Here is a 113,541-nt window from a genome sequence, read left to right as displayed (position 1 = left end):
ATTGCCGTCCCAGACCGGCGCAACGCTGTTCACCATCACATCGCGATCGTCGGCATCAGGCGTAGCCGGGAACAGGATACCTATCCCCAGGTCAAAACCATCCATCACGATATACATCAGCGTGGCAAAGACGATGATAACAAACCAGATAATGGAAAGATCGATACCCATTATGGTTGCTCCTTATGTTCAGTAGTAACGGCAGAAAGCGGGCGTGCGGGACGTCCATCGGACTCGTTGGCAAACGATTCATGAGGCTGAGGTCCTTTTTTAATCAGGCGGACCATATAGCTGTAACCCACGCCAAATACGGAGGTGTAGACGACGAAGAAGGCCAGCAGACTCACGCTCATATGCAAGTCACCATGCGCAGAAACCGCATCCTTTGTTCGCTGAAGCCCGTAGACGACCCACGGCTGGCGGCCCACTTCGGTAGTGACCCATCCGGCCAGGATGGCAATCAGCCCGGTGGGTCCCATCAGGAGGGCAAACCACAGGAAGGGACGCGAAGCGTACACGCGCTTTTTATAACGTAACCAGAGCGCCGTTACCCCAAGCAACAGCATCAGCATGCCTAAGCCCGCCATAATGCGGAATGACCAGAAGACGATGGTGGAATTTGGCCGGTCTTCCTTTGGAAATTCTTTCAGTGCCGGAACCTGTTTGTCGAGGCTGTGCGTCAGAATAAGGCTGCCAAGCGTCGGGATCTCCAGCCCAAAGCGGGTGCGCTCCTGTTCCATATCCGGCCAGCCAAACAGCAGCAACGGGGTGGGTTCACCCGGTGGGTTCTCCCAGTGGCCTTCAATGGCTGCTATTTTAGCGGGCTGATGCTTCAGGGTGTTCAACCCGTGCATATCACCCACCATCGCCTGAAGGGGAGCCACAATCAGGGTCATCCACAGCGCCATGGAAAACATCGCGCGGATGGCGGGGGTGTTGTTTCCGCGCAGCAAATGCCAGGCTGCGGATGCGCCGACAAACAGGGCGCTACTCAGGAAGGCCGCTATCGACATATGCAGCAGGCGATACGGGAAGGAGGGGTTAAACACCACGGCAAACCAGTCTACCGGCACCACCTGTCCGTTGACGATTTCAAAGCCCTGTGGTGTCTGCATCCAGCTGTTTGATGAGAGGATCCAGAAGGTTGAGATAACGGTCCCCAGCGCCACCATGCAGGTTGCAAAGAAATGCAGACCCGGCCCGACTTTATTCCAGCCGAACAGCATAACGCCGAGGAATCCTGCCTCGAGGAAGAAGGCAGTAAGCACTTCGTAGGTCAGGAGCGGGCCGGTAATACTGCCGGCAAATTGTGAAAACCCACTCCAGTTGGTCCCAAACTGGTAGGCCATGACCAGCCCGGAGACCACGCCCATACCGAAGTTAACGGCAAAAATCTTCGACCAGAAATGGTACAGCGAACGCCAGACCGGGTTTTTGGTTTTCAGCCACAGGCCTTCTAGCACAGCGAGATAACTCGCCAGACCGATGGTGATTGCCGGGAAAATAATGTGGAAGGATACGGTAAAGGCAAACTGTATCCGTGCAAGATGAAAAGCATCTAAACCAAACATGCACAACCTCAATGTCAAACGGTGTGCTGTTATGGTATAGGGGCGAAATAACCAGTATCAGACGCAGAAAAGCGAAATTTACCTATAACAGTTCATGAAAATATCACGCTTTGCACATCTGATATAGCTTGCGTGAGAGAATAAAAAAATTATTTTTATGAATTTTATGCATTAAACAGCTTGCCTTGTTATCAACAACATGCGTTAATGGCCCTCTGGGTTTGAGTCCAAATAAACATCTGACGTAGTTTTATAAAGCAGTTCTCATCACGTTGTGCCTCTCCGCAGCCTCTCTTGGGTCTTTTTCTACACTCCGATTAGTTTTTGTTTCAAACCACTATCGCCTGAAGGGCCCATTAAGCAATTAACGTTTTTACGTTTACAGGAGAATCCTATGACTTCTTATATCCATTTCCGCTGCCCATGCTGCCATGGTTCGCAGTACCGTACCTCAGCTTTTGATGTGTCTGAGAAAAACCCGTTCGGTGCAAAATGCATTTTTTGCAAATCGTCGATGATTACCCTCGATCATCTGGCCGCTGCCCGCCACGCTCAGCGTAACGTCACCGAACTGCGTAAGTGATGCATCTGGCTAACTATAACAGTTAGCAAAATCTTCTCTTTTTCTCCTGCTGATATACACTGTCGGTCATAAGGAGAATCTGATGAAAAAATACCAGCGTCTGGCGCAACAAATTATCTCGCAGATCGAGCTTGGCGTATGGTTGCCGGGCGATAAGCTGCCTTCTCTGCGAGAGCAGGTCGCGAGCAGCGGCATGAGTTTTATGACCGTTGGCCACGCGTATCAGATGCTGGAAAGCCAGGGGCGTATCGTCGCCAGGCCGCAGTCGGGCTATTACGTTGCCTCGCGCCCGACCGCCCAACAACCTGCGCCGCCTGCCCAGGTGATGCGGGACGAAGTGGTGGATATCAACACCTATATCTTAGACGTATTACAGGCCAGCCGCGACCCGTCGGTGGTTCCTTTCGCTTCTGCTTTCCCCGACCCCCGGCTTTTCCCGCTGCAGCAACTTAACCGTTCGCTGGCCAATGTCAGTAAAACCGCCACAGCAATGAGCGTAATTGAGAACCTGCCTCCGGGTAACGTTGACCTTCGCCACGCCATTGCCCGCCGCTATGCGCAGCAGGGAATGAATATCTCGCCGGATGAGATTGTCATTACCGCAGGCGCACTCGAAGCCCTGAATCTTAGCCTGCAGGCCGTTACCGAGCCTGGTGACTGGGTGATTGTCGAAAACCCCTGTTTCTACGGTGCGCTACAGGCGCTGGAACGCCTGAAACTCAAAGCGCTGTCGGTGGCGACGGACGTCCGCGAAGGGATCGATCTGAATGCGCTTGAGCAGGCGCTCAATGAGTATCCGGTCAAAGCCTGCTGGCTCATGACCAACAGTCAAAATCCCCTCGGCTTCACGCTCAGCGCAGAGAAAAAAGCGCACCTGGTCGCGCTTCTCGCCAGGCACAACGTCACCCTGATCGAAGATGATGTCTACAGCGAACTCTATTTTGGCCGGGAGAAACCTCTGCCAGCGAAAGCCTGGGATCGTGACGATATGACGCTGCACTGCTCGTCCTTCTCGAAATGTCTGGTGGCGGGGTTTCGCATCGGCTGGGTGGCGGCAGGTAAACATGCGCGACGCATTCAGCAGCTACAGCTGATGAGCACCTTATCGACCAGTTCACCCATGCAGCTGGCGCTGGTGGATTACCTGGCGACAAAACGCTATGACGCCCATCTTCGCCGCCTGCGACGCACGCTGGCCGAACGCAAACAGCAGGCGTGGCAGTCGCTTTTACGCCATATGCCGGCAGGCGTCAAAATTCATCACAACGACAGCGGCTATTTTTTATGGCTGGAACTCCCGGCGCAGCTGGATGCCGGGCTGCTGAGTGAGAAAGCGCTAATGCACCACATCAGTATTGCCCCCGGTAAGATGTTTTCGACCTCTGACGCCTGGACACCGTTCTTCCGGTTTAATACCTCCTGGGCGTGGGGGGAGCGGGAAGAACAGGCTGTGATTCAGTTAGGGAAATTAATTAGCAGCATGCTCGAATAATAATCTCCGCACCTTTCTAAAATAATCATTCCTTATCCTGATGGCGGCACGGCGAATATTCCGCAGTACCGCATCATAGGAAATCTGCATACCGCCTCTCAACGCTAACTCCTTGTCTATAATCCAGTTAACGGGGAATGCGCCCTCGGTCACACCTTGATGAAATTTCTTTAAGCCGCACGGTACGGCGCATTTGCGCGGTCTACGTTTAATAAGGGAGATATTTTTACGGCACGGCTGCCGCTAAATTTCATTGCGACAGGAGTAATTCTTATGAGCAAAAAATTTGCCCGCAGCAGCCTGTGCGCGCTCGGCATGACCCTCATGACAGCGCACGCCGCAGAGCCACCGAAGGCTATCGGCGACGGGGAAGGACGACTGGATATTATTGCCTGGCCCGGGTACATCGAACGGGGACAAACCGATAAAAATTATGACTGGGTCACGCAGTTCGAAAAAGAGACCGGCTGCGCGGTGAACGTTAAAACCGCGGCCACCTCGGATGAAATGGTTAGCCTGATGGCGAAAGGAGGATACGATCTGGTCACTGCCTCGGGCGATGCCTCACTGCGCCTGATCATGGGGAAACGCGTTCAGCCGATTAACCCCGACCTTATCCCAAACTGGAAAACCCTCGACCCGCGGATCGTCAAAGGTGAATGGTTTAACGTCGGCGGCAACGTCTACGGCACGCCGTATCAGTGGGGGCCAAACCTGCTGATGTACAACAGCAAAACGTTCCCGACGCCGCCGGACAGCTGGAGCGTCGTCTTTACGAAACAGGATTTACCTGACGGTAAAACCAATCAGGGCCGCGTGCAGGCCTATGATGGCCCGATTTACATCGCCGATGCGGCGCTGTTTGTCAAAGCCACGCAGCCGCAGCTGGGTATCACCGACCCGTACCAGCTAACAGAAAAACAGTATGCCGCCGTACTGAAGGTGTTGCGTGACCAGCATGCGCTGATCCACCGCTACTGGCATGACACCACCGTTCAGATGAGCGACTTTAAAAATGAAGGCGTAGTGGCCTCCAGCGCCTGGCCCTATCAGGCCAATGCCCTGAAAGCGGAGAACCAGCCTGTCGCCACTGTTTTCCCGAAAGAAGGGGTAACCGGCTGGGCGGACACCACCATGCTGCACGCGCAGGCCAAGCACCCGATGTGCGCCTACAAATGGATGAACTGGTCGCTGACGCCTAAGGTGCAGGGCGATCTGGCGGCCTGGTTTGGCTCGCTGCCCGTGGTGCCGGAAGGGTGTAAAGCCAGCACATTGCTCGGCGATAAAGGCTGCGAAACGAACGGCTACAACTATTTCGACAAAATCATGTTCTGGAAAACCCCGATTGCAGAAGGCGGCAAATTCGTTCCTTACAGCCGCTGGACACAGGATTACATCGCCATCATGGGCGGCCGTTAATCGCAGGAGCAGAACATGACGTACGCAGTAGAGTTTAATGACGTTTCCCGTCTGTACGGTGACGTGCGGGCGGTGGATGGGGTCACCATTGCTATTCATGACGGAGAGTTTTTCTCCATGCTGGGGCCTTCGGGCTCCGGCAAAACTACCTGCCTGCGTCTGATCGCCGGTTTTGAGCAGCTGTCAGGCGGCGCAATCAAAATCTTCGGTAAAGAGGCGAGCGCACTTCCCCCCTGGGAACGCGATGTGAATACCGTGTTCCAGGATTATGCGTTGTTCCCGCATATGTCGATCCTCGACAACGTCGCGTACGGGCTCATGGTCAAAGGTATCGACAAGAAAACGCGCCATGCGCAGGCGCGTCAAGCGCTGGAAAAAGTGGGGCTAAGCTTTGCTGTCACGCGTAAGCCTTCGCAGCTTTCCGGCGGGCAACGTCAACGTGTCGCCATCGCGCGGGCGCTGGTCAATGAACCCCGGGTATTACTGCTGGATGAACCGCTCGGCGCGCTCGATCTTAAACTGCGTGAACAGATGCAGTTCGAGCTGAAAAAGCTGCAGCAGAAGCTCGGCATTACCTTTATTTTCGTCACTCACGATCAGGGGGAAGCCCTGTCGATGTCTGACCGGGTCGCGGTTTTCAATAATGGCCGCATTGAGCAAGTCGACACCCCGCGCGATCTCTATATGCGTCCAGGAACGCCCTTCGTGGCGAGCTTTGTCGGGACCTCAAACGTGTTTGACGCCGGTATGGCACACAACGTGTGCGGGATGGAAGGCATCTATTCTTTACGACCGGAACATATTCGCCTCAATGAGAGCGGTGAGGTTCAGGTTGAGGGCGTGGTGCAGGCAGTACAGTATCAGGGGGCAGCAACGCGACTTGAACTAAAACTCGCTGACGGTGCAAAACTGCTGGTCAGCCAGGCCAATTTTAGCGATGCCGCAACGCTGAGCGGTGTGACGCCGGGACAGGCGGTGATGGCGTCGTGGTCACGGGATGCCATGGTTCGCCTGCAAGAGGAGAGGTGACATGAACACGCATCTCGCGGCGCCTCCCGCCCACCGTAGCCGCATGAGCCGTCTTACCGCACTGTTCTGGCGTAAGCCATCGCTTGGGCTGTTCCTGCTGCTGCTCGCGCCGCTAATGTGGTTTGGCATCGTTTATCTGGGATCGCTTCTCACGCTTTTATGGCAAGGGTTTTATACCTTTGACGATTTCACCATGGCGGTCACGCCGGAACTGACGTTTGCCAATATCATGGCGCTTTTTAATCCGGCAAACTATGACATCATTCTGCGTACGCTGATGATGGCCATTGCGGTGACCATCGCCAGCGCTATCCTCGCGTTTCCGATGGCCTGGTACATGGCACGTTACACCCGCGGCAAGTGGAAGGCGTTCTTCTATATCGCCGTGATGCTGCCAATGTGGGCCAGCTATATTGTTAAAGCCTATGCCTGGACGCTGTTGCTGGCGAAAGACGGGGTGGCGCAGTGGTTTCTGAGCCACCTGGGGCTCGAGCCGATCCTGACCGCAATCCTTACGCTACCGGCCATTGGCGGAAACACGCTTTCCACCTCCGGGCTGGGGCGTTTTCTGGTGTTCGTCTATATCTGGCTGCCGTTTATGATCCTGCCGGTACAGGCGGCGCTGGAGCGGCTGCCCGCGTCGTTGCTGCAGGCTTCAGCCGATCTCGGCGCGCGACCACGCCAGACTTTTCGTTACGTCGTTTTGCCGCTGGCAATCCCGGGCATTGCGGCAGGGTCAATCTTCACTTTTTCCCTGACGCTGGGCGATTTCATTGTTCCACAGCTGGTGGGGCCGCCGGGGTACTTTATTGGCAATATGGTCTATTCCCAGCAGGGTGCTATCGGCAATATGCCCATGGCCGCGGCCTTCACCCTGGTGCCAATTGTCCTCATCTCTCTTTATCTGGCGTTCGTGAAACGTCTGGGAGCATTCGATGCACTCTGAACGCGCACCGTTGTTCCTGAAAGTGGCAGCCTGGGGAGGCGTTATCTTCCTTCATTTCCCGCTGCTGATTATTGCGACCTACGCCTTCAACACCGAAGACGCCGCGTTCAGTTTTCCGCCGGAGGGGTTGACCTTGAAGTGGTTCACCGTGGCAGCGGGGCGTGGCGACATCATTGAATCAGTGACGTTGTCACTTCAAATCGCTGCGCTGTCGACGGCTATCGCGCTGGTGCTTGGCACGCTTGCTGCAGCGGCGCTGTGGCGAAGCGCGTTTTTTGGCAAAAATGCGATCTCGCTGTTGCTGCTGTTGCCGATTGCGTTACCGGGGATTATCACCGGTCTGGCGCTGTTGACGGCATTTAAAACCATTGACCTTGAGCCGGGTTTTTTCACCATCGTGGTTGGTCACGCCACGTTCTGCGTGGTGGTGGTGTTTAACAACGTGATTGCCCGTTTCAGACGCACCTCCTGGAGTCTGGTCGAGGCGTCAATGGATCTGGGGGCCGACGGCTGGCAAACCTTCCGTTACGTGGTCCTGCCGAATCTCGGTTCGGCGTTGCTGGCCGGGGGGATGCTGGCGTTTGCACTCTCGTTTGACGAAATCATCGTCACAACATTTACCGCGGGACACGAGCGCACGTTACCGCTGTGGTTGCTTAATCAGCTCGGGCGTCCGCGCGACGTGCCGGTCACCAACGTCGTTGCACTGCTGGTGATGCTGGTCACAACCCTACCCATTCTGGGAGCCTGGTGGCTCACCCGCGACGGCGAAAACAGTGCCGGAAGCGGGAAATAACATTGATTTCAACAGGACAATGCTATGCAAACACAACTGCTGATAAATGGTGAACTGGTCGCCGGAGACGGGGAAAAACAGCCGGTCTATAACCCTGCCACCGGAGAGGTACTTCTGGAGATTGCTGAAGCGTCAGCAGCGCAGGTCGACGCGGCGGTCCAGGCCGCCGATCGCGCATTCATTGAATGGGGACAAACCACGCCTAAAACGCGTGCCGAGTGTCTGCTGAAGCTGGCTGACGTGATTGAAGCCCACGGCGAAGAGTTTGCCCGTCTCGAATCGCTCAATTGCGGTAAGCCACTGCACTGTGCGTTGGGAGATGAAATTCCGGCTGTGGTCGACGTTTTCCGCTTCTTTGCCGGCGCCGCCCGCTGCCTGAACGGGCTGGCCGCCGGCGAATATCTTGACGGTCACACATCGATGATACGCCGCGATCCGGTGGGCGTGGTCGCCTCCATTGCGCCATGGAACTATCCGCTGATGATGGCGGCATGGAAGCTGGCACCCGCGCTGGCCGCGGGTAACTGTGTGGTGATCAAACCTTCGGAGATTACCCCACTGACGGCCCTCAAGCTGGCGGAACTGGCGAAAGACATCTTCCCGGCAGGCGTTCTGAACGTTCTGTTTGGCCGCGGAAAAACGGTCGGCGATCCGCTGACCGGCCACGAAAAGGTGCGTATGGTGTCGCTCACCGGTTCTATTGCCACCGGCGAACATATTATTGGACACACGGCGTCCTCGATTAAACGCACCCATATGGAGCTGGGCGGCAAAGCCCCGGTTATCGTTTTCGACGATGCCGATCTTGATGCGGTTGTTGAAGGGGTACGTACTTTCGGTTTCTACAATGCCGGGCAGGATTGTACGGCAGCCTGCCGTATTTATGCGCAGAAAGGCGTTTATGCCGCGCTGGTGGAAAAACTGGGTGCCGCGGTGGCGAGCCTGAAGATGGGCGCGCCGGAGGAGGAAACCACCGAGCTGGGCCCGCTCAGTTCCGAAGCCCATCTTTCACGCGTCTGTAAGGCGGTTGATGAGGCTAAAGCCCTGAGCCATATTCGCGTGGTGACCGGCGGCAGCAAAAAAGAGGGGGCAGGCTACTATTTCCAGCCAACCCTTCTGGCAGGGGCAAAACAGGACGATGCTATCGTTCAGCGTGAAGTGTTTGGCCCGGTTGTAAGTGTCACCGAGTTTGATGACGAAGCGCAGGTGCTGGCATGGGCGAACGATTCGCAGTACGGCCTGGCGTCATCGGTCTGGACCCGCGATGTAGGGCGTGCCCACCGGATGAGCGCGCGTCTGCAGTACGGCTGCACCTGGGTTAATACCCATTTTATGCTGGTGAGCGAAATGCCGCACGGCGGGATGAAGTTATCCGGCTACGGCAAAGATATGTCGGTGTACGGCCTTGAAGATTATACCGTTGTTCGCCACGTGATGATAAAGCTCTAAGCCCCCATGCCCGGTCGCATTCAGCGCCGGGCATTCTCTGCCTGCAGTACATATCCCATATTATTCAGATGGTTATTCTGTAACGAAAAAACTTGATCTGTATCAACATATGACGCATATTGCGTGCGGTTATTTTTTCGGCTCTGGTAAACAGAATGACGTTGTATCAAAAGATGTTGGTTTTTTACGCAATCATGGCTTCTGTCTGTGCATTAATTACCTGGTTCCTCTCTAAAGACCGCAAACGTATCCGACTGCTCAGTGCTTTTCTGGTGGGGTCAACCTGGCCAATGAGCTTTCCCGTTGCGCTGTTGATCTCGCTTTTCTGAAGCACGCTTCCCGTTTTAAAAGATGAACATAGCATTCCAGACACGAAGACTGTATAAATACACAGTGAATCGTTAAAGGAGTGCTTATGAACAGTTTTTACTCGCAGCAGGCCGGCTGCGTTGTGCGCTGGCACGATCTTCCCGGCTCTGGCGATCCTGTGGTGTTTATTCACGGGTTAGGCTGCGCCTCTTCTTATGAATATCCTCGTATCGTCTCTGACGCCCGGTTTGGTGCGCGCAGAGCCATTCTTATCGATCTCCCGGGCAGCGGTTACAGCGACAAACCCGTGCAGTATCGTTATCGCACCAGCGAGCAGGCGCGAGTGGTGGCTGAACTGTTGGACCATCTCAAACTCAATAGCTTCTGGCTATATGGTCATAGTATGGGTGGCAGCATTGCTATCGAGGTAGCAGGACTGATGGCGCCACGTGTAAAAGGGTTGATGGTGTCGGAACCCAATTTTCACGCCGGGGGTGGCATGTTCAGCCGCTCTATTGCAGCACAGACGGAACAACAGTTCCTGGCGCAGGGGTATGATGCGCTGCTCAGTGCAGAAACCTCACCCTGGGCGGGCAGTCTGCAAAGCAATGCGCCGTATGCCGTGTGGCGTGGCGCGTCCAGCCTGGTGGAAGGGGTAGAGCCGGAATGGGAGGTTCAGTTTTTGTCTCTGCGCTGCCCGGTGACGTTGATTTTCGGCGAGTGGTCCCTGCCTGATGATGATGTGGACTCTCTGCAAAAGCGGGGCGTTGAAGTGAAAATCATCCCAGCGGCCGGACACTCCATGTCCTGGGAAAATCCGTCGGCACTGGCGCAGACGTTAGCAGAGTGTATGACCACGACCTGAAAGGATAGCCCGCATCTCTGCGGGCCAGGAACGCTAACGTAACAGGGCTTGTAAGGCCTGGCGTGCGGCAGGCTGTACATCGTGCGGGTGGCGGAAATCGATGTTCTCTATTGCCCGGCTATAGAGGGCGACCAGCCAGTCATAGACATACACCGTTGCCGCATGTACGGGTTGTTCTCCCAGACGCGTCAGGCGCGGCGCGGTACTGTTGACCACCGGCGTAACAAAGATTGCCTGGCCTTTACGGATGCGGCTCGCCGGGCGTGCCTCTGCGGGTGTCCGATCGTAGCCCAGCCAGCCAATGAAGTTGCCCATCACGGCATGCAGTTGGGCTGCACTGCTCTTGTCGGTTTCAACGATGTTCTGCAACTGCTGCGGCAGGTTCAGTCGGTAGCTGGCCACCACCAGAACGTCAGCAATTTGCTGCAAAACAGCGGGTTCCAGCCCAAGGCGCGCGGCAGTGGCATCGTTGCGGCTCCACTGGCGCAGATGGTTTATCCAGACTTTATGTGCCAGGCGAGCTTTGTCTTTGGTCTGGAATGGACTGGCGTTCTCCTGGGCATGCTCGGCAAACAGGTCAATGGTATCCGTAAACAGTCCGTTCACCTGCTCCTCGCGGGGCTGCTGAACGGCCAGCAGGGTTTCAAAGGCTTTAAGCGGCGGCAGAAGACCTTCAAGCAGTTCACCGTGGCGGGCAGCGGAGCTTTGCAGAACGCGCACCATGTTTTCGGCCTGAGTTCGCCTGGCGCCGGGTTCCTCAACCAGCGGTGCCAGATACCCCTTCATCAGGGCCGAGAGTTCCTGGCGCAGCATTGCTTTCAGCGTGCTAAGACGCTTCTGTCGCTGAGCGGATAACGTGGCCTGAGACAACCACTCGATCACGCGCTGCATGCTGTGGCTGTCCAGCGCCTGCAGTGTCCCCCAGCGCACACCCGGTTTGCCCAACAGGTGCTGTACCGTTTCATCAAGGTTCTGACGGGTGGTAAAACGTGCGTCGTGAGGCGTAATCGCCCACACCAGCCCCGGCAGGGCGGATTCTTCAACCGGCTGAGTCTCTTTGACCCAGTTCATCAGCACCCGGGCTTTTTTAGCCGTTTGCTCGTGCTGGGCTGTCGCATTGCAGATAACAAGCACGTCCGGTTGCAGCTGCTGGCGATAATGCTCTAGCAACCACTGGCATTTAGCCTGATTCAGTGTATCGGCGCTGTTATCTGAAAAGACCGGAATATCAATAATATCGACATTATCCAGGGCGCTGCTTTCGACCGGCAAGACCAGCTCACGCGTCAGGAAGGCGAGCGTATCGACAGGGATACTGATGGCGTTAAGCATCTCGCCGTTGTTCAGCGGATGAAGCAGCGTCTCCTGGGCCTCCGGAAGGGAAAAGGTGCCGTGAGTCAGGAACCCTTCGCCCGGCAGCCCGAAGTTATCGACCAGCAGGCTGAGCGGGGCGGCGAGTGCTCCGGCATGGCTGGTCTGATGCAGGACATGAGCGAGCTTTAACCACTGCTGGGTCAACTCCTGTTGCTCACCCCACAGCAGCGACCAGACGCTGGCACGCGTGCTGAGATCGAGCGAAGGGACCAGCTGTGCAAACTGATGCCACAGGGCATCATCAATTTGTTGTTTCGCGGCAGGTACTGAGCTTTGCCAGAAGCGGGCGATGGCACCCACGTCCTGAGCCGTAATACCAGGAACGCCCTGCGGCTGGCGCAGGCCACGCCACTTCTCCAGGCGCGTCTCAATGACCGCTTTATCCACGGCGCGGATGTCCGGCTGCAGCGTGGTGCGGGCGATAAACAGCTGAACCAGCTCTGCCTCTGTCACCAGGCTCAGGCGCAGCGGGAACGCCTCATCCATCACCTCTGTATTTCCGCGGGTGAACCGCACGGCCATGTTGGTCAGGGCATGTCCCGGATTAATGTGCGAAAAATAGTCAAATGTACGCTGGCCTGGCGTAACGTTCAGGCGGCCATTACCGCTGCCGCACAGCGATAAAAGCAGATGCGCTTTAGCACTCTGAGAATGACCGTAAAGTCCAATACTGCCCGGGCGTGACAGGGCGCGGTCAATGGCCTGCTCCCGTGCCTGCGTCGCGTTGATGCGCGCAAGAAGGGCATCGGCCTCGTTATCCAGCACAGGGGCGTTCAGGCGCGTCTCATTTATCCACCCGATTAAGGCCTGAGTGGTGGTCATCGTCGCAGTCATTTCAGGTATACGCTCCCGCTGTCGATCCAGTAGTGGCTGCCGCTATGACGGCGATCGGCCAGAGTATTCAGTTTGAAGGTTAAAGCATCAGGCGGAACCGGCGTCCCGTCCTGCAACCAGGCATCGCTCAGCGCGAAGGATTCAGGCCCTTCATGCTTATTGCCGCCGCAAAGTTTGAGCCGCACGTTCAGCACGCCGTCACCCGCAATCGCTTTGGCCAGTTCGGCCGAGTTGATGCTAAGCGTATAGAGCGGCGTTGCCGGCCAGCGCGCGTTCGCCAGCTGGCGGAAACCGAGCGTCACATTTCCGCGCAGCGGGAAGTGCAGACGAGCGTCGAGTTTCGCACCCGGTTTATCCAGGTCGATATCCTGATACCAGACGTTTTCTTCACGCAGGGTGTTTACGGTGTTATCCAGGACACCCAGATAGCGAACAGTCGAATATGCACCGATATCCGCGGCTTTAAAGTTAAAGCGCGGCAGTCGCAGGTCAAGCGCCAGACTGCAAAGCATCGCGCCGACGGCGGCAGTCGATTTTGGATTACCAATGCGTCCTTGCTGGCTGAACGGGTACCATTCATGAACCTGGTATTTATCCAGCCAGACGATGCGATTAACCGGCACCGGCTGCAGGTGGCGAATAAGCGCCTGAACGCCAGGCAGGCAGCCCGGACGCCCCGTGATCAGCAGAATATCGCAGCTGTAATGTGAAATGGCCTCGCACACCGCATGCAGGGGTGACGCCAGCGTGAACTGGCCTGCCAGCATCGCATCCTGCATTTCACGGAAATTCACGTGCAGCGGAACGGCAAACAGATCGAAGGCCTCTGAACCTGCCGGCAAGGCATGATCGACGGCCTGTTGCAGATAATTCATCACGTTGCGGGTCGGTTTCTGCGACAGCAAATCGCCAAAGGTGGCATGCAAGCCTGCCATCGGATCGTCGATGTCGCTGGATTCCCACGCGGCAAGGATGGCGTGACCAATCGGCATAAAGAGCTGAAGCGCCGTTTGCTGGCGCAATACCGCCTGAGTATCGATACGTCCTGAGTCACCAAACAGCGAGGCCATCAGCAGAGAGGCATCGGCGATACCGGACTTCTGCAGCTGGGTTTGCAGGGCGGGTAACACATAGCGCTGGATGACGTCCAGCAGGGTGTCGTCACCGGCCACTTTAAACCCTTCACGGAACAGCAGCTGCGGCGTGATTTTGACGTTGTTACCGGAGCCGTCATCCAGCTGATAATGGGTGATCGCCATGTCGGTTGTGCCACCGCCAATGTCGATAGAGGCGACACGCAGCGAGCGCCCCGGCTGAACGCCTGGTTCAGGTTCACGATCCGGGCGGGCGAGGGAGGCGAAGAACGCTTCCGTCTGACCACCAAAATGTGAGATTGCTTCGTTATACAGCCACACCAGTTGACCACAGCTGGCCTCGTCCCACTCCATCTGGATTGCAGGTACCGGCACCACGCTTTTTTCCTGGTGCTTACGGGTGGCAAAATCGTCGTCCTGCGGGTGCCAGCCCATCGCTTTCCAGACGATAGCGATCGCTTCGAACATGCGGCGACGGAAGATCTCGCGTTCCTGCTTCGGCATCGCCGAGGGCAGGGTCAGGATCAGCGTACGCAGCTGGCGTGGCGAGGCCGGAAAGCCCAGACGCAGGCGCGTGGCAACGCTGTTGATCTGCCCCAGCGCCTGTGCCAGCAGTTCGCACAGCATATGCGTCATCAGCGTGCTGCGGCTGTACTGCGGAGAGAAGACCGGCAGTCGCTCGTCCTGCGGCAGCGTAAAGAGCGGCTCACCGTCATCGTTCATCAGGTTCATCAGCGGGAACGCGGTCGCCAGCGGTTCGCGCTGGGTTTTGCTGTTCATCTGGCTAAAGCGCCAGTCCTGGACCACCGGGGTTTCATCCCACAGGTAGCGACGTGGGCTGGAGATGCCGCTGTTACCTTCCGTGCCCAGACGGCGCGTAGCCAGTTTGCGGGCTTCATCGCCCACGCGGACAATAGACGGCCAGACAAAGGCATCTTCACGCCCACTTTCCACCGAGAAGTGCTGCTTGCCAAAACGCGCTTCTGAAAACTCCAGACGACTGGTAAACAGCGGCTCATTGAGGAACTGTGGTTCGCTTAACGAGCGCACCTGCAGTTCGGCCGTCTGGCGCAGACCGTCGTTCGCATCACCGTGATCTTCAATAATAACGCCGCAGGTATGGGTATTTCCGACGTCGAGGATCAGGTCGACCGGAATAGCCGGCGTACTGAGGGTATGGGTGACAAATTTCACTTCCGGCACGGTAAGCTGCTCCCCAAGCATGGACAGCAGGTTGAGCCAGTGTGCCTGGTACTCAAAGCTGCGCATTGCCTGCTGCAGGTCGCGTTCCGCGCGGTTTTCAACGTCGGTCGCATAGTGGGTAAACGCCTCGCGCAGCCAGCCGTCAATCCAGGTCTGGTCGAGGAAGCTTTCCACCTCATCGTCACGCCATGCCAGTCCGAAACGGGTGCCGTTGAGAATGTCATTTTCAACCGGGGACAGCGCGGCAGTAGCATGCTCTGCAATCTGGCTGTCGAGAGCGAGCGTGACGCGGTGCGTATTGCCTGCTGCATCAGGCGTTTCAAGTTTACGCACCTGGACACGCGCCCAGTTATCCGGCCCGTCAACAAAGGTACGTGGCGGATTGAAGCGCAGGAAGGGAATGGGGAGCCAGACGCCATCCAGCACCGTCAGGGACTGATGCAGTGGGATCGTGGTTTCCGGTTTCACCACTTCAGGCTGTCCGCCGTTCAATCCCGGCAGCGTGTAACGCCCGTTGACGAGATCGAAATCGAGACGCAGAAGCGGACCGTTGGCGGTTTTACGTACGAAGCGCCCGTTGCTGGCGGTGTCCTGCGGAGTCAGGCCAAAATCGAGGAATTGCACGCCGCTGTTGGCAATAAGCGTGACGCTCTGTTTATAGTCGCAAAGATTTACCAGCATAGGGTCAGGCACCTGCTTTCTTGAACGTCAGTGGAACGACGGTTTTGGCATCATAACGGGCATTACATTCAGCGACATCGCTGGTACCTGCTTTACAGGCAACTTCCGGCATCGGGTAGCGTGAACCGTCTGTGCAGCGGGCATTACCGCGACTCTTGATCATCAGTTCGCCATTGCTGTGCAGCCCGGAGAAAACCTCCACGCGGCAGACAACATTGTCACCGTGAACAACACGAGCGAAGCCTTTATTGTTCTGGATCTGATAGCGCAGCGACGGTGGTTTGCCGGTAATCGGATCTTTCACGTCGAGGATCGCACGCCATGTTCCGTTCAGAAAACGCGTCGACCCCGCTTTCACCTGGTTTGCTTCCATGACCATGGCGTCTTTCGGGATCGCCGCAATCACAACCGGCGCAGGCGCTGGGGCGGCAACGGGAGCCGGCTCTTTTTCTTTGCTCGCGACCACCTCTGCCTGATGCAGCGGTAATTTCATCGGCAGTGGCTCAACGGCTTTAATCGGCTTTGGCGCAATGGCGACAGGTTCAGGGGCAACGACAGCCACTGGCTCGGCAGAAGGGGCCTGTTTTGGCCACAGCAACGGGGTGGCAATCGCGGCAACGATCACGGCGGCAACCGGAAGCGTCCACAGGGGAACGCGGCGTTTTTTGGCTACGATCGCAGGCTCTGGCTCGGGTTCTTCCACAGGTGGCAAAGTGACCGGTGCAGGTTCAGGCGTATACAGTTCGTCCGGCGTGATGCGTACCACCGTGGCCGGGGCAATCAGCGGCTCATCGGCCTGTTCAAAGGTCAGGACTGGGGTCGGTTCCGGCTCGGGTTCAGGGTCTTCAATGACAATCGGGGCTGGCTCAGGGATCAGCGATTCGCGTAAACAGTCGAGTACGTCGTCACGCGCATTCTCATTGAGATTTACAAACCCCCAGAAGCTTATGACCGGCTTTCCATCAACCAGGAAAAGGAAATTTTCGCCGGGAAACTGAAATGCTTTCGACAGCAGGGAGCCGAAAAGCTGTTGCGCTGTTTTTGGCGACTGCAGGCACTTCTTACTCAGCGATTCAACGCTGGCCAGCGTATTTTCCAGATAGCGCAGGGCGCGATAACGATCGTCTTCGTTCGCCGCTTTCCAGCTGGTTACACAACCGTCGACCGGCGAATACCAGTCGACACGGTCGCCACCATCATTGACCTGCGGAATAGCCAGACAGTCGACAATCGCCTGTTGTTTGCGTAACCGGAGCGCTTCCCGGATTTGTAACGCTGATTCAAAAACGGCTTGTCCGCCGCCGCCAACGGCCTGAAAGTCATCCAGATTACCGCTGCGTAAAAGAGTTTTTGCCACGATTTGATCCCATATACTTCTTCACACCGTTACTTTAACGAAATCGGGAAGCAACCAAACGGAGGAAGAGACGCCAAAAGGGACGATTTCTTGTGGCATAGAAAGGTGCGGTTGTGCTTGACGAATAATAGCACTTAAGGCAAATCAACCTCTGGCGCACTGGCTGTAAAACCAGCGGAAAACGTTGCTTTAGAATAACCTGATAGTGATTCGTTATTTGCCAGGTTATAGCGGCTGTGCTGTTATTACAGTCCAATATAATAAAACTGCCAGGGTTATAACCATGTCTACAGGGAAAACGCTGCTCGCCCTCGCGCTGAGCACTCTCTTACCAGCAGGTGCCGCATGGGCGGCGAATAATGACACCATCATTTATTGCTCTGAAGCATCACCGGAGTCTTTCAACCCGCAGATCGCCAGCTCGGGCCCGTCATTCGTGGCCAGCTCTCAGGTCCTGTATAACCGCCTGATCAATTTCGACCCGGTGAAAAACACCCCGGTACCGTCGCTGGCAGAGTCCTGGACAATTTCCCCGGACGGTAAGACTTATACCTTTACGCTGCGTAAAGGGGTCAAGTTCAACAGCAATAAATATTTCAAGCCGACCCGTGATTTTAATGCGGATGACGTTATTTTTTCCGTCATGCGTCAGAAAGACCCTAAGCATCCTTATCACAATGTCTCGCAAGGTAATTACGAATACTTTAATGACGTAGGCCTGGACAAGCTGATTCAGGACGTCAAAAAGGTTGATGATTATCACGTGCAGTTTACACTGAGCGAACCAAACGCCGCATTCCTTGCTGACTGGGGGATGGATTTCGCCTCTATTCTTTCCGCTGAATACGCTGACGCGATGCTGAAAAAAGGGACGCCTGAGAATGTCGATACCTGGCCGATTGGTACCGGGCCGTACGTTCTGCAGCAGTACAAAGTGGATTCGCTGATCCGCTACGTCGCTAACCCGAACTACTGGGAAGGTGCGGTTCCGACGAAACATCTTATTTTCTCCATCACGCCAAACGTAGAAACGCGTCTGGCGAAGCTGCAGACCAACGAATGCCAGATTATTCCTGCGCCGTCACCGGTTCAGTTTGATGTTATTAACAAAAATAAAGACCTGAAGCTGCACGCCGTGGAGGCGTTGAACGTGGGGTATCTGGCGTTCAATACCGAGAAAAAACCGTTTGATAACGTGCTGGTGCGTCAGGCCCTGAACTATGCGACGGACAAAAAAGCCATCGTGAATGCGGTCTTTATGGGTTCCGGTACGGTGGCGAAATCACCCATTCCGCCGAATATGCTGGGCTTTAATAACGATCTGAAGGACTACAGCTACGATCCTGAAAAAGCGAAAGCTTTGTTGAAACAGGCCGGTCTGGAGAAGGGCGCGGACGTGACGCTGTGGTCAATGCCTGTGCAGCGTCCGTATAACCCTAACTCGAAGCGTATTGCGGAGATGATCCAGAGCGACTGGGCAAAAGTCGGCGTGAAGGCCAAAATTGTCTCTTACGAGTGGGGCGAGTATCTCTCCGGTATGCGTAAAGGGGAGCATGATTCCGCGCTGTTTGGCTGGATGTCCGATAACGGCGACCCGGATAACTTTGCTGATGTACTGCTGGGATGCGACAGCATCAAAACTGGATCGAACGCCGCGCGCTGGTGCGATAAGGGGTATGATGATCTGGTCAAGAAAGCCAAACTGACCAGCAACCCTGGTGAGCGTGCGAAACTCTACAGCCAGGCGCAGGAGATCTTCTATGCTCAGGCACCGTGGATTGCGCTGGCGAACGGCAAAACGTTCTACGCCACCCGTAGCAACGTAACGGGGTACAGCGTGAGCCTGATGGGCAGCGATTTCTCCAAAGCGAAACTGAACTGACATTTTTCCCGGCAGGCACCGCGCCTGCCGGGCATCTGGCAAGGAGTGACAATGTCACATTTAAATGAAGTTATCGCCCGTGTCGATACCGCCATCGAAGCGGGAGTGATTAGCCGAATGAATGAGCTGCTGATCGAACTGAGCGACGACGCAGCGTTAAGCCGTGAAGATCGCTACAGTCAGCAGCAGCGTCTGCGCACCGCGATTGCACATCACGGAAAGCAACATAAAGAAGAGATGGACGCCCGTCAGGAATTGCTGACCAAAGGCGGTACGATACTGTAGCGGTGAGCCGGGGGTCAGAACTGGCGTCTCGCGACCAGCCACGCCCCGACCACCAGCATTACGGCACCGCACACCGGGCCAATCAGCGCGCGCAAGGGGATGCCATTGCTTCTGAGTACATCCATTACCAGCCCGCCAATCAACTGGCTTGCCACCAGCACGGCGATGGTTGTCGCTGCGCCAACATTTTGATAGCCGCTGATACTGGCAAAAACAAAAAACGACCCTAACAGCCCCGGGATCAACGTCCACCAGCGGATCGTTGAGGCCAGCTCGCTAAATCCGGCGAAGCCCTGTTTTAGCAGCAGAATGCTGACAAACAGCACAATGCCAACCAGCGAATTCAGCAGCATCGCGATAAGAATGGTCGAGGAGGACTGAGAGATGCGCACCATTAAGGTGTTTTGCACCACCAGGCCAATTCCCGCCGCCACCAGAAAAGCCAGCGTCAGAGACTGATTCATGAGATAGCGTCCGGATCGCTGCGCTCATCAAGCTGCAACTGCATAAAGGTCAGATCCAGCCAGCGGCCAAACTTGGTGCCCACCTGCGGCATCTGGCCGGTGGTCACAAAACCGAGCGTCTCATGAAGATGAATAGAGGCCTGGTTTTGCGCCTCAATGCCCGCCACCATGACGTGTTTGCCGAGGGTCCGCGCTTCAATAATCAGCGCGTTCATCAGCGTGCGGCCAATACCTTTGCCCTGATGATCCGGATGAACGTAGACAGAATGCTCTACCGTATGCCGGAAACCGTCAAAGGCGCGCCAGTCGCCAAACGAGGCGTAGCCTGTGATAACGCCATTCTCTTCACTCACCAACACCGGGTAGCCTGCGAGGGCACGCGCCTCAAACCAGGCAATGCGGTTATCCGTATCGACGGTTTTATCATTCCAGATCGCGGCAGTATGCAGCACCGCGTGGTTGTAAATCTCCCCAATAGCGGCGCAGTCTTCTTTGCAGGCATGACGAACGATCATGTTTGAACCTCTGAGTGTGTTGTTCACTATAGTATTACGTTATGAGTACGATATTACACAACTGTACAGACGGATGGCTATGACATAAGCCAGATTTTTTTGTTATCAAAACCGCGTTGAAATGCCGTTCATACACTATAGTATGACGTCATGAATACTATGGCAGACACAATGAATCAAAGGATTAGCGCGCGAATTCGCCTTGAACGCGAGTCGCGAGGATGGTCATTAAGCGAGCTTGCTGACCGGGCCGGCGTCTCGCGCGCCATGATCCACAAGATAGAGCGCGGGGACAGCAGCCCGACGGCGACCTTGCTCGCGCGGTTATCCGGCGCGTTTGGCATCAGCATGTCAACGCTGATCGCCAGGGCCGAAATGCAGGAAGGAAAGCTGCTGCGTCTGGAAAACCAGCCCGTCTGGCGTGACCCTCAGACACACTACCTCCGCCGCCACGTTTCACCCCGCACCGATCTGCCCATCGATCTTGTTCAGGTTGAGTTGCCGGCGGGAAGCGATGTCCCTATGCCCGCCTCGTCGTATGCGCTGGCGCGCCAGCTTATCTGGCTGCAGTCTGGCGAACTGGTTTTCCAGGAGGGCGATACCCGTCATGAAATGCACGCCGGTGATTGCCTGGAGCTGGGGCCGCCCAACGACTGCCGGTTCATTAATGAGACGAATGAAACCTGTATCTATCTGGTTGTGCGGCTTAACCAGTCTGGCTCGTAAAGTTAAAGCGTTTACGCCGATCATGAGCCAGGCTCTAATGACATTTGTACCAGAAGGAGTTCCTGATGAATCAATCTGTTTCGCAAAATCGCCGCTGGGTTCTGGCTTCTCGTCCGCACGGTGCGCCGGTCGCGGAGAATTTTCGTCTGGAAGAGCAGCCTGTTCCTGAACCTCAGGCAGGACAGCTTTTGCTGCGCACGGTCTGGCTGTCGCTTGATCCTTACATGCGTGGCCGCATGAGTGATGCACCTTCCTATTCACCGCCAGTGGAAATTGGGGCGGTCATGGTGGGGGGAACGGTCAGCCGCGTGGAGCAGTCAAATCATCCGGACTATACGCCGGGTGAGTGGGTGCTGGGCTACAGCGGCTGGCAGGAGTATGAAATTTCAGACGGCAGCGGCCTGGTGAAACTGGGCGAAAATATTTCTCACCCCTCGTGGGCGCTGGGCATTCTGGGTATGCCAGGGTTTACCGCCTATATGGGGCTACTGGACATCGGCCAGCCTAAAGCCGGTGAAACGCTGGTGGTTGCGGCGGCGACGGGGCCGGTTGGTGCGACGGTCGGGCAGATCGGTAAAATCAAAGGTTGCCGGGTGATCGGCGTTGCCGGTGGCGCAGAAAAATGCCGCCATGCCGTCGAGGTGCTCGGGTTTGACCAGTGCCTGGATCACCATGCCGATGACTTCGCGGCCCAGCTGGAAAAGGCCTGCCCGAAAGGGATTGATGTCTATTATGAAAACGTCGGCGGGAAAGTCTTTGACGCCGTGTTGCCCTTACTGAACACCTCGGCGCGCGTACCGGTATGTGGTCTGGTGAGCGGTTACAATGCGACGGGTCTGCCGGAAGGGCCTGATCGTTTGCCGTTATTGATGGCGACGATTCTGAAGAAACGGATTCGTATGCAGGGGTTTATCATCGCTCAGGATTACGGCCATCGCATCAAGGAGTTCCAGGATGAGATGGGGCGCTGGGTGCAGGAAGGCAAAATTCACTACCGTGAGCAGGTCACAGACGGCCTGGAGAATGCGCCTGAGGCGCTGATTGGCCTTCTTGAAGGAAAAAACTTCGGCAAAGTCGTGATTCGCGTCGCGGGTGACAATAAATAATCTAAAATATGGCGGGGTTTCCCGCCATATTTATTTGTGAAGATACGATATATTGTCTTTAATTAACTGGACATGGCTTTTCGCGCCTTCCGTTCAGATGAGCACGAAAACGAAAAAAAATAAATTTTGCATTTCTTGACATTTTTACAGACTTCCCATCACCAGGCATGACGATACAGGATATATCGGAACAGCGTCGTTTATAAAAAACGGCGTTTAAAAATAGCATTAAGTATTAGCTACAGGAATTGAACATGCTTGATTTGGACCATTTAGAAAAAGCGCAAAGGATCAGTCTTACCATGCAAGTCGAACTCAGTTTGAAAGGCGCGTTAATTACAGGTTCACTGAAACCTGGCGCTCGACTGATTACCAAAGAAATTGCTGATAAATTAGGAACCAGTATTACCCCGGTTCGCGAGGCGCTTTTGCGTCTGGTGTCGTCTGGGGCATTACACGCCACACCGGCGCAGGCGTTCCTGGTTCCTGAGGTCACGCTTGAGCGTTATAACGAGATTAACGCCATCAGAAAACAGCTTGAGCCTATGGCGGTAGCTGCCGCCTGTCAGCATATGACGGAAAATAAGCTGGAGGTGTTGCGCAAGCTATCAGAGACATTCCATGAAGCCATGCGCAACGGGCACGTTCAGCAGGCGCTGCATGCTAACCGCATCTTTCGGTTTACGCTTTATCAGTACGCGGAAATGCCGACACTCAGCGCCTTAATTGAGCAGCTATGGGTGCGTATTGGACCTTGCATGAACTATCTGCATCAGGAGCTTAACGACATCAAGGTGTCGACTTATCACTACGCCGAGCTCCTGTCCGCGCTTGAGCGAAGAGATGTTGATGGCAGTCAGAAGGCGATAGAGACGTTGATTGATGAAGCGAACACGCTTTTACAGCGACAATATTTTAACTGAGAGATTATTTAGCAGAGCGACTATATCCTGCCGCGAATTATATTCCTGGTTAAATACTCCTGATGGCTTATTGCCATCAGGAGCGTTATTCCATTTATAAAAATAATATTCAGCAAAAAAGAATGCTTTTTGCTTACTCGAAGCGATAAGAGACCGACAGACCTATGCCGTAGTTACGGCCCGGTGCAGGTTCGTAATAACGCCCGTTGGATTCATTCACGATAACCGATCCGACATACTCTTTATCGAACAGGTTATCGACGCGACCAAAGACGTCCATTCCCCAGTTACCGTAGTTGAATTTATACCCGGTATTCAGCCCAACCACCGTGTAGGACGGGGCTTTCGCCGTGTTCTCGTCATCCGCCATGATATCGCTCATGTAGCGCACATCCGATCCCGCATACCAGCCTTCTTCCGGCTGCCAGCCAAACGAGGCATAACCCATGTTGCGGGCAATGCCTGGCATACGGTTGCCGTTACAGTCGCCGGTGCTGCACACGTTGGTACGATAGGTGGCGTCCAGATAGGTCCACGCCATTTTCAGCTTCCAGTTCTCAGCAAACTGCTGATCCAGGGAAACTTCAACCCCCTGACGACGGGTTTTACCGGCGTTTTTATAGCTGGTACGACCGCCAGCGCTGGCATCGACGACAATCTCGTCATCCGTATCGGTGCGGAACAGCGCTGCCGTCAGCAGACCATTACCGATACGGGTTTTGCTGCCCACTTCATAGGTATTGTTGGTGGAAGGTTTCAGGCCAATGTTGAGGCCGCCCTGGTTATCCGCACGATAAGAGAGCTCATTGATGGTTGGCGTTTCAAACCCGCGACCTGCCGCAGCATAGAGATTCCACGCATCGGTCACGGCATATTTCACCGATCCGGCCGGGAGCCACTTGTGATAGCTTGCGTCACCGCTGTCGTCTCCGTTACCCGGGGTCACGTAATGGTCGTTGGAGTCAAACCAGACCGAGCTGTAACGGACGCCGGCATCCACGGAGAGTTTCTGCGTTAACTGCCAGCTGGTTTGCAGGTACGGGTCGACGTTCCACATCAGGTTACGTTCGTTACGACGTTTGTCGCCCTTGACGCCGTACTCCGGCACGCCGTTGTTCATCACGAAGTTCTCGTATCCGCGACGATCTTCGCTCATGTTTTCGTAGTTCAGACCGGTGGTAAAGGTGACCGGAACCAGCAGTTCGCCACGGTGCGTCCAGCGGGTATCAATCCCCTGGTAATGGCGCTGCATATCAATCACGCCGCCGGAGTGGGAAGGTCTCAGCTGAGGCTGATAAGGAATTGACTGGTACTGCGTCATTTCACGTTCGCCGGCGTACATCATGACGCTGAGATCGTCCTGGGTGCTGAGCTGACGATCGTAGCGCAGGCCAGCCTGGGTCTGCTTGATGGTCTTGCGCGTATTGTATTGATCGCCACGCGGAGACTGGCGAGGGTTGTCATGCCACTCCTGGGCACTCAGTCCACCCGGATCGTTAGCTTTCATGTCCACGCTGTTGAAAATCAGCGTCAGCTTACTCACGTCATCAATACGAACACCCAGTTTAGCGTTGGCGAGATTCTTCCGCGCGCCGCTGTGGTCGCGATAACCTTTGGTCGTGAAACGGGTAGTGGACACGGTGTAGTCCACATCCCCGGCATGCGTCCCGTCACCCATCGCGCCGGTGGCTTTCATTCCATAGCGCCAGGTACCGTAACTGCCGTAATAGCTGCTGGCTTCGATGGTCGGCGGCTGCTGCCCGGTCTGGGTCGTCATGTTAATCACACCGCCGGAGGCGTTGCCATAAAGGGCAGAGAAGGGTCCGCGCAGCACTTCTACGCTGTCCACGCTGGAGAGATCGATATTGGAGGTTTGTCCCTGTCCATCCGGCATGGTTGCCGGAATACCGTCGACATACATACGGATACCGCGCACGCCGAAGGTTGAGCGGGCACCAAACCCACGCATCGAAAGCTGGAGATCCTGAGCGTAATTCTGGCGGTTCTGGATCTGCAGCCCCGGCACGCTGCCAAGAGATTCAGACAGGTTAATGCGTGGCGCAGCATGACGCATATCATCGCCATTCACGACGCTGACCGCCGCCGGGGTATCGAGCTCCGAGACGGTTTGCGGTGTGGCGCTGACGATCATGGTCTGTTCATCGGCACTCATCGCAGTGAGAGGCGCAGAGATAACAGGAACCAGCAGCAGTGGAAGCGTTGCCTTACGGGCAGAAATGATTTTCATGAAATAGACCGGTTATGGAAAAAACGTACCAAATGGAACATGTCCATATATGTTAAATCTTTTGTAAATCTTTTGAAAACTATAACCGCACATTGCGTTAATGAAAGGCCGGGAAGGAAAGAAAAACTCCACATTTAACTCATAAATGATTACTATTCTCATTATCAGAACGGCAATGCCATGACGTTGCCTGCCGGAAGTGATGTCAGCAGTAAACCCTGTGTTCAAAAAAGGAATTGTTATGTCTTTACGTCATCTGTGCTCGCCGCGCCTGAGTATGTCTCTGCTGTCAGGGGCGTTACTGTTTGCCGGAACCTTCCAGGTTCATGCTGCCGAAGAGATGTTGCGCAAAGCGGTCGGGAAAGGCGCATATGAAATGGCCGTGAGCCAGCAGGAGAATGCGCTGTGGGTCGCGACATCGCAGAGCCGCAAAACGGACAAAGGCGGGATTGTCTATCGCCTTGACCCGGTCACGCTGGACGTGACGCAGGTCATTCATAACGATCTCAAACCATTCGGTGCCACCCTTGATAATGCCACCCAGACGCTGTGGTTTGGTAACACCATCAACGGCGCGGTAACCGCGATTGATGCCAAAACGGGTGAGGTGAAAGGGCGACTGGTGCTGGATAACCGTCAGCGCAGTGAAACCGTCAAACCGCTGCAGCCGCGCCAACTGGTGGCCGATGACAGCACAAACACGGTTTACATCACCGGCGTAGGCCAGGAGAGCGCGATTTGGGTGGTGGATGGTGCAACGCTGAAGCTGAAAGAGACCATCGGCAGCACCGGTAAATTCAGTACCGGCCTGGCGCTGGATGCGAAGGCAAAACGTCTTTACACCACCAATGCTGATGGCGAACTGGTGACGATTGATACGGCAACCCACAAAATCCTCAGCCGTAAAAAAGTGCAGGACGACGGTAAGGAGCATTTCTACCTGAATCTGAGCCTGGATACCGCCGGACAGCGTGCGTTCTTAACCGACTCAAAGCAGCCGGAAGTGCTGGTGGTGAATCTGAAGGACGGCAGCGTCATCAAGAAAATTGCCGTGCCTGAATCGCTGGCCGTTCTGTTTAACCCGGCACGCAACGAAGCGTATGTGACGCACCGTGAAGCGGGTAAGGTGAGCGTAATCGACGCGAAAACCTACAACGTTACCAAAACCTTCGACACCCCGGTCTACCCGAACAGTCTGGCGCTCTCTGCGGATGGCAAAACCCTGTATGTGACGGTAAAACAAAAATCGACCCGTCAGCAGGAAGCCACCCAGCCTGATGACGTGATTCGTATCACGCTCTAAGTTTCGCTCCTCAACACAAAGAAAAAGGGAAGGCGCAATGCCTTCCCTTTGTATTAACCAGCAGGTCGATATTAACGCGACGTCTCTTCAACCAGCGGGGCGTCGTGTTTGGCATCATCAGGATGAACCGGCGCCGTGCTGTGAATTTCTTGTACGCGTTTACGCACGCCAAACCAGCCGGCAATCAGCAATACGGCCAGCAGAGGAATGGTGGCGATCGTGTAGGTACCGTTAGGGTAATCAAACGCCATCAGCACCAGCACGCTGAACAGGAAAAGCAAAGTGAGCCAGGAGGTCACCGGTGCGCCCGGCAGCTTAAAGCTGACTTCAGCGGCTTTGCCTTCTTTGATCGCTTTGCGCAGACGCATCTGGCAGACCACGATAAAGGCCCAGGAGGCGATGATGCCGAGCGCGGCAACGTTCAGCACGATTTCGAATACCTGAGACGGTACCAGGTAGTTCAGGAACACGCCGAAGACATACACCACCAGCGTCGCCAGGATGCCCGCGTAAGGCACATGCTGACGGCTCATCTTCGACATGAATTTCGGCGCCGAGCCGCCCATCGACATGGAGCGCAGGATACGACCGGTGGAGTAAAGACCCGAGTTCAGACTGGAGAGCGCAGCCGTCAGCACCACGATATTCATGATGCTGCCAACATAAGGCACGCCCAGTTTAGAGAAGAAGGTCACAAACGGGCTTTGACCCGCCTGATAGGCGTTCCACGGCAGCAGCAGAACCAGCAGCACCACGGAACCAACATAAAAGAGACCGATACGCCAGATAACGCTGTTAATGGCTTTAGGTACCATGGTCTGTGGGTCTTTACATTCACCCGCCGCGGTGCCGACCAGCTCAATGGACGCGAACGCGAACACCACACCCTGAACCAGCACCAGCGCAGGCAGCAGGCCATGCGGGAAGAAACCGCCGTTATCGGTGATCAGGTGGAAACCGGTGGCATTGCCATCGAGCGGTTTACCGCTACCGAGGAACACTGTACCCACGACCAGGAACACCACGATGGCCAGCACCTTTACCAGTGCGAACCAGAACTCCATCTCCGCGAACCACTTCACGCCGATCATGTTCATGGTGCCGACAATGGCCAGTGCGCCCAGCGCAAACACCCATTGTGGCACATCACCAAACGCGCCCCAGTAGTGCATGTAAAGCGCGACGGCGGTGATATCGACAATACCGGTCATTGCCCAGTTGACGAAGTACATCCATCCAGCAACGTAGGCCGCTTTTTCACCGAGGAATTCACGGGCGTAAGAGACAAAACTGCCGCTGGAAGGGCGATGCAGTACCAGTTCGCCCAATGCACGAAGAATGAAGAAAGAGAAGATCCCGCACACCAGATAGACCAGGGCGAGAGCCGGGCCAGCCATCTGCAGACGAGCGCCAGCACCTAAAAACAGACCCGTTCCGATAGCGCCGCCGATGGCGATCATTTGAACCTGACGGTTGCCCATCGCTTTGTGGTAGCCCTCTTCATGGGAGTTTAACCAGCGACGTTTAGCAGCGTGATGATCGGCTGCGCTTTTATTGCTTGTTTTCATTGAGTTACCTGTTTGCCTGTCTGAACCATTATCGTGATAGTCCTGCCTGGCAGAGTGCAATACAAACGATTGCTTCTGCGCAAACACATGTTGCCTTCCCAGTCATTCTGCGTATGGATAAGGCGAAACATGGCGAGGCATCCTACCTGCAATTCATAAGCGACGCAAAATATAACCGTGCCGAAAGTGATGCACGTCGAAGGAAATCGTGTGGTCAGAGCAGACGGGGATCACAACACGCTGAATAGCGGTGAGTTTTTAGACAAATCCATTAATGAAGTGGTGCTTTAATCATCAGTTTCGCTTAATGATTGCGCAAAGCAACCAGCGCATAACGGCGCCTTTGCTCAACCGCCAAAAACGGCAATCGCCTGTTGCAGACGGGTCGTGCGCTGCGTCAGATGGTGTGCGGCGTCCGTCACGTTATCCACCATACCGGTATTATTTTGGGTCATTGTACCGATGCGGGAGATGGACGCGTTAATCAGGGTCAGCGCCTGCGTTTGCTCCTGCGTGGCGTGGCCTATCTCCTTAATCAGAGAAGACATCTCCATGACATTGCCAATCATCACCGTGAGCTGCGATTCAGTTTGCTCGACCTTCTCCGCGCCGGCGTTCACGCTGGAAACGTTTTTCTCTATAAGCGTTTTGATCTCTTTGGCCGCGATGGCAGAGTGCTGGGCAAGGTTGCGGACTTCGGCCGCCACGACCGCAAAACCGCGGCCGGCATCACCCGCACGCGCCGCTTCAACGGCCGCGTTCAGCGCCAGAATATTGGTCTGGAAGGCGATACGATCGATGACGCTGATGATGTCGACGATCTGGCTGTTATCCTGCGACACGGACTGCATCATGCCGATAGTCTCTTTCATCATTGCTTCACCGCGGTGAGCGCTGGTGCGGGTGCGATCTGCCATCAGGATCGCGTCTTTCGCCGTTTCAGCCGTCTGCTGAACCGCGCTGGCAATTTCTTCCACGGCTGAGGCCGTTTGCTGCAGAAAGTCTGCGGTTTCTTCGGTACGTGTCTGTAACGCCATACCTTCTTTCGCCACCTGCTGGCTGATTGTACTTATACCGCTGATTTGCGCACCGACATCGTCCACCAGCGAATGGAGGTTCAGACCCGACTGATTCACCATGCGCATCATCAGGCCGATTTCATCGACGCGGTCAAAATGGTAATAGTCCGCTTTACGTCCTGAAACCACCCGCTGCATTTGCTGGACAATGGATTTAACCGGCTTTGCAATTTGCGCATGAAGATAAACGGCCAGGGCAATAAATAGCAGAGCCAGACCTACAGTCTCAACAATACGATCGGCAAATATAAACAGCTGCAGACAGGCGAGCAGGGCGGTTATCGCAATACCAAGATGGATCCTTTTACTGGTGCTGAGGCGTTTAAACAGCGACGTAAAAGAGAACAGACCGTGGCGAACAAACAGGCCTTTATAAAAGCGGTGATGTTTTAATTCATTATTGCGCACTTTCTCATACCGTTTTTCACTGACAGCAATCTCTTCACGCGAAGGAATATTCCGCACAGAAATATAGCCGGTTAACGTTTCATTCTGATAAACCGGGGTGACGTTTGCGCGCACCCAGTAGTGATCGCCGTTCTGGCGGCGGTTCTTGACTAGCCCCGTCCAGGTCTCACCCTGTTGCAGGGTAAACCACATGTCGCCAAACGCCTCGGCAGGCATGTCGGGATGGCGAATAAGATTATGCGGCTCACCGAGAAGACTCTCTTCTTTATAGCCGCTGGCGTCAATAAAGGCAGAGTTCGCATAGGTAATATGGCTGTGCGTATTGGTGGTCGACATGAGCGTCGAACCTTCGTTAAGTAAATACTCGTTTTGTGTAACGGGAGTGTTATTCCGCATCAGTAACCCCATGGTCATATATCAATAAAAAAGAGCCCGTTAAACATTCAGGCAAGATTGAAAGGTTTGTTTTTATTTTTACTGTCGGCATATTCTCTACGAAAGTTATGCGTTCCGGAATACCCTGTGTTTAGTATTTTTTATTTTTAAATTGCGTTCGATGTAATAAAAATGAAAATATTTATCGGTGCGTTTTTGTAGCACCCTGCAAATAAACGCCATAAGGCAAATTAAAAGCGGGAGATCACTCTTCGACGTAAACTGACCCGCCGAAATAGCGTTTCGTTAACAAGATGAAAACGCTATGCTTTAAGGGTTTTTCTTCAACAGGGGGCAGCAGGGTGAAAGTAAATGTAATTGGCACCAGCGGGAGTGGAAAAAGCACTCTGGCGAAGCGTATCGCCGCAGAACTGGATATTCCTTACATTGAAATGGACCGACTTTACTGGTGTCCGGACTGGCAGGGCACACCGGACGCTATCTTGCTGGAAAAACTGGAGACGACGCTAAAGGCGTCAGCGGAGTGGGTGCTTGATGGCAACTATAACCGTACGCGTCCTGTGAAATGGCGAGACGTGGATCGGGTGGTGTGGGTGGATTATGGGTTCGCCCGAACCCTGTATCAGGCTGTCACCCGAGCGTTCACGCGCGCCTGGCACAAACAGGAACTGTGGCCCGGTACGGGAAACTGTGAGAGTTTTCGTCGCTCATTCTTGAGCCGTGAGTCCATTATTATCTGGACAATCAAAACCTGGCGCAGCAACCGCGCACGTTATGCACGCGATATGGTAGACCCGCAATACGCCCATATTCATTTTGTCCGCATTACCCGCCGCAGTGAGGTGGAAAACCTCATTTCATCGCTTAAGTCACACGCGTAGCATGGATTTATATATCTGATTTCCGGCAAACCAAATGTAAATTAATTGTTTCTCAGAGGTGAAATACGCCTTTAATAATGACGACATGTTAAGTCAAACGAGAACGCAACATGTCCTGGCGAATCAGTATTCTGGATAAAAGCCCCATCGCTGAAAACGAAACGGCTGCCGATGCACTGGCGCGAACCCTGGCGCTGGCACAGCAGGCAGAAAATCTGGGCTATCACCGTTTCTGGATTGCCGAACACCACAACACGCCCCAGCTGGCCAGCCCTTCACCCGAACTGTTAATCGCCTGGATCCTCGGGCAAACCCGGCGTATCCGCGTGGGCTCTGGTGGCGTCATGCTCCAGCACTACAGCCCTTACAAAGTCGCAGAAAATTTCAACCTCCTGGCCGCGCTTGCTCCCGGACGCGTGGATCTGGGCGTCGGGAAAGCCCCAGGCGGCCTGCCGCTCTCCACCCGGGCGCTGCAACAGGGCCTTGATCAACAGCAAAAAGGCAGTTTTGCCGAACAGCTGACACAGCTTCATCACTGGATCCAGCCGGAAAATCAGTCGGTGGACGAGGCCGTTCGCGCGACGCCGCTGCCGCCGGTTCCGGCACAGGGGTTCCTGCTGGGGGCCAGTACCGAAAGCGCGCTGCTGGCCGCGAAACTTGACTGGCATTTTGTCTTTGCTGCTCACCTGAACGGGGATCCGGCGCTGCTGCGTGAAGTCATCACCACCTGGCGTAACCACAGCGCCCGGGATGCGATTGTGGCGGTGCAGGTCATCGTCGCTCAGTCGCAGGCTGAGGCGGAGGCACTGGCACAACAGGTTGAAGTCTGGGGCGTCGAACTGGCAAATGGGCAGCGCGTCACCGTGGCCAGCGAAGAGCAGGCCTATGCCTTTGCCCGACAGGCGGGCAGCGAGCCGGTGCGCATTGCCCGTCGGGCACAGTCGCTGCTGGCGGGAACAGCCGAATCGGTGCTGGAACAGTTGAACGCCCTGCACGAAAAATGGGGCATTGATGAATTCATTATTGATACGCCCGTTGCGGATGGCGTAACGCGACTACAGTCCCTGCGTCTGCTGGCGCAGGCGAAGCTTAACAAGGAGGTCGCCGTATGCGTTTTGACGAACAACTGATTGCCTGGCGCCGGGAACTGCACCAGAACCCGGAGCTGTCCGGCCAGGAGGTCGAAACGACCGCTCGCCTGCGTCAGTGGCTGACGAAGGCTGGCATTACGCCGCTGCCTTATGCGCTTCAGACCGGCGTGGTGGCCGAAATTGGCACCGGGAAAAAGCTGATCGCGCTGCGGGCCGATATTGACGCCTTGCCCATTGAAGAGCGCAGCGGCGTGCCGTTTAGCTCACAGCGTGCGGGGGTGATGCATGCCTGCGGACACGATATTCATACCAGTGTGATCCTCGGGGCGGCGTTAAAACTTAAAGAGCGTGAAGCGTCTTTAAACGGGCGCGTGCGGATCCTTTTTCAGCCGGCTGAAGAGAACTTTGGCGGCGCGAAAAGTATGGTGCGGGCCGGTGCCTTACGAGATGTCAGTGTCATCTTCGGGATGCATAACGAGCCGGGGCTGCCGGTCGGGGAATTTGCCACCCGCGGTGGACCGTTCTACGCCAACGTCGACCGGTTTGTTATCCGAATTACCGGTAAAGGCGCGCATGCTGCACGTCCGCATGAAGGTAACGACGCCATCGTGCTGGCGAGCCAGCTGGTAACGGCGTTGCAGAGCGTTGCCAGCCGCAACGTCAACACGCTTGATTCCGTGGTGCTGAGCGTCACGCGCATTACCGGGGGCAATACCTGGAACGTCCTGCCGGAAAGCGTTGAGATGGAAGGCACGCTTCGTACCCACCGCGTGGAAGTGCAGCAGAATGTGAAAGCACGCGTCGGCGAAATTGCCGCCGGGTTTGCCAGCGCGTTTAGCGCGCAGATCGACATCACCTGGTACGCCGGGCCTACCGCGCTGGTCAATGACGCGCACTGGGCCGAATTTGCCACCGCCGTCGCCAGAGAATCTGGGTATGAAACGCAGCACGCCGAGCTGCATATGGGCGGGGAAGATTTCGCGGTGTATCTGCAGCAGATCCCCGGGGCGTTTGTCAGCATTGGCAGCGCCAGTCCGTTCGGTTTACATCACCCGGCCTTCAACCCGGATGAAGCATTAATTGAGCCCGCTGCCCGCTATTTTGCACAGCTTGCGGAAAAAGCCCTGCAACACGTTTAATTCTGAAGAGGTGAATATGTCTGCAACCCGACAATTGCGGCTGGGAACCATTTTGCATGGTGCTTCCGGAAATATGTCTGCCTGGCGCCATCCGGCGGCGGTCGCCGATGCCAGCATTAATTTTGATTTTGTAAAAGCCACGGCGTTAAAAGCCGAAGAGGGGAAGCTTGATTTTTTATTCGTCGCCGACGGCCTCTATATTAACGAGAAATCCATTCCGCATTTCTTAAACCGGTTTGAGCCGTTAACGGTCTTGTCCGCACTGGCAAGTCTGACCTCGCGCCTCGGTCTGGTCGGTACCTTATCGACCTCCTACAGCGAACCGTTTACCGTGGCGCGCCAGTTTGCCAGCCTGGATCATTTGAGCAACGGACGCGCAGGCTGGAACGTGGTGACCTCACCGCTGGAGGGGTCGGCGAAAAACTTCTCGCGCGAGAAACACCCTGAACATGCGCTGCGCTACCGGATAGCGGATGAATACCTCGACGTGGTGAAAGGACTCTGGGATTCCTGGGAGGGAGATGCCTTTGTGCGCGACAAAGAGAGCGGGCAGTTCTTTGACCCGGCAAAACTGCATACGCTTGATCACCACGGCGATTTCTTCCAGGTGGCCGGTCCGCTCAATATTGGCCGCACGCCGCAGGGACGCCCGATTGTTTTTCAGGCAGGTGCATCGGATGACGGAAAAAAACTGGCCGCGAAACATGCTGACGCCATTTTTACCCATCATGAAACGTTAGAGGAAGCCAAAGCGTTTTATCGCGACGTGAAACACCAGCTTGAATCGAATGGCCGCAGGGCATCGGACTTACATATTTTTCAGGGCGTCAGCGTGATTGTTGGCAAGGATGCGGAGGACGTGGAGAACCAGTATCAGACAACCGCGGCTCTGGTGTCGATTAACGATGCCCTGAATTACCTCGGCCGTTATTTCGAACATCACGATTTCAGCCAGTACCCGCTCGACGAGCCGTTCCCGGACATCGGTGAACTGGGTAAAAACAGTTTTCGCAGCACGACCGATGAAATTAAGCGTAATGCTCGCGAACGCAACTTAACCCTGCGTCAGGTTGCACTCGAAGCGGCATCCCCGCGCCCGCGCTTTTCCGGTACGCCGGAGGAGGTGGCAGACGGTCTGCAGGGCTGGTTTGAGGCATTCGCCGCGGACGGCTTCATTATTCAGGGTGGAACGCCGGACACGTTCCCGCGTTTTGTTGACCAGGTTGTCCCGGTGTTACAGGCCCGCGGGTTATTCCGCACCGACTATCCCGGCACTACGCTGCGCGACAGTCTGGGTTTAGACGAACCGCAAAACCAGTTCACACAACAATAATAGAGAACCTCGCTATGCAGAAATCATCGCTTATTCTGGCGCTTGCGCTGGCCTTTTCCCCTGCCGTCTGGGCAGAGAATGTGAACATTAATGGCACTGGCGTGAGCCTGGAAGCCAACAAAACGCCCGTCAACACCGCCAAAAACAGCGACGCCATCGCGCAACTGCCGAAAGATTATCGCTTCGCCGTGCCGGGCAAATTCACCGTGGCGGTTGCCGCGCTTAACTCACCGCCGCTGACCGTTTTTTCCGACGACAATAAAACGCTGCTCGGAAGCGAGGTGGACGTTGCCCGTCTGGTGGCAGACAGCCTTGGGCTGGAGCTGAACGTGGTGCCAACCTCCTGGGAGGACTGGCCTCTCGGCGTCGCCTCCGGGAAATACGATGCGGCGATCAGCAACATCACCGTGACCAGAGAGCGCAAAGAGAAGTTTGATTTTGCCACTTACCGTAAAGATTCCCTCGGCTTCTATGTGAAATCGACCAGCCCGATTACCTCGCTGCAGAAGGCGGAGGACATCGCCGGGCTGCGCATCATCGTAGGTTCCGGGACCAACCAGGAGGCTATCCTGCTGGCGTGGAATGCGCAGAACGTGAAGAAAGGCCTGAAGCCGTTTACCCCGATCTACACCAAAGACGATGCATCACAAACCCTGTCTCTCCAGTCAGGCCGCGCAGATGCGTTCTTTGGCCCGAACGTGACTGGCGCATGGAAAGCGGCGCTGACCGGGAAAACGAAACGGGTTGGGATTGTCGACGGCGGCTGGCCGAAGGCGGCGCACATTGCGGTGACGCTGAAAAAAGGCAGCGGCCTGGTCGAGCCGGTACAGACCGCACTTAACGGGGTCATCAAAAACGGCGATTACGACAAAGTGCTGAACCGCTGGGGGGAAGGGGTAGAACGCATCCCTCAATCAGAAGTGAACCCGGCAGGACTGGGTGACTAAGGAGGCGCTATGCGCGAGCAATTTCGGGACGTGTCACCGGAAGACGCCGATCTTCAGCCCATTATCGACGGATTATTCGGTGAATATGCCGCCCGCTATGGCGATTACTTCTCTAAAGACGCGGAAGTGGAGCTCACGGAGTGGTACCTGGCCCCGCAGGGGCTGTTTATTGTCCTTGAGCGTGACGGCGACATCATCGCCACCGGCGCGTATAAACCGTTTGATGAACGCACCGCTGAAATCAAACGAATCTGGACGCACAAGGCGCTGCGTCAACAGGGGCTGGCGGCCCGCGTCGTCCAGGAGCTGGAGCGTCGGGCGGTACAGGCCGGTTACAGCCAGATCTACCTCACCACCGGTTTTCGTCAGCCGGAAGCGGTCAGGCTCTATATCAGCCAGGGCTATCAGCCGCAGTTCGATCTGAACCGCGATCCGGAAGAGTACAGCCAGCCGCCGTTTGATGGCCGGCTGCGTTTCACCAAAACGCTGATCAGTGAAGCGTTCAGTAAAACAGCATGAGGAATGACGATGAGCAACGTTGAAACCATTAAGGTTGTCCCGGCGCGTTATCCGCTGCGGACTGTCGGTGCCGTGGTGGCGCTGTTTGTGCTTGCGGTGGTCATTCAGTCCGTGGCCTTTAACCCGCGCTGGGAGTGGTCTGTCTTTGCCCGCTGGTTCTTTGATCCGGTTATCCTTGAAGGCGTAGGACAGACATTGCTGTTGACCCTGATCGGCACTGCGCTGAGCGTGGTCATCGGCGGCCTGCTGGCGCTGGCGAGGCTCTCTTCATCCTGGCTGCTGAGCAGCCTGGCCTGGGGGTATATCTGGCTGTTTCGTTCGTTGCCGCTGATTGTGGTTCTGATCATTCTCTATAACTTTTCCTATCTCTACGACACGCTCTCGCTCGGCGTACCCTTCACCGCCATTACCTGGGGTCGCTTTGAAACCATCAACGTGCTGGGACAGTTTTCCACCGCCGTGGTGGGGCTGACGCTGGTTCAGAGCGCGTATACCGCCGAGATCATTCGCGGCGGTTTTCTGGGGGTGGATCATGGTCAGTATGAAGCGGCGGCGGCACTCGGTCTGCCAGCCTGGCGTCGCACGGTGCGTATCATTTTGCCGCAGGCGCTGCGCACGATTCTGCCGTCCGGATTTAATGAAATTATCAGTCTCGCGAAAGGCACGGCGATGGTGTATGTCCTGGCGATGCCGGAACTCTTCTATACCATTCAGATGATCTATAACCGCACGCAGGAGGTGATCCCGCTGCTGATGGTCGGTGCGGTCTGGTATCTGGTGATTACCACCGTGTTGTCTGCCATTCAGCATGTTGTGGAGCGCGGGCTTGCCCGCAGCGAACGCCGTTCAGCCGTTAATCAAAACCGGGTAGCCAGTCGCGTCCGTTCCGTATCCACCGCATCAGTACAGGAGCCCGTCCATGCAAACCTCTCCTGAAGGGCATATTTCGATTACCGGCGTCAGTAAGTTTTTTGGCCGCCATAAAGCGCTTGATAACGTCTCGCTGGAGATCCCGCCCGGATCGGTAACGGTGATCCTCGGGCCTTCCGGATCGGGTAAATCGACGCTTCTGCGCACCATTAACCATCTGGAACGCGTCGACGAAGGGTTTATCCAGATTGACGGTGATTACATCGGTTACCGCCGTCAGGGTGACAAACTCTACGAGCTGAAAGAGAAAGAGATCCTCAAACAGCGCGTCAATGTGGGCTATGTCTTCCAGAACTTTAATCTCTTTCCGCATCTCACGGTGCTGGAAAACCTGATTGAAGCGCCCATCGCCCATAAAAAACTGAGTAAGAAAGAAGCCATTGAAAGGGCATACAGCCTGCTGGATGTGGTCGGGCTGCGCGATAAAGCCGACGCCTGGTCGCGCCATCTCTCCGGTGGCCAACAGCAGCGTATTGCCATTGCCCGCGCGCTGGCGTTACGTCCCCGGGTAATGCTGTTTGATGAGCCCACTTCAGCGCTCGACCCGGAACTGGTTGGCGAAGTGCTGGATGTGATTAAAAAGCTCGCCCGCTCGGGTACCACGCTGGTGGTGGTCACCCACGAGATCGGCTTTGCCCGGGAAGTGGCGGATCAGGTGGTCTTTATGGTCGACGGCAAAATTGTGGAGCAGGGTAGCAGTGACGACGTATTAACCCGTCCGTCGCACCCGCGAACGCGCCAGTTCCTGTCAAAAGTGCTGTAAGGAGCGCAGATGAAATATGCTTTTCTGGCCGGTCTGGCTTTTACGACCGCGAGCCATGCGGGTATCGATTTACACGCCAACGAGCAGCCGCTGCCGGTGACGGTAGATCGGCAGGCCGTCGCGAAGATCCCCGCGAACTATAAATTTGTTGAGCCGGGCACGCTCACGGTAGCGATCTCAGCGCTCAACTCTCCACCGCTGGCGCTGCTTGCCAGCGATAACCGGACGCGGATTGGCAGCGATCCGGATATTGCCCGCTTGCTGGCGGGCAGTCTGGGGTTAAAGCTGAAGCTGGTTCCCACGGCCTGGGAAGACTGGCCGCTGGGGATCAGCTCCGGACGCTATGACGTGGCGCTGGTGAATATTGCGGTGACCGAACAGCGAAAAGAGAAATTTGATTTTGCGACCTATCGCGTCGACTCGCTGGCGTTTTCCGTGAAATCCACCAGCGCGGTCCAGGCGATTAACAGCGCAAAAGATCTGGCAGGCAAAAAGGTGATTGTCGGTTCCGGGACCAATCAGGAGCGCATTCTGCTGGGCTGGAATGAAGAGAACAAAAAAGCCGGTCGTGCGCCTGCGCTGCCGGTCTATCTGACCGATGATGCTTCCGGCAACCTTTATATTCAGTCCGGCAGGGCGGATGTGTTCTTCGGGCCTCAATCCGTATCCGCCTATAAAGCGGCGTTGACCGGCAAAACGCGCGTAGTGGGGCTCGGGCCGAAGAGAGCCTATGTCGCCACGACGACCAAAAAAGGCAATGGGCTGGTTTATGCTTTGCAGGCTGCGCTGGAGGGCGCTATTACGCGTGGAGAGTACCAGCGGGTGCTGGCACGCTGGGGAGAAGAGGGCGAAGCGGTGACGCAATCCGACGTGAACCCGCCTGGGATAACCTATTAGTCATGTCTACACTTAGGGTTTTCATCCCGGAGGGGGCAACATGATGAAACTCTATGGCGTACCCGGCTGGGGATCGGCAATCAGTGAAGTGATGCTGACTCTGGCAGACATCCCTTATCAATTTATCAACGTGGACGGGTTCGACCAGCCCGGCCCGCAACGTGAGTTGCTGAAAGCACGCAATCCGCTGTGTCAGGTACCCACGCTGGAACTGGAAAACGGGGCGATCATGACCGAAACGGCGGCGATTGCGCTGATGGTGCTGGACAGATGTTCCGATCTTGCGCCTGCCGTCGGCCAGGCTGAGCGGCAGCAGTTTCAGCGGTTGCTCATCTGGTTTGTTGCGAACGTTTATCCCACCTTTACCTACGCTGACTACCCCGAACGCTGGGTGCCGGATGCGCCGGAGCAGTTGAAAAACAGCTGTATTGAGTACCGAAAATCACTCTATCTGTGGTTTGACAGCCAGCTCAGTGCCACCCCTTTTGCGCTCGGGGAACGGCTGACGCTGCTTGACGTCTACATCACGGTTGCACGCACCTGGGGGCCTCGCCATGCATGGTTTGCGGCGAATACGCCGAAGATAACGGCGATTGCGGATACCGTGTGCCAGCTGCCGGAACTGCACAAGGTGTTAAAGGCAAACGAGATAATCTGATAACGTGGAACTCACATTCATAACTGGAAGCCTGCATATGCCACACGTAGATATCAAATGTTTTCCCCGTGATTTGAACGACGACCAAAAAACCGCGCTGGCGGCGGATATTGCCGAGGTGATTACCCGTCATCTGAACAGTAAAGATCGCTCTATTTCGGTCGCCCTGAATGAAGTGCAGGAAGCCGACTGGAAAGCGCAGGTCTGGGATACCGAAATTGAACCCAACCTGGATCACTTAATTAAGAAACCCGGCTATTCAATGTGAGAGAGGGTCGGGCGGCGCGGAGTCGCCCGACACGACACACGCGTTACGTCGTCTGCAGCAATATTGCCATCAGCCCCGGAAAGCGGGCATCAAGATCGTCCCTGCGCAGTGAAATCATATTTTCTCGTCCCTGCGGGCGCTGCCAAATCACGCCGCTGTCGCGCAGCACGCGCCAGTGATGGGTCATCGTCGATTTCACCACCTCGTCCGGGCGCAGCGCGTTACAGCTCAGTTCGCTGCCATCGGCCAGCCTGCGGATAATCGACAGCCGTAGCGGGTTACCGAGGGCAAAAAGCACATTTTCCAGCAGTATTTGTTCAGTTTCAGGGTGGTTCGGGATCATCGTTTTCCTGCGTCTGGTGTCAGATTGAGCTATATCAACAATAGGTCAACCGTAAAAAAATAGTTCGATAATACTCGTACAATAGGACTATTATAGCAAACGAACGAACACGCGACCATCCCGGTCGTCACAACGCAGTCTTAATGACTAAGGAAATATTATGCCCCGACCCATCCCTCTCGAACGTTATCGCAACATCGGTATCTCCGCGCATATCGATGCCGGTAAAACGACCACCACCGAGCGCATCCTGTTTTATACCGGTATGAGCCACAAACTGGGTGAAGTACACGATGGCGCGGCAACTACCGACTGGATGGCACAGGAGCAAGAGCGCGGGATAACCATTACCTCTGCGGCAGTCAGCTGTTTCTGGCCAGGTATGGACCGGGGCTTTGAACCGCACCGGATCAACATTATCGACACCCCGGGCCACGTGGATTTCACCATTGAGGTGGAACGTTCCATGCGTGTACTCGACGGCGCTGTCATGGTGTATGACTCCGTCGGTGGCGTGCAGCCGCAGTCGGAAACCGTCTGGCGTCAGGCGAACAAATATCATGTCCCGCGGCTGGCCTTCGTCAATAAAATGGACCGCCCGGGTGCGGACTTCTTCCGCGTCGTGCGAATGATGCAGGAGCGTCTGAAAGCGAATCCGGTCCCGATTGTTATTCCGGTGGGGGCAGAAGAACACTTCACCGGCGTGGTGGATCTCATCAAAATGCGTACCATTTTGTGGGACGATGCCACCCAGGGCATGGTGTTTACCTATGCTCCTGTGCCGGATGACGTAGTGAGTACAGCGCAGGAATGGCGGGAAAAAATGGTCTCTGCGGCGGCGGAAGCCAGCGATGAGCTGATGGATAAATACCTGGAAACGGGTGATTTAGAGGAAGCGGAAATCATCAGGGGGCTGCGTATGCGGACCATCTCCGGTGAAATCCAGCCGATGCTGTGCGGCAGCGCGTTTAAAAATAAAGGCGTGCAACGCATGCTCGATGCGGTCATTGAACTGATGCCGTCGCCTCTGGACGTGCCCGCCATTGATGGTGTGGATGAGAATGGGCAGCATGCCGAGCGTCATCCAGACGACAACGAGCCGTTCTCCGCGCTGGCCTTTAAACTGATGAGCGACCCGTACGTCGGACAGCTGACCTTTATCCGCGTTTACTCTGGCGTGCTGCGCAAAGGCGACGCGGTGTACAACCCGGTGAAAGGGAAGAAAGAGCGAATTGGGCGCATCGTGCTGATGCATGCTAACGATCGCCACGAAGTGGATGAGCTGCGCGCGGGCGATATCGCGGCCTGCGTTGGGTTGAAAGATGTGACAACCGGTGACACGCTCACCGACCCGAATGCCGTCATCACGCTGGAACGGATGGAGTTTCCGGACCCGGTTATCTCGCTTGCGATCGAGCCGAAAACCAAAGGCGATCAGGAGAAAATGGGCATTGCATTGCAGCGCCTGGCAGCGGAAGACCCTTCGTTTCGTCTGCACACCGATGAAGAGTCCGGCCAGACAATTATCTCCGGGATGGGTGAGTTACATCTTGAGATTATCGTTGACCGCATGCGGCGTGAGTTCGGCGTTGAGGCGAACATTGGTCGCCCACAGGTCACGTACCGTGAAACCCTGCGTAAAGCGGTGAAGGATATCGAAGGGAAATTTGTCCGACAGTCCGGCGGTAAAGGGCAGTACGGCCATGTGGTGCTCAGTCTGGCGCCGTTAGAGCCCGGCAGTGGTTTTGTGTTTGAAGATGCCACCAAGGGCGGCGTTGTCCCGCGCGAGTATATTCCGTCTGTGGAGAAAGGCCTGCGCGAAGCCATGAACAGCGGTGTCCTGGCGGGGTATCCGGTTGTCGATGTGAAAGCGACCCTGACGTTTGGCTCCTATCACGAGGTCGACTCCTCGGAAATGGCGTTCCGCATGGCGGCGATCCTCGGCTTTAAAGAGGGCGCTCGCAAAGCGGACCCGGTGATTCTTGAACCGGTCATGCATGTCGAGGTGGAAACACCGGAAGAGTACGCCGGCAACATCATGGGCGATCTCTCTTCCCGCCGCGGCATGGTGCAGGGAATGGAAGAGCAGTACGGTAGTCAGATTATTCGCGCGGATGTGCCGCTGGCGGAGATGTTTGGCTATGCCACGACGCTGCGTTCGATGTCGCAAGGCCGCGCGACCTACACGATGGAATTCCATCATTTCGCGGAAGCACCGCGTAATGTTGCGGATGAAATTATTGCACGGCGCGCGAAGTAATTTAAAAGCCCTTTCCCTCGCGGAGAGGGCTTTTTTTATAGGCTATTTTTCCAGCGCCTTTATCATTTTCCCACTGGTCACAAACGTCCCGGCCCCCAGATGATGCAGGGTGTTCAGCTTATCGCCGTCAAACTGCCAGCGTCCGGCGACAAACGCGCGTTCATCTGCGGCTGCCGAAACAACCTCACCAAACAGCGTATCGTATTTTTCTGCGGCTGCGGTAACCGGGAGTAAACGACACTCCATCCACGCCAGGCATTTCTCTTCAATCACCGGCAGGCCGAGTACCGGACCTTGCACAACCGGGATCCCGTAGCAGTTGAACTTGTCTTCGTCGCGCCCGCTCACGCTGCCGACGGCATAAGCCCAGTTAGCCGCTGCCACGCCAGGGATGACAATGCCGAACTTCCCGCTGCGCTCAATCAGTTCACGCGACCAGGTGCTTTTGTCCACCACAATTGCGATACGCGGTGGCTCAAACTCTACCGGCATCGACCAGGCCGCAGCCATGACGTTACGACGGTCGATAGACTCATCGCGGCTGGTAATCAGTACCGTAGGGCCATGGTTCAGCAGACGGCTGGCATGCTTTAATTCAACGGGACGAAACGCGCTCATGAACATTCCTCTCAGCAGGTATGCTGGCATTAAACGTCTGATGGGTAGCCGAAATCAAGATGCACCCGCAAAAAGCACTTTTGCGCATATGGAGGCCGGAAAATAGTTTATAAACAGGGAACATCACATCATGGAAGCGAATCATGTCCCCATTTCTGAGTGCTTATTTTGCCCGTACGGGCTGGCAACAGCCTGTTCAGGTTGACATCGACACCCTGCGGGCGCTGCATCTACACCACAACTGCGCGATCCCTTTCGAGAATATTGACGTCGTGATGCCGCGCGAAATCCATCTGGAAGATCAGTGCCTGGTCGACAAACTGGTGACGGCGCGTCGTGGAGGCTATTGCTTTGAGCAGAACGGCCTGTTCGAACGCGTTTTGCGTGAAGTGGGCTTTACGGTTCGCAGCGTGCTGGGCCGCGTGGTCTTAGCCAGTCCGCCACAGATGCCGCCGCGTACGCATCGTCTGCTGCTGGTTGAACTCAACGGCGAGCGCTGGATTGCCGACGTCGGTTTTGGCGGACAGACCCTGACGGCGCCGATTCGTTTGCTCGCCAACGAGGAGCAGGAGACACCCCACGGGCTGTACCGTTTGCTGAGCGAGGGCAACGACTGGATCCTGCAGTTCAGCCACCACGATCACTGGCAGTCGATGTACCATTTTGATCTGACAACACAGTATTTCAGCGATTACGTGATGGGCAACTTCTGGTCGGCGCACTGGCCGCAATCCCATTTTCGCCACCATCTGTTGATGTGTCGCCATCTGCCTGACGGCGGAAAGCTGACCCTGACCAACTTTAACTTTACCCACTGGCAGAAGGGGCATGCGGAAGAGCAGGTCCATCTTCCCGACGCGAACGCGCTGTATCAGGTGATGCAGTCACGGTTTGGACTGGGCGTTGACGATCCCAAACACGGGTTTTCGCTGGACGCGCTGACGGCGGTGATGGCCGGGTTTGATACACATCCTCAGGCCGGGAAATAGAACGGTGGCGCTGCGCTCAGGCGTAGCGCCACCCGGTAACACTCAGCGGCGCGATCTCACCACCTGATACCTGCGTGTTAAATACTCCACCGGCGCGCTCCAGACGTGTACCAGTCGGGTGAAGGGGAAGATCAGGAAAATGGTCATGCCCAGCACCAGATGGACACGGTAGATAAACGCCACGCCCGCCAGATGTTCGGACGAGCCACCGCGGAAGGTCACTACCGACTGCGCCCAGTCCACCAGCTTGAGCATCTCGCTGCCGTCGGGATATTTCGCGGAGAACGGAATGGTGGTGAGCCCAAGAATACACTGCACCAGCAAAATGCAGAGGATCAGGATATCTGCCGTGGAGGAGGTCGCCCGGATACGCGGGTTCGTCAGCCGGCGAATCAATAATCCCGCACCGCCCACCAGCGTGAGCACGCCGCAAACGCCACCCAGAATCATCGCCATCAGCTGTTTCTGCGACATCGGCAGAAACCACGAATAAACCCAGTGCGGCGTCAGCATCCCGAAAAGATGTCCGAAGAAGATCCCCAGGATCCCGATATGGAACAGATTCGACCACAGCACCATGCCGCGCTTATCCAGCATCTGGCTGGAGGAGGCGCGCCAGGTATACTGCCCGTAGTCATAACGAAGCCAGCTTCCCACCAGAAAAACCGTGCCGCACAGGTAGGGGTAAATATCGTAGAAAAAGACGTTCAGAAACTGGATCATTTTGGGCCTCCCGCACTGACGTCGACATACTGCGGGGCAACGTCCTGGCTAAAGCGTCGTTGATATTGCTGCATCGGTGAGGTATCACACGATGTGGCGTTGTCCTCGATAAACTTGACCTGTTCCTCTTCCCAGACGGCGTCCAGCGCCTGGCGGGTATCATCCCGTTTCTCGGTGGAAACCTGTTTCGCCACGCTGTCGCTGGTCAGACGCGTGCCTGCGAGCGTCAGGAGCGCATCGAACAGCTGATAATGCGCCACGCCGCGCTGCTTCAGGCGACCGCCAATCAGCGCCAGGATCGGCGCAACGTTGTGTAGCCCTTCGCGGGCCTCGTCGTCGGTGACGAGGCTGAGATACTCCAGGTAGAGCGGCAGATAGTCCGGCAGCTCGCGACAGTCCAGCTGCAGGCCGGCTTTTTCGTACTGGCTCATCAGGTCGACCATCGCCTGGCCGCGATCGCGGGATTCAGCATGAACGTGCTCAAACAGCAGCAGCGAGGTCGCACGACCCCGCTCAAACACCTCGCACCATTCGGCCTGCTTATCCAGCAGCGCGGCATCCAGATGCTGGCGGGCAAAGGGCAGTAACGCAGGGAGATCCTGTTCTATCAGGGAAAGTGCTTCCTCGCGATTTTCCCATAATGTTTCATCGGGATACTCAATCAGCAGGGCGATGATTTTGAGGATCTGCATCACTCTCCCTCCCCGTGGTCGCGCACTTCGGTGATGTTGATGGCATCAATGCGGCTGCTGTTAAAGAGGTTGAATTTGGTGTCGGAACCGTGGCACCCGTCGCCAAAGGAGAAGCCGCAGCCGTTGCGTTCCGGGAAGGCGTCGCGCGCCATTTCGCGGTGGCTGGTGGGGATCACGAAACGATCTTCGTAGTTGGCAATCGCCAGATAGCGGTACATCTCTTCGACCTGCTCGACGCTAAGGCCCACTTCTTCGATGGCGCGGGTATCGGTCACGCCTTCAACGGTCTGAGAGCGTTTGTAATGACGCATGGCCATCATGCGTTTGAGGGCGCGCAGCACCGGAGCAGGATCGCCCGCGCTGAGCATGTTGGCCAGATACTGCACCGGTATGCGCAGGCTTTCGACCGCCGGTAACACGCCGTCGTTGAGCGGCAGGCCGCCCGCGTCTGCGTAAGACTGGATCGGTGACAGCGGCGGAACGTACCAGACCATCGGCAGGGTGCGGTATTCCGGATGCAGCGGCAGGGCCAGCTTCCAGTCCATCGCCATTTTGTAAACCGGGGAACGCTGGGCGGCGTCAATCACGTTCTGCGGAATACCTTGCTTGAAGGCTTCTTCAATGACCGCCGGGTCGTGCGGATCAAGGAACACGTCACACTGGCGTTCATAGAGGTCGGTTTCATGTTCGGTGCTGGCCGCTTCTTCAATGCGATCCGCGTCATACAGCAGCACGCCCAGATAGCGAATACGCCCGACGCAGGTCTCAGAACAGACGGTTGGCTGGCCGGACTCAATGCGCGGGTAGCAGAAGATGCATTTCTCCGACTTTCCGCTTTTCCAGTTGAAGTAGATTTTCTTGTACGGGCAACCGCTGATGCACATGCGCCAGCCGCGGCATTTGTCCTGGTCAATCAGCACAATGCCGTCTTCTTCACGCTTGTAGATGGCACCGCTCGGGCAGGTGGCCACGCAGCTCGGGTTCAGGCAGTGTTCACACAGGCGCGGCAGGTACATCATGAAGGTGTTTTCAAACTGGCCGTACATCTCCTTCTGGATCTTGTCGAAGTTGCGGTCGCGGGCGCGTTTTTCGAACTCGCCGCCAAGCAGTTCTTCCCAGTTCGGGCCGCCAACAATTTTGTCCATCCGTTTGCCGCTAATCAGCGAGCGCGGGCGGGCCGTCGGGAGGTGATCGCCTTGTGGAGCACGGTGCAGATCCTGGTAATCAAACGTGAAGGGTTCGTAGTAATCATCAATGCCGGGCAGGGACGGGTTGGCAAAGATTTTCGACAGCACGCCCACGCGCCCGCCGAGACGCGGCGTCAGCTTGCCGGTGATCCCGCGTACCCAACCGCCTTGCCACTCCTCCTGATCTTCCCAGTTTTTCGGGTAGCCAATCCCCGGTTTGGTTTCGACGTTGTTGAACCACGCATATTCCATACCTTCACGCCCGGTCCAGACGTTTTTACAGGTGACCGAACAGGTGTGACAGCCAATGCATTTGTCGAGATTCAGCACCATTCCAACCTGTGAGCGTATTTTCATTTTTTCGCCTCCTGTACCTGATCCCGACCTTCGCCATCCAGCCAGTTAATGTTTTTCATTTTGCGGATCATGATGAACTCGTCGCGGTTAGAGCCGACGGTGCCGTAATAGTTGAAGCTGTACGCCAGCTGGGCGTAGCCGCCAATCATGTGTGTCGGTTTGGGACAGACGCGCGTCACCGAGTTATGGATCCCGCCGCGACGACCGGTGACTTCTGAACCCGGAATATTCAGGATACGTTCCTGCGCGTGGTACATCATGGTCATGCCCGGCGGGACGCGCTGGCTCACCACTGCCCGGGCGGTCAGGGCCCCGTTGGCGTTGAAGGCTTCGATCCAGTCGTTGTCTTCAATGCCTAACTCTCTGGCATCGGTTTCGCTGATCCAGACGATAGGCCCCCCGCGTGACAGCGTCTGCATCAGCAGGTTTTCACTGTAGGTCGAGTGAATGCCCCATTTCTGGTGTGGCGTCAGGAAGTTCAGCGCCTTCTCCGGGAAGCCGTTCGGCGGGATTTCGCGCATATGGCTAACGCTTCGGGTATCAATCGGTGGGCGATAGGCCACCAGACTCTCCCCGAACGCGCGCATCCACGGATGGTCCTGATACAGCTGCTGACGACCGGAAAGGGTGCGCCAGGGAATAAGCTCGTGAACGTTGGTATAACCGGCGTTATAGGAGACATGCTCACTCTCAAGGCCCGACCAGGTGGGGCTGGAGATAATTTTCCGCGGCTGGGCCTGAATATCGCGGAAGCGGATTTTCTCATCTTCTTTGTTCAGCGCCAGATGGGTGTGATCGCGACCGGTCAGTTCGCCCAGCGCTTGCCAGGCTCGCACTGCCACCTGGCCATTCGTTTCAGGGGCGAGGGCGAGAATCACTTCAGAGGCGTCAATCGCCGTTTCAATACGCGGGCGTCCTTTTGCCGGGCCATCGAGCTTGACGTAGTTCAGCTTGCCAAGGAAATCGACCTCGCTCTGGGTATTCCATGAAATGCCTTTTCCGCCGTTGCCGAGTTTGTCCATCAGCGGGCCGAGTGATGTAAAGCGCTCGTAGGTTTCCGGATAATGCCGTTCGACCACCGCAATCGTCGGCGCCGTTTTACCCGGAATGAGATCGCATTCGCCTTTGCGCCAGTCCTGAATATCAAACGGCTGTGACAGTTCCCCCGGGGAGTCGTGCTGCAGCGGCTGCAGTACCACATCCGTTTCGGTGCCAAGATGACCGACGCACACCTCTGAGAAAACGTTGGCAATACCTTTGTAAATCTCCCAGTCGCTGCGGGATTCCCAGGCCGGGTCGACGGCAGCTGAAAGCGGATGAATAAACGGATGCATATCCGACGTATTCATGTCGTCTTTTTCATACCATGTCGCGGTGGGCAGCACGATATCGGAGAACAGGCAGGTGCTGGACATGCGGAAATCGAGCGTCACCAGCAGGTCAAGCTTGCCCTCGATGGCCTGAGTTTGCCACTCGACCTCTTCGGGCTTAACGTCATCCGTCGACCCTAAATCCTCGCCCTGGATGCCGCTTTCGGTACCGAGCAGGTATTTGAGCATGTACTCGTGACCTTTCCCCGAAGAGCCGAGCAGGTTAGACCGCCAGACAAACAGATTGCGCGGGTGGTTTTTACCGTTGTCAGGCTGTTCGCAGGCGAAACGTATATCGCCCGATTTTAATGCCTGCACGGTGTACTCCTGCGGGGTCATGCCGGCGGCGTCGGCCCGGGCTTTAATGTGCAACGGATTGAGGTTTAGCTGCGGTGCCGAGGGCAGCCAGCCCATACGCTCTGCCCGGACGTTAAAATCGATCAGGTGACCGGTGAATTTTGTCGCGTCCGCCAGCGGAGAGAGTAACTCCTGCGCGGTCAGTTTTTCATAACGCCACTGACAGGCGTGGTTGTAGAAGTACGACGTACTGTTCATCTGGCGCGGGGGACGGTTCCAGTCCAGCGCAAACGCCAGCGGCAGCCAGCCGGTTTGCGGACGCAACTTCTCCTGACCCACATAGTGTGACCAGCCGCCGCCGCTTTGACCCACGCAGCCGCAGAACACCAGCATGTTGATCATCCCACGGTAGTTCATGTCCATGTGGTACCAGTGGTTCACCCCGGCACCGAGGATAATCATCGACCGGCCGTGCGTTTTGTGCGCCGTGTCGGCAAACTCACGGGCAATTTTCTCTATCAGGTAAGCCGGGACGCCGGTGATCTGTTCGCCCCAGGCGGGAGTGTAAGCTTTGATCTGGTCATAGCTGCCCGCCGCGTTGCTGTCTTCCAGACCACGATCGAGGCCGTAGTTAGCGAGAATCAGATCGTAGACGCTGACCACCCGTTTCTGGCTGCCATCGGCCAGCGTCAGCGTTTTACTCGGTACACGGCGCGTCAGGACCGGCTCCTGCTTGACGCTACGGAAGTGTGGATTTTCATTGCCGCCAAAATAGGGGAATGCCACCTCTGCCACGCTGTCGTGGGTAATCAGCAGCGAGAGGGTGAGCTCAGTTTCATGATCTGCCGCCAGCGGCGCCAGGTTCCATTTGCCTTTTTCGCCCCAGCGGAAACCAATGGACCCGTTCGGCACCACCAGATCGCCGGCGATATCAAAGGCGACGGTTTTCCACTCAGCATTATTGGCTTCTCCCAGCCCGTCCGTGAGATCAGAGGCCCGAAGCATCCGCCCCGGCACCACGCGGCCATCGGCCTGTTCATCCAGCAGCACCAGCATCGGCATGTCGGTGTAGCGGCGACAGTAGTTGAGGAAGTACTCGCTGGGGTTGTCGAGATGGAACTCTTTGAGGATCACATGGCCCATTGCCATCGCCAGCGCGCTGTCGGTGCCTTGCTTGGGTGCCAGCCACTGATCGCTCAGTTTGGCGACCTCGGAGAAGTCCGGGGTGATGGCCACGGTTTTGGTGCCTTTGTAGCGGACCTCGGTAAAGAAGTGGGCATCTGGCGTACGCGTCTGCGGAACGTTAGACCCCCAGGCAATGATATAGCTGGAGTTATACCAGTCTGCGGATTCCGGCACGTCGGTCTGCTCGCCCCACGTCATGGGCGAGGCGGGCGGCAAATCACAATACCAGTCATAAAAGCTGAGACAGGTGCCGCCCAGCAGAGAGAGATAACGCGTCCCGGCGGCATACGAGACCATCGACATCGCCGGAATCGGTGAAAAACCGGCCACGCGATCGGGGCCGTAATGTTTAATGGTCCAGACGTTGGCGGCAGCAATCAGCTGGTTCAGCTCTTTCCAACTGGAGCGGATAAATCCGCCGTGTCCGCGTGCCTGCTTGTAGCTCCGGCTCTTTTGCGGATCGTTCTGAATGGCATCCCAGGCCAGCACCGGATCGCTGTGTTGCGCCAGCACGTCACGCCACAGTTCGATCAGCGTGCGGCGCACCAGCGGGTATTTCAGCCGGTTGGCGCTGTATAGGTACCAGGAATAACTTGCACCGCGCGGGCAGCCGCGCGGCTCGTGGTTAGGCAGGTCGGGGCGGGTACGCGGGTAGTCGGTCTGCTGGGTTTCCCAGGTAACCAGGCCGTTTTTGACGTAGATTTTCCAGCTACAGGAGCCCGTGCAGTTCACGCCATGGGTGGACCGCACAATCTTGTCGAACTGCCATCGCTGTCGGTAGCTGTCCTCCCAGTCACGGTTGGTGTTGTACACCTGCCCGTGTCCATTGGCGAAGCTGTCGCCTTTTTGTTTGAAATAGCGAAAGCGATCCAACAGTTTACTCATGACATTTCTCCTGCTTCGATAGCCTTTTCGGAGAGGGCTGCCCACTCTCAGGCGAATGTGTAATTGTTATTGTTGTGAAGATTTGCGGCCATAAACCAGCCAGGTCACCAGGACGCAGACGATGTAAAACACGAGAAAAACTTTCATGGCACCCACAGGCGAGCCGGTCATGGCCAGCGACGTGCCGAAGGCTTTCGGAATGAAGAACCCGCCGACGGCACCGATGGCGGATATGAAGCCCAGCGCTGCCGCGGTTTCGGTCACTGCTTCATGCTGCGCCTGCTCGTCACTTCCCCCTTGTTGCTTCACGCGGGTGAGGGTGATTTGGCGGAAAATGATGGCAATCATCTGAAACGTTGATCCGCTGCCCAGTCCGGCGGTGAGGAACAGGCCCATAAAGACCAGATAGAAGGCGAGAAAACTGCCCGACCCGGAACCGGGAAGCGTCAGGAAAAGCAGGGCGCTGAAAAGCGCCATAAAGACGAAGTTAATCAGGGTGACGCGTACGCCGCCAAGTTTGTCTGAGATCATCCCGCCCGCAGAACGGGCCAGCGCGCCAATCAGTGGGCCAAAGAAAGCCAGATGGAGGATATTGACGTCAGGAAACTGGGTTTTCGACAGCATGGCGAAGCCTGCTGAAAAACCGATAAACGAACCGAAGGTTGCCAGGTAGAGGAGGCTCAGGAGCCACAGGTGAAAACGTTTTAACACCGGTAGCTGGCTGGCAATCGTGGCCTTAGAGCTCGCGATGTCATTCATGCCGAAAAACGCCGCAATCGTGGCCAGCAGGAGAAGGGGCGCCCAAATCCACGCGGCATTGGCCAGCCACATCGTTGAGCCGTCATCCTGCGGCACGCCGTTTACGCCGAGAAAGGTGAACATGGGCAGGAAGATCACCAGCGGCGCGACCAGCTGCATTACGCTCACGCCCAGATTCCCCAGCCCGCCGTTAATCCCCAGGGCGCTACCCTGTTTCGTTTTCGGGAAGAAGAAGCTGATATTGCCCATGCTGGAGGCGAAGTTAGCGCCGGCAAAACCACACAGCAGCGCAATGACGATAAAGATCCAGTAGGGAGTGGCAGTGTCCTGAATCGCGATCCCTAACCAGACGCAGGGAACAATCAGGATCACCGTGCTTAACACCGTCCAGTAGCGTCCACCAAAGAGAGGAACCATAAACGAATAGGGGACGCGCAATATCGCACCGGACAGGGAGGGTAAGGCTGTTAGCATAAAAAGCTGGTCGGTGGAAAAATTAAATCCAACTTTATTCAGATTGACCGCAATGGCACTAAATAACATCCATACGCAAAACGCTAATAACAGGCAAGCCACAGAAATTAAAAGATTTCTTCGGGCAATATGTTTTCCTTTATTTTCCCAGAATTGCGCGTTTTCGGGTTTCCAGTTGCTCAGCAGATAAGGATTATTCTTCTCACTTTGTTGTGACATGTCGCCCTCTTGCTTAACCATAAAAAGAAAAATGGAGTAAAAACAGGTGGATGTCTGACAGTGTGTTTCTGGAATTATTGGATGGTTTGGGATACATCTGAAAGGATAGATAAAAAAGCGAATCCCTGAGCCGGGAGGGGAAATAAGGGTTCGCTTAATGTGTTACGAATTGTAAGTGAGGGCTGTTAATACTCATAAGTGAGTATTAACACAATTCCAGAGAGATTAATTTATCAAGATGGTTATTAAAGGCAGCGTCGTCCATCTCTGGGATATCTAATATATAAATGCCGTCCAGGCCACACACCAGACCAATTAAACGCCAGGCAATATTTTCTGGCCGATCGCCCGGGGTAAAATCTCCCGCGTCAGTGCCTGCTTTGATAAGGGCGACGGTCTCCTGGTGCCACATCTCCATGGTCAGTACATATGCGCCCCTGATGTCCGTATCCCGGCTTGCCAGGATCTGCGCCTCACGCCACAGGCGAATATAGGGCTCAAACCGGCCATCATCGCTGCCGAGCATGGCATGCAGCTGCTGTCGCCAGCTGGCCTGCTTGCCGACCACATCCGCATCCAGCAGTTCACGGATTAACCGGACAAAAGCCAGCGATTTTAGCTCCCCGCCAGAGGTGAAATGGTGGTGGACCTGTCCGGTGGCGACGCCGGCTTCGGCGGCAATTCGCCGTACCGTCATTGCGGAAAGTCCGTCAGAGAGCGCCACGCGCATAGCGGCCTGTAAAATCTCTTCCCGCCTTTCATCCTTGCTCAGATATCGCATTTTCACTCACTCTTAATGGGACTGAAACAAGTGTAACAAAAAGCTGGACACTCGTTCAACTTTACGTAGGATCGCAAGCTGGACATGTGTCCATGATTTAAAAGAAAAGGAAATTTATGTTTCGTCAGTGGTTAGCGTTAGTCATTATCGTGCTGGTGTATATCCCGGTGGCGATCGACGCGACGGTACTGCACGTAGCGGCGCCGACGTTGAGTATGACGCTGGGTGCCAGCGGTAACGAATTATTGTGGATCATCGATATATACTCGCTGGTGATGGCGGGGATGGTGCTGCCGATGGGCGCGCTGGGTGACCGCATTGGTTTTAAACGGTTGTTGATAATTGGCAGTACGCTGTTTGGCTTGTCATCGCTGGCAGCCGCGTTTGCGCCTTCAGCAGGATGGCTGATTGCTGCTCGCGCCTCGCTGGCGATTGGAGCGGCGATGATCATCCCGGCCACGCTTGCGGGGATCCGCACGTTGTTCGTTAATGCGCGCGATCGCAACATCGCGCTTGGGGTTTGGGCCGCCGTCGGTTCAGGCGGTGCGGCGTTTGGTCCGTTGATTGGCGGTATGTTGCTGGAGCATTTTTACTGGGGATCGGTCTTTTTGATCAACGTGCCGATCGTGGTCATCGTTGTTTCCCTTGCCGCGCGTCTGGTGCCTCGTCAACAGGGACGCCCGGAACAGCCGCTGAATATTGCCCATGCAGTCATGCTGATTGTGGCGATATTGCTGCTGGTCTACAGCGCGAAAACCGCGCTCAAAGGGGTGCTTTCTCCGTGGCTGGTGGCAATGACGCTGCTCACCGGAGCGGTGATGCTGATGATCTTTGTGCGGATCCAGCTTCACGCCCGCGTGCCGATGATCGACATGCGCCTGTTCTGTCATCGCATTATTTTAAGCGGTGTCGTGATGGCGATGACCGCCATGATCGCGCTCGTGGGGTTTGAGCTGTTGATGGCCCAGGAGCTGCAGTTTGTGCATGGCTTTACGCCGTTTGAAGCGGGGATGTTTATGCTGCCGCTGATGGTCGCCAGCGGGTTTAGCGGGCCGATTGCCGGTGTGCTGGTCGGTCGTCTGGGGCTGCGCCTGGTGGCAGCAGGCGGAATGGGGTTGAGTGCCGTCAGCTTTATCGGTCTGTCGATGCTCGACTTCAGCACGCAGCACTGGCAGGCATGGAGTCTGATGGTGCTGCTGGGCTTCAGTGCCGCCAGTGCGCTGCTGGCCTCAACCTCGGCAATTATGGCGGCTGCGCCAAAAGAGAAAGCGGCTGCCGCAGGGGCGATTGAAACCATGTCCTATGAGCTGGGCGCAGGGTTGGGCATTGCCATTTTTGGTCTGCTGTTAACCCGCAGCTTCTCGGCGTCAATTGTCCTGCCGCAGGGACTGAGCGCGACGCTGGCCGATAAGGCCTCGTCATCGATTGGCGAAGCGGTAAACGTGGCACAGAGCCTGACTCCAGGGCTGGCGGAGTCGTTAATTGCGGCGGCAAAAACGGCCTTTATCACGTCACACAGCGTGGCGTTAGGCAGTGCTGGCGCAATGTTACTGGTGCTGGCGGTCGGGATTTGGTTTAGCCTGGCAAACGTACCGAAACAGTAAAATCAGGCCCGGTGGTGCAATGCTTACCGGGCAACCCTCAGTGTGCGTCATGGGGAGTCAGCAGGCAGCGCTTGTCGTGTGCTTCAATTTCGGTGCCGCTAAAGCGCGCGTATTGCCCGGTCAGGCCAAAGAATGCGGGTTGCGTTTCTGTATAGATTTCAGCGGCAAGTATCAGACGGCGACGTTCGTCTTCGCTCATCTCAAGCTGTGTCCAGGGAATGAAATAGCGCGTCGTTGAGCGTGCGGTCAGCGTGAACCACAGCGGGCAACCGCATCCGGGACAAAACCAGCGTTCGCCGCGCGCAGATGACGTGAAATGAGAAGGGGCTATCGACTCTTCTTCCACAAGCGGTTGCCCCTGCGCTTCCAGATACATGGCCATTCCCCCCGACCATTTCTGGCACTGGGTACAGTGGCAGGCATAGACGTCGAAATTGTTGAGGGAAACGCTGAATTGGCTCATCCCACACAGGCAGCGTCCTTTGAAAATATGCATGGCGTGCTCCTTTATTACGCCAGTCAAACCGAATAAAAAAAGCCAGCCACGAAGGCTGGCTTTTTTATACTAACAAATCTTAGAACTGGTAGGTCAGACCAACAGCAACGATGTTGTCGGTAGAAACACCAGCTGCTTTAGTGAAGCTGCTGTCGTCAACCAGGTTGATTTTGTAATCAACGTAGGTAGACATGTTTTTGTTGAAGTAGTAGCTCGCGCCAACGTCAACGTATTCAACCAGATCCTGGTCGCCGTAAGTACCAATGTCTTTACCTTTGGATTTCAGGTAAGCAATGGATGGACGCAGACCGAAGTCGAACTGGTACTGAGCAACCACTTCGAAGTTCTGCGCTTTGTTAGCGATGAAACCGCTACCGAAGTTGGTCATGTTACGGGTTTCAGAGTAGGTGGTTGCCAGGTAGATGTTGTTGGCATCGTACTTCAGACCCGCAGCCCATACTTCCGCGTTTTCGCCGCCTGCATTCAGATTGCTTGCAGCAGCAACCTGACGGTCAGTACGGTCAGATTTCGCGTAGGTAGCACCTACACCGAAGCCTTCGAATTCATAAGTAGAAGACAGACCCCAGCCGTCACCGTTCGCTTCGGTGATGTCGTTACGGTCGTTTTTACCCTGGTACTGAGCAGCCACGTTCAGGCCGTCAACCAGACCGAAGAAGTCGGTGTTACGGTAAGTTGCAACGCCAGTCGTACGGCCAGTCATAAAGCCATCAGTCTGAGTCCAGGTATCACCACCGAATTCTGGCAGAACGTCAGTCCATGCGCCGATGTCGTAAGCAACACCGTAGTTACGACCGTAGTCGAAAGAACCGAATTCGTTGAATTTCAGGCCCGCGAATGCCAGACGGGTTTTGTTGCCGTCAGAACCCTGAGATTCAGAGCGGTTGCCTTTGAACTCGTATTCCCACTGGCCGTAACCGGTCATCTGGTCGTTGATCTGAGTTTCACCTTTGAAGCCCAGACGAACATAGGTTTTGTCGCCGTCGTTGCCAGCGTCATCAGAGAAATAGTGCAGACCTGTTACTTTGCCGTACAGATCCAGTTTGTTACCGTCTTTGTTAAAAACTTCAGCCGCGTTTACAACGCCTGCTGCCAACATGGAAGTCACTGCCACTGCAACTAATTTAAGTTTCATCTTAAATATTCCTTATAATTTTCTTCAGTATTTCCTGAGCCACTTTGAACGATTTCTAAACGAGGCTAATCATCAATGGCATGCTATTTTTAAGAATCTTGTAGTAGGGTTTCAATAATAAGTTTCAAAATATTAGCAATAATTTCAATTAGTGTGATCCGGATCGGATAAATTGCGGCTGTAACGAATGAGATGATGGGGATTTGTGCATTTTTTGATGAATTATTCAACAAAACCATTGGCCGCAATATAGTTTTCGGCCGTTTTAGTTTCTTTTGTTAATTGTCGGTATTTTCGATCTTTTTACGCGTCTGATATAAATCTCATTTGTTTAAAATCAGTGGGTTAACTATTTCATTGTGCGGGGTAATCGTTGTTGGACATGAAACACACAGAAACACACTATTGCACTTTGTGCTATATACATTGTTAATATTCGCAAGGGGTTAATAACGTAACGGTGTCAAGTTATGTCAATAAAAGACGACGGAGATTTACGAAAGGGCGGTAATATAAACAGAATCTAAACGGCTTTTCTAACGCGCCGATCATTATTTTGACGCGCGATCACATATTAAATTTATGTTAATTCCCGCCGGGCGATTATGGACCCGGCAGAAGATAGCGATATTATTTTCGCGTGGCGTACCAGCACAACAATGACCCGGCACAAACCATTAATGCGCCTTGCCAGAAAGAAAACGAGAGGGGGGAATTCAGCAATACGGCAGCGAGTGCTGCTGAGAGTACAGGCGTGAAATAGGATACCGCTGCGAGGACCGTGACGTTGCCATGAAGAATACCGATATTCCATGCCGCATAGCCAAACCCCAGTGCGACGCTGCACATGATGAGCTTTACGACCACCGGGAGAGTAAACACCATTTGCGGCTGTTCGCTGAACGCATATTTCACCCACAGACTGAGCGCGGTGAGCAGCACGAAAAGCGTTATCCCGTTTTGCCCGTTGGCAAACTTACTGGTGACGGTGCAGTATGCCGCCCAGATAAAAGCCCCGGCGAACGCCAGCGCGTAGCTGAGCGGGCTTGAGATGACATTACGCATGATGTCATCAAGATGTAGCCCTTGTTCTCCGCCTAATACCCAACAGACGCCCAACAATGAGACGGCTAAGCCCGGGATCACCCACAGGGTGGACCGTTGGCCGTTAAATAAAATGGCAAACACAATCGTCAGACTTGGCCAGAGATAATTGACCATTCCCACTTCGATAGCCTGGGAGCGCGTTGCGGCATAGCCTAATGACAGGGCGAGGCAAATTTCATAGCTGACAAACAGCACGCTGCCGGCAACAAGATACCGGGGTGAAAACCGTCTGATATCAGGAAATCCTACCGTCACCAGGCACAGTAATCCGCTGAGGGTGTATATCATAGCTGCGCCTCCCACCGGTCCCAGCCCCTCACTGACGCTACGAATGAGGCCAACCATGGTGCTCCACAACAGTATCGCCGCCAGTCCCGTGAGCGTTGCTCTCTTTCTGTCCATAACCCTGCCATCGCTATAAAAATCAAAGGAAAAATTTATAGCATTAATCCTCCTGCCATCGCGAATTATTCTCTTAAGCCTTTAATCAAAAAGAGGTATTTAAATTCCGTGGGGGTGACTATTAAGGGGGTGAAGACAAGTGACCTTGATTTGACGCAAAAAAATCAGGGGCTTTACTGCTAGTTTGCGGCGCGAAGTCTTATATGAAAACGAGGACAACAATGGACGTCAGCCGCAGACAATTTTTTAAAATCTGCGCGGGCGGTATGGCCGGAACAACAGCCGCAATGCTGGGATTTGCACCCAAAATGGCGCTGGCTCAGGCACGCAACTATAAACTGCTGCGCGCTAAAGAGATCCGTAACACCTGCACATACTGTTCCGTAGGTTGTGGGCTTTTAATGTATAGCCTGGGCGATGGCGCGAAGAACGCCAAAGAAGCGATTTATCATATTGAAGGGGATCCGGATCATCCGGTGAGCCGTGGCGCACTTTGTCCGAAAGGGGCGGGTCTGCTGGATTATGTCCACAGCGAAAACCGTCTGCGCTATCCGGAATACCGTGCGCCAGGATCTGACAAATGGCAGCGTATCTCCTGGGATGAGGCGTTTTCCCGAATCGCAAAACTGATGAAAGCTGACCGCGACGCCAACTTTATCGAAAAGAACGCGCAGGGCGTTACGGTGAACCGCTGGCTGTCGACCGGCATGCTGTGCGCATCCGCGGCAAGTAATGAAACCGGCATGCTGACGCAAAAATTTGTGCGCTCCCTTGGCATGCTGGCGGTAGATAACCAGGCGCGCGTCTGACACGGACCAACGGTAGCAAGTCTTGCTCCAACATTTGGTCGCGGTGCGATGACCAACCACTGGGTTGATATTAAAAACGCCAACGTCGTGATGGTGATGGGCGGTAATGCCGCTGAAGCCCATCCGGTGGGTTTCCGCTGGGCGATGGAAGCGAAAAATAATAACGATGCGACGCTGATCGTTGTCGATCCGCGCTTTACGCGTACGGCATCGGTGGCGGATATCTATGCGCCTATTCGCTCCGGTACGGACATTACGTTCCTCTCGGGCGTTCTGCTGTACCTGATTGAAAACAACAAAATTAACGCTGAATACGTTAAGCATTACACCAATGCCAGCCTCCTGGTACGGGATGATTTTGCCTTTGAAGAGGGTTTATTCAGCGGTTATGACGCGGAAAAACGGCAGTACGATAAATCGTCCTGGAACTACCAGTTCGATGAAAACGGCTACGCCAGACGCGATGAGACCCTGAGCCATCCGCGCTGCGTATGGAATTTGCTGAAACAGCATGTTTCCCGCTATACGCCGGACGTCGTGGAGAATATCTGCGGTACGCCAAAAGCAGATTTCCTCAAGGTGTGTGATGTACTGGCCTCTACCAGCGCCGCCGACAGAACCACGACGTTCCTGTATGCGCTCGGCTGGACGCAGCATACCGTCGGTGCGCAAAACATCCGCACCATGGCAATGATTCAGCTGTTGCTCGGAAACATGGGGATGGCCGGCGGCGGCGTGAACGCCCTGCGCGGACACTCCAACATTCAGGGCTTGACCGATCTGGGCCTGCTGTCGACCAGCCTGTCAGGCTATCTGACGTTGCCGTCTGAAAAGCAGACTGATTTGCACAGCTATCTGGCGGCCAACACGCCAAAAGCGACGCGTGCCGATCAGGTGAACTACTGGAGTAACTATCCGAAGTTCTTCGTCAGCCTGATGAAGTCGTTCTATGGCGATGCCGCGCAGAAGGAAAACGACTGGGGCTTCGAGTGGTTGCCGAAATGGGACCAGGCCTACGACGTCATTAAGTATTTCAACATGATGGATAAGGGCAACGTTACGGGCTACATCTGCCAGGGCTTTAACCCGGTGGCGTCTTTCCCGGACAAAAACAAGGTCGTTCGCAGCCTGAGCAAACTGAAATACATGGTGGTTATCGATCCGCTGGTGACCGAGACCTCCAACTTCTGGCAGAACCACGGCGAGATGAACGACGTCGATCCTGCATCGATTCAGACCGAAGTGTTCCGCCTGCCGTCCACCTGTTTTGCAGAAGAAGACGGGTCGATTGCCAACTCCGGCCGCTGGCTGCAGTGGCACTGGAAAGGCCAGGATGCACCGGGTGAAGCGCGTAACGACGGCGAAATCCTGGCCGGGATTTACCATCGTCTGCGTGAAATGTATCGCACCGAAGGGGGGAAAGGCGCTGAACCGCTGCTGAGGATGAGCTGGAATTACAAACAGCCGGACCATCCTGAATCCGAAGAGGTCGCCAAAGAGAATAACGGCGTTGCGCTGGCGGATCTGTATGACGCGAACGGCACGCTGCTGGCGAAGAAAGGCCAGTTGCTCAACAGCTTCGCGCTGCTGCGGGATGATGGCACGACCGCGTCGTCATGCTGGATCTACACCGGCTCCTGGACGGAACAGGGTAACCAGATGGCGAACCGCGATAACGCTGACCCGTCAGGGCTGGGCAATACGCTGGGCTGGGCATGGGCATGGCCACTGAACCGTCGCGTGCTGTACAACCGTGCTTCTGCGGATATCAACGGCAAACCGTGGGATCCGAAACGGATGCTGATCGAATGGAACGGCAGCAAATGGACGGGTAACGATATTCCGGACTTCAGCACCGCCGCACCGGGGACTGAGACCGGGCCGTTTATCATGCAGCCGGAAGGGCTGGGACGCCTGTTTGCCCTCGATAAGCTGGCGGAGGGTCCGTTCCCGGAACACTACGAGCCAATGGAAACGCCGCTCGGTACCAACCCGCTGCACCCGAACGTCATATCCAGTCCGGTGGTGCGTATCTATGAAGAGGACGTCCTGCGTTTAGGCAAGAAGGACAGGTTCCCGTATGTCGGGACAACCTACCGCCTGACCGAGCATTTCCATACCTGGACCAAGCATGCACGGCTTAACGCCATTGCCCAGCCAGAACAGTTTGTGGAGATCAGCGAAACGCTGGCGAAAGCGAAGGGTATTGCCAACGGTGACCGCGTGAAGGTGAGCAGCAAGCGCGGCTTTATTCGCGCGGTTGCGGTGGTTACGCGCCGTCTGCAGGCGCTGAACGTGCATGGTCAGCAGGTGGAAACCGTCGGTATTCCGCTGCACTGGGGCTTTGAAGGGGTGGCGCAAAAAGGCTACCTCGCCAATACCCTGACGCCAAACGTCGGCGATTCCAACTCGCAAACGCCGGAGTACAAAGCGTTTCTGGTCAACATCGAGAAAGCGTAAGGAGCGAATACATGGCAATGGAAACACAGGACATTATTAAACGCTCCGCGACCAACTCTATCACCCCCGCGCCTCGTGCGCGGGATGATAAGGCAGAAGTCGCCAAGCTTATCGATGTCACTTCCTGCGTGGGATGTAAAGCCTGCCAGGTGGCCTGCTCGGAGTGGAACGATATCCGCGATGAAGTGGGACACTGCGTCGGGGTTTACGATAATCCGGCGGACCTGAGTGCCAAATCCTGGACGGTGATGCGTTTTAGCGAAACCGATCAGAACGGCAAGCTGGAGTGGCTGATCCGTAAAGACGGTTGTATGCACTGCGAAGATCCGGGATGCCTGAAGGCCTGTCCGTCAGCCGGGGCCATCGTCCAGTACGCCAACGGGATTGTCGATTTCCAGCAGGATAACTGCATCGGTTGCGGCTACTGCATTGCGGGCTGTCCGTTTAATATTCCGCGCCTCAGTAAAGAGGATAACCGGGTCTACAAATGCACCCTGTGTGTCGATCGCGTGAGCGTCGGGCAGGAGCCTGCCTGCGTGAAAACCTGTCCGACCGGGGCTATCCACTTCGGGACAAAAAGAGAGATGCTGGAGGTAGCCCAGCAGCGCGTGGACAAACTGAAAGCGCGCGGTTACGCCAGTGCGGGCATTTATAACCCGCAGGGGGTGGGGGGAACGCACGTGATGTATGTTCTGCACCATAACGACCAGCCGGAGTTGTACCACAATCTGCCGAAAGATCCTGCGATCGATACCTCGATCAACCTGTGGAAAGGGGCGCTCAAACCGCTCTCTGCGGCGGGCTTTATCGCTACTTTCGCCGGGTTGATTTATCACTACATCGGTATCGGACCCAACAAAGAGGTGGATGACGATGAGGAGGAACCTCATGAGTAAGTCATGGATTGTGCGCACGAAGTTTGTCGACCGCGCCTGTCACTGGACGGTAGTGATCTGCTTCTTTCTGGTGGCAGTCTCGGGGATCTCCTTCTTCTTCCCGACGCTGCAGTGGCTGACGGAAACCTTCGGGACGCCACAGATGGGGCGTATCTTGCATCCGTTCTTCGGCGTGCTGATTTTCGTGGTGCTGATGTTTATGTTTGCGCGCTTCGTACATCACAATATTCCGGATAAGCATGACATTCCATGGCTGAAGGGGATTATTGAGGTTCTGAAGGGCAATGAGCATAAGGTTGCGAAGGTCGGGAAATACAACGCCGGGCAGAAGATGATGTTCTGGACCATCATGAGCATGATTTTTGTTCTGCTGGTCACCGGCGTCATTATCTGGCGGCCGTACTTTGCGCACTACTTCCCCATTCAGGTGATTCGCTACGCGCTGCTCATTCACGCGACGTCAGCCATTATTCTGATCCACGCCATCCTGATCCACATGTATATGGCCTTCTGGGTCAAAGGGTCGATTAAAGGTATGATTGAAGGGAAGGTGAGCCGCCGCTGGGCGCAGAAACACCACCCGCGCTGGTACCGTGACGTTGAGCGGCTGGAAGCGAAACAGGACAGTACGAAAGGGATGCAGTAAGTCCCGCGTTCGCGGGTCAGCGAATGACCCGCGAACGCTTCAGTCAAAAACGCTCTTCAACATACCGGAACGGGTATTGGGTCGGCTTCACTTTACCAATCTTACGCTTCGGCAAACTCACCGCTTCGATGTGAATGGCTTTGTACGGGATTTGCGCCAGCAGGTGCGAAATAATGTTCAGGCGCACGCGTTTTTTATCTTCCGAACGGGCGACAAACCACGGTGCCCAGGCGGTGTCGGTGGCAGCAAACATCGCATCTCGCGCCACGGTATATTCATCCCACAAATTGAAAGACTTAATGTCCATTGGAGATAATTTCCAGGTCTTTCGCCCGTCGTTAATACGATCGCGCAGACGACGCTCCTGTTCTTTCGGCGTGACCTCCAGCCAGTATTTGAGCAGGATGATCCCGGCATCCACCATTGCTTTTTCCATCACCGGCGTGCCATCAAGAAACTTATCGACCTGCTCCGGTGTGCAGAATCCCATCACCCGTTCAACGCCCGCGCGGTTGTACCAGCTGCGGTCAAAAATGACGATTTCGCCGGCGGCTGGCAGGTGGGGGACATAACGCTGGAAATAGAGCTGGGTCTTCTCTTTTTCCGTCGGGGCGGGGAGCGCAACAACCCGGAAGACGCGTGGGCTAACGCGTTCAGTGATGGCTTTAATGGTTCCGCCTTTACCGGCACCGTCGCGCCCTTCAAAGACAATGCAGACCTTTAAACCCTTTGCGACGACCCACTGCTGGAGCTTAACCAGTTCAACGTGGAGGCGACGAAGCTCTTTTTCATACTCTTTCGTTTTTAACGGCTCATGCTTTATGACATCAACTGCGACACTGGTTTTCTTCTTGCTTCCCATGATTGTCATCCTCAGGTTGTCCGGCGCGGGAAAAAGCGGGGCCGCACTATGAAGTGTAATCCACCTGATATTATTGGTAATGTTTTTAGGTAATTAATTTCACAACACTTTTTTAAGCAGATACTTAGCTTTGGGGCATCCTGGGGGCATAGCAGTCGGCATCCGGGAATTGAGCATATCCGCCTGATCGATATTCATATCCCCGATCATTTGTTTGCAAAAGTACTTGAGCACCCCTATACATTTCGCGGAGAAGGTCAAGTTCATATGCTTCTTTGATTTTTTTTTGATAGATGTTGGCTTTAAAACACGTGGGAAAGAGGGGGCGGGGTAGCGGCAATAAAAAACCCGCCGAAGCGGGTAGATGTTATTCTGATTCCGGGTTTATGAACGGGTTTGAGTATCCATTCAAATCGAATGTGAACTGACGAACACCCGATTGATAAAAATCTGCCTCGATAATAAGCTTTTTATGTTTCGCTATGTCATCAAGAAATTCTTTTGGTTTTTCTAAGTAAATAATATCGGTACTGCCATTATTTGGCTTAAGGGTTTTGTACTTTTGTATTTTCTCGTTATCAAATTTTACAGTGATATGGCAGCCATCACTTAGAGGGCAATTGAATTGACCTTTAGTTATAATCAGGATTGCTTTATCAAGCTCAATATTGTCAGGGTTTTCACCCTCTTTAAGTTCGACTCTTGGAGAGCGCAAAACCATAGCTAACCATGATCCGCCTTGATATGGCGGCATTAAATCAACAGGGCGTTGTGATTCAGTCTGTATTATCTTTTCTGTTGTACCGCGCATCTCATCTTTTGCATAGGTTAGCACCCATCTGGCAGACATTGCCTGTGAAGAAATCAATGCTGTGCTTAAAAGCGCAAACTTCAACCATTTCATAATATCAATCTTTCCGTAATAATATTTAAGCAGATCTTTTATAGTCGACCGACTGTCTAAGCAGCACTTTAGCCATTACGTAAAACGTATCTTCGTCTTCAGGTTCAACGTACCACTTTTCATAAATCGGGTTATCTGATATTACAGCCAGACGGTCGCGTTGCATCTGCAGGCGTTTCACTTGCAGTGTTTTCCCGAAGACAAAGACATACACTCCATCACCATCAAAATGAGTTACGCTGGTATCAACGAAGATTTGATCGCCAGGCGAAATGGTTCCGCCCATACTGTCACCATTAACTGTAATGACTTTGACGTGTGCAGCTGGTCGGTTTCCGAACAAAGCGCGCGCCTGCTCAGTTGTGTATTCAATAACCCGGATAGTTTCAATGAAATGACTGGTGACAATGCTTCCTGGCCCAGCGCTACCTATAACGTCGAGTATATCCACGCGGTAAACCCCAGTCAAACACGGCTTAATCTGGTATAGCGCTGTCGTTTCTCTTGCGCCATCGGAAGACATTTCCCCTTGGCCAGTAGACAGCACTCCGGACGCACACCCAGAACAGAGGCGATCTCAACGGTTTTACGCGAACCGTTTGCGTCATTAAGTAGCTTATTAACGCTTTAACGCTGGATTGAGCCATGCCTACATCTTTGGCTAAGCGGCCCTGTGTATAACCGGCATGTTTCATTGCCTGCGCCAGGCGCTCTGAGAATCCCATATTCACCTCTGTAAATAACTCCTTTAACTCTATCGCTCAAGCGATTATTTAGCAAAAAAAATCGTCTATACGATTTAAATTCGCTAAGGTGATGATCGTAATTGCTTTAAGTTGATAGCTGAGGTGATTATGGAGCCTCAACAGTAGAGAAAAACTCCGCAGTAGAGAAAGCGATTGCCATCGCTGGCAGCCAGAAAGAACTGGCTAAACGTTGCGGTAAAGCCCAGTGCACGATCTGCGACTGGCTTAACGGAAAGAAACGCATCTCCCCGATCTACATTTCAGAGCTGGTAAACGCAGTAGGAGGTGATATCCAGGCATACGAATTTCGCCCGGATCTGCCATTCATCTTTCCACATCCTGACAACCATGCAGCTTAACGGCAGCGATAACCACGAAAGGGAAAGCAATGCATTTACTTGCGTATTAACAAGGTAACAAATTTTCGCCAACGGCGATGATTTGCCAGAATCGCTGGGAGCCTGATTCCACGGCGTTAAACATCAATGGGATCCGCGCAGCTGTTCGCCGCAGCCGTGAGTTTGTCGCTGCGCAGATAGTTTAAGAGTGGCGAGCAACCGGTGGTACCGGGCTTGATATCCCGACTGACTCGCATCGTCAGATGCAGAAAGTGTTTCGCTGGATTGATGGCGATACCGAGTACGCCGCCAACAACATTCGCCAGCTGGCTCCGGCAATCATGTCCGTCCTACCGCTGGAGTATCGCACGCGCCTGGTGCCTAAGAACGACACGGTGTCTCTGATCTCTTCAGCAATGAAAGAGTGTGCCCAGGCCAAGCAATGCTGCTGGACGCTCCAGAGCACCAGATGCTGAAAGAGGTAAGCGAGGGTATAGCGTCGCTGTTCTGCCTCATGCCGGAGCAGGTAGGGCCGTTGATAACGATGGTCACGTCGATGCAGGGGCTTATGTGAGAACTACAGAAATAGCGAAAGCCGGCCTGCACGAACAGAACCGACTTTCAGACGAAAATCGTTTGGATTCTGTGCAGGAGTATGTATGCATCTCGAAAGGTTAGCTAAGCAAGCTGATGTGTTGAAGACAATGGATATTCCAGGGCATTTCAGGATGTAGGGTTGGGTATACATCCTCTCTGAACGAATTCCGCTGTCAGTTGCTGCTGACGTTTCAGGAGAACGGGATCCACTCAATGGCTCAGGTCGATGCCGGTATGCGCATTTCCTGCCGCCAGGAACGACCATCCCTGCCATCGCCGGGTCAGATCGTCGCCTGGTGCAACCAGCGGTAAGGGGCTGGATCGTGAAATTGCTGAGTGAATTATCCTGAAAAACCACAAGTTTAAAATTTACTGTCACACCGTAATTTGCTACTTTTCGCGCATAAAACCTGAGGGGAAGACATGCGTATCCAATCAATAGACTACTTACGTGGCGCTATGTCACTTAGTATTGTTTTTTATCATTTTTTTTATCAGTTCACTGATTGGGGGGTGACAGATTCTGGCACTCTGTTGGGACGCTTGGGAATTTACGCCGTGTCTGCATTTTATATCATTAGCGGCATGGCTCTTTATCTCGCGCATCATCGCGACAAATGGTGTGCTGGTCAGTATCTGAAGTTTCTCGTCAGACGATTTTTTAGGTTGGCCCCAACCTATTGGGTTGCGCTTATCTTCGCTACCGCATTCGGTGTGCTCTTTGTAAACGGCTTCTTTATAGATGTCTGGAAGTACGCACAAAATGTACTTTTGATCTTTGGAATCACGAACCCAACGGAATACATAATCATGGGGGGATGGTCTATAGGAAACGAAGTCGTATTTTACCTGCTGTTTCCGGTGTTTATTCTTGCTACAAAATGGGTGTCGTCACTTGTACTTATGGGGGGGCTATTAATAGTAACTCTCATCCATAGCGCCTTCTTTTTCCTGGATTCTCATCAAACCCTCGCCAGACAGTGGGCAGACTATATCAATCCGCTGAACCAAATTTACTTTTTTATCGCAGGAGTGATACTGGCTAAACTCCTGCTCCCCTATGTGGGTAAACGAAAAGGGCTGTTGTTTTTGGCAGTTATGGGGTTAGCAGTTGTCTTTACGCTTTATCCTGTAACAGGTAACCAGATAAATATTGTCACGGGTATTAACAAGCTGGTGTTTGTTTTACTTACGGTACTGTTGTGCGCCGTTGTTTTTTTGATCGGCGATCTGCTGTCGGTGAGATATGTTCATGCTGTGCTGAAGTTTTTAGGCGATGTGTCCTACCCCTTGTATCTTCTGCATGGCGTATCTTTTGCGTATTTCCAAAAATTTATTTTTTATAGGGGAATGTCAGATTCAACACTTTTCGCCTACGCTTCTGTCCTCCTGATGATACTGCTAATTCTGTCGTGGTTTTGTCATGTCTGTGTAGAAAAACCAGCAATACGGGTTAGCCAGTATATGAAAATTAACGGGAGTGCCGATGGCTTGATACAAGGGAACAGAAGACGGTCATGAGGCGACAACAAGTTTACAACTGCGATATTCTGATACGCGAAGTCCACTGGATGTAATTTTTTTACACAGGTTGAAACGCCGCTGCGATGCCATTGATCTCACGGAAATGGGCTCATTTCTCGCGCGCCGCCATGCTTCAGGGGTGAGCAGGTCACTGAAGACGTAACTCTTTCGAGCAGGCTGATACAGTTTCAGGAAACAAGCGATGGAGCAGTGGTTAACCCGACCTATTACTACACCTTCACATTTGATGGTCTTATAGTAAGGTGCTAAGAAAAATACGTTTGAAAGGTTCAACCAACGTAACCCCAGCAGCTGGCAGCGTGATGATGTTTTCTTATACGTCTGAGGGGGCTTTGGCGAGAAGTGTCCCGAAATTTCTAATTAAGAAAGCGCCCCATTGGGGCGCCTATTAAAACATTCTTTTCACAAATGGAATTTTTGAACCGAAGTAAGAAAATATGCAGGATGTGAAAAACACTATAAGTGTAGTTATAAGTATGTAGTATTCCGTTGGGTTAACATCTCCACCTATATGGAATTCTTTCGCTAAAGGCAATATGAACAAGGTGTGTATGCAGTAAACCCCTAAAGCAAAAGAAGAAAACATATTGGCAATCTTAACTATAATGGCATTATTCAATTCAATGGAAATAAAGAAATAAAATAATGCTATCGCACCTATAACTACAAAAGGTGATAGGTAACTATAGAACGTCCCGTTAGGCTTGCCAGAGCTATAACTAAATTGTTTTGTTAGGTATATGGTAAGCAAGCTTAATAGTATGTATAAAAACAGTGCTGCAACAGCCGCGAAATTATCCCTTTCAGGTTGATTATCTTTTATCCACGCACCAATGAAAAAGAAGCCTATATATCCATATATAGTTGTTAGCTGAAATAATCCTGTACTAACAGTCATTCCAAAGGTTGAGTTAACTATAGGAATTACAGAAGATGCCACAAACCAAATGCAAATAAAAATCAACCTTTCTTTCGCGCTACTATTGTTATATATTTTTGATATGAAAGGAGTGAATAAATAAAGCCCGAACATGGCATATAGAAACCAAAGATGTGCAGACGCTGGGCGGTTAAATAACTCTGTTGCGTTGTAAAGCGGAATCCCTACATACAGATAATTATATAAATAGAAAACACCACTCCAGAAAACAAGAGGAGGGATTATTTTTGTAAATCTCTTCTTGTAGAAGGCTGTAGCGGATTCCTCTCTTGTGATAAGGAAATAACCAGAGATCATGAAGAAGATTGGGACGCAAACACGTGAGAATGAATTATAAAAATTAGAAACGTCCCATTCTTCTTTACCGAGTTTTGGGAAGTTAACAGCGGATACATGGATGAGCATCACCATAAAGCTTGCAACTATCTTTAGTAAATTAATGTTTGGACTATTTTTATCCATTTTTTGAGTCGCTCATCATCAAATAAGTAAAATTTCAATGTTTTCGTGTACATAGAGTTTAACACCTGACATCAACTAGATCGACCCTCACATTTAGCGATGCTGTATATAAACACAGCTATTTTTGTGAGGTGTCTATGTTACGCGCAGCAGAAATGCACGCCGCCTTTTTAGCGGTCATAAAGCCATTCATTCCTCCTTCTGCAAACATCGTTGAAACGCCGGAAGGGTATGATGTAATTGATAACTCGACGCTGTTTAAGCGCGGAGACACACTGCTCATTTGGTTTTGCGGCCGCCAGCAGCACGCCTATTGGGCTGGTGACGCGCTCATTACTGATGATGGTCAGGCAATAGAAAGTGATGCATTAGATGACGTTCGTGTTGTTGGTGTTGTTACGCACATCATCCATTCGGTTTCCTCAGACGAAAATCCCTTCATGTAGTATTCAAAATGAGCAATCAGCGAATTTCCTTCTGAAATTTACAAGCACCAAAATCCCAATAGCGTTACAGGTTTAGAAACGAAGCGGCTATGAAGTAGCCAGCCAAAGACGAATGCCCATCTTGATCAGTACCCCAGATAAAACAACTGTGTATAAAAAAAGTTCTGGAGGTAGGCATTATGGAATTCTACAGACCGGCAGAGTTACGCGAAATTATTGCAATCCCGCTTTTCAGCGACTTAGTGCAATGTGGCTTTCCTGGCTCGGTAGCAGCCTACGTCGAATAGCGCATTGATCTCAATGAGTTACTTGTTTCCCACTCCAGCTCAACATATTTCGTCAAAGCCGCCGGCGACTCGATGATTGAGGCCGGGATCAGCGTCGGCAATCTGCTGGTGGTGGATAGCTCGCGAACTGCTGAGAATGGGGATATCGTTATCGCCGCGGTAGATGGGGTACAGTGAAGCGCCTGCAGCTATGCCCGACATTCCAGCTCATACCGATGAACAGCGCTTACTCGGCGATAATTGTCGGCAGCGAGGACACGCTCGATGTGTTCGGCGTCGTGACTTTCATCGCCAAATCGGCGAGCTGAACATGTTTGCGCTCTGTGATGTGAATTCGTTCTACGCATCATGCGAGACGGTGTTAAGGCCAGATCTGAGAGGGTGCCCAGTTGTCGTTCTCCCGAATAGCTATGGCTGTGTAATCGCAAGTAGCACCGAGGCCAAGGCCGCAGGAATTACAATGGGGGAGCCGTTCTTCAAGCAAAAGGAGTTGTTCCGCCGTGCCGGTGTTGTTTGCTTCAGTAGCAACTATGAGCTTTATGCGGATATGTCGAACCGGGTAATGACGACACTGGAGGAAATAAACCCCCGTGTCGAAATTTACAGCATTGACGAAGCTTTTTGCGACCTGACAGGCGTCAGGAATTGCCAGGACCTGACGGAGTTCGGCAAAGAGATCCGCGCGACAGTTCTGAAGCGTACACATCTGACTGTAGGGGTTGGCATCGCGCAGACTAAAACTCTCGCTAAGCTGGTTAACCTCGCAGCCAAGAAATGGCCGCGCCAGACTGGTGGGGTGGTTGATTTGTCTAACATCGACCGTCAGCGTCGATTGTTGGCTATCGTACCTGTAGAGGATGTGTGGGGTGCCGGCAGGCGTATTAGCAAGAAGCTCAATGCCATGGGAATCAAGACGGCTCTGGACCTCTCAGAGCAAAGCACATGGATTATCCGCAAACACTTCAACGTGGTCCTCGAGCGAACAGTCCGGGAGTTGCGTGGCGAACAGAGTTTGCCCTGCAACCCAGAAAATCGTCTGCAGCCGGTCGTTTGGCGAACGCGTTACCGACTATGAGCAGATGCGCCAGGCTACTTGCTCCTATGCCGCCCGCGGCGCTGAAAAGCTCCGCAGTGAGTACCAATATTGCCGCTTTATCTCAGCATTCGTGAAGACCTCTCCCTTTGCGCTTAACGGGCCATATTACGGCAATAGCGCCTCAATGAAGTTGCTCACACCAACGCAGGATAGCCGCGACATTATCAAAGCCGCGGTAAAGTGCCTGGACAAAATTTGGCAGGATGGGCACCGATACCAGAAAGCCGGCATTATGCTCGGCGATTTCTTCAGCCAGGGCGTGGCGCAGCTCAATTTATTCGACGAGAATGCGCCGCGGGCAGGTAGCGAGAGGTTGATGGAGATACTCGATCACCTGAATGCGAAAGATGGAAAAGGAACACTCCATTTTGCTGGGCAGGGCGTTCAGCAGCAGTGGCAGATGAAGCGTAAAATGCTTTCTCCGCGGTATACGACCGCTTCCAAGATTTATTAATTGTTAAATAAACCCAGGACATTATTGTCAAAATATAGTATCTTATTCAAGTGCTTATAAATACTTAAATGGAATTGACATGTTAAAACCTATTCTTGCATTAGCAGTACTTACCTTGTCTGGGTGTGCAATTATTCAGGAACCGCCAAAACATGGTACCCCTGACGCTGTATATACAACCAAGAGCGATACAAAAAGCGTTGCATTATGCATTGCTGATGTATTTGCAGATTACGACCCTTACATTTTACCAGGCTATAAAGAAGAATTTTGGGGTTATAAGCTTGCATATTCCGCCGGGCCATATGGCGAAGCTGAAATTTACAGGAAAAATAATGTTACCACTGTGAATTATTTTGAGCAGAATAATTCAGATAAGAAAATGGTAAAGCATCTTAAAGACGGCATTCAAAAATGCGTAACCAAGGTGTACGACATGACTCCAGTGGGTGGTAAGCAGCCAGATGGAAGCGTAAAACTTTGGTAATATCTGTCAGGATATCACTGAATATTATCAATAAATTCAGCACACTGATTTTTGGATTACCAACGGCACGCGACACTGCGTGCCAGATAAACTAGTCGGCGACCACTGTGCCGTCGGCAATTATTTCCTCAGCTTCTTTCCCGCCAACGTCCTGGCGCATCCATTCCCGGGCCGCTTCTGGCGACAGGACCAGCGGCCGGCGGTCGTGAATGTCGACCAGCGCTTTATCAGTTGCAGACGTCACAATCAAAAATCCTTCCGCTTCGTCTCCGCGTTCGAATGGCGTGCTGCCAGAGAGGTTTAAACATTCTGCTGGTGGCTGCCGTCTCGACGCGCGAGTTTATCAGAGGTGTCTTATCCCACCACCCCGACGCGTAACCCCAGCAAGGTGCAGCTGTTCGTCGCGTTCGCTTAGCAGCAGGACTTTTGTGCCAGGCGCAACGTTGTAACGTCCAATCGGCTCAGGGTCATAGGCGATGTCGCGATCGCCTTCGTCGGCCAGGTAGGCAGATATTCTTCACGGGTTTGGGCTTGTGCAAAACGTCCACACATAGGAACCTCCAGTCAGTCAGACTGAAAGTATAGGGCAGGGATAAAAAACAGGTACACACCGAAACTTTATGATTTTGAAACAGGGAGATGATGTAAATCAGGGAGGCGGTAAAGCGGGTCGTTGAGAAACTGGAAGGAGCTACGCAAAACGTGAGTTTTGGGGCATATTTGGGGCAAAAGCGTGTTTGATGCGTGTTTTGGGGCGAAAAAATAGCCGCTATTACCCAGACATTCTTTTTTCAAGTTACTGATTTTAATGCAAACCCCTGAAAAGACGATGTTTAAAAAAATGTTGGATAAAGCACCTGAATTAATGGATTAATGTGTCAGCCAGCTGATTTGAACTGGCTCACCATACAAGATTGTTCAATAATGCCCGTCGCGCGTTGTTAACCAGTGGTTGTGGTATGAAAAAGACAATTTTTTCGTTGGCACTTGGCACGTTTGGCCTGGGAATGGCTGAATTTGGCATTATGGGCGTATTAACTGAGCTGGCCCATGACACCGGAATTTCAATTCCCGCCGCCGGGAATATGATTTCGTTTTACGCCTTTGGTGTGGTGATTGGTGCCCCGATTGTGGCGCTGTTCTCAGGCAAATTTTCGTTAAAATCCACGCTGTTGTTTCTGGTGGTGCTGTGTGCCGTCGGAAATGCGATTTTTACCTTTTCAACGTCGTATGCCTGGCTGGCGATAGGGCGGCTGATTTCCGGTTTTCCGCACGGCGCCATTTTTGGCGTCGGGGCGATTATTCTCTCGAGAATTGCGCCTCCGGGGAAGGTGACGGTCGCCGTGGCGGGCATGATAGCCGGCATGACGGTTGCCAATCTGGTGGGCGTACCGCTTGGCACCTGGCTGGGTCATGAATTCAGCTGGCGCTATACCTTTTTCCTGATTGCCCTGTTTGATGCTCTGGTGATCATCTCGGTACTGGTCTGGGTGCCGCACATCCATGATCGCTCCGAAATCAAATTGACCGCGCAATTTTCCTTTCTGAAAAAACCGGAGCCGTGGCTGATTTTTGCCGCCACCATGTTTGGCAATGCTGGCGTGTTTGCGTGGTTCAGCTTCGTCAAACCGTTTATGGTCAACGTCTCTGGCTTCTCCGAAGGCGTCATGACGGTCATCATGATGCTGATGGGGCTGGGTATGGTGTTAGGTAATCTCCTGAGCGGGAAATTATCGGGCCGCTTCAGTCCGCTGCGTATTGCCGCCACCACCGACATGGTCATTGTCGCGTCACTGCTGTTGCTATTCGCCTTTGGGGAACATAAAACGGCGTCGCTGGTGATGGGCTTTATCTGCTGTGCCGGGCTGTTTGCACTATCTGCGCCGCTGCAGATCCTTCTCCTGCAAAATGCGAAGGGCGGTGAGATGCTGGGTGCCGCAGGCGGGCAGATGGCATTTAACCTCGGCAGTGCGATAGGGGCGTATTTTGGCGGGATGATGATCACGCTTGGCTTTAGCTGGAGCTATGTCACGCTGCCAGCGGCTGTGCTCTCATTCTCAGCCATGAGTTCACTGCTGATCTACGCACATCTTCGGGCCAGAAAGGCAGACGCCGGTTCGCTCGCTTCCGCACGTTGAACCGCGCCGGTAAGGCGCGGTAGAAGGGCACTAGACAAATTTCGCCAACGGATCGGCAGCGGCAAACGCCACGGCTTTGTCCGCTGCTGGCGGGTAGATAAGTTCATTGGTGATGGCGATTTTGATTTTCTTTGCGTCATCACGCACCGATTTGACGGCCTGGTCCCACCCTTCAGTGTAAACGGCACCCCAGGCACCCAGGTCCAGACAGGTCACGTAGTTAACCTGGCGGTAAGGATAAGGCGTGCGATTCAACAGGCTGGCTGCCGCGTTGTGGCCGGCAAATTTACCCAACTGGATCGCGTGCTGGCAGGTCATTAGCGCCGTGTTCCCCATCTCGTCCGTTCTGGCGTAGGCCATATCTCCCGTCGCGTACACGTCCGGATGAGCCGGAACCTGCAGCGTTTCTGTCACTTTCAGACGCCCCTGGTTATCGCGTTCGCCGTTAATCTGTTGTCCAAGCGGGTTTGCTTCAACGCCTGCCGTCCAGACTACGGTTGCAGCGGGGATACGTTCGCCGTTTTTCAGCGTTACGCCGTTCGCATCGATGGCCTCAATTTCACTGTTCAGACGCCACTCAATCCCCAGTTCCTGGCTCGCGTCTTCAATGGTGTTACGCAATGCTTCACTGTATCGTCCGCCAATGACATGACCCCTTTCAACTACGATAACTCTTGTCGCCGTATCATCACCGAAGCGAGCGCGCAGTCGGGCAGGAAGCTCGGTTGCCAGTTCAATGCCGGTAAAACCGCCGCCACAGACAACCACGGTATTGCGCGCAGCGGTGGAAGGGCGCGAGACCAGGGAGTCAAGATGCTGCTCAAAGGTCTGTGCGGATTCAAGCTGATCGATATCAAAGGCGTACTCAGCCAGCCCGGCAATCGGTGGACGCTTGCTCTGACTGCCGGTGGCCAGCACTAACCGCTCGTAACTCACTGCGGCAGTTACGCCATTCGTATCACGATAGGAAACACTTTTCCCTTTTATATCAATGGATTCTGCTTTTCCGGCGATAAAATCAATACCCAGTTCAGCGAACAGTCCGGTCAGCGGAGAGACCAGCGACGTCACGTTCTCTTCATAGAAGCGCGGGCGAACACGCAACTCGGGGGCGGGTGCCAGCACGGCGATCTTCAGGCTGTTATTGCCCTCCAGCGCATTCAGACGTGCGGCACTGACTGCAGCCCACATGCCGGAAAAACCACTGCCCACAATTAAAATCTGCTTCTTCATCTTCGATCCTTTTGATCATCATGCTGTATACCTGACATAACTGCAACTATACTTGTCGCAGTTAACTGCGACAACTTCTTTCTGAGTTAAATTTTAATGCTGCATAAAATCAGCATGTTAATGAAAAAGGGGAGGGTAGTTGTGATTGTGGGCAATAACGCCGTTATAATGACCCAGATAAATAACTTCGGAGTTAACCATGGCGTTTTACAGTTCCGGTGTGGAATACGGCATTCACAGCCTGATGTGCATGGTGGATGCAAAAGGCAATGAGCGTGAGATGAGCGTCCGGGAAATGGCCGCCCTGCAGGGTGTGCCGTATGATTACCTGGGAAAAATCTTCACCCGTTTGTCACGTGCCGGGCTGGTGAGCAGCACGGAAGGTAAGGGCGGCGGGTTTAAACTGGCGCGCCCGGCGGAGTTGATCACCGTACTGGATGTGGCGCACGCCATTGACGGTGAGAAGAACATGTTTGAGTGTCGCGAGGTGCGTCAGCGGCTGGCGGTGTTTAATGAAACGCCTCCTGCCTGGGTGTGCAATGGCCCGTGTGGCGTACGTTCGGTCATGGACAGCGCACAGCAACGGATGGAAGAGGAGTTAGCGCGACATACCATTCTCGATCTGGCGCGCAAGATGTACCGCAAAGCGCCGGATACCTTTCAGATTGAGGTTCAGAAGTGGATTTCTGACCGGCGATCGTCGTAGTGAAATGCCGGGTAAGGCAAAACCGCCCCCCGGCAACCGGCGATTAAGAGCGTAAATCAATCACCATACGACCGCGGATTTGACCCTGCTCCATCTCTTTAAAGATGGCATTGATATCTTCCAGCGGACGCATTGTCACTTTTGGCACCACTTTGCCCTCTGCTGCAAACTGGAATGCCTCCATCAGGTCCTGACGGGTTCCCACCAGCGATCCGACGACCTGAATGCCGTCCAGGACCAGGCGTGGAATATCCAGGCTCATCGCTTCCGGCGGCAGGCCCACGGCGACCACGCGGCCACCGGCACGCACGGCATCCACCGCTGAGTTGAAGGCTGCTTTTGCCACGGCAGTTACCACCGCAGCATGTGCGCCTCCGGTTTTCTCCTGAACAATTTTCGCTGCATCTTCGCTGCGAGAGTTAATGGTTAAATCTGCCCCCATGCTGGCGGCCAGTTTCAGCTGTTCATCGTTCACATCAATGGCGATGACCTTAGCGTTGAACACGTTTTTAGCGTACTGCAGTGCAAGGTTACCCAGACCACCAAGACCGTAAATCGCAATCCACTGGCCCGGCTTAATGTGGGACACTTTTACCGCTTTGTAGGTGGTGACCCCCGCGCAGGTGATGCTGCTCGCCGCTGCGGAATCCAGACCGTCCGGCACTTTTACCGCATAATCGGCGGTCACGATGCACTCTTCAGCCATCCCACCGTCAACGGAATAACCCGCGTTTTTCACATCGCGGCACAGGGTTTCGTTGCCGGTATTACAGTATTCGCAGTGTCCACAGCCTTCAAAAAACCATGCCACGCTCGCACGGTCGCCAATTTTCAGCGAGTTGACGCCTGGGCCAATCTCTTTAACGATCCCTATTCCTTCGTGACCCAGGATCACCCCGGTCTTATCGCCGAAATCACCGTTCTTCACGTGAAGATCGGTATGACATACGCCGCAGCATTCCATCTTCAGCAGGGCTTCTCCATGCTTAAGCGGACGTAATGATTTTTCGGTGACATTGACCTGATGATCCTGAGTGACAACAGCAGCCTTCATATGTTTCTCCTTGTTCATGATGAGATTCTGCATAGCAGGTGTACTACTTCTTAAGGATTAATACTTAGGCGCGTTAATGCAAGGTGGCAGCAACATAATGTCATCATTTGATTCGATTTCGGATTAAGAATACAGCGATCCTCTAATAATCAGGGGGGCGTTCAGGGGCAGAGCGGCCCGGCGAGACACTCGCCGGGCGCGGACTTACAGTTTTGCTTCTATCGCCTCAATCTCCTGGCGCCATTGCGCCTGCAACTGCGGCTTCTGGTGCTTCGGTTTGCGGGCCAGGTCTTCCTCCAGCAATGTCTCCAGCGCGATCAGCCGTTCAAGCAGGTCGTCAAACTGCGAAGGGCGATCGTGCTGTTGTTTCGGTGAACACGGCGATGTTATCAGGCCTGCACTTTCACGCAGCCGTTCAAAGACCGCTTCGGCGTCATGCCATTCACTCAGCCTGCCGTCCTCAATCAGCCAGAAACGGTTGCAGCTTTGGCTGATTAATTGGCGATCATGGCTGACCAGCAGCACGCCACCTTCAAATTGCTGCAGGGTTTCCGTCAGCGCCTCTTTGCCTTCCATGTCCAGATGGTTGGTCGGTTCATCCAGCATCAGCAGGCTATAGCGCGCTAACGTCAGGCCAACAAACAGCAGGCGAGAGCGTTCTCCACCGCTGAGCGTACTGACTTTCTGACCGTGACGTGGCCACGCAAAGCCGGCACCGATCAGGGCCATCTTGCGATTCTGCGGATCGGGTGCAAACGGCTCCAGTGCGTCAAACAGCGATGCATCGTCCGGGAGCTGGTTCAGCGTCTGGTCATAATAGCCAGGCGATACGCGTGGATGGAGTTTCAGCCCATCGTCAGCCTGCTCGCCGCGAAAATGCCGCCAGATCAGCTTCATCAGGGATGATTTACCGCAGCCGTTACGTCCAACGATGGCCACGCGATCGCCGCTTTTGAGACGCGCGATGTCAATGCTAAACAGCGCAGGCAGCCCGGGCGCCGGCGGCACCGCGAGGTTTTCCAGTTCCAGCAGACGATCGGCCCGTAGCGCGTCGCCGCGCAGGGTTAATGTCCACTGACTTCCCGCCGTGACCTCCGTCTGGCTCTCTTTCAGCCGTTCAACCTGCTTTTCCATCTGTTTCGCTTTGCGGGCCAGGTCTTCGTTGTCGTAGACTTTGCCCCAGGTCGCCAGTCTTTTTGCGCTGGCCGCGACGCGGTCGATCTCCTTTTGTTCTGCCTTGTGGCGCTGCGCATCACTTTCGTCTTTCGCATCCAGCGCTTTGCGTGCGGCGGTGCAGGGAAGGGCAAAGTAATGCAGCATCTTATCGCGCAGGATCCAGCTGCCGTTGGTCACGGCATCCAGCAGTTGCCTGTCATGTGAAACCAGCACAAAGCTGCCTGACCAGGCCTGTAAAAATTGCTCCAGCCAGAGCATGGTAGGTAAATCGAGGTGGTTACTCGGTTCATCCAGCAGCAGCAGGTCCGGCGCATTAATCAAAGCCCGCGCCAGCAGCAGACGCGTATGTTGCCCGCCGCTCAACGTTGCCGAGGTTAATGTCCAGTCCTGCGGCGTAAAGCCCATACTCGCCAGCAGCGTTTCCGCTTTCCAGCGCAGGCTCTCGCGTTCAGCCGCAGGCAGTTGTGCCAACACGGCATCCAGCATGCTCAGGGGATAAATCCCGTCCGGCAGATGTTGTTCTACGCGCGCCATGATGCAGTGCCCGGCCAGCGCGACCGTTCCGGCGGCAGGCGTGTCCGTACCGTCCAGCACCTTCAGCAGCGTACTTTTACCGCAGCCGTTGTCGCCCAGCAGACCGATGCGATCGCCTTTTTTCAGTGTAAAGGAGAGAGAGTCGAAGAGCGTACCAAACGCCGTATCAACACGTAGAGATTGTGCAGTGAGTAAAGTGCTCATTGTTGCTTACCCAAGAGTTACAGGCATGTTTATGCCTCGTCAAACATCGCTGACGATAACTCAGTAAGCCCGAGAGAAGGGATTTCAGGGGTTGGTGTCTTCGCTCAAGCAGAAGTTATCGCAGCACGATACCGATAACGCTTGAGCTGGTGCGATCACCAAATGTATGTGAAACATTGAAAATTTCACAGTACAGCATAATTGGCCTCCTTATATGTTATGAGTTTGTAAGTGACTACCACTATACAACTTTTTTCAGCACAAACCTAGCTTTGGGGCAATTTGGGGGCAAAGTCGTCGGCATTCTCTCATTCAGCATGTTCACCTGGTCGTTGTCGTTATCGCTGATCCATCTCGAATAAACCTCGTAAACCATCTTGGCGTTCTCGTGCCCCATCTGACTCGCGATGAAAGAAGGGTTAGCGCCGGCCGCCAGCGTCCAGCACGCGTAGGTGTGTCGCGACTGATAGGGATGCCGCTCGCGGATACCGGATTTTTCCATACCCCGGCGCCAGCCGTAAGAAATGGCCGACTTGGAAAAGTGTCCCTTTTCACTCGCGTTTTGCGGAACAAACACGAAACGGAGATCCTGGCGTTCCGTCATGCCGTGCTCGCGGTGATGGAAGCAGATCTCCCTTTTATCGAGATGTCCTGTTACCGCAAATTGCTCTTTCAGAGCATCAAGAGCTGGCTGAAGCAGTGTCACTGTTCGTATGCCAGCGTCAGTCTTAGGCGGAACAAAGAGACCTTTATCCGTGAGGTTTCTGGATACATGGATTTCGCCCTTCACCAGATCCACATCACCCCAGGAAAGGGCGCACAGCTCGCCGTGCCGTAACCCTGTATGAACGGCGACTATCCATATTAGGCGGTGCTTTTCCGGCATCGCAGATATGAGCTGCTGGTACTCATCAACACCCAGCGGATCAGGACGCTTCCTGGAAACTTTAAGGTGCGCTATCCCTTTATAAGGCTCGTGGGTTATGAATTGGCTCCGCATTGCCAGCTTCAGCATTTCTGAGAGCAAACTCATGAGAAGGTTCACCGTCGAAGGTGCTCGCCCGGTTTTGTTGAGATATGGCTTTCCTGGGTTAATGACTTCGCCAGTAAGTAATATTTTGCGATAGTTCAGAATATCTACATGCTTTATATCGGTAATATAAGTATTTTCCCCGACAACACGTAATAACGTGTTGATGGAAGAATTAATTGAATTCATTGAGGACGCTGCTACATCGAGCGCTTTAGTTTCTCTGAAAATGTCAGCTAATTCTTTAAAAGTGGTGATGCGTTTCGTGCTTGAAAATTTAGCCAGCGCCTTGGATTCAGGAAATCTGGCAGCGTAATCGAACTGTCCAAGGTGAATTTCGCTGACGATCACCGCCCGAAGATTACCTGCTTTGCGAAGGTTGCCAGGTGTGACGGACCATCCCTTAAGAACTTCGCGGCAGCGAATGCCGCGATAGGTGAAGGAGATCCTGATTTTCCCATTATGCAATTCAACTCCTGTCGGAAAATCCATTACGCATCCCTCACAAGTTCATTAATCTTAGGATAGTTGTACCAAAGCAAACCATTGCTGTTATCGGTTTCTCCTTTCGCTGTGAGCCGTTTGAAATGAACACCTTCGGCCCAAAGATTTAATCGATAACTTTTTATTTGCCCTTCTGTAAGGCCAGTTTTCTCGGTCAGCCTGGCCTCAACTACCCATTCTTCATTGAAAATAATCGTGGTCATTTGGTCATGTCTCTGCATAACCGCCGCAAACTTTAACGGCAAACCTGCGGCGGGGGTTGAACAAGAATAATCAAGCTCAGAAATCAAAGGTTTGCTGTCCACCTCCCTCAATCACTTTCACACTTTTCGTGTATTCGTTTGAAAATCCCGCCCAATGAGCTGCGCGGATCCGTGCAGCTTCCTCTTTTGTCAGGCAGGGTTCCGGTAGGGCGCTGTCCTTTCGGTGCTCAGCGACCCGTATGGGTTGCCTGATATCGTGCAGTTTCTGGCAGATAGGGCACAGGTCCTTTGTGTCCATTCCCCGCGCCTTACCCTCAAAAAACAGATTTCCATGCCACGTCGCGCAGCTGCGGCACATTGGTGCATCGCAGGTGAACATTCCCCTGCATTTTTGCATCATCCCGTTTTCGTCCTCATCAGCATCCCAGCCGATCAGACCGTCACAAAGCAGGGTGGCCGGTTCGCCGCAAAACATACAGGTGTCTTTTTTCATGCCGCCTGGTCCTGAAGTTCAACGCACATCTCCGGCAGGTTCGCGCGCACAAGCGCTTCGGCGAACTGAGGCGGTACCGCGTTTCCGCAGCGGGCCACCTGCTTGTCTTTCGGGTAGCGGTTGCCGAGGTAGTCCCGATCGATGATGTACCATTTCGGGAAACCCTGGCACAGGTACAGCTCATGTGGCTGCAGCATGCGCATGCCGATATCTACGATCCGGTAAATCACACCGTCCACATCAACGAATTCAGTTGCTTCTTCACCCAGGTGTTCGCGTAAGAAATCACGAACTGCAGCTGCATGCGGATAATCGATATCATCGGTCGCCAGCATTGTTTCGACGTTGCCCAGGTGCAGACCGCCAGCGGTTACTGTTGGCGCAGGCACATCGGTGCGCTGTCCGTCGCGGCAGGTGCCGCGTAGTTTGACCAGATGAGAGGTCACAAGCGCGTGGTGGTCCGTCACGGTGACCGTGTGAGCCGGTTCGTTCAGCGCGGCGCCGGGGCCTGAATAATTTCCGCCGTAGTGTTTCACCATATGCGCGGCGACGAGGGCGTGCTTTCCGCCGCCAGCCACGACGGTACCGAGAGGTTTCCCTAGACCCGGAACGCGCGGTGCCTGCCCGGGGCGCTCCCCATAACCGACCTGAATAAGCGTTGCAGCGGTGATCTGGCTTTTTCCACCGCCTCCGGCAGTGATTGTGCCGATCGGAGAATCGGCGCGGTGCCCGGTGCTGTTACCGAATTGTCGGGTGATCACTGGAGCTACTACGCAGGCCCGCGATTGCTTCAGGACTGTATGGGATGGCTTTGTCACTGGCCGCGGCTTCGCCTGATATTCGCTGCCACCGTTCCCGGCAATGAACGGGGTCATGACTGCAGTCGCAATGCCGAGCGCGTGTCCGTTCCCGCCGGGCCGAACGGATGTTCCCGCCGTGATGGTTGGAGCTGGTGCCGTAACGGGCTGCCCGGTAGCTCCGGTGCGGAACTTTGTCAGATGCGGGACGACGACGGCGTAGCCATGCTTTTTCGTGATGGTCTGCAGTGGATCCTGAATATCCTGCCCGCGAAACACGTCATAGCCTGCGCCCGTGTGGTTGCATTTAACGATGAACGGTTTTTTTGTGCCTTTGACGTAGCGCTGGATGCCGCGGGCGATTCGCCGCATGGTGTTAACCGCCAGCGGTTTTTTTCTGCCAAAAATTGACGGGCAGGGGATCGACCAGTCGATGCACTCTGCTGCAGAGCGCCACGGTTTTAGAATGCCAGATTTGACCGCGGCTGTTGCCGGGTCGCCGTGAGTTATCTCAGGCCAGGTGATCGGGCGGCCGTCGCAGCGCATGACCATGAAGAACCGTTTACGGATGGTGGGAGTGCCATAGTCACAGGCCCGCAGCTCTCGAAACTCGACGGCATAACCCAGACCGTTGACGAGCTGCCGCGCCTGCTCGCTATCCGTGGAAATTTTCAGAAATTCACAGCACTCCGCCAGCGCAGGGTGATCGGCCGCAATGCCAGTTGTCAGCATGCCGACGAACGCCTGGAAGGTTTCGCCCACTCGTTCTGGATCAGGGCGCATCTCGGCTGCCAGCAGCGGGCCCCATGTCTGGAATTCTGAAACGTTCTCCAGCATGCCAACGCGCGGGCGGACATCCAGCGCCCAGCGCAGAACAATCCAGGCGAGTCCGCGGATCTCTTTCTCGACGGGCTTCGCTCCTTTTGCCTTGGAAAAATGGCGGCAATCGGGAGAGAACCAGGCAAGGCCGACTTTGCGCCCGGCGGTTGCCACTCTGGGCTTAACGTCAAACACCGATTCGCAATAGTGAAGGGTGTTGGGGTGGTTGGTCGTATGCATTGCCACGGCATTCAGATCGTGATTGATGGCGATATCCACGCTGCGGCCAATAGCCATTTCGATCCCGGTGCTGGCACCGCCACCCCCGGCAAAGTTATCAACGATAATTTCGTTCACGCGTATTTCTCCATGGCTTCGCGCAGTGAACGCGCGGCGGTGAGGATAGAGGGGGCTGGAACCTTGTCCAGCCACATGCGGTTGATGTGATGCTTAAGGCGGCGCTGGTGGTGCACGGGTAGCAGATCAACGTCGCCGCATTGGGAAAATACAACCTCTACCTCGGCGGGCCATACGGTTTCTGGCACGTCCGGCAGCAGCAGGTTTTCCAATTCGACAATTCGATGAATGGCATAGTGCAGGGTTGCTTCCATCACTAATTACCCCACTTCATCGATGTGCCGCAGTAAGCGCAAATGGGCAAATCCCCGGGATTTTCGGGGATGGTAAAAGCGTGCCCCCCGTATAAGCACTCCTTTTTTCCTATAGGGGGAAGAGGGCGTCCCTGAAAAATGGCCTCAATACCAAGCTTTTTAGCCAATGCGTATTCAGCAGAAGCACCGTCAGACCGCTCCCAATGACTGAGCATGAAAATTTTGTCGGCGCAACGCAGCATGGCGCAGCAAATATCCATGTATTGAGGTTGGGTTAGGCCATTTGGCAGAGTTGCCGGATTAAGGGCTGTAAATCCTTTTTTGCTCAGTTCTGCAGCTGCCTGATTGAAGGCAGGGCGGTTAAAAAATGGGAGGCCACTCATAGGCCCCGCAATATAAACGATAGCCATTACGCACCAGCCCTTACGCACTTGAAATTTTTCAGCGTCACTTTTGCTTCATGCGAGACGCCGGCCTCTTTGCTGACCGAGAGGAATTTTTCGCACTCGTCTTTTGTCATTTTTTTCTCAGAAAACCGAGTCCAGTTAGTTGGACAGTTCCCAGGTTTGATCACGGTGGCGGTAATTTTGTATTTGGTCATGTCTCTGTACGCCCCTGGCTGGGCGTCTCCATCTTATTTGGTCAGGCTAAATTCAGAAGGGAAATCAGGGGTAACGACGGGCTGCCACGCAAGAATTTTGAAACGGCCAGCAAAATCGCCGCGAGGGAAATAGCCGTCTTGTTCTTGAATGCAATAACGATAGAGGCCCTCATCTCCACCGATGTAATCGATCCATCCGGTAAAGTTGGCATGTTCGCCGTCTTCGTTAGTCCACCAGTCTAGTGCGCTAGGCGCTTCTGCAGGCAGTTCTCCTTCCTCTTCGAACACCTCAAGTTCGGCCTCCGTTAGTTCTGCGTTGAGCCATGACAATTTGATGACCGTCTCCTGCGGGAAGTTATATTTTTCTTCCCAACTACGACCACCGTTGCGTTCTTCAAAGGAGACGGCAACCCAGCATTCCAAACGCTCACCACGTTCGATTGCTGGCTGTTCTGCTACTGATTTCCATTCGTTGTTTTTCATGATTTTTCCTCAATACGCTTAAATTCGATTACCCAAACCCATGGGTTAGCCTGCCAACTCTCTTTGCCGTAGATGGACTCCCACAACCAGGAGAAAACTTCCCGTGCGTCATGGCTTGCGCCACCGAAATATTGATCTCCTTGATTCAGGCAATAGCGGCCAGTAGCAGGCAGTCTTATCAAGCCCTCACGGGATGCATCGTTCTGGCTAATAGACTGAAGACGCTGAACGCCGACATTAGTAATTTCCAATGTGATGCGAGACGCCCAGCGCGGCATATGGATTGATGGTGTCCAGGCACCTTCGAAATCGAAGCCATCTGGAGAAGTCCAAATCCCGTAATTACGCGGTTTCTGTATTGCGCTGGCCCGGTAAATGCGCTGAGCGTCCTCTCTGCTGCAAAGATTTCCTTCTGCATCCACAGGATGTCCCTCTTCATTCCCGATACATGAGAAGGTTTCTCGCACCCATATGCGATCACCGGGCTTACCGTGCGGGCAGGCAACATGCGCAAAATTTTTGTTTGTCTCTCGGTCTGTCGAGCCTGAACCATAAACCCAACCTTTCCATGAAAAACCTGAACCTGCAGTTAATTCCGGTTGTGGATTAGCTGGCCGCCGCGTCTGTGTCTTCCGGCCGTCGAGGATGGCGCGGACCATCGCGCCGTTGAATATCATGCCGCGTTCTTTCATTTGGTTGCCTCACGTAATTCTTGTGCAACGCTTCTTGCGACCGTGGCACTCCCGATGTAAGCCAAAGCATCCAATTCTCTTTGACGGGTGTTGCGATTAATTTTTTTCGCAGCACTCTCCAACTCATCGGCGACAGCTTCAGCACCAAGCGCTTTTAAATCTGAAATTGCTGCATCGATATTCGGAGTGTCGAAATCGAAAATCTCTGCCAGGATTTCATCCCACCCGGCTATGGCACCATTCTGGTTCCAGCCAGCAATACCTTCGGTCTGAGCCGCGACTGCCCGCACGGCTTCGATCACTTCACGCTGAGCCATACCCTCGACAATAAAACGGTGATTTTGGACCAGGGCGCGGCGGGATTTCTCCCGCTCTCGCTCAAGAGTCGACTCAGCATTATCCAGCGCTTTCAGCACGGTCTGAACTGCAGGGCCGTAACCCCAATTTTTTCCCCCAGGGCCAGATAAAGCCTCCAGAAGAACATTTTTTGCCTGTTCAATATTCACTTCGCATCTCCTTTGCTTTTAAGCAGTTCAAACGGAATGTCGATCTCGTCGCCGCCCATAGAGGCGATGGCGCGGCAGATTGCCAGTTGCGGGGTATCACCCTCGCCGCGATACGGTCCGCCGGACGAGAAAATTTCAAACACTGGCGGCTTCTCAGCTACTCTCATGCTGACGGTCGCGTGCCAGGATTCGAAGGTTTCCCAGCAGCCCTTCGGTTTGCCGTCTTCGCGGTAGTTGAGCTTGTGGACGTCGTGAGGTGGTTCGATGAATACCTGATACTTTTCCATCAGCGGGCCGCACACACGCCAGCTGGATGATGGACGGAAGGCGTCGCCAGAGGTGCGGATGACCGACAGCTGCTCGCTGTACTTCGCACCGTTCACAGCGCGGTCAACCGCAAAGTCCAGAGCACTCCCGGTAAGTTCGGAAACTTTCACTGTTTTTTTCATGCTTCTACTCCTTGGTACTGGCGTTTGGCAGTCATCAGGCATTGAGAGCGAAGACGTGAAACCCGCTGAACTTCGCGTTCTGTTTTCACCAGCCCTATGGCTTCGGTTAGGACGGTGGCGGCCCGGCGGTGTAGCCCGCGCTCGATCAACTCGTTCGCAAGTGACTCGATTTCTTCGGCACGCTGTACTGGTTTTTTCGTGGGGATCCGTGGGGTATCGGATTCGATATACATGCCCGGAACGACCGAGTAGCGATACTTCCTGCAGTCACGGCGGCGAGTGAGAATTCCCGCGCTAAACAGCGCATTTAAGTGCGGATAAACACCGCTGGGATCCATGAAAAGTGCCTCGCAGATTTCAGCGTTTGATGAATCAGGGTTCGCGCTGATGTAGCTGGCAATTTTATGGTGAGTGTTATTTTTCATGCTCATAGTCATATTCCGGCGGCCGGAGCCGCCAGCCTCCGTTATGCGCCGATGTATTCCGGTTTCATGTCTGCCAAAGTCGTGCAGTAACCGTCGTACAAATCACCCAGGTGTACTTTCACTGCATTAAGGGTGTTCTCTACCGCCACAAACTTATCTGCGGCTTCCGGTTGGTCCGGTTTTGGCAGTTCGTTGATCATCTTCTCGATGCGCGTCACGGCATTAAGGCGATGGTGACGCTGCACAACCTTGCCTTTCAGCTCGGTGTATAGGTCGATGCCGATGGCGTTCTTTTGGGACTCGACTTCCTGGCGCAGCTCGGTTGTTACTTCGGTGGTTTCGGCATCCTCAATGCGCTGGCGGAAATCGGTAACCCATTGCTCCATCCCGTCATAGGTTTGGACGTCTTCAGCAGCGATAACGGTCGGGCTTTCATTCATCTCGCTGATTTCAACGTGCCCGGCTGCAGGCATCGGATTGATCTCTTTTTCAAGATGACCCTCCAGTTCCTCTTTCGTGTACACACCCAGGATTACGTCAGGCGTGTACAGCCGTGCCCAATACTTCAGTGCCAGGTATGCGATCTGCTGTTTCGGATTGGATACCCAGAGAGGGGAATTGCGGATCACAACACTGGACAGATAAAGCGGTTCGCCCCAGGTAATTTCTTTCTCGCCGCGGATAACTGCGCCGACCTGAACAAACAGGCCCATCTCATCAGCATCGGTCCAAGCACGGATACGTTCGGTGGTGGTGTACTCGCCTTTATTTCCGCGCTTTTTAACAGTCACTTCCCGCGACGTTGTGCAGCGCGACCAATCGCCGCCGTATTTATAGTGAAATCGGCCTGAAATGGCGGTGGAGCTGGAGATTACAGCGTTAACGAGTTGTGCCTCATAACCGAGTTTTCCGCTCACCAGATGCGTTTTCTGGGCGACTGCGTAGGGGTTCATTCCCCATTGCATTGCCTGCATAACAATCGCCATGCAATCCGCTGGTTTTCCGGCCAGGTGATCCGGTACCGAGACGCGGGAGTCAGCCATCAGGTTGGCGAACGCGGTTAACTGGCTGAGCATCGGAGCGCTGAAAATTGCGCTGCTGGCGGAGATAGTGGCCGGAGCCAGGTCCTGAGTTTCGATGATATTCGTCATTATTGGTCTCCTTACATCGCGCCCAGCGCTTCGAGGCGGCGCAGGTCAAAGTCGTTAAGCTCGTCGGTGTAGTCTTCGACGATGGGGGCAGGCCAGGTGTTGGTCTCCATGCACTCGTTTATGGTGCGTAGCGCAAGGCGGTATTCTTTACGCCCGAGATCAAGCAGGTCAGGAGACGCCTCAACAATGGCGATCCAGTGGTAGCCCTCGTCACGGTTAACAAAAATCCAGAAAAATTGATCCAGGTTGGCAGTGTCGCAGTACATAGCGGCGCTAAGGTGGTAGCCGCGGCTAGTGATTTCCCGGTGCAGCCGGGCTTTCAGCTCGTCCTTTTTCACATAACCCAGGCTCGTGGTTTTCAGGTCGCCGCCGATACGTGCGTGCGGCAGCTGAATTTCCAGGTCCGGGCGAACACGGACTTCAAGGCCGGTATCTTCGTCGAAACCGAAATAACTCACCTCGGACTGGCGTGCCGGGTGATTCAGCAGACGGCTGGCGCTCGGGTGCGCCTGCAGCGCCGCGCTGATGCGTTTGGCCTGTTCGTACATGTCGAGGGCGATCATCGTCTTACCCTGGCTGGCATCTTCCTGCTGTTGGTGCCAGTCTTCCGCCGTAACAACGTCCGGGCGGATGATGCGCACAACTTCCGTCAACTGGTCTTTCGTTCCGCTGATGTTGTACGGAATAAATTTGGCTCGTTCTGATTCGGCGAATTCAGGATCAACAGTGGCAATTTGCTCAAGCAGCTGATCGCGGGTACCGCTTACTTTTAAAAGTGGCGGCAGGCTGGCGTTGTACTCTTTAATGCAGGCTTTCTGCGCTGCAGCTGTCTGTTTACCGTCAGCAGGGATACGCTGGAATTCTTCAGGAAGCGACATGTAGAGGCTTGCCGTTTCCTCAGCACCTGCAGATACCGAGAGTGGCGGGGTAAGGGTGGCGTTGTACTCTTCGATCCACGCCTTCAGTTCGTCAGGTGTCATCAACGCAGGCAGGCTGGCGTTGTACTCCTTGATGATGGCAACCAGATCGGCGGTGGTGGAAACCACATGTCCAGGCATCTCAGCAGGCACCGCGAATTCATCTTCAAATTTTTCAGGTTCGAGCACGTAGCTATGGATGATGGTACCGCGCAGCATCGCGTCGTTTTGCTCGCGTGGGATCGTGCCGGCAATGTGGCGGCCATGGTAATACATCGGGCTGATCAAGACGTCTTTCAGCATGGTGCTGCTGATGCCGTTGGCTGAGTGGTAAACCTCGTTCGGCACGTTCTCATAGCGGCCCGGTTCGAAATGGGTAGGCCATTGCTGTTCTGGTTCGATCTGCGGCGCTTCTGGTGTGGTTTCGGCCATTTCTGGCTCGATCTGGTTAACAGATTCGCTGTTTTGGCTGACAGAATCGGCATTCTGGTTTACATCGGTCTGATTCTGGTCCGCCAGATGCGGAGCAGCTGCAGCAAGAATTTCCGCGTTGCTGGTTACGGCAGTCTCCAGGCAAGCGCAGTTAGCGCCTTCGCTTGGCGGCAGCGCAGCACCAGCCTGTTCTTCATCACGGTCAGTCGTTTGTACTTGCACATTGCTGGTGGTCTCCACTTCCGTTTTTTCGCCTTCATTTGAGGCGGTTTTTACCCACTTCGGATCATCAGGGTCGCTGATGCCAGGTACAAATTCACCGCGCCCGGCGGCAATCTGGCGATCAACTTCTTCAGTAGATGGCTGTTGCTCTTCATTGGAACCTGCCATGGGCATAGGCAAAGAAGAACGTCCACAGGCGATATCAACCACCAGTTCGTCAGGGTGGGCGTGATCGGTTTCCGTCATGACTCGGTTGAGGTGCTCGCGGTGTTTGGCGTGATCTCTCCAGAGTCCATTCGGTGTGGTTTTGACAGTTGCAATATTGCAGGCGCGGGAATAGTCCATACCACCAGGCATATCGTCGAACATTTTGCAGGTGGCAAGGTACTCATCGAGAACATCGCCTTCCCCAGACCAGTTGAGGTTCATGATGGCGTTTGCTTTCGCGTCAACTTCAAGTGACGGGGCATAAATATCGAACTCAAATTCGCGAGCAAGCAGGCCCAGAGCGATTTCGTAATCACGGCCAGTTTTTGTCAGCGGGGTGAGTCGGTCAGACGCAATTCCACCGCCAGCGTTCGCGCCGGAAGGGGTGCGGTTGATTTCGCTCACACGATTTCCTTTCACCCATTCTTTAACCAACAGGCCGCGATCAAGGTGTGATGTGCCAGCCCATACCTGCGTGAACTTCAGTACCAGTGAAAGTTCGTGACGTTTTTCCATATCGAAAACATCTCGTACCGCTTTGGTGTATTTCCACAAATACGGTATGTCCAACTGCTGGATTTTTTCTACGCTGGCGGCTGCCAGAAGCAGGTTCTGGACATATCCGTTATCGGTGTCCATTTCCAGCCGGGCGATTTCCTGATACTCACCCTGCGTGAGGTGGTAGCGGTGCGCGTCAGACGTAAGCTGGGACAGCAGCTGCTTACGGAACGACATTTGAACGATCGGGTAACGCGTGTCTTCGTCGTCACCTTCATCAATTTTCAGGTCCGTGTTGGCTGATGGAGCTGAGCCAGCATCGTTCAGAGCCTGCTCATCGACGATCTCACCAGTGGTGGTATCCACGCCGTCAACGATGGTGGTGTCGGTACCATCCACAACCTTTTCACCCGGGTGAGCGGGCAGGGTAACGCCGGGGATTTGCTGCCATGTCATACCGTCACTGGCGAGCTGGTAAAAGTCACAGAAGGTAAAACTGATCTCGCCTTCCGGCGGCAGCTCGTTCACGACGGGGAAGTTTGTCACGACCGCTTTGAAATAGTTGGCCGGGTCTTTGTCGGCATCCTCCAGCGCGTTCTCTGCATCGCGCAGAGCGCGGGATTCTGATTTCGCAGTTTCCCAGAAAACAGCATGCGGCTCACCGCTCTGCTTCTTTGCCTTCTGGTGGATAAAATACGGTTTTGCTTCACTCATTACTTTTTTCCTCATTCCGTGTAGAATGGAGGCGTCCATTGATCGCCTCACGGTGGTTAGTGGTCATGTCTCTGTCGGTGGGTTTGGTCGCCCACCTCAGCATCGCCGGGATGTAAAGCCGGGAAATAGCCCGCCTTAGTGCGGGCTTTTTTCATGTGTGGCGATCAGGGCAGCCATCAGAAGAACACCCAATGGACCCAGACTGCCGGCCTCTTTGGAACTGACATAAACTCCGTCATCACCACATTGGTGCCGGGCTAGCGCTTTAGCCGCGTGCTCAATGCAGCAGTAATCACCCAGGGTTTCACCATTAAGCAGTACGATGGATTGCGGTTTATTTTCGCGGTTCGCTTCTTTGTTTTCGCAAATATAACCAGCAGGTACGTTGTCAATTGTCACCGCTGCTACGGTTGGGAAAATGGTATTAATGGTTTTCAGTTCTACGGAAATGCTACGCATAATAAACCTCGCTTTAGGTAATAGAATTCCATGCCATTATTGGCATTCATTTTTGCAACATCGGAAAACACCAATTATTTGATGCTTTCAGATATCGCAATGAATAACAGGTCTCCGAAAGCTCGCGACCGTGAGGGTGTCGGTCTCTTCTCGCTGTTATTATTGCCCCTTGCGGGAACCTTTAATTATCCTTCGTGCGCCATTTGGTCATGTTCGGCGCAACGACTACTGCAATATTCACGTTCTTCTTTCGCTGTATTACGGCCATTTCGATAAATGAGCACTGATTTCACAGTGTTTTCTTTCTCTACTTCTTTCTTACAACCGTGATACGCGCATTTAATCTTCATAACGTCGGGTCTCCCTTCTGAGCCAGTAGGTAGCACAGGCGGCGAACCGCAGCCCAGAAGGGAGAGAGGCGAACAGCCTGCACGCCAACGGGCACTCTGCAACCGTCGAAGTGAATCATTCCACTTATCGCATTATCCGTATTAAATTTTTCCATGGTCATGTCTCTGTTTAATTAAACGAATTTTGTCGGTGTGGTGCCGGGTGCCTCCCGGTGACGTTAACCAGTTAACAATTAACGCCGACCCAAACCATCCATACCATAATGACTGATATATATTTTTAACTGTGTCGCGTGCGCAGAGCCGCATTCACCACACCATAAAATTCGCTTTATTTATTTCGTTGCCACATTGATGAGCGTTGTTCTATTTCTTTATCTGTCAAACCCTCCAGGGGTACCGAAATTGTTCCGTTACGGCAGACGAGAATAGAACGAACTCCGTTACTCTCACCTTTATAATCTCGGTGGATATGTTTCCATATTGCTTCAAGCTTCCATTGCCTCTGAGAGTTATATTCCTCTTCGGCTTCGATGGTCTGGCGGGCCTGTTCCCAGGCAACACCGATAATTTCCTCCTGCTGCTGCCGCGAACTGGAATGGAACAGGCTCCAGCGGTTATTCAACCAATTGAAACGGTGGTCTTCCTCCACTGCTTCGGCGTGCGCGTCAGAAACGATCTGCTGTAATCTTTCCAGGGCGGCGAAGTAATCACCTTCTTCGGCAATCAATTCTTTAAGACATGTTAGAACCGGAAAACCAGTTTCTTTAGCCAGGCGCTGGGGACGGTCATCACTTGCAGCACGCATATTGAAAAGACGATTCATTTCCAATGCTTCGGTATGGCGCAGTTCTACAGAAACAGTCTGCTCAATTGGAGTCATCTGGTCCCATACTTCACGGGCAGCGTCGCCAGGTGCGTAAACGTATAAGGTGTTACGGGCATCGTATTCTTCCAGGGCTTCAGCATGGGCTTCGTCAACCAGCTGCGCCAGCATGCGCTCCAGATCATCCAGTAACCAGGCGCGGCGTTTGTATTCGCCAACCGGAAGTGGGTACGGTTCGCCAGCTTCCACCCATACCGTGTTAACGTCGCGCACAACGTCATTGATACGCGTAACGCCGTGTTTGGTGCGGCTGATTGCAATTTTCAGTGCTTCGATTTTGGTCATTGAATTGGTCATTTGGTCATGTCTCTGTCGGTGGTTCTGGTTAGAAAGCGCCGGAAAAGGTAGGCAGCTTGTCGCCGAGAATGTCGGTCTGATAACCGAGAAATTTCACATCAGGGGTTGCTGCTGGTCCTGCAGGAGTGATTTCGTCGAACTCAGCGGGAAGGGCGCTTTCGCCGTCTTCGTTGACTGCAGTGAATTTTTTACCGAGAAGAGCGGCTTCGATGATTGCCGCTTGGGCAGCCCTGATCGTGGAAGTCTGATCTGGTTCGTCGATGATTTCGACCACTTCGGACTGTGCGTCCAGGATGAAGATTTTCATTTGGTGAACCTCATAGAGTTGTTGTCTATGAGGTTATTATACTTATATTTAGCTGCAGGTAAATAATTAGCTAAAAATAATTAAGGTTTTTTATCTGTGATTTTAGCTGGGCTGGTGCTTTTTTTGTCTAACTCTTTGACGGCAGTGAAAATAATTCTTTTTAAAAGCGGTTCAGACATGAACTCAGGGGTAGCAATTAGCTCTACGATATCCTCTGGCGAGGCGATGATGATGAATCCTTCCTGGCTACTATCAAAGTCTTTAGACGGAAAACGTTGGGCAAACTTACGAGAAATCAGCTTTTTGATAGTTCTCTTCAGCATAGCGGTGACCTCAATTTGATTTAAGTAGCGCACTTTGTAAAAGTGCTCCTACTCAGCGCATAAATGAGTCGGCCAAATACCGGCTTCGCTATGCATTGGGTTGAGACTAGTGATCAGGTTGTATGTTCTCTCGGCATCGCCTTCCTGCTGATAACACCAATCCAGGAGGGCCCGATAAAGAGGGGACCAGTATCTGGAATATGTAGGCTGAGAAATGCTCATGACTTTCAGCAATGCATGGTGACATCGTGTTTGTGTCATTGGCTTCAATCCTGTCCCCTTGCACCGGGAACAGGGTTTCTCTATATGAGCGTTCTTTTGCCTTGATTTTTTTAGATCTTTTACTGTTCCCTTGCCCCCGCAACGACACATTGCACCGGGTGTGTCTGCTGTACGGCAAAATTCCTCCAAAGCAAGCATAGCCAGAACCGAGACGGCAGCATCATTGACGGCCGCTCCTTCTTTGGGGATGTATTTTTTAACAATCGAGGATGCATATTGCCTAAGCGCTAAAAATGCGGTTTGCGCGGCGTGACGATCTTTTGTGTATTTTGCGTAAATCAGGGACAGGCCCGCACGACACCTGGATTGTGTTAAGCCAAGCGAAACAACAATGTCATCGCGGGTAAGATGACTATTGCCTGTAGAGCGGGCCTGCAGTTCAACAATCTGTGCAGACTTAGGATCACCGATGGTGATGGCGTATTTCAGTCTCATTTCACTTCTTCCATTGGCGTTCAGCAGTTAGCACAACTACCGACACGCTGGTCCCATTAAACTCTCCAGAACGAGGCTCAGACCAGGTGCAGTTCCATTCCTGAGATAAAACGTCTTTGTCTTTCATGCTGGCGGGCAAAACAGCAACAATTTTTGAACCCGTTTTTGTAAGACCAGCAGCTGCCTGAAGATGGAGCAGGGCGCGACCATCGCTAAATGGTGGATTCATAACAATCCGATCAAAACATCCACCATTTGCTGCCCATTTCAAAAAATCAGCCTCATAAACACGAAAGCCCTTACTATCAAGAACTTGACATTTTAAGGGGGAAATTTCTACGCAAATTGTTTGATCTACCGGCATAAACTTAGCAATGCCGCCGTGCCCGGCGCTTGGTTCAAGACATGTATGGTTTGGCTCGATGCAAGCCAGTTTTACGCATAGCTCCGCAAGTTCGGGAGGGGTAGGGTAGAACTGATGGCTTTTGTCATCAGGTACACAACCTGACGCAATAATTTCAGCCAAAACGCGAGTAGGATCGTATTCAAATTCCCACCATGTCCAATTGCCTGAACTGAAGCGAACGCCACCAATCGACGCGAGGACCCGCTCAGATTCCTTTCTAACGAAGCGATCAGAAGTAGAGCCATAGCCACGAAATATTCGGTTAAACGGGTTGCGAGTTTTAGGTTCAATTGGCTCCTCCCATTTGTGACGTTGAATGGGACGGTATTCGTCAATTTCCAGGCTGCAAAGATCCTGAAGAACGGAGACGGGCAAGACGTTCTCCATCAGGACAAAATCTTTGATTCTCTTCTTCGGCTTGGCTCTGAATTCCGGTGGGATCGCTGTCGGGTGGAGGCTTGCCAGGATGCAATTCAACCGCCATGCCATATCTGGATGGATTTCAAAATGGGCTGTACCTTTGAGATATGCCCGTACGCGCATTTCCCCGCCGTCAATAGTCATCCACTCACCTGGATAATCGCGAGCAGCTTTCAGGGCTTTATTGGTCAACTCATAAGAGGGTTCAGGCCTTCCCATAAATTTCGCAATTACTTGTCGAAGATCCTGCACGTAATTGACCATGCGGTAATTCGTCATCCCCCACGGATCATAAACTCCTGACAGTATCATTCGCTTGCTGAAACCTTCTGGCCGGTTCGTGATGTGTTCACCTGAAAGAGCCCGAAAAATACCATCAACGCGCTCACCAAAGAATTTCGTGCGGGAATTCAGCATGTCAAGAATAGTCGCGCGTACGCTTTCTTCCTCGAATTCAGGGGTGTTCATCTGCCGAATGCTGTCGTTCCACTCCTCACGGCGCTCAGCGGGCATTACATCCAGCACATCGGTGAGCAGGAGCGCCTGTTGCCAGTAGTGCGCGTTCAGGTGTGCGATCGCACCGTCTCTGGCGAACAGCTCGTTGACGTTTCGTAAACTTCTGTAGCGCTCGTCGCGCTGATTACCATTCAGGAAATGGTCTACGGCTACGTGGGCGTCTTTGTCACTCAGAATCGCTGCCAGGGACTCTATTTTTTGACGTTCAAGGTGATACCTGCCCATCAGGTTGTCCACCAGATCATTAGGGGCAGGTGCGAAAAACTCCCCAGTATTAAAAATCTCATTGGTCGTCATTGGTCATGTCTCATTCAGTTTTTTTATCGCCTGGTGTTCAAGGCTTTTTGCAAATGTCATTTCCCACTGCAGGTGGTACTTCATGACATCTTCAGGCAGCCAGTAACTGCAGAATTGGCAAAGTTGAGCGCTGGTGAATGGATTAGTCATGTGAAGATTTATTCCCCATTCAAGTGCTCTCTCTGCAAGATCGGGTGAAGGCTGCCAACCCTCGAACATCCTAAATCTCGTGGTCTTCGATGAATCCGAGTTATCCACAAGCTGATCACGCGCGTTATGCTCTCTCTCTTCCTTTCCCTGATCCTTTCCCTTCCTTTCCTTTCCAGGTGGTATCGATTCGGTATGAGTACCGTATTTGTACGGTACTAAGTCTAAGCTTTTGATTTTACTTGGCTTTGGTTTGTTCACGACTTGGTGTTTAGTGAAGTTCTTGATCCTTCCAAATAGTTTTCCATTGGAGACTGAATTTTGTTCAGTAAACAGCTCCACATACCCACAGTTGGACAACTCCTGTAGTAGTACCGGAATGCTACTGGACGTTTCACGTATCGGGAAAACGGCCGCTTTGATGAGTAGTGGATTGGCGTTAAAAAAGCCTTCATCATCTGAATAATTCATCAGCCCGATTGCCAGCAGGCACGCCGATTCAGTGATCAACGAAAGCTCCTCGTTGAGCCAGAACTCAGGCTTAATCGTTCGAATACGGGCCATAGTAAAACCTCAAATAACGGTGGTCAGTGGTCATGTCTCTGCTGCTTGGCGCGATAGGCCAGGCGAATATCAGTAAGGGCTTTATCTAGTTCGTCACACTCGCGTTCGAAGTCGGGTAGCGAGGCGTTCAGTAGCGCCGCATTCACGACATCAGCATGCTCCTTAAGAAGCCGGGAGGTCAGGAACTCGATGCTGTTACCTGCGGTAACCATCGCGCGGATTTCTGGATCCATGGCATGGAGAATAGCGGGGGAAAGCGCTTCAAATTTCTCCCGTTGAATTGCTGTTTGGCATTTGCGCCAGCGATGGAAGATGTTTTGGTTGTTATTGCGCCAGGCATCATGATCTACAGTGCCGTCTAAGAACTCGATTTGATGCAATTCGGAAGGGTTTGATAACCCAAGCTCAAAGTAGGCCTTGGTAATTCTCTGCGTAGCCGTAAACTGTGTAATTCCACGTGACCACTCATGAAGAGCCGAACATAACAGAGGGAGGTTGATTTTCATTGTTCAACCTCTCGCCGCGTCGATGCTGTATGCTCCAACTCCTCCGGTCGCCAATACTTATGCCAATCGTTGGGCAACAGATCCTTTCGCGTTACCTGACCATCGGTTGCTTCTTCGATAGCCAAGGCGCGTGATATAGGTACCTTGGCCGCTCCGGACGCCATTTGAGAAAGAAAGGACGCACTGATGCCAAGATCAATGGCAAGTTTGCTTAGATCACCTCTACTGAGTGAATCGGTGTACTGCTTTAGTTTCATATACATCTCCTTTATCTGTAGGTAAATATTTTAATTAGCTACAGCGAAAAAGTAAACGGTTTACATCTTTATTTGTTACTAATTAAAATCGACCTATGGAACTAGTTGAAATCAGACGTGCCCGCCTTAAAGAATGGTTTGGAGATAAAAAACTGCCTCCCAAAGATGCCAGTTTTATCTCGCAAGTCATTGGCGGTAAATTTATCGGCGAGAAGGCTGCCCGCAGGCTTGAAAGAGACCATGGATTACCTGACCTCTTTCTGGATACCCCTTTTGAGGAGTCGGGCTCGGAACCTGTAGAACCGAAGCATACTCAGAGCGACAAAGCGCTTCCTGAGAAACTCCTTCGCTTACAGAAATGCCTCGAAGTTTTGCCAAATGAAGATGCCGATACTCTTCTTGACGAGTTTATTGAACGGGCCGAGGAACGAAAAAAATACTTCGAACGGCTTCTGCAGGAATATATTCAAAAAAACCAGCTAAAAAACATTTAGCTGGTTGAGCTGTGAATAAAATTGGTCTAATCTTCTCCACAAGCTCGACAAGTTGTACCCAAATCAAACCCGCTTCGGCGGGTTTTCTCGTTTCTGGAGACCGTGATGAAAGTTCAGGTGATCAATAACGACGGCACAAAAGTCTGGGAATTCGATGCTCAGAAGCGTAACGATTTCAGTGGCGAATGGTGGAATGATCCGGCAAATCATAAGTTAATGGCAGGAATCGTAGGGGCGCTCTATCAGGCATATAGCCAGGCGGATACTCGTCCGCCCGGCTGGGTTTGGCCTTCTAGTAGTTCTGAAGTAGATCCTCGCGGGACCAGCAAAGGCTTTCTGGTAACCGCTGATTCAATTGCTCGCGCAGGAGTTCAACACGCTCGATTTGTTCAGGGTAGTCCAAAGTAGACCTGTCGTCATAAGTTGAACGGTCGATCATTTCGTGAACTGAAGCCAGAACTGATTTCTTTGCTTCGTCATCTAAAAAATCGAAAAGCGCAGTGATTAGTATTCGATCCAGTGTTCTTTCAATTTCTGTATTTTCCATAAAATTACCTCTCAGTTGATAGGGTTACATTTGCAGCGTCACGATATCAACTGAAGGAATCTGCCGCCAGACAGAATCTGGCAACCCATTCTCAGGCTGCGCACCCGCGAGGCCTTTTTTTATTTCCGGTAAGGGATCACATGAAGAAGAAAAACAGGCGCCTGTTGATTAACGGGCTGCTGGTGGCGGCTATTGCATCAATGGCCGCCTGTTCTGCCGTGTCGTTCACCCACGTAAATGGCTCGAAAGGCCAGGGGTTACTAACGCAGAAGTGCAGCCAAACAATACGGTAGTCGTGACGTATCCGAACGGATCAGCGTGCATCGATACCAATCCCGGCGAAAGCCAGGTATGCAAAGGAAACTGATATGCGAACGCTGATGCTGTGTCTGGCGTTGTCGTGTTTGCTCACCGGCTGCGTGTCACAGCGATACCTCGGCGTGCAAATCAGTTCAACGGACCAGATGAGTTTTACCCGTGTGCTGGTGAACGGCAACGCGGTGGTGTTGTGCCAGGTCACAGAGTGAAAATGAAATTGATTCAGGAGATAAGAATGAAAGTAGTCAAATACTGGAAGGTCGAGTTATTTCGGGATAACGACCGTCGGTCGGGAATTACTGGGATGATTAGTCCCACGTCACCATTCTTCACAGGATATTCCCGCGAGAAACCCGCCCTTAATCTGCAGTCAGATGTGCAGCCTGGCGAGTACATTGAGCTTTACGCCGCCCCTGATGCTCTCGAATCACGTTTGTTCCGTCGTCATTCGTTCGATTACATACACCTGACGCCGATATTCGAGTCTGGGGAAAAGTGCTGTGACGATGACGAGCATGTAAAAGTCGATCATGACAGCCCTCTTGTTCCTCCGGCCTTCGAAGACATCGTTTTCCCTTTAATGAGATGGCTTGCTGAAAATCGTACCCCCGACCATATGGTTGTTGTTAGTGATTCCAGAGCTTCACTACTGGAAGGTAAGGAATGGTTAACGAAGGAATAGCACCCCTTTTAACATTACAGAGGTCATCTGTCAGGTGGCCTCGATAATGTTAAAAGGGGGCTACTGCATGTCCATAGAAAAACCAGCCCGTACTCTGGGCGAACAATCCGGCGGCGGGGGAACTGTGACGGTCGCCGGGATCACCGACGCAACGGACCTCGGCAAAGATATTCTGCTGACAGTCGATGTTCCGACACTGCTTGCGCTGATTTCGGCACTGGGCTCCAGTGGCGACCAGGTACTGGACGGGAAACTTCAGCTCAATCACCAGCTGGTGCTTAAGTCCGTGCAGCAGACCGATGCCAACGTTATCGCGTTCTATTTTGGCGAGGATGACGGTGTGATTGACGTCGCTATCAAGGCCACCGGTACTGTCGACAATCGCGGCCAGATCGCGATTAGCGTCCGCGATGATACGGGGAGCCTGATTAATGCGATAACGGTCGACGGGAACAGCAAGGCTGTGCTTTTCCATCCTGACTACAAAGTTTATATGGGTGGTAGTTCGGTAGACATCAGCACAATCACGCCCTTCGGCGCTCAGCTGCTGGCCTGTCAGGATGCCGCTGCGGTGAAAACACTTCTCGGAATTACGGGGTAAACATGCCGTCTAAAAGAATTGTGCTTAACCAGACATGGACCCAAATTAGCGCTGACTCAACCAGTAAGCTGGTGGAGTGCGTCTCGGGAACAGGCGTGGCTGTTGAAGCTGATGCTGCACCACCGGAAACGCAGACGTGGGGCCATCCATTACGTGGTGGTGATCCCATTCGGGTTACTGAATCTGTCTATGCGCGCGCGTCCGAAAACTCGCCTCAGTGCGTCCTCATCATTACCTGACGTTCCGGTACCAATGAAAAAAACATTTATTTGTGTCGCCAGTGGCCCGTCGCTGGTGGCGTCTGACTGTGCGCTGGTATCTGCCTCCGGTTTGCCGATTATCGCGGTTAACTCAAGCTGGAGGGCAGTACCTGAGTGCCAGCACATCTACGCCGCCGACTTTGCCTGGTGGGAGCATTATCACCATTCGCTGGGATCGTCGGCCGAACTCTGGACGCAAAGCCGCCGGGCCAACACACGGTTCGGTGTGAAGCTGTTCCGACCATCGGAGAGTGGGTCATTCAACTCCGGGCAGCGTGCCATTCAGCTGGCCGCCCATCTGGGTGCGGAACGTGTGATCCTGCTGGGGTACGACTGCACACTGGCGAACGGAACGCACTGGCATGGCAGCCATCCCGCAACCCTGCACAATCCCGTACCGCGCGAAACAGGGCGCTGGCACACCGACTTTTCTTCTCTCGCTGGCGCGTTGCCGGGCGTGGAGATTATCAACGCGTCACGCGAAACCGCGCTGACCTGCTTTAAACGTTTACCACTTGAGGCGGCACTTTATGCCTGGAAAACTGTACTTCGACGGGATGCACGGCATCGGTGACAATATTAACCAGCGCTGTTTCATCAAAGCCCTGGCGCAAAAAGACCACGAAATCTGGCTGAAAACACCATTGCCGGAAATTTACTCCGGAATTTCTAACCTCCACTTCGTTCACGCAAACTCTCCGCTGCGCACCCAGAAGAAAAGCGAGCAGTCTTCAACCGCGATGTTCGAACGCGAACCGCCGGGCATACCGCGCACCAGAATTTTTTACGGGAACGGTCACCTGCAGTCGGGCAGCATCTTCGACGCGATGGAACAGCAGTTCGGTACCGCGCCAGCGCGTATGGATTTACCCAGCTATAAGCCTGCAGATATCCGCATTCCGGCAGGTAAGCCGGTGGCAGTGATCCGCCCAACGACAGAACGAACAGAGTGGCACAACGCCAGTCGTGGTCCGCTTAACCAGCATATTGACGATGTATCCCGCCACCTGGCCATATGCGGATTTCACGTCATCAGCGTGGCGGATGTGCAGGAGGGGCAGGAGTGGATCCCCGACGGTGAGCCCTTCGCCCATCAGAAGTTTCATCACGGCCAACTGAGTATCTGGCAAATGCTGGCGCTGGTGGAGCGGGCAGACATCGTTCTGACCGGGCCATGCGTGGTGATGCTTGCCGCGCTGGCGTACCGGAAGCACATGATCAGTCTGGGGGGCGGATGCGGCGGGAGTAATCACCATCTGAAGGTAACTGACCCTCGATGTATGGACCTCTCACGCGCCATGTTCGTGTACCCGGACAACTACTGTCGCTGTCAGCAAATGCACCACGACTGCGACAAACAAATCTCAAATCTTCCCGGCAAGGTTGAAGGCTTTATCGGTCAGATTTATCAGTCAGTACTAAGACGGAATGCAGCATGAAGCGATTTTCACAGGAAATTAATAAAGGCCTGGTCTGGCTGCCGGAGCTGGGTATGGGGCGTTATCCGGTACCGAAGACACGGCCCTACGATGCAGATTACTTTTCACGGTACCAGCAGCTGGCCGACACCGACCTCGGACGTGAACTGACGGCTGCGCGTATCAGGCTGGTAGCCCGGCACTATACCGGCCCGGTCCTCGACGTAGGGATTGGCGCAGGGCAATTTGTCACGGCCCGGCCAGACACCAAAGGATTCGACGTAAACCCTGCAGGTGTGGAATGGTTGAAACAGCGGGGGATGTGGGCGCACCTCTACCGGGATCGTTACACCGCGCTATCGTTCTGGGATAGCCTGGAGCATATCGACCGCCCAGACGTCGCCGTCGCTCGAGCGGAAAAATGGGTATTTGTTTCGGTACCGATCTTCTCCGGTGCTGAGCACGTTATCCGGTCACGGCACTTCCGCCGGGATGAACACATCTGGTACTGGACCCACGACGGGCTGGTAGCCTGGTTCGCAGAGCAGGGCTTCGAGCTGATGGAAAACAACGCCGTTGAGACGCAGCTCGGGCGCGAGGGTATCGGCAGTTATGCATTTGCCAGGGTAGAATAATCTCCTTAACTCAAGGAGGTTTTCATGTGGGCAAACATCTGGGCGGCTGTTTCTGCACTGGCTACAGTCGCGACGTTTGTTGTTGCGCTGCTGGCGATGAATCGATGGAGTAAGCAGGACGAACTGAAAGTTAAACTCGAATTTAAATTGGCAGTATCAGCTTATGCTTATTGTCTCGTATCTCTACCGGGTAAATTGAGTCCAAAGTCGGTAAAAATCGCAAATGAAGATATGAGTGATGAGTTAACAGACTTGCTGGCTAAGGCTACCCATGCTTGGTTTGCAACCGAAGGGCTGTTGGATAGCAATAAGCCTGTATCCGATGCGTGGGAATATATTTGTTATAATCACAAATTCTTTGTTAGTGGAATATGCGATTCGAACGGTATACATGAAAATTGCTCAATAATTATGGGTGAAAAGTTCGTCTTCAAATAAAAGCCGGGTTTCCCCGGCTCTCCTTTAGAACATATCCAGCTGCGGCGAGGCGTGGGGATTGTACTCTTCAACAGCGATCCCCAACTCTTTCCTGAACCAACGGGCAACCAGTTGCCGATGGCAAAACTCTCCCGGCGGCTCCCAGCACAGTAGAACGGGCTCACAGCCTGCCAGCAGGTGCAGTTCGTTCCACGTCTTCACAGGATTCAGCTTCGCCAGTATCTCGTTCTCATAGAGTTCGATATAGCGGGAAACTGAAACCGAGTTAAACCATTCCCCAGGTGCCAGCTTCTTGAACGTGTGATATCCCGCCGGGGTATTGCGCGGCGCGTAGCGGGCAATGCTGATTCGGCCATTGCCACGGTAGAGAGAAAAACAGGACGTTTTCATCGTTACTCCTTCCTATGAAAAACAATAACTTACGTTAATAATTATAGCATAAGTTGCTGATATATAACGGTAAATGTATGTTTATAGGCTCGATTCCGAAGAAATTGATCACCCAGATCCTGGGTAATATCCAGCTGAAACCTCGTATCTTTATAGGCTGCTCCGGGTCGTTCCGTACAGAGCACGCCATTAAAAACCTCATGCCCGACCGGGCAGTATATGGAAATGACGTTTCGCTGCTGTCCTGCGCCGTCGGCAACCTGCTGACCGGGCAGAAACTCGACGTGGAGTTTTCCGGCCGCCTAGAACCTCTCAACCAGCTGCGCGGCGATGCGGTGGCAAACACCTCAGCTATTTGCCTGGCTATCACCCTGGCCCGGTTCAAGGGGAACAACCAATACAGCCAGGCACACTTTGCGCACATCCTGCGTAACCTGGCTGACTACCACCGCATTGAGCGGGAGAAGCTGTTGCGCTATACCGACGGGTTCACGATTGACGGGTTCCACGCCGGAGACTTCCACCACCAGATTGACGCGGCACGGGAACAGGACGGCACCGTGATCATGTTCGCGCCTACGTACAAAGGTGGTTACGAGAATATCTACAAATTCGTGAATACCAGCGTCACCTGGCCCGCGCCTGCATATGGGGTGTGGGATCCTGAAGGGACCGAAGCGCTCATTCAACGGCTCATGGATGAGAAGCAGAATTTTGCCATCGTCTCTGATCGCCGCATGGAAAACATCGAACCTCGGATCATGTTCGCCGGCAGCAATAAGCCGATTTACATGTACGCCAATGATGCCCGGTCATCACTTCGCCGCGAAGAGAAGAAATCGCAGCCATTTCGGTACCGGCTGGTGGACGTCGACGCCATCAACGAGAACAGCAGGGTGGAGATTGCCTTACTCAATGCCCAGCAGCTGAACTTCCTGAAGAACATCTACCTTGCAAAAGGCATCAACCACAAGGCGGGGATGATGAATTTCGCAGTGCTGGTGGACGGCATGCTGGCGGGCGCATTCATTTTCTCGATGGCGCAGTACGGCGACAAGATCCACAACATCTACATGCTCAGTGATTTCTCAACGTCGCGGCACCGGAAGCTGTCGAAGCTTATTCCCATGCTAGCAACGAGCCGGGACGTCATTGCTCACGTAAACCGACAGTACCTCATCGACATTCAGGAGGTGTACACCACCGCGTTCACCACCAAGCCAATATCGATGAAGTATCGGGGGATCTACAAACTGGCGAAGCGCGGGGAAGGATTCCTGAATTATTCGTCTGCAGTTCGTCAGCTGTCGCCGCAGGAAATCTTCAAAGAGTGGTACCGCAAATATGCCAATTGAAACCGCTATCCGGCGCGTCGCGCTGGCCGAACTGACGCTGCTGGAAAAGAACGCTCATTACATGGACCCGGATGAATTCGCCCGGCTGGTGGCGAACATCAAAGCCGACGGCGTGCTGACCAGCCTGCCTGTCGTGTATCGCGGTACCGTGTTGTCCGGTAACCACCGCACCCAGGCAGCCATTAAAGCCGGGCTGGTGGAGTCAGACGTTATCGAGATTGTGAGCGAACTGACCGCCGACGAGCAGCTGGCTATCCAGCTCAGCCACAACTCGATCAAAGGGAAGGATGACAGCAATATCCTCCGGGAGCTGTACGACTCGATCAACAGCCTCGACCTCAAGCTTTACTCTGGCCTGACCGACGATGATTTCAAAATCACCGACGTTGAGGTGCAGACACTCTCATTCGTTCAGCCCGTTTATGAAGACCTGGTGATCGCCTTCCTCCCGGAAGAGAAAACCCTGTTTATCGAGGCGCTGGAAAAAGTAGGGAAAAAGGCAAAAGACCGCCTGATTGTGGCCGGACGCGCCAGCGATTTCGACCTGGTTTTCAAAGCCGTCATTAACGCAAAGAGCAAGCTGAACATCATCAACACTGCCGAAGCCCTGAAGACTATCGCGGAACTCGCGCTTCAGAAGCTGGAGGACATTCCTGATGAGCCAGCGGATCCAGTACGACAAAGCGAAGGCTGAAGCGCTGGCGGCCTGCCGGATGACAGCCCAGCAAATCGCCGACGTTCTGGACATCGACTTTGACGTGATGAAGCAGGACAAGGACCAGCTCGATGAGTTTTACGTTGCCATCCGAAAGGGACGTGCACGCGGTGAAGCTGAACTCAGAACGGCGCTCTTCAAACTCGCCCGGGAAGGTGACGCGTTTGCGCTGCGCGAACTGCTGAAGGTGGAGAAGAACCAGGAATAACTGATGAGTAAACCGGATTGGGGGTCACTACAGCAACAGTACATCGCTGCGCACTCCCGAACCGGAATATCCCCGGCGGACTGGTGCGAAGAGAACGGACTGAAATACGCCACAGCCCGGCGATACATCAAGAAGCCCCCCAAAAACGCGCAAAAAAATCTGCGCAATTCTGCGCAAAAAACTGCGCAAAAAGATGCTGCGCAAACTGCGCAGAAACGGGCAAAAAAATCCGTTGAAAAAAATCCTGAAAAAATTGCTCCGATAACTGAGCCTGAAATTCAGGAAGAAATCTTCGACCCCGATGAATTCGGTATCTCGGAACAGCAGGGCGTCTTCGCTCAACACGTTGCGATGGGCAAAAAGCACATCGATGCATACCGCCTGGCCGGGTACAAATCAGAGGGGAATACAGCCAGCGCCGGGGCGAGCCAGCTATTAAGAAATATTAAGGTTTCTCGTGCCATTCGTTGGCTGCGCGATAAGCGTCAAAAACGTCTCGCTCTCACCGAGGCGGAACTCATTCACCAGCTCTCTTCTATCGCCTCGATGGACCCGAACGAACTCACTCAATACCGCCGCGTTAACTGCCGCTACTGCTGGGGTGAAGACCACGAATACCAGTGGAACGACATGGACGAGTACGAGCGTGCCTGTGACCTGGCGATGAAAGAGGAGAAGTCGCCGCCTTCTTTTGGTGGAGTTGGCTTTGTTGGTTCTGCTGTCCCTAACCCTGATTGCCCACGCTGTTTCGGCGAAGGGATAGGGCAGCAATTTTTTGCTGACTCCACGATGCTCGACGGTCCCGCTCGCTGGGGATATCTCGGTGTTGAAGAGACCATGAACGGTCTGAAGATGAAGATCGCCAGCCCTGAGGCGGCCCGCAAAGAGCTGCTGGCCTACCTAAAAGCCACCAAAGGGAAGTTGCCTGCAGGAGCTGCAGGAGCTGCAGGAGCTGCAGACGGTGAGTATGAAGACGATTACGACCGCGAATGGAAGCGGCTGCGTAACGAGAAGATTCAGGCCGAGATCGAACGCATACGCACCGGGGATAAAGAGAGCAGCCTGATTGTGGTTCACAACGCGTTGCAGGTTCCCGGCGCGGTTCAGCCCACGCAGGAGGATATCGACGAGGGCGATGAATAATGGCGGAGATATTCTGCAAAAAGCTTCACACCGCTCAGTCGCGTGTCTGGACCGAAGGCAGCCAGCACCAGTACAACGTCGTTCGATGCGGCCGCCGCTGGGGTAAGACCGCCATTCTGGGCAACATCGCCATTTCCTACGCTACATCGTCATTCAAGGAAACGGGCGGCGAACGGCTGCAAGGCGGCAGGGTCGGTATCTTCACCGCTGAGTACCGCCAGCAGCAGGAAATTTTCGATTATCTGGAAGAAATCCTGCTGCCGCTGATCAAAAGCAAATCGCGCAGCGACGGTCGAATCATCCTGAAGAACAAGGGCCGCATCGACTTCTGGGTGACGAACAACAACCCGCTGGCCGGGCGTGGTCGTGAATACGACGTGGTGCTGATCGACGAAGCGGCGTTTACCAAATCGCCGGAAATGCTGGAAGAAATCTGGCCGAAGTCGATTAAACCAACCCTGTTAACCCGTCGCGGTCGCGCGTGGGTCTTCTCTACGCCGAACGGCAACGACGATAAGAACTTCTTCTATGCGGTCTGCAACGACAAATCACTGGGCTTTCACGAGCACCACGCGCCGACATCGAGCAACCCGTACGTTCCGCCTGATGAGCTGGAGAAAGAGCGGCAGGCTAATGACCCGCGCGTTTTCCAGCAAGAGTTTCTGGCGGAATTCGTGGACTGGTCCAAAGACGCGCTGCTGGATATCGACAAGTGGCTGGAGGATGGCAAGCCGGTAGCGATGCCGACTACCTGCGACATGATATTCGCAGTGATGGATACGGCCCTCAAAGGCGGTACCGAGAACGATGGCACGGGCATCGTCTACTTTGCCTATGAGCAAACCTACTCCGAGCCGCGGTTGACCATCATCGACTATGACATCACCCAGGTTAAGGCGTCGCTGCTGCCGGAGTACATGCCCGGCGTTTACGACAACCTTGAGCGCCTGGCGAAGTTATGTCGCCCGCGCCTCGGTAGCCAGGGCGTGTTCATGGAAGACGCCGCTATGGGCGCAATCCTCAATCAGAAAGCGGAGACGGAAGGGTGGCAGATGCAGCCCATCAAATCGACGCTGACCGGCAAGGGGAAAGATGAGCGCGGCGTGCTGGCATCCGGTCACCACTACCTGGGCAAGTGCAAAATTACCCGCGAAGCCCACGAAAAAACAGTGAATTTCAAACAGGCCACCGCCAATCACCTCATGAAACAAGTCGCCGGGTTCCACCTGGCCGATCCCAAAGCGCACAAACGCGCAGACGACCTTTTCGATTGCTACACGTATGGCCTGATCATCGCGTTCGGGAACTACGAAGCACTATAGACAGGAAGCCCCATGGCAGAGATTCAGATTGACGCGGCTCTTGGCTCTATGCTGATGAAGATACTTGAGTCTGAAGAAATTCAGCCCGGTAACGACGTCAGCTATGAGGTCTGTAAGCTGCTCTGGCAGTTCCATCCGCTCGGCGGAAAACTCGTTGAAAAACCCATCTCAATGGCGATGTGTAAGCCCCGGCAATACAGCGTTGATACGGACCCGGATGAACGTGTTGTTCGCCGCTTCCAGACTGTCTGGGAGCGGATGGAGTTGAACGAGAAAATCAAAAATTTCTTCTTCATCTCCCGGTGTTACGGAGCCGCTGCTATCGGCGTGGGAACGACGTCCACACCATGCAAGGAGCCGCTGCCGACATTTGGACTTACCGAGGATGAGGTGTACGTGAACGTCTGGGATCCGTTGAATGCGGCAGGCTCGATGGTGACCGACCAGAATCCGAATAGCCGGTATTTCCAGAAGGCCAACGACGTTCTGAAAATCAGCGGAAAAAACTGGCACTCATCCCGCACGCTGAAGGTGTTTAACGGTACGCCAATCTATCTGGAGTACCAGAATTCAGCGTTTGGATTCACCGGGCGTAGCGTGTTCCAGCGCGTACTCTATTCGATGAAATCCTACATCGGAACCATGGTTGCCAATGACCTCGTTAGCCAGAAGGCAGGCGTGCTGGTCGCCAAGGTTCAGCAGAACGGTTCTGTGATGAACGGAATCATGGCTGCAGCTACCGGGAAGAAACGCGAATTCGTCAAAGAAGCCCGTAACAAAGGTGTGATCAGCATCGGGCAGAACGACGATATTGAATCACTGAACCTGCAGAATATCGATAAGGCGCTCACCACCTCCCGTGACAGCATCATTTCTGATATCGCTTCGGGTAGTGACGTCCCTGCAATTCTCATCAAAGAAGAGGCATTTTCAAAGGGCTGGAGTGATGGGGCGGAAGATTCCAAGGCGATCAGCCAGTACATCGATGGTGTGCGCCAGCTTATCGAACCAGTGATGGATTATTTTGAGCGCCTGGTTCAGTACATCGCCTGGAGCGAGGATTTTTACAACTCCCTCAAAAACGACTACCCGGACATCATCACGGAGGACTACCAGACAACGTTTTTCATGTGGCGTCGCGAGTTTACAGCGAAGTGGCAGGAACTTGTCGAAGAGTCACCTGATAAACGCCGCGAAGCCGACAGTAAGGTAGTCCAGCAGGCTAAAGACCTTTACACGGCGTTAACCGCGAATATTGACCCGGAGAATAGGGCAATTGTCGCTGAGTGGGTCTCAAGCATTGTTAACGCCACTCAGACCTACGGCGACGTCCCTCTCATCATCGATACAGAAGCGCTGGCGAATTATGTACCGCCGCCACCACCTCAGGAGCAACCGAATGGCATCAACGAGCCTGGCGGGGAAAAAGAGGAGGAGTAAAAGCCTCTATGAGGTGCTTACCGACGCGGTTAACTACTACGTCAACAATGGTTGGGATTCTGAAAAGTCGTTGCTCGAATGGTCCCGTAAGCTGCGCGTTGCCGCCACCAGAGAATCGCCCAGCCCGGACGTCGCCCGCAAGCACCTCACCGCCATTTACAGCCGCCTCGTTGTCGATGGTGGCGCACTGAAAGACCAGCCGCCTGATGGCCCCACGAAAGTCACCCTCGACAAGCTGAAACCGCAGTTCCGCGAAGAACTCAATAAGAGGATTTTTTCCAGCGCCAACCTTATCCAGTTGAACCGGGATCAGGCCATTGAGCGCACGGTTCAGCGTTTTCAGGGATGGGTGACATCGATACCGCCTGACGGCGTAAGCGAAATCGACAAAAACGCCCAGAAACAGGCACTGCGTAAATCTGTTTCGGATCTCGACTTCATCAGTCGCCGGGTGGCTATCGACCAGGGCCATAAACTCGCCAGCAACGTGAAATACCTGCTTTCCGTGCAAAGCGGGGCGATAGCGTTCGTATGGCATTCGAACTGGCGGCGGCCCGGTTACAACTACCGCGTCGACCACAAAGACAGGGACAGCCTGACGTATCTGGTTCGTGGTTCTTGGGCTATTGAGCAGGGGCTGATCAAACCCGTCCACGGTTTTTACGACGAAATCACTGCGGCTGGCGAAGAGGTTTTTTGCAGCTGCCAGGTATTCCCGATTTATGCGCCTCAAAAACTGCCCATCGAATTTTTAACGGAGAAGGGAAAACGTGAATTTAACAGAGCTTGAATTAGCGCAGCGAATACGGGATGGCACAGCACCGTCGCCGATGAAGTTTTCAAATATGTGGCTGGTGAACCTGCGCATCACCGGCACCGGGCTGGCGTACCGTTCAGGGCTGAAGGAACACGTCTGGAGGGATCCTAAGCACTACCTGAACGACTATTTCCTGCAGCGATGTAATGGCCTTCTGGTTATCGCTAACCACCCGGATGACGCCGTTCTCACTGAAGAGGACTTCACCGAACGCACTGTTGGCTCGGTGATGCTGCCCTACATCAGGGGGGATGAGGTCTGGGCGGTATGCCGTATCTACGTCAGGGACATCGTTGAACAGATTGTCTCGGGCAAGGTCTCTACCAGCCCCTCAGTCGTATTCAACAACGCATCAGGCAATGTGGAAGTACAGGAGGGTGACACCAACTTCTTAATCGAAGGCGTGCCGTTCTTGCTCGATCACATCGCACTGGTAACAGAGGACCACGGCTCTTTGGGAGTGTGGGACAAAGAAAAGATCCCCACAGGGGTCGAGGTTTCCAACAAAACAGGTGACATAGATATGGACGAGAAACAGCTCGAAGCGTTTCAGACGATGCTTGCAAAAGCGGTAGGCGATGCAATGGGCGGGGTTAACCAGGGCATCCAGCAGTTAACCGCTCGCATGGATTCACTGGAGCAGGGTTACAAAGCACGGGCAGACTCCGATGCTGAAGCGAAACGCCAGGCTGATGAAAAGGCCAAAGCGGACGAAGAAGAACAGAAAAAGGCTGATGCCGCTGAAGAGGAGCAGCGTAAGGCGGATGAGGCGGAAGCCCAGAAAAAAGCCGATGAAGAGAAGGCAAAAGCAGACGAGGCTGCCGAAGAAGAGAAGCGTAAAGCCGATGCTGAGGAAAAAGAGCGCAATGACGCCGCGATGAGCGAAGCGCAGGCTAAAGCCGACTCCGCATATAACTCGTTGGGCAAGCGTGCACCGGAGCCGTTCTCTGGTGAAAAAGCGCTGGATTTCCGTAAACGCGCTCTGATCGCAATGCAGAAACATTCACCTCAACATGCGGAAGTCAATATCCGGGCAATCGCTGACTCTGCAACGTTGTCCGTGCTTGAGGATGCGATTTACGGCGCAGCCCGTAAAACCATCACTGAAGAGATGAACAACACCCAGGGGCAATTACACAAACGTGTTCGCAGTGATGAAGCGGGTCGTCGCATTACTGAATTTGCAGGTGATCCAAATGTCTGGCTGGCGGCCTTCAAAACCCCGCCGCGCCGTGTCGCTAAATTCAATACTCAAGGAAGCATGAACAATGTCTGAAATCACTTTCAACCCATTTAAAACTCAAGGTTCACCGACAGGCATGTTCAACGTCGAGTCGCGTGGCCTCGTGCAGGGCGATGCTCAGGATGATCCTGCAATTCGCCTTCAGCTTTCCTCTGGCACCTGGTCTGGGGCCGACGCGGTATGGGCTGGTGTCGGTGCAATGGAGTGCATCGCCACTGATGCAGCCAATATTGCTGGGGCAAACATGAAACCTGCGACTGCGACGGTCTGCAATGCGTTCATCGTTTCCAACCAGGCGTATCACGGCATTATCACCGCCGGGAATAACGTTCCCCTGTATGTAGGTAACGGCTCGGTGCATTACTTCCGTGTTGGCTCCGGAGCGCGAATTCCTCTTCCGGTTAGCGCTGCAGTGGCTGCGCTGGCGACTGGCGACGACGCAGTTGGCGCGGATGGCTTCGTTTGGGACCTGACGAACAACGTCATCGACGTTTACTCCAGTGCGACGTCTGGCAATCCGAAACTGGATATCAAACTACTGATGGTTTCCCAGCAGGGGAACCTGACAGTGAAGAAAAACACCGATGGTACGGTTGTCTGGGAAGATGACAAACCGTGCGGCCTGTTCTTGATTTAAGGAGTAATAAATGAGCGCATTCGCACCAGCGATTACCACGGTATCGCCTTCCATGATGCTGCCGGAAATTGTCATGCAATACAGCATGGCTTCAGGCGCATTCGACATTCTTTCTGGCGGAGCACCGGCCGTTAAAATTGGCTCCAACGATCTTGTTGTCTACCAACGCTTCCTGCGTGCCCGCACCCAGGCGCATGTCGGGCAGTCTCTGCCGGGCCAGCTGCCATCATCGACCATCTTACCTACCTACGATCAGATGATGACCTATCGTATTTCGACCCGCTCTCAGTACAGCCACTTCGATTCAGAGTCAGCAAGCGCGTGGGGGTATACGTTAAACAACGGGTTGCAGCTGGCAAACCGTCAGGGTCATGCTCAGACACTTCGCAACATGCTGTTGTACGGCGTGAAGGCATCCAACAACGAAGGGATCACCAACTCCCCGAATGCAGTGACGGTGAACCTTGGGAGTGACAGCCAGGGAAATGATTCCTACACAACGTGGGATGCTGGTGAAATGTCAAAATTCATCCTCAGCACAATTGCGGATCAGAAGACAAGCATGATGCTGCTGGGCCAGACGCTTACTACCGTCGTACTTTGTCCTCAGCGCTTTATGAAGGCGCTGGAGTGGACGGGGATCGTTGAGCTGACCAGCTACCAGCGCCCGGGCGGTGGTACTCAGACAGTTGGTGGTTTGGTTAAAACGATTGCTGGAGACGCCAGCGGTGACGACGTGCTGTTCTGCCAGGATGACACGCTAATTGGCAAAGGCGCGGGTAGTACCGACTTGATCGTTATCACCAACCCTGAAATTGTCGTGCCGGAAGCACGCCAGGACATCAACACCAACATTTTCGCGACTCTGATGCCAAACCAACAGGCCGTGAACGTGATGTTCACCGATGTTGCCGCGCCAACAGAAATTCCATCGCCAATGCCGGACGGCGGCATCACCACGCTGTACACCGAACGTGCAACGCCAGGCTGGAACTTCCGCCCGGAAGGCGTGACGCTGCTTTCCGCGAAATATTCTTAAACCTCGCTTTACTTCGTGCTTTTTGGGGAGCTTTGGCTCCCCGTTTTTTTGAGGAAAATCCATGAAATTATTTATCGCCAACTGCTCCAGCCAGCCACACATGTTCAATTACAAACTGCCAGAAAAACATCAGCCTTTTGGAGTGAAAATTCGGGCCGGATCCCAGCACATGATCGAAAACAACGCTGATGTGATTAACCATATCATCAGGCAACATGAGCCCTATGGGTTCCAGCGCTGCGACAAAGTGGATAAGAATTTTTCCGGTATTTGTTATTCCATCGACAAACCTGTCACGGTGGGGCGTATCGAAGAGAACCACGAACAGAAAGTGGAAAATCTTGATGACTTGTCACAGCAAATTCTCGAAGCCAACGCGGTTTCGATGAATAACACAGTTGATAACGTGGTCATCCAGAACGGCGAAAAGCCGAAGGATGACGGGGTTCAGGTAGAGATCGTTGGAGAGGCCGTTAACCCTGATCAAGAGAATCCACCGAAACTGTCTAAAACCGTGAAGGTGCAAAAATAATGACCATACGCCCGACACTCGACGGATACATCCGTTTCGTTCGTGGCGTAATGGGAGTTCCTGATACCGCTATTTCTGACGATGACCCGACGCTGGAGTGTTGTTTTCAGTCTGCGCTTGAGTTGATCCCGAAACAGCTGGGGCTGGAGTGTTTGCCCATTATCTACACGAACACCGTGTACAACGCTGGCGGCTCTCTGCTGCTTCGCTATGCCATCGATACGCCACCCAGCACTTATTTTGCTGATTTGCGGAAGAACCTTGGCCTGAACGTTGCGGTTTATGGCCTCGTAAATTCTGCTGCAGATCAGGGCACCTCTGGTTCGATGGTCATCAGCGATGCTCTCAGCAATCTGTCTCTTGCAGACCTGATGCTGATGCAGGATCCGTATGGTCGCGCCGTCGTCGCGGTGCTCATGGAAATGGGGCCGCTGTGGGGGTACACGCCATGAAAGTTTGCCTGGGCGTCATCGATATTCCTTACGACTACGGCGACAGTTCGGCAACCACATACGAAGTCGCTGAAGACCTGCAGGAGCGCTACAAGCTTTTCACCCATTTCTGGGAACTGCACCAGAAGGAAATTATTCCTGAAGTTGGTGAGGCGCTGACCTGGGCGATAGTCAACCACATCCAGTACGGTGCGCCGATGCCGGGCGGCGAGCTGCTGGGTGAAACCATGAAGGCGTTCAACGTTTTCCTCGAGGGCGAGGAAATGGCGGGGCTGTCCATTGATGGCGTACCGACACAGGCGGCGCTTGAGGGGAAAAACTCTCGTCTGAAAATTGAGCGCGGCGAACGTCGACCATCGTTCATCGATGGCGGCCTCTTCAAATCCTCCTTTGTCGC

At 53.7% G+C, this 113,541-nt stretch carries 110 protein-coding genes and 8 pseudogenes (2 of these 118 only partly in view); 63 read left to right on the top strand and 55 right to left on the bottom strand.

Annotation, left to right across the window (positions count from 1 at the left end; all coding sequences use genetic code 11):
- Positions 1-171, bottom strand: partial view of a cytochrome d ubiquinol oxidase subunit II gene (cydB, locus tag QMG44_RS08205; protein WP_086532467.1) — the 5' end (the start) only. 840 nt of this gene lie to the left of the window's left edge; 171 of the gene's 1,011 nt are visible here — the first part of the coding sequence; it begins with the start codon at positions 169-171; its stop codon lies beyond the left edge, outside the window.
- Positions 171-1,571, bottom strand: a complete 1,401-nt coding sequence (locus QMG44_RS08200) for a cytochrome ubiquinol oxidase subunit I (RefSeq protein ID WP_086532468.1) — start codon at positions 1,569-1,571, stop codon at positions 171-173. Before QMG44_RS08200 ends, cydB begins: the two co-directional genes overlap by 1 nt.
- Positions 1,572-1,965: 394 nt before the next feature.
- Here QMG44_RS08200 and QMG44_RS08195 point away from each other — a divergent pair, with 394 nt between their 5' ends.
- The 9 genes from QMG44_RS08195 to QMG44_RS08155 all read left to right on the top strand — a co-directional run bounded on the left by QMG44_RS08195 (position 1,966) and on the right by QMG44_RS08155 (position 10,459).
- Complete coding sequence (locus QMG44_RS08195) at positions 1,966-2,154, top strand: hypothetical protein (protein ID WP_020884014.1); 189 nt, start codon at positions 1,966-1,968, stop codon at positions 2,152-2,154.
- An 82-nt stretch (positions 2,155-2,236) separates the two neighbouring features.
- Positions 2,237-3,646 carry a PLP-dependent aminotransferase family protein gene (locus tag QMG44_RS08190; protein ID WP_281853069.1) on the top strand — a complete coding sequence of 470 codons (1,410 nt, stop codon included), beginning with the start codon at positions 2,237-2,239 and terminating at the stop codon, positions 3,644-3,646.
- A 273-nt stretch (positions 3,647-3,919) separates the two neighbouring features.
- Positions 3,920-5,065: a putative ABC transporter substrate-binding protein YdcS gene (gene ydcS, locus QMG44_RS08185; protein WP_044866723.1), complete on the top strand. Its 1,146-nt coding sequence runs from the start codon at positions 3,920-3,922 to the stop codon at positions 5,063-5,065.
- Between the two features lie 15 nt (positions 5,066-5,080).
- On the top strand, positions 5,081-6,094 hold the full coding sequence (locus tag QMG44_RS08180; protein WP_086532469.1) for an ABC transporter ATP-binding protein: 1,014 nt from the start codon (positions 5,081-5,083) through the stop codon (positions 6,092-6,094).
- Positions 6,095-6,137: 43 nt separating this feature from the next.
- Positions 6,138-7,040, top strand: a complete 903-nt coding sequence (locus QMG44_RS08175; protein ID WP_086532929.1) for an ABC transporter permease — start codon at positions 6,138-6,140, stop codon at positions 7,038-7,040.
- The gene (locus tag QMG44_RS08170) at positions 7,030-7,836 is read left to right on the top strand and encodes an ABC transporter permease (protein ID WP_086532470.1); all 807 of its coding nucleotides are present in this window, start codon (positions 7,030-7,032) and stop codon (positions 7,834-7,836) included. The genes QMG44_RS08175 and QMG44_RS08170 overlap by 11 nt, the downstream gene beginning before the upstream one ends.
- Before the next feature lie 24 nt (positions 7,837-7,860).
- Positions 7,861-9,285 (top strand): aminobutyraldehyde dehydrogenase, encoded by a 1,425-nt coding sequence (gene patD, locus QMG44_RS08165; RefSeq protein ID WP_025204109.1) that lies wholly within the window; start codon positions 7,861-7,863, stop codon positions 9,283-9,285.
- A gap of 155 nt (positions 9,286-9,440) precedes the next feature.
- Positions 9,441-9,614: a GhoT/OrtT family toxin gene (locus QMG44_RS08160; RefSeq protein WP_032670341.1), complete on the top strand. Its 174-nt coding sequence runs from the start codon at positions 9,441-9,443 to the stop codon at positions 9,612-9,614.
- Positions 9,615-9,700: 86 nt separating this feature from the next.
- Complete coding sequence (locus tag QMG44_RS08155; protein ID WP_049022276.1) at positions 9,701-10,459, top strand: alpha/beta fold hydrolase; 759 nt, start codon at positions 9,701-9,703, stop codon at positions 10,457-10,459.
- A 33-nt stretch (positions 10,460-10,492) separates the two neighbouring features.
- On the opposite strand, the gene QMG44_RS08150 is transcribed toward QMG44_RS08155, so the two are convergent.
- Genes QMG44_RS08150 through QMG44_RS08140 form a run of 3 tightly spaced genes read right to left on the bottom strand, consistent with a single transcriptional unit; the run spans position 10,493 to position 17,002 of the window.
- Positions 10,493-12,667 carry a virulence factor SrfC family protein gene (locus tag QMG44_RS08150; protein WP_281853068.1) on the bottom strand — a complete coding sequence of 725 codons (2,175 nt, stop codon included), beginning with the start codon at positions 12,665-12,667 and terminating at the stop codon, positions 10,493-10,495.
- Positions 12,664-15,645 carry a virulence factor SrfB gene (locus QMG44_RS08145; RefSeq protein WP_063156463.1) on the bottom strand — a complete coding sequence of 994 codons (2,982 nt, stop codon included), beginning with the start codon at positions 15,643-15,645 and terminating at the stop codon, positions 12,664-12,666. The genes QMG44_RS08150 and QMG44_RS08145 overlap by 4 nt, the downstream gene beginning before the upstream one ends.
- Before the next feature lie 4 nt (positions 15,646-15,649).
- Positions 15,650-17,002, bottom strand: coding sequence for an SrfA family protein (locus QMG44_RS08140; RefSeq protein WP_040017597.1), 1,353 nt, complete (start codon positions 17,000-17,002; stop codon positions 15,650-15,652).
- 283 nt (positions 17,003-17,285) lie between these two features.
- Here QMG44_RS08140 and QMG44_RS08135 point away from each other — a divergent pair, with 283 nt between their 5' ends.
- Entirely contained in the window at positions 17,286-18,884 is a 1,599-nt protein-coding gene (locus QMG44_RS08135) for an ABC transporter substrate-binding protein (protein WP_025204114.1), read from the top strand.
- Between the two features lie 51 nt (positions 18,885-18,935).
- On the top strand, positions 18,936-19,169 hold the full coding sequence (locus tag QMG44_RS08130) for a YdcY family protein (RefSeq protein WP_032680936.1): 234 nt from the start codon (positions 18,936-18,938) through the stop codon (positions 19,167-19,169).
- Between the two features lie 14 nt (positions 19,170-19,183).
- Here the strand turns inward: QMG44_RS08130 and QMG44_RS08125 are convergent, their stop codons facing one another.
- Entirely contained in the window at positions 19,184-19,633 is a 450-nt protein-coding gene (locus tag QMG44_RS08125) for a DMT family transporter (protein WP_020884027.1), read from the bottom strand.
- On the bottom strand, positions 19,630-20,148 hold the full coding sequence (locus tag QMG44_RS08120; protein ID WP_020884028.1) for a GNAT family N-acetyltransferase: 519 nt from the start codon (positions 20,146-20,148) through the stop codon (positions 19,630-19,632). Before QMG44_RS08120 ends, QMG44_RS08125 begins: the two co-directional genes overlap by 4 nt.
- Before the next feature lie 150 nt (positions 20,149-20,298).
- Between QMG44_RS08120 and QMG44_RS08115 the strand changes: the two genes are divergently transcribed.
- The 3 genes from QMG44_RS08115 (at position 20,299) to QMG44_RS08105 (ending at position 22,903) form a co-directional block, all read left to right on the top strand.
- The gene (locus tag QMG44_RS08115) at positions 20,299-20,874 is read left to right on the top strand and encodes a helix-turn-helix domain-containing protein (RefSeq protein WP_014170255.1); all 576 of its coding nucleotides are present in this window, start codon (positions 20,299-20,301) and stop codon (positions 20,872-20,874) included.
- Between the two features lie 65 nt (positions 20,875-20,939).
- Complete coding sequence (locus tag QMG44_RS08110) at positions 20,940-21,980, top strand: NADP-dependent oxidoreductase (RefSeq protein WP_044868082.1); 1,041 nt, start codon at positions 20,940-20,942, stop codon at positions 21,978-21,980.
- Between the two features lie 254 nt (positions 21,981-22,234).
- Positions 22,235-22,903 carry a GntR family transcriptional regulator gene (locus QMG44_RS08105; protein WP_020884031.1) on the top strand — a complete coding sequence of 223 codons (669 nt, stop codon included), beginning with the start codon at positions 22,235-22,237 and terminating at the stop codon, positions 22,901-22,903.
- 133 nt (positions 22,904-23,036) lie between these two features.
- Here QMG44_RS08105 and pqqU read toward each other — a convergent pair whose 3' ends face one another.
- Positions 23,037-25,151 (bottom strand): TonB-dependent receptor PqqU, encoded by a 2,115-nt coding sequence (pqqU, locus tag QMG44_RS08100; RefSeq protein WP_086532472.1) that lies wholly within the window; start codon positions 25,149-25,151, stop codon positions 23,037-23,039.
- Between the two features lie 241 nt (positions 25,152-25,392).
- Here pqqU and QMG44_RS08095 point away from each other — a divergent pair, with 241 nt between their 5' ends.
- On the top strand, positions 25,393-26,454 hold the full coding sequence (locus tag QMG44_RS08095; protein ID WP_020884033.1) for a YncE family protein: 1,062 nt from the start codon (positions 25,393-25,395) through the stop codon (positions 26,452-26,454).
- A gap of 71 nt (positions 26,455-26,525) precedes the next feature.
- Here QMG44_RS08095 and ansP read toward each other — a convergent pair whose 3' ends face one another.
- Positions 26,526-28,022, bottom strand: coding sequence for an L-asparagine permease (gene ansP, locus QMG44_RS08090; RefSeq protein ID WP_020884034.1), 1,497 nt, complete (start codon positions 28,020-28,022; stop codon positions 26,526-26,528).
- Between the two features lie 347 nt (positions 28,023-28,369).
- The gene (locus tag QMG44_RS08085; protein ID WP_086532473.1) at positions 28,370-29,905 is read right to left on the bottom strand and encodes a PAS domain-containing methyl-accepting chemotaxis protein; all 1,536 of its coding nucleotides are present in this window, start codon (positions 29,903-29,905) and stop codon (positions 28,370-28,372) included.
- Positions 29,906-30,246: 341 nt separating this feature from the next.
- Between QMG44_RS08085 and QMG44_RS08080 the strand changes: the two genes are divergently transcribed.
- The 10 genes and pseudogenes from QMG44_RS08080 to pptA all read left to right on the top strand — a co-directional run bounded on the left by QMG44_RS08080 (position 30,247) and on the right by pptA (position 39,331).
- Complete coding sequence (locus QMG44_RS08080) at positions 30,247-30,786, top strand: AAA family ATPase (RefSeq protein WP_025204120.1); 540 nt, start codon at positions 30,247-30,249, stop codon at positions 30,784-30,786.
- 110 nt (positions 30,787-30,896) lie between these two features.
- Positions 30,897-31,916: an LLM class flavin-dependent oxidoreductase gene (locus tag QMG44_RS08075; RefSeq protein WP_032678238.1), complete on the top strand. Its 1,020-nt coding sequence runs from the start codon at positions 30,897-30,899 to the stop codon at positions 31,914-31,916.
- The gene (locus QMG44_RS08070) at positions 31,895-33,016 is read left to right on the top strand and encodes an amidohydrolase (RefSeq protein WP_086532474.1); all 1,122 of its coding nucleotides are present in this window, start codon (positions 31,895-31,897) and stop codon (positions 33,014-33,016) included. Before QMG44_RS08075 ends, QMG44_RS08070 begins: the two co-directional genes overlap by 22 nt.
- 16 nt (positions 33,017-33,032) lie before the next feature.
- Positions 33,033-35,296: pseudogene (locus QMG44_RS08065) on the top strand (NtaA/DmoA family FMN-dependent monooxygenase).
- Positions 35,297-35,305: 9 nt separating this feature from the next.
- Positions 35,306-35,815, top strand: coding sequence for a GNAT family N-acetyltransferase (locus tag QMG44_RS08060; RefSeq protein ID WP_020884041.1), 510 nt, complete (start codon positions 35,306-35,308; stop codon positions 35,813-35,815).
- Between the two features lie 9 nt (positions 35,816-35,824).
- Positions 35,825-36,751: an amino acid ABC transporter permease gene (locus QMG44_RS08055; RefSeq protein ID WP_020884042.1), complete on the top strand. Its 927-nt coding sequence runs from the start codon at positions 35,825-35,827 to the stop codon at positions 36,749-36,751.
- Complete coding sequence (locus tag QMG44_RS08050; RefSeq protein WP_063156458.1) at positions 36,735-37,508, top strand: amino acid ABC transporter ATP-binding protein; 774 nt, start codon at positions 36,735-36,737, stop codon at positions 37,506-37,508. Before QMG44_RS08055 ends, QMG44_RS08050 begins: the two co-directional genes overlap by 17 nt.
- 9 nt (positions 37,509-37,517) lie before the next feature.
- Positions 37,518-38,405 carry a transporter substrate-binding domain-containing protein gene (locus QMG44_RS08045; RefSeq protein WP_020884043.1) on the top strand — a complete coding sequence of 296 codons (888 nt, stop codon included), beginning with the start codon at positions 37,518-37,520 and terminating at the stop codon, positions 38,403-38,405.
- Positions 38,406-38,445: 40 nt separating this feature from the next.
- Positions 38,446-39,063 carry a glutathione S-transferase family protein gene (locus tag QMG44_RS08040; RefSeq protein WP_086532475.1) on the top strand — a complete coding sequence of 206 codons (618 nt, stop codon included), beginning with the start codon at positions 38,446-38,448 and terminating at the stop codon, positions 39,061-39,063.
- 37 nt (positions 39,064-39,100) lie between these two features.
- Entirely contained in the window at positions 39,101-39,331 is a 231-nt protein-coding gene (gene pptA / locus QMG44_RS08035; RefSeq protein ID WP_020884045.1) for a tautomerase PptA, read from the top strand.
- 43 nt (positions 39,332-39,374) lie between these two features.
- Here pptA and QMG44_RS08030 read toward each other — a convergent pair whose 3' ends face one another.
- Positions 39,375-39,674: a helix-turn-helix transcriptional regulator gene (locus QMG44_RS08030; protein ID WP_086532476.1), complete on the bottom strand. Its 300-nt coding sequence runs from the start codon at positions 39,672-39,674 to the stop codon at positions 39,375-39,377.
- A 160-nt stretch (positions 39,675-39,834) separates the two neighbouring features.
- Between QMG44_RS08030 and fusA the strand changes: the two genes are divergently transcribed.
- Positions 39,835-41,934: an elongation factor G gene (gene fusA, locus QMG44_RS08025; RefSeq protein WP_020884046.1), complete on the top strand. Its 2,100-nt coding sequence runs from the start codon at positions 39,835-39,837 to the stop codon at positions 41,932-41,934.
- A gap of 42 nt (positions 41,935-41,976) precedes the next feature.
- Here the strand turns inward: fusA and QMG44_RS08020 are convergent, their stop codons facing one another.
- Positions 41,977-42,552: a flavin reductase family protein gene (locus tag QMG44_RS08020; RefSeq protein ID WP_047955659.1), complete on the bottom strand. Its 576-nt coding sequence runs from the start codon at positions 42,550-42,552 to the stop codon at positions 41,977-41,979.
- A gap of 143 nt (positions 42,553-42,695) precedes the next feature.
- Here QMG44_RS08020 and nhoA point away from each other — a divergent pair, with 143 nt between their 5' ends.
- The gene (nhoA, locus tag QMG44_RS08015; RefSeq protein ID WP_020884048.1) at positions 42,696-43,541 is read left to right on the top strand and encodes an N-hydroxyarylamine O-acetyltransferase; all 846 of its coding nucleotides are present in this window, start codon (positions 42,696-42,698) and stop codon (positions 43,539-43,541) included.
- A 42-nt stretch (positions 43,542-43,583) separates the two neighbouring features.
- On the opposite strand, the gene narI is transcribed toward nhoA, so the two are convergent.
- The 6 genes from narI to QMG44_RS07985 all read right to left on the bottom strand — a co-directional run bounded on the left by narI (position 43,584) and on the right by QMG44_RS07985 (position 52,470).
- Entirely contained in the window at positions 43,584-44,264 is a 681-nt protein-coding gene (narI, locus tag QMG44_RS08010; RefSeq protein ID WP_086532477.1) for a respiratory nitrate reductase subunit gamma, read from the bottom strand.
- Positions 44,261-44,956: a nitrate reductase molybdenum cofactor assembly chaperone gene (narW, locus tag QMG44_RS08005; RefSeq protein ID WP_025204126.1), complete on the bottom strand. Its 696-nt coding sequence runs from the start codon at positions 44,954-44,956 to the stop codon at positions 44,261-44,263. Before narW ends, narI begins: the two co-directional genes overlap by 4 nt.
- Positions 44,956-46,500: a nitrate reductase subunit beta gene (gene narH / locus QMG44_RS08000; RefSeq protein WP_020884050.1), complete on the bottom strand. Its 1,545-nt coding sequence runs from the start codon at positions 46,498-46,500 to the stop codon at positions 44,956-44,958. The genes narW and narH overlap by 1 nt, the downstream gene beginning before the upstream one ends.
- On the bottom strand, positions 46,497-50,237 hold the full coding sequence (locus QMG44_RS07995; RefSeq protein WP_086532478.1) for a nitrate reductase subunit alpha: 3,741 nt from the start codon (positions 50,235-50,237) through the stop codon (positions 46,497-46,499). The genes narH and QMG44_RS07995 overlap by 4 nt, the downstream gene beginning before the upstream one ends.
- Before the next feature lie 66 nt (positions 50,238-50,303).
- Positions 50,304-51,689: a NarK family nitrate/nitrite MFS transporter gene (locus QMG44_RS07990; RefSeq protein ID WP_025204128.1), complete on the bottom strand. Its 1,386-nt coding sequence runs from the start codon at positions 51,687-51,689 to the stop codon at positions 50,304-50,306.
- Positions 51,690-51,894: 205 nt separating this feature from the next.
- A complete protein-coding gene (locus QMG44_RS07985) occupies positions 51,895-52,470 on the bottom strand; it encodes a TetR family transcriptional regulator (RefSeq protein ID WP_020884053.1) in 576 nt (191 codons plus the stop codon).
- A 116-nt stretch (positions 52,471-52,586) separates the two neighbouring features.
- On the opposite strand from QMG44_RS07985, the gene QMG44_RS07980 reads away from it, so the two are divergent.
- Positions 52,587-54,074, top strand: a complete 1,488-nt coding sequence (locus tag QMG44_RS07980; RefSeq protein WP_086532479.1) for an MFS transporter — start codon at positions 52,587-52,589, stop codon at positions 54,072-54,074.
- A 37-nt stretch (positions 54,075-54,111) separates the two neighbouring features.
- On the opposite strand, the gene QMG44_RS07975 is transcribed toward QMG44_RS07980, so the two are convergent.
- The 3 genes from QMG44_RS07975 to yddG all read right to left on the bottom strand — a co-directional run bounded on the left by QMG44_RS07975 (position 54,112) and on the right by yddG (position 57,232).
- Complete coding sequence (locus QMG44_RS07975) at positions 54,112-54,570, bottom strand: GFA family protein (protein ID WP_020884055.1); 459 nt, start codon at positions 54,568-54,570, stop codon at positions 54,112-54,114.
- 79 nt (positions 54,571-54,649) lie between these two features.
- Complete coding sequence (ompD, locus tag QMG44_RS07970; protein ID WP_020884056.1) at positions 54,650-55,723, bottom strand: porin OmpD; 1,074 nt, start codon at positions 55,721-55,723, stop codon at positions 54,650-54,652.
- A 630-nt stretch (positions 55,724-56,353) separates the two neighbouring features.
- Positions 56,354-57,232: an aromatic amino acid DMT transporter YddG gene (gene yddG, locus QMG44_RS07965; protein WP_086532480.1), complete on the bottom strand. Its 879-nt coding sequence runs from the start codon at positions 57,230-57,232 to the stop codon at positions 56,354-56,356.
- Positions 57,233-57,453: 221 nt separating this feature from the next.
- On the opposite strand from yddG, the gene fdnG reads away from it, so the two are divergent.
- Genes fdnG through fdnI form a run of 3 tightly spaced genes read left to right on the top strand, consistent with a single transcriptional unit; the run spans position 57,454 to position 62,043 of the window.
- Positions 57,454-60,501 carry a formate dehydrogenase-N subunit alpha gene (gene fdnG, locus QMG44_RS07960; RefSeq protein WP_131701781.1) on the top strand — a complete coding sequence of 1,016 codons (3,048 nt, stop codon included), beginning with the start codon at positions 57,454-57,456 and terminating at the stop codon, positions 60,499-60,501.
- Positions 60,502-60,512: 11 nt separating this feature from the next.
- A complete protein-coding gene (gene fdxH, locus QMG44_RS07955; RefSeq protein WP_014170219.1) occupies positions 60,513-61,397 on the top strand; it encodes a formate dehydrogenase subunit beta in 885 nt (294 codons plus the stop codon).
- Entirely contained in the window at positions 61,390-62,043 is a 654-nt protein-coding gene (gene fdnI / locus QMG44_RS07950; RefSeq protein ID WP_032678227.1) for a formate dehydrogenase-N subunit gamma, read from the top strand. The genes fdxH and fdnI overlap by 8 nt, the downstream gene beginning before the upstream one ends.
- Positions 62,044-62,086: 43 nt before the next feature.
- On the opposite strand, the gene ppk2 is transcribed toward fdnI, so the two are convergent.
- The 3 genes and pseudogenes from ppk2 to QMG44_RS07935 all read right to left on the bottom strand — a co-directional run bounded on the left by ppk2 (position 62,087) and on the right by QMG44_RS07935 (position 64,534).
- Positions 62,087-62,905 (bottom strand): polyphosphate kinase 2, encoded by an 819-nt coding sequence (gene ppk2 / locus QMG44_RS07945; RefSeq protein ID WP_032678226.1) that lies wholly within the window; start codon positions 62,903-62,905, stop codon positions 62,087-62,089.
- Between the two features lie 367 nt (positions 62,906-63,272).
- A complete protein-coding gene (locus tag QMG44_RS07940) occupies positions 63,273-63,809 on the bottom strand; it encodes a hypothetical protein (RefSeq protein ID WP_020884062.1) in 537 nt (178 codons plus the stop codon).
- Between the two features lie 25 nt (positions 63,810-63,834).
- Positions 63,835-64,534 (bottom strand): annotated as a pseudogene (locus QMG44_RS07935) (XRE family transcriptional regulator).
- Positions 64,535-64,707: 173 nt separating this feature from the next.
- Between QMG44_RS07935 and QMG44_RS07930 the strand changes: the two are divergent.
- From QMG44_RS07930 to QMG44_RS07915, 4 genes and pseudogenes are all read left to right on the top strand, one after another.
- The gene (locus tag QMG44_RS07930) at positions 64,708-64,914 is read left to right on the top strand and encodes a YdaS family helix-turn-helix protein (protein ID WP_086532930.1); all 207 of its coding nucleotides are present in this window, start codon (positions 64,708-64,710) and stop codon (positions 64,912-64,914) included.
- A 77-nt stretch (positions 64,915-64,991) separates the two neighbouring features.
- A pseudogene (locus QMG44_RS07925) lies at positions 64,992-65,467 on the top strand (toxin YdaT family protein).
- Between the two features lie 173 nt (positions 65,468-65,640).
- A pseudogene (locus QMG44_RS07920) lies at positions 65,641-65,796 on the top strand (replication protein P); the annotation flags it as partial.
- Positions 65,797-65,913: 117 nt separating this feature from the next.
- A complete protein-coding gene (locus tag QMG44_RS07915; protein WP_020884066.1) occupies positions 65,914-67,011 on the top strand; it encodes an acyltransferase in 1,098 nt (365 codons plus the stop codon).
- Positions 67,012-67,423: 412 nt separating this feature from the next.
- Here QMG44_RS07915 and QMG44_RS07910 read toward each other — a convergent pair whose 3' ends face one another.
- Positions 67,424-68,437 carry an acyltransferase gene (locus QMG44_RS07910; RefSeq protein WP_020884067.1) on the bottom strand — a complete coding sequence of 338 codons (1,014 nt, stop codon included), beginning with the start codon at positions 68,435-68,437 and terminating at the stop codon, positions 67,424-67,426.
- A gap of 137 nt (positions 68,438-68,574) precedes the next feature.
- On the opposite strand from QMG44_RS07910, the gene QMG44_RS07905 reads away from it, so the two are divergent.
- The 4 genes and pseudogenes from QMG44_RS07905 (at position 68,575) to QMG44_RS07890 (ending at position 71,207) form a co-directional block, all read left to right on the top strand.
- Positions 68,575-68,883, top strand: a complete 309-nt coding sequence (locus QMG44_RS07905) for a hypothetical protein (protein WP_086532481.1) — start codon at positions 68,575-68,577, stop codon at positions 68,881-68,883.
- A gap of 179 nt (positions 68,884-69,062) precedes the next feature.
- A pseudogene (gene umuD, locus QMG44_RS07900) lies at positions 69,063-69,478 on the top strand (translesion error-prone DNA polymerase V autoproteolytic subunit).
- Positions 69,479-69,480: 2 nt separating this feature from the next.
- Positions 69,481-70,731, top strand: a pseudogene (locus QMG44_RS07895) (Y-family DNA polymerase).
- 68 nt (positions 70,732-70,799) lie between these two features.
- The gene (locus tag QMG44_RS07890; RefSeq protein ID WP_020884072.1) at positions 70,800-71,207 is read left to right on the top strand and encodes a hypothetical protein; all 408 of its coding nucleotides are present in this window, start codon (positions 70,800-70,802) and stop codon (positions 71,205-71,207) included.
- Positions 71,208-71,221: 14 nt separating this feature from the next.
- Here the strand turns inward: QMG44_RS07890 and QMG44_RS07885 are convergent.
- Positions 71,222-71,759: pseudogene (locus QMG44_RS07885) on the bottom strand (SOS response-associated peptidase family protein).
- Positions 71,760-72,166: 407 nt separating this feature from the next.
- On the opposite strand from QMG44_RS07885, the gene araJ reads away from it, so the two are divergent.
- Entirely contained in the window at positions 72,167-73,345 is a 1,179-nt protein-coding gene (gene araJ / locus QMG44_RS07880; protein ID WP_040017569.1) for an MFS transporter AraJ, read from the top strand.
- 30 nt (positions 73,346-73,375) lie between these two features.
- Here the strand turns inward: araJ and QMG44_RS07875 are convergent, their stop codons facing one another.
- A complete protein-coding gene (locus QMG44_RS07875) occupies positions 73,376-74,578 on the bottom strand; it encodes an NAD(P)/FAD-dependent oxidoreductase (RefSeq protein ID WP_086532482.1) in 1,203 nt (400 codons plus the stop codon).
- A gap of 199 nt (positions 74,579-74,777) precedes the next feature.
- On the opposite strand from QMG44_RS07875, the gene QMG44_RS07870 reads away from it, so the two are divergent.
- Entirely contained in the window at positions 74,778-75,284 is a 507-nt protein-coding gene (locus QMG44_RS07870; protein WP_032680958.1) for an Rrf2 family transcriptional regulator, read from the top strand.
- Between the two features lie 43 nt (positions 75,285-75,327).
- Here the strand turns inward: QMG44_RS07870 and adhP are convergent, their stop codons facing one another.
- The 26 genes and pseudogenes from adhP to QMG44_RS07740 form a co-directional block, all read right to left on the bottom strand.
- Entirely contained in the window at positions 75,328-76,338 is a 1,011-nt protein-coding gene (gene adhP, locus QMG44_RS07865) for an alcohol dehydrogenase AdhP (RefSeq protein WP_020884077.1), read from the bottom strand.
- A gap of 204 nt (positions 76,339-76,542) precedes the next feature.
- Positions 76,543-78,252, bottom strand: a complete 1,710-nt coding sequence (locus QMG44_RS07860; RefSeq protein ID WP_014170176.1) for an ABC-F family ATP-binding cassette domain-containing protein — start codon at positions 78,250-78,252, stop codon at positions 76,543-76,545.
- Between the two features lie 241 nt (positions 78,253-78,493).
- Positions 78,494-79,774: a site-specific integrase gene (locus QMG44_RS07855; protein WP_281853067.1), complete on the bottom strand. Its 1,281-nt coding sequence runs from the start codon at positions 79,772-79,774 to the stop codon at positions 78,494-78,496.
- Positions 79,774-79,989: an excisionase family protein gene (gene xisR, locus QMG44_RS07850; protein ID WP_232937477.1), complete on the bottom strand. Its 216-nt coding sequence runs from the start codon at positions 79,987-79,989 to the stop codon at positions 79,774-79,776. The genes QMG44_RS07855 and xisR overlap by 1 nt, the downstream gene beginning before the upstream one ends.
- A 76-nt stretch (positions 79,990-80,065) precedes the next feature.
- Positions 80,066-80,482 carry a hypothetical protein gene (locus tag QMG44_RS07845; RefSeq protein ID WP_241175430.1) on the bottom strand — a complete coding sequence of 139 codons (417 nt, stop codon included), beginning with the start codon at positions 80,480-80,482 and terminating at the stop codon, positions 80,066-80,068.
- Complete coding sequence (locus QMG44_RS07840; protein ID WP_281853066.1) at positions 80,479-82,455, bottom strand: DNA cytosine methyltransferase; 1,977 nt, start codon at positions 82,453-82,455, stop codon at positions 80,479-80,481. The genes QMG44_RS07845 and QMG44_RS07840 overlap by 4 nt, the downstream gene beginning before the upstream one ends.
- Positions 82,452-82,709, bottom strand: coding sequence for a hypothetical protein (locus tag QMG44_RS07835; RefSeq protein WP_281853077.1), 258 nt, complete (start codon positions 82,707-82,709; stop codon positions 82,452-82,454). The genes QMG44_RS07840 and QMG44_RS07835 overlap by 4 nt, the downstream gene beginning before the upstream one ends.
- A gap of 131 nt (positions 82,710-82,840) precedes the next feature.
- Positions 82,841-83,119 (bottom strand): annotated as a pseudogene (locus tag QMG44_RS07830) (DUF4406 domain-containing protein); the annotation flags it as partial.
- Positions 83,119-83,310, bottom strand: coding sequence for a DUF1187 family protein (locus QMG44_RS07825; RefSeq protein ID WP_281853065.1), 192 nt, complete (start codon positions 83,308-83,310; stop codon positions 83,119-83,121). The gene QMG44_RS07825 and the pseudogene QMG44_RS07830, both read right to left, overlap by 1 nt.
- Positions 83,311-83,343: 33 nt before the next feature.
- The gene (locus QMG44_RS07820) at positions 83,344-83,793 is read right to left on the bottom strand and encodes a hypothetical protein (protein WP_281853064.1); all 450 of its coding nucleotides are present in this window, start codon (positions 83,791-83,793) and stop codon (positions 83,344-83,346) included.
- Positions 83,790-84,485, bottom strand: coding sequence for a hypothetical protein (locus QMG44_RS07815; RefSeq protein WP_281853063.1), 696 nt, complete (start codon positions 84,483-84,485; stop codon positions 83,790-83,792). Before QMG44_RS07815 ends, QMG44_RS07820 begins: the two co-directional genes overlap by 4 nt.
- Positions 84,482-84,991 (bottom strand): hypothetical protein, encoded by a 510-nt coding sequence (locus QMG44_RS07810; RefSeq protein ID WP_281853062.1) that lies wholly within the window; start codon positions 84,989-84,991, stop codon positions 84,482-84,484. Before QMG44_RS07810 ends, QMG44_RS07815 begins: the two co-directional genes overlap by 4 nt.
- Positions 84,988-85,440, bottom strand: a complete 453-nt coding sequence (locus QMG44_RS07805) for a phage protein NinX family protein (RefSeq protein WP_281853061.1) — start codon at positions 85,438-85,440, stop codon at positions 84,988-84,990. Before QMG44_RS07805 ends, QMG44_RS07810 begins: the two co-directional genes overlap by 4 nt.
- Positions 85,437-85,871, bottom strand: coding sequence for a winged helix-turn-helix transcriptional regulator (locus QMG44_RS07800; protein ID WP_281853060.1), 435 nt, complete (start codon positions 85,869-85,871; stop codon positions 85,437-85,439). The genes QMG44_RS07805 and QMG44_RS07800 overlap by 4 nt, the downstream gene beginning before the upstream one ends.
- A gap of 35 nt (positions 85,872-85,906) precedes the next feature.
- A complete protein-coding gene (locus QMG44_RS07795) occupies positions 85,907-87,016 on the bottom strand; it encodes a RecT family recombinase (protein ID WP_281853059.1) in 1,110 nt (369 codons plus the stop codon).
- A gap of 11 nt (positions 87,017-87,027) precedes the next feature.
- On the bottom strand, positions 87,028-90,006 hold the full coding sequence (locus tag QMG44_RS07790; RefSeq protein WP_281853058.1) for a RecE family exodeoxyribonuclease: 2,979 nt from the start codon (positions 90,004-90,006) through the stop codon (positions 87,028-87,030).
- Between the two features lie 135 nt (positions 90,007-90,141).
- A complete protein-coding gene (locus tag QMG44_RS07785) occupies positions 90,142-90,465 on the bottom strand; it encodes a hypothetical protein (RefSeq protein WP_281853057.1) in 324 nt (107 codons plus the stop codon).
- A gap of 185 nt (positions 90,466-90,650) precedes the next feature.
- Positions 90,651-90,815 (bottom strand): YdaE family protein, encoded by a 165-nt coding sequence (locus tag QMG44_RS07780; protein ID WP_281853056.1) that lies wholly within the window; start codon positions 90,813-90,815, stop codon positions 90,651-90,653.
- A 331-nt stretch (positions 90,816-91,146) separates the two neighbouring features.
- Complete coding sequence (locus QMG44_RS07775; protein WP_281853055.1) at positions 91,147-91,986, bottom strand: hypothetical protein; 840 nt, start codon at positions 91,984-91,986, stop codon at positions 91,147-91,149.
- A 40-nt stretch (positions 91,987-92,026) separates the two neighbouring features.
- Entirely contained in the window at positions 92,027-92,305 is a 279-nt protein-coding gene (locus tag QMG44_RS07770) for a hypothetical protein (RefSeq protein WP_281853054.1), read from the bottom strand.
- Positions 92,306-92,385: 80 nt separating this feature from the next.
- Positions 92,386-92,628: a hypothetical protein gene (locus QMG44_RS07765; RefSeq protein WP_281853053.1), complete on the bottom strand. Its 243-nt coding sequence runs from the start codon at positions 92,626-92,628 to the stop codon at positions 92,386-92,388.
- A 48-nt stretch (positions 92,629-92,676) separates the two neighbouring features.
- Positions 92,677-93,345 (bottom strand): antitermination protein, encoded by a 669-nt coding sequence (locus tag QMG44_RS07760; RefSeq protein ID WP_265185895.1) that lies wholly within the window; start codon positions 93,343-93,345, stop codon positions 92,677-92,679.
- Position 93,346: 1 nt separating this feature from the next.
- The gene (locus QMG44_RS07755; protein WP_281853052.1) at positions 93,347-94,984 is read right to left on the bottom strand and encodes a DUF4942 domain-containing protein; all 1,638 of its coding nucleotides are present in this window, start codon (positions 94,982-94,984) and stop codon (positions 93,347-93,349) included.
- A gap of 3 nt (positions 94,985-94,987) precedes the next feature.
- Positions 94,988-95,695: a DnaT-like ssDNA-binding domain-containing protein gene (locus QMG44_RS07750; protein WP_232937439.1), complete on the bottom strand. Its 708-nt coding sequence runs from the start codon at positions 95,693-95,695 to the stop codon at positions 94,988-94,990.
- Between the two features lie 23 nt (positions 95,696-95,718).
- Complete coding sequence (locus QMG44_RS07745; RefSeq protein ID WP_232937438.1) at positions 95,719-96,201, bottom strand: toxin YdaT family protein; 483 nt, start codon at positions 96,199-96,201, stop codon at positions 95,719-95,721.
- Positions 96,198-96,458: a YdaS family helix-turn-helix protein gene (locus QMG44_RS07740; RefSeq protein ID WP_095442326.1), complete on the bottom strand. Its 261-nt coding sequence runs from the start codon at positions 96,456-96,458 to the stop codon at positions 96,198-96,200. The genes QMG44_RS07745 and QMG44_RS07740 overlap by 4 nt, the downstream gene beginning before the upstream one ends.
- 95 nt (positions 96,459-96,553) lie before the next feature.
- Here QMG44_RS07740 and QMG44_RS07735 point away from each other — a divergent pair, with 95 nt between their 5' ends.
- Positions 96,554-96,952 carry a hypothetical protein gene (locus QMG44_RS07735; RefSeq protein WP_281853051.1) on the top strand — a complete coding sequence of 133 codons (399 nt, stop codon included), beginning with the start codon at positions 96,554-96,556 and terminating at the stop codon, positions 96,950-96,952.
- Between the two features lie 292 nt (positions 96,953-97,244).
- Here QMG44_RS07735 and QMG44_RS07730 read toward each other — a convergent pair whose 3' ends face one another.
- Positions 97,245-97,499, bottom strand: coding sequence for a hypothetical protein (locus tag QMG44_RS07730; protein ID WP_281853050.1), 255 nt, complete (start codon positions 97,497-97,499; stop codon positions 97,245-97,247).
- 368 nt (positions 97,500-97,867) lie between these two features.
- Here QMG44_RS07730 and QMG44_RS07725 point away from each other — a divergent pair, with 368 nt between their 5' ends.
- The 8 genes from QMG44_RS07725 (at position 97,868) to QMG44_RS07690 (ending at position 101,851) form a co-directional block, all read left to right on the top strand.
- Positions 97,868-98,026 (top strand): hypothetical protein, encoded by a 159-nt coding sequence (locus QMG44_RS07725; RefSeq protein ID WP_262769543.1) that lies wholly within the window; start codon positions 97,868-97,870, stop codon positions 98,024-98,026.
- A 26-nt stretch (positions 98,027-98,052) separates the two neighbouring features.
- A complete protein-coding gene (locus QMG44_RS07720; RefSeq protein WP_281853049.1) occupies positions 98,053-98,499 on the top strand; it encodes a hypothetical protein in 447 nt (148 codons plus the stop codon).
- Between the two features lie 67 nt (positions 98,500-98,566).
- Positions 98,567-99,100 (top strand): hypothetical protein, encoded by a 534-nt coding sequence (locus QMG44_RS07715; RefSeq protein WP_281853048.1) that lies wholly within the window; start codon positions 98,567-98,569, stop codon positions 99,098-99,100.
- A 2-nt stretch (positions 99,101-99,102) separates the two neighbouring features.
- Entirely contained in the window at positions 99,103-99,339 is a 237-nt protein-coding gene (locus QMG44_RS07710) for a hypothetical protein (protein ID WP_281853047.1), read from the top strand.
- 13 nt (positions 99,340-99,352) lie between these two features.
- Positions 99,353-99,934 carry a hypothetical protein gene (locus QMG44_RS07705; protein WP_281853046.1) on the top strand — a complete coding sequence of 194 codons (582 nt, stop codon included), beginning with the start codon at positions 99,353-99,355 and terminating at the stop codon, positions 99,932-99,934.
- On the top strand, positions 99,891-100,799 hold the full coding sequence (locus QMG44_RS07700; protein ID WP_281853045.1) for a hypothetical protein: 909 nt from the start codon (positions 99,891-99,893) through the stop codon (positions 100,797-100,799). Before QMG44_RS07705 ends, QMG44_RS07700 begins: the two co-directional genes overlap by 44 nt.
- Entirely contained in the window at positions 100,796-101,413 is a 618-nt protein-coding gene (locus tag QMG44_RS07695; protein WP_281853044.1) for a methyltransferase domain-containing protein, read from the top strand. The genes QMG44_RS07700 and QMG44_RS07695 overlap by 4 nt, the downstream gene beginning before the upstream one ends.
- Before the next feature lie 24 nt (positions 101,414-101,437).
- Positions 101,438-101,851: a hypothetical protein gene (locus tag QMG44_RS07690; protein ID WP_281853043.1), complete on the top strand. Its 414-nt coding sequence runs from the start codon at positions 101,438-101,440 to the stop codon at positions 101,849-101,851.
- Positions 101,852-101,875: 24 nt separating this feature from the next.
- On the opposite strand, the gene QMG44_RS07685 is transcribed toward QMG44_RS07690, so the two are convergent.
- Entirely contained in the window at positions 101,876-102,241 is a 366-nt protein-coding gene (locus tag QMG44_RS07685; RefSeq protein WP_281853042.1) for a hypothetical protein, read from the bottom strand.
- Positions 102,242-102,318: 77 nt separating this feature from the next.
- Here QMG44_RS07685 and QMG44_RS07680 point away from each other — a divergent pair, with 77 nt between their 5' ends.
- The 13 genes from QMG44_RS07680 to QMG44_RS07620 all read left to right on the top strand — a co-directional run.
- Positions 102,319-103,596 carry a hypothetical protein gene (locus tag QMG44_RS07680; RefSeq protein ID WP_281853041.1) on the top strand — a complete coding sequence of 426 codons (1,278 nt, stop codon included), beginning with the start codon at positions 102,319-102,321 and terminating at the stop codon, positions 103,594-103,596.
- Positions 103,586-104,290, top strand: a complete 705-nt coding sequence (locus QMG44_RS07675; protein ID WP_281853040.1) for a ParB N-terminal domain-containing protein — start codon at positions 103,586-103,588, stop codon at positions 104,288-104,290. Before QMG44_RS07680 ends, QMG44_RS07675 begins: the two co-directional genes overlap by 11 nt.
- Complete coding sequence (locus QMG44_RS07670) at positions 104,253-104,519, top strand: hypothetical protein (protein WP_232937414.1); 267 nt, start codon at positions 104,253-104,255, stop codon at positions 104,517-104,519. Before QMG44_RS07675 ends, QMG44_RS07670 begins: the two co-directional genes overlap by 38 nt.
- A gap of 3 nt (positions 104,520-104,522) precedes the next feature.
- The gene (locus tag QMG44_RS07665; protein ID WP_281853039.1) at positions 104,523-105,662 is read left to right on the top strand and encodes a terminase small subunit; all 1,140 of its coding nucleotides are present in this window, start codon (positions 104,523-104,525) and stop codon (positions 105,660-105,662) included.
- Positions 105,662-106,984, top strand: coding sequence for a terminase (locus QMG44_RS07660; RefSeq protein WP_281853038.1), 1,323 nt, complete (start codon positions 105,662-105,664; stop codon positions 106,982-106,984). Before QMG44_RS07665 ends, QMG44_RS07660 begins: the two co-directional genes overlap by 1 nt.
- A 12-nt stretch (positions 106,985-106,996) precedes the next feature.
- The gene (locus QMG44_RS07655; RefSeq protein WP_281853037.1) at positions 106,997-108,424 is read left to right on the top strand and encodes an anti-CBASS protein Acb1 family protein; all 1,428 of its coding nucleotides are present in this window, start codon (positions 106,997-106,999) and stop codon (positions 108,422-108,424) included.
- Positions 108,384-109,214, top strand: a complete 831-nt coding sequence (locus QMG44_RS07650; protein WP_281853036.1) for a hypothetical protein — start codon at positions 108,384-108,386, stop codon at positions 109,212-109,214. The genes QMG44_RS07655 and QMG44_RS07650 overlap by 41 nt, the downstream gene beginning before the upstream one ends.
- Positions 109,195-110,517 carry an NUDIX hydrolase gene (locus tag QMG44_RS07645; RefSeq protein WP_309299401.1) on the top strand — a complete coding sequence of 441 codons (1,323 nt, stop codon included), beginning with the start codon at positions 109,195-109,197 and terminating at the stop codon, positions 110,515-110,517. The genes QMG44_RS07650 and QMG44_RS07645 overlap by 20 nt, the downstream gene beginning before the upstream one ends.
- 43 nt (positions 110,518-110,560) lie before the next feature.
- Entirely contained in the window at positions 110,561-111,121 is a 561-nt protein-coding gene (locus QMG44_RS07640; protein WP_281853034.1) for a hypothetical protein, read from the top strand.
- A 10-nt stretch (positions 111,122-111,131) separates the two neighbouring features.
- Positions 111,132-112,160, top strand: a complete 1,029-nt coding sequence (locus QMG44_RS07635) for a hypothetical protein (protein WP_281853033.1) — start codon at positions 111,132-111,134, stop codon at positions 112,158-112,160.
- A 61-nt stretch (positions 112,161-112,221) separates the two neighbouring features.
- The gene (locus tag QMG44_RS07630; RefSeq protein ID WP_281853032.1) at positions 112,222-112,692 is read left to right on the top strand and encodes a hypothetical protein; all 471 of its coding nucleotides are present in this window, start codon (positions 112,222-112,224) and stop codon (positions 112,690-112,692) included.
- On the top strand, positions 112,692-113,144 hold the full coding sequence (locus tag QMG44_RS07625; RefSeq protein ID WP_281853031.1) for a hypothetical protein: 453 nt from the start codon (positions 112,692-112,694) through the stop codon (positions 113,142-113,144). Before QMG44_RS07630 ends, QMG44_RS07625 begins: the two co-directional genes overlap by 1 nt.
- On the top strand, positions 113,141-113,541 hold the 5' portion of the coding sequence (locus QMG44_RS07620) for a hypothetical protein (protein ID WP_281853030.1). The gene runs 28 nt beyond the window's last position; 401 of the gene's 429 nt are visible here — the first part of the coding sequence; it begins with the start codon at positions 113,141-113,143; the stop codon falls past the right edge of the window. The genes QMG44_RS07625 and QMG44_RS07620 overlap by 4 nt, the downstream gene beginning before the upstream one ends.

Source organism: Enterobacter sp. 200527-13, from assembly GCF_027924865.1.
GTDB lineage: Bacteria > Pseudomonadota > Gammaproteobacteria > Enterobacterales > Enterobacteriaceae > Enterobacter > Enterobacter ludwigii.
Note: the sequence above shows the minus strand (reverse complement) of the source record. Positions and strands in the feature narration are given on the sequence as shown.

Excerpts from the sequence above, each read along its gene's own strand:
- QMG44_RS08200 (WP_086532468.1), bottom strand. The coding sequence starts at position 1,571 with ATGTTTGGTTTAGATGCTTTTCATCTTGCACGGATACAGTTTGCCTTT.
- QMG44_RS08195 (WP_020884014.1), top strand. The coding sequence starts at position 1,966 with ATGACTTCTTATATCCATTTCCGCTGCCCATGCTGCCATGGTTCGCAG.
- QMG44_RS08190 (WP_281853069.1), top strand. The coding sequence starts at position 2,237 with ATGAAAAAATACCAGCGTCTGGCGCAACAAATTATCTCGCAGATCGAG.
- ydcS (WP_044866723.1), top strand. The coding sequence starts at position 3,920 with ATGAGCAAAAAATTTGCCCGCAGCAGCCTGTGCGCGCTCGGCATGACC.
- QMG44_RS08180 (WP_086532469.1), top strand. The coding sequence starts at position 5,081 with ATGACGTACGCAGTAGAGTTTAATGACGTTTCCCGTCTGTACGGTGAC.
- QMG44_RS08175 (WP_086532929.1), top strand. The coding sequence starts at position 6,138 with ATGAGCCGTCTTACCGCACTGTTCTGGCGTAAGCCATCGCTTGGGCTG.
- QMG44_RS08170 (WP_086532470.1), top strand. The coding sequence starts at position 7,030 with ATGCACTCTGAACGCGCACCGTTGTTCCTGAAAGTGGCAGCCTGGGGA.
- patD (WP_025204109.1), top strand. The coding sequence starts at position 7,861 with ATGCAAACACAACTGCTGATAAATGGTGAACTGGTCGCCGGAGACGGG.
- QMG44_RS08160 (WP_032670341.1), top strand. The coding sequence starts at position 9,441 with ATGACGTTGTATCAAAAGATGTTGGTTTTTTACGCAATCATGGCTTCT.
- QMG44_RS08155 (WP_049022276.1), top strand. The coding sequence starts at position 9,701 with ATGAACAGTTTTTACTCGCAGCAGGCCGGCTGCGTTGTGCGCTGGCAC.
- QMG44_RS08150 (WP_281853068.1), bottom strand. The coding sequence starts at position 12,667 with ATGACTGCGACGATGACCACCACTCAGGCCTTAATCGGGTGGATAAAT.
- QMG44_RS08145 (WP_063156463.1), bottom strand. The coding sequence starts at position 15,645 with ATGCTGGTAAATCTTTGCGACTATAAACAGAGCGTCACGCTTATTGCC.
- QMG44_RS08135 (WP_025204114.1), top strand. The coding sequence starts at position 17,286 with ATGTCTACAGGGAAAACGCTGCTCGCCCTCGCGCTGAGCACTCTCTTA.
- QMG44_RS08130 (WP_032680936.1), top strand. The coding sequence starts at position 18,936 with ATGTCACATTTAAATGAAGTTATCGCCCGTGTCGATACCGCCATCGAA.
- QMG44_RS08125 (WP_020884027.1), bottom strand. The coding sequence starts at position 19,633 with ATGAATCAGTCTCTGACGCTGGCTTTTCTGGTGGCGGCGGGAATTGGC.
- QMG44_RS08120 (WP_020884028.1), bottom strand. The coding sequence starts at position 20,148 with ATGATCGTTCGTCATGCCTGCAAAGAAGACTGCGCCGCTATTGGGGAG.
- QMG44_RS08115 (WP_014170255.1), top strand. The coding sequence starts at position 20,299 with ATGAATACTATGGCAGACACAATGAATCAAAGGATTAGCGCGCGAATT.
- QMG44_RS08110 (WP_044868082.1), top strand. The coding sequence starts at position 20,940 with ATGAATCAATCTGTTTCGCAAAATCGCCGCTGGGTTCTGGCTTCTCGT.
- QMG44_RS08105 (WP_020884031.1), top strand. The coding sequence starts at position 22,235 with ATGCTTGATTTGGACCATTTAGAAAAAGCGCAAAGGATCAGTCTTACC.
- pqqU (WP_086532472.1), bottom strand. The coding sequence starts at position 25,151 with ATGAAAATCATTTCTGCCCGTAAGGCAACGCTTCCACTGCTGCTGGTT.
- QMG44_RS08095 (WP_020884033.1), top strand. The coding sequence starts at position 25,393 with ATGTCTTTACGTCATCTGTGCTCGCCGCGCCTGAGTATGTCTCTGCTG.
- ansP (WP_020884034.1), bottom strand. The coding sequence starts at position 28,022 with ATGAAAACAAGCAATAAAAGCGCAGCCGATCATCACGCTGCTAAACGT.
- QMG44_RS08085 (WP_086532473.1), bottom strand. The coding sequence starts at position 29,905 with ATGCGGAATAACACTCCCGTTACACAAAACGAGTATTTACTTAACGAA.
- QMG44_RS08075 (WP_032678238.1), top strand. The coding sequence starts at position 30,897 with ATGTCCTGGCGAATCAGTATTCTGGATAAAAGCCCCATCGCTGAAAAC.
- QMG44_RS08070 (WP_086532474.1), top strand. The coding sequence starts at position 31,895 with ATGCGTTTTGACGAACAACTGATTGCCTGGCGCCGGGAACTGCACCAG.
- QMG44_RS08060 (WP_020884041.1), top strand. The coding sequence starts at position 35,306 with ATGCGCGAGCAATTTCGGGACGTGTCACCGGAAGACGCCGATCTTCAG.
- QMG44_RS08055 (WP_020884042.1), top strand. The coding sequence starts at position 35,825 with ATGAGCAACGTTGAAACCATTAAGGTTGTCCCGGCGCGTTATCCGCTG.
- QMG44_RS08050 (WP_063156458.1), top strand. The coding sequence starts at position 36,735 with ATGCAAACCTCTCCTGAAGGGCATATTTCGATTACCGGCGTCAGTAAG.
- QMG44_RS08045 (WP_020884043.1), top strand. The coding sequence starts at position 37,518 with ATGAAATATGCTTTTCTGGCCGGTCTGGCTTTTACGACCGCGAGCCAT.
- QMG44_RS08040 (WP_086532475.1), top strand. The coding sequence starts at position 38,446 with ATGATGAAACTCTATGGCGTACCCGGCTGGGGATCGGCAATCAGTGAA.
- pptA (WP_020884045.1), top strand. The coding sequence starts at position 39,101 with ATGCCACACGTAGATATCAAATGTTTTCCCCGTGATTTGAACGACGAC.
- QMG44_RS08030 (WP_086532476.1), bottom strand. The coding sequence starts at position 39,674 with ATGATCCCGAACCACCCTGAAACTGAACAAATACTGCTGGAAAATGTG.
- fusA (WP_020884046.1), top strand. The coding sequence starts at position 39,835 with ATGCCCCGACCCATCCCTCTCGAACGTTATCGCAACATCGGTATCTCC.
- QMG44_RS08020 (WP_047955659.1), bottom strand. The coding sequence starts at position 42,552 with ATGAGCGCGTTTCGTCCCGTTGAATTAAAGCATGCCAGCCGTCTGCTG.
- nhoA (WP_020884048.1), top strand. The coding sequence starts at position 42,696 with ATGTCCCCATTTCTGAGTGCTTATTTTGCCCGTACGGGCTGGCAACAG.
- narI (WP_086532477.1), bottom strand. The coding sequence starts at position 44,264 with ATGATCCAGTTTCTGAACGTCTTTTTCTACGATATTTACCCCTACCTG.
- narW (WP_025204126.1), bottom strand. The coding sequence starts at position 44,956 with ATGCAGATCCTCAAAATCATCGCCCTGCTGATTGAGTATCCCGATGAA.
- narH (WP_020884050.1), bottom strand. The coding sequence starts at position 46,500 with ATGAAAATACGCTCACAGGTTGGAATGGTGCTGAATCTCGACAAATGC.
- QMG44_RS07995 (WP_086532478.1), bottom strand. The coding sequence starts at position 50,237 with ATGAGTAAACTGTTGGATCGCTTTCGCTATTTCAAACAAAAAGGCGAC.
- QMG44_RS07990 (WP_025204128.1), bottom strand. The coding sequence starts at position 51,689 with ATGTCACAACAAAGTGAGAAGAATAATCCTTATCTGCTGAGCAACTGG.
- QMG44_RS07985 (WP_020884053.1), bottom strand. The coding sequence starts at position 52,470 with ATGCGATATCTGAGCAAGGATGAAAGGCGGGAAGAGATTTTACAGGCC.
- QMG44_RS07980 (WP_086532479.1), top strand. The coding sequence starts at position 52,587 with ATGTTTCGTCAGTGGTTAGCGTTAGTCATTATCGTGCTGGTGTATATC.
- QMG44_RS07975 (WP_020884055.1), bottom strand. The coding sequence starts at position 54,570 with ATGCATATTTTCAAAGGACGCTGCCTGTGTGGGATGAGCCAATTCAGC.
- ompD (WP_020884056.1), bottom strand. The coding sequence starts at position 55,723 with ATGAAACTTAAATTAGTTGCAGTGGCAGTGACTTCCATGTTGGCAGCA.
- yddG (WP_086532480.1), bottom strand. The coding sequence starts at position 57,232 with ATGGACAGAAAGAGAGCAACGCTCACGGGACTGGCGGCGATACTGTTG.
- fdxH (WP_014170219.1), top strand. The coding sequence starts at position 60,513 with ATGGCAATGGAAACACAGGACATTATTAAACGCTCCGCGACCAACTCT.
- fdnI (WP_032678227.1), top strand. The coding sequence starts at position 61,390 with ATGAGTAAGTCATGGATTGTGCGCACGAAGTTTGTCGACCGCGCCTGT.
- ppk2 (WP_032678226.1), bottom strand. The coding sequence starts at position 62,905 with ATGGGAAGCAAGAAGAAAACCAGTGTCGCAGTTGATGTCATAAAGCAT.
- QMG44_RS07940 (WP_020884062.1), bottom strand. The coding sequence starts at position 63,809 with ATGAAATGGTTGAAGTTTGCGCTTTTAAGCACAGCATTGATTTCTTCA.
- QMG44_RS07915 (WP_020884066.1), top strand. The coding sequence starts at position 65,914 with ATGCGTATCCAATCAATAGACTACTTACGTGGCGCTATGTCACTTAGT.
- QMG44_RS07910 (WP_020884067.1), bottom strand. The coding sequence starts at position 68,437 with ATGGATAAAAATAGTCCAAACATTAATTTACTAAAGATAGTTGCAAGC.
- QMG44_RS07905 (WP_086532481.1), top strand. The coding sequence starts at position 68,575 with ATGTTACGCGCAGCAGAAATGCACGCCGCCTTTTTAGCGGTCATAAAG.
- QMG44_RS07890 (WP_020884072.1), top strand. The coding sequence starts at position 70,800 with ATGTTAAAACCTATTCTTGCATTAGCAGTACTTACCTTGTCTGGGTGT.
- araJ (WP_040017569.1), top strand. The coding sequence starts at position 72,167 with ATGAAAAAGACAATTTTTTCGTTGGCACTTGGCACGTTTGGCCTGGGA.
- QMG44_RS07875 (WP_086532482.1), bottom strand. The coding sequence starts at position 74,578 with ATGAAGAAGCAGATTTTAATTGTGGGCAGTGGTTTTTCCGGCATGTGG.
- QMG44_RS07870 (WP_032680958.1), top strand. The coding sequence starts at position 74,778 with ATGGCGTTTTACAGTTCCGGTGTGGAATACGGCATTCACAGCCTGATG.
- adhP (WP_020884077.1), bottom strand. The coding sequence starts at position 76,338 with ATGAAGGCTGCTGTTGTCACTCAGGATCATCAGGTCAATGTCACCGAA.
- QMG44_RS07860 (WP_014170176.1), bottom strand. The coding sequence starts at position 78,252 with ATGAGCACTTTACTCACTGCACAATCTCTACGTGTTGATACGGCGTTT.
- QMG44_RS07855 (WP_281853067.1), bottom strand. The coding sequence starts at position 79,774 with ATGGATTTTCCGACAGGAGTTGAATTGCATAATGGGAAAATCAGGATC.
- xisR (WP_232937477.1), bottom strand. The coding sequence starts at position 79,989 with ATGACCACGATTATTTTCAATGAAGAATGGGTAGTTGAGGCCAGGCTG.
- QMG44_RS07845 (WP_241175430.1), bottom strand. The coding sequence starts at position 80,482 with ATGAAAAAAGACACCTGTATGTTTTGCGGCGAACCGGCCACCCTGCTT.
- QMG44_RS07835 (WP_281853077.1), bottom strand. The coding sequence starts at position 82,709 with ATGGAAGCAACCCTGCACTATGCCATTCATCGAATTGTCGAATTGGAA.
- QMG44_RS07825 (WP_281853065.1), bottom strand. The coding sequence starts at position 83,310 with ATGACCAAATACAAAATTACCGCCACCGTGATCAAACCTGGGAACTGT.
- QMG44_RS07820 (WP_281853064.1), bottom strand. The coding sequence starts at position 83,793 with ATGAAAAACAACGAATGGAAATCAGTAGCAGAACAGCCAGCAATCGAA.
- QMG44_RS07815 (WP_281853063.1), bottom strand. The coding sequence starts at position 84,485 with ATGAAAGAACGCGGCATGATATTCAACGGCGCGATGGTCCGCGCCATC.
- QMG44_RS07805 (WP_281853061.1), bottom strand. The coding sequence starts at position 85,440 with ATGAAAAAAACAGTGAAAGTTTCCGAACTTACCGGGAGTGCTCTGGAC.
- QMG44_RS07800 (WP_281853060.1), bottom strand. The coding sequence starts at position 85,871 with ATGAGCATGAAAAATAACACTCACCATAAAATTGCCAGCTACATCAGC.
- QMG44_RS07795 (WP_281853059.1), bottom strand. The coding sequence starts at position 87,016 with ATGACGAATATCATCGAAACTCAGGACCTGGCTCCGGCCACTATCTCC.
- QMG44_RS07790 (WP_281853058.1), bottom strand. The coding sequence starts at position 90,006 with ATGAGTGAAGCAAAACCGTATTTTATCCACCAGAAGGCAAAGAAGCAG.
- QMG44_RS07785 (WP_281853057.1), bottom strand. The coding sequence starts at position 90,465 with ATGCGTAGCATTTCCGTAGAACTGAAAACCATTAATACCATTTTCCCA.
- QMG44_RS07780 (WP_281853056.1), bottom strand. The coding sequence starts at position 90,815 with ATGAAGATTAAATGCGCGTATCACGGTTGTAAGAAAGAAGTAGAGAAA.
- QMG44_RS07775 (WP_281853055.1), bottom strand. The coding sequence starts at position 91,986 with ATGACCAAAATCGAAGCACTGAAAATTGCAATCAGCCGCACCAAACAC.
- QMG44_RS07770 (WP_281853054.1), bottom strand. The coding sequence starts at position 92,305 with ATGAAAATCTTCATCCTGGACGCACAGTCCGAAGTGGTCGAAATCATC.
- QMG44_RS07765 (WP_281853053.1), bottom strand. The coding sequence starts at position 92,628 with ATGCTGAAGAGAACTATCAAAAAGCTGATTTCTCGTAAGTTTGCCCAA.
- QMG44_RS07760 (WP_265185895.1), bottom strand. The coding sequence starts at position 93,345 with ATGAGACTGAAATACGCCATCACCATCGGTGATCCTAAGTCTGCACAG.
- QMG44_RS07755 (WP_281853052.1), bottom strand. The coding sequence starts at position 94,984 with ATGACGACCAATGAGATTTTTAATACTGGGGAGTTTTTCGCACCTGCC.
- QMG44_RS07750 (WP_232937439.1), bottom strand. The coding sequence starts at position 95,695 with ATGGCCCGTATTCGAACGATTAAGCCTGAGTTCTGGCTCAACGAGGAG.
- QMG44_RS07745 (WP_232937438.1), bottom strand. The coding sequence starts at position 96,201 with ATGAAAATCAACCTCCCTCTGTTATGTTCGGCTCTTCATGAGTGGTCA.
- QMG44_RS07740 (WP_095442326.1), bottom strand. The coding sequence starts at position 96,458 with ATGAAACTAAAGCAGTACACCGATTCACTCAGTAGAGGTGATCTAAGC.
- QMG44_RS07735 (WP_281853051.1), top strand. The coding sequence starts at position 96,554 with ATGGAACTAGTTGAAATCAGACGTGCCCGCCTTAAAGAATGGTTTGGA.
- QMG44_RS07730 (WP_281853050.1), bottom strand. The coding sequence starts at position 97,499 with ATGGAAAATACAGAAATTGAAAGAACACTGGATCGAATACTAATCACT.
- QMG44_RS07725 (WP_262769543.1), top strand. The coding sequence starts at position 97,868 with ATGCGAACGCTGATGCTGTGTCTGGCGTTGTCGTGTTTGCTCACCGGC.
- QMG44_RS07720 (WP_281853049.1), top strand. The coding sequence starts at position 98,053 with ATGAAAGTAGTCAAATACTGGAAGGTCGAGTTATTTCGGGATAACGAC.
- QMG44_RS07715 (WP_281853048.1), top strand. The coding sequence starts at position 98,567 with ATGTCCATAGAAAAACCAGCCCGTACTCTGGGCGAACAATCCGGCGGC.
- QMG44_RS07710 (WP_281853047.1), top strand. The coding sequence starts at position 99,103 with ATGCCGTCTAAAAGAATTGTGCTTAACCAGACATGGACCCAAATTAGC.
- QMG44_RS07705 (WP_281853046.1), top strand. The coding sequence starts at position 99,353 with ATGAAAAAAACATTTATTTGTGTCGCCAGTGGCCCGTCGCTGGTGGCG.
- QMG44_RS07700 (WP_281853045.1), top strand. The coding sequence starts at position 99,891 with ATGCCTGGAAAACTGTACTTCGACGGGATGCACGGCATCGGTGACAAT.
- QMG44_RS07695 (WP_281853044.1), top strand. The coding sequence starts at position 100,796 with ATGAAGCGATTTTCACAGGAAATTAATAAAGGCCTGGTCTGGCTGCCG.
- QMG44_RS07690 (WP_281853043.1), top strand. The coding sequence starts at position 101,438 with ATGTGGGCAAACATCTGGGCGGCTGTTTCTGCACTGGCTACAGTCGCG.
- QMG44_RS07685 (WP_281853042.1), bottom strand. The coding sequence starts at position 102,241 with ATGAAAACGTCCTGTTTTTCTCTCTACCGTGGCAATGGCCGAATCAGC.
- QMG44_RS07680 (WP_281853041.1), top strand. The coding sequence starts at position 102,319 with ATGTTTATAGGCTCGATTCCGAAGAAATTGATCACCCAGATCCTGGGT.
- QMG44_RS07675 (WP_281853040.1), top strand. The coding sequence starts at position 103,586 with ATGCCAATTGAAACCGCTATCCGGCGCGTCGCGCTGGCCGAACTGACG.
- QMG44_RS07670 (WP_232937414.1), top strand. The coding sequence starts at position 104,253 with ATGAGCCAGCGGATCCAGTACGACAAAGCGAAGGCTGAAGCGCTGGCG.
- QMG44_RS07665 (WP_281853039.1), top strand. The coding sequence starts at position 104,523 with ATGAGTAAACCGGATTGGGGGTCACTACAGCAACAGTACATCGCTGCG.
- QMG44_RS07660 (WP_281853038.1), top strand. The coding sequence starts at position 105,662 with ATGGCGGAGATATTCTGCAAAAAGCTTCACACCGCTCAGTCGCGTGTC.
- QMG44_RS07655 (WP_281853037.1), top strand. The coding sequence starts at position 106,997 with ATGGCAGAGATTCAGATTGACGCGGCTCTTGGCTCTATGCTGATGAAG.
- QMG44_RS07650 (WP_281853036.1), top strand. The coding sequence starts at position 108,384 with ATGGCATCAACGAGCCTGGCGGGGAAAAAGAGGAGGAGTAAAAGCCTC.
- QMG44_RS07640 (WP_281853034.1), top strand. The coding sequence starts at position 110,561 with ATGTTCAACGTCGAGTCGCGTGGCCTCGTGCAGGGCGATGCTCAGGAT.
- QMG44_RS07635 (WP_281853033.1), top strand. The coding sequence starts at position 111,132 with ATGAGCGCATTCGCACCAGCGATTACCACGGTATCGCCTTCCATGATG.
- QMG44_RS07630 (WP_281853032.1), top strand. The coding sequence starts at position 112,222 with ATGAAATTATTTATCGCCAACTGCTCCAGCCAGCCACACATGTTCAAT.
- QMG44_RS07625 (WP_281853031.1), top strand. The coding sequence starts at position 112,692 with ATGACCATACGCCCGACACTCGACGGATACATCCGTTTCGTTCGTGGC.